This window comes from Mesorhizobium sp. M0848 (assembly GCF_040319805.1).
Taxonomy (GTDB): Bacteria; Pseudomonadota; Alphaproteobacteria; order Rhizobiales; family Rhizobiaceae; genus Mesorhizobium.
On sequence record NZ_JAMYOM010000013.1, the window covers coordinates 54,854 to 167,424 of the forward strand.

Annotated in this window: 105 protein-coding genes and 4 pseudogenes (2 of these 109 running past the window's edge); 68 read left to right on the plus strand and 41 right to left on the minus strand. The window is 60.2% G+C overall.

Translation table 11 applies throughout. The annotated features are described in order from the left end of the window. Nucleotides 1-308, plus strand: the 3' end of a protein-coding gene (locus NKH95_RS16560) for an amidase (RefSeq protein ID WP_352753286.1). It extends 1,258 nt beyond the left edge of the window; 308 of the gene's 1,566 nt are visible here — the last part of the coding sequence; its start codon lies off the left edge, out of view; the stop codon is at nt 306-308. Between the two features lie 124 nt (nt 309-432). Continuing rightward, complete coding sequence (locus NKH95_RS16565) at nt 433-1,224, plus strand: YdcF family protein (RefSeq protein ID WP_352553072.1); 792 nt, start codon at nt 433-435, stop codon at nt 1,222-1,224. Here the strand turns inward: NKH95_RS16565 and NKH95_RS16570 are convergent. After that, on the minus strand, nt 1,203-1,916 hold the full coding sequence (locus NKH95_RS16570; protein ID WP_027161543.1) for a DUF599 domain-containing protein: 714 nt from the start codon (nt 1,914-1,916) through the stop codon (nt 1,203-1,205). The two genes, NKH95_RS16565 and NKH95_RS16570, sit on opposite strands and share 22 nt — an antisense overlap. A gap of 179 nt (nt 1,917-2,095) precedes the next feature. Between NKH95_RS16570 and NKH95_RS16575 the strand changes: the two genes are divergently transcribed. The 4 genes from NKH95_RS16575 to NKH95_RS16590 all read left to right on the plus strand — a co-directional run bounded on the left by NKH95_RS16575 (nt 2,096) and on the right by NKH95_RS16590 (nt 5,527). After that, nucleotides 2,096-3,499: an L-serine ammonia-lyase gene (locus NKH95_RS16575; protein ID WP_127295570.1), complete on the plus strand. Its 1,404-nt coding sequence runs from the start codon at nt 2,096-2,098 to the stop codon at nt 3,497-3,499. A 76-nt stretch (nt 3,500-3,575) separates the two neighbouring features. Further along, on the plus strand, nt 3,576-4,013 hold the full coding sequence (locus NKH95_RS16580; RefSeq protein ID WP_013531780.1) for a DUF1489 family protein: 438 nt from the start codon (nt 3,576-3,578) through the stop codon (nt 4,011-4,013). Nucleotides 4,014-4,097: 84 nt separating this feature from the next. Beyond that, on the plus strand, nt 4,098-4,829 hold the full coding sequence (locus tag NKH95_RS16585) for a hypothetical protein (RefSeq protein ID WP_023812953.1): 732 nt from the start codon (nt 4,098-4,100) through the stop codon (nt 4,827-4,829). Continuing rightward, on the plus strand, nt 4,829-5,527 hold the full coding sequence (locus NKH95_RS16590) for a DnaJ domain-containing protein (protein WP_023812952.1): 699 nt from the start codon (nt 4,829-4,831) through the stop codon (nt 5,525-5,527). Before NKH95_RS16585 ends, NKH95_RS16590 begins: the two co-directional genes overlap by 1 nt. A gap of 46 nt (nt 5,528-5,573) precedes the next feature. On the opposite strand, the gene NKH95_RS16595 is transcribed toward NKH95_RS16590, so the two are convergent. Beyond that, nucleotides 5,574-6,983, minus strand: coding sequence for a D-alanyl-D-alanine carboxypeptidase (locus tag NKH95_RS16595; protein WP_023812951.1), 1,410 nt, complete (start codon nt 6,981-6,983; stop codon nt 5,574-5,576). A 285-nt stretch (nt 6,984-7,268) separates the two neighbouring features. Between NKH95_RS16595 and NKH95_RS16600 the strand changes: the two genes are divergently transcribed. The 3 genes from NKH95_RS16600 to clpA all read left to right on the plus strand — a co-directional run bounded on the left by NKH95_RS16600 (nt 7,269) and on the right by clpA (nt 10,700). After that, a complete protein-coding gene (locus NKH95_RS16600) occupies nt 7,269-7,598 on the plus strand; it encodes a phasin family protein (RefSeq protein WP_013531776.1) in 330 nt (109 codons plus the stop codon). A 297-nt stretch (nt 7,599-7,895) separates the two neighbouring features. Continuing rightward, nucleotides 7,896-8,225, plus strand: coding sequence for an ATP-dependent Clp protease adapter ClpS (gene clpS, locus NKH95_RS16605; protein WP_023812950.1), 330 nt, complete (start codon nt 7,896-7,898; stop codon nt 8,223-8,225). A 6-nt stretch (nt 8,226-8,231) separates the two neighbouring features. After that, on the plus strand, nt 8,232-10,700 hold the full coding sequence (clpA, locus tag NKH95_RS16610; protein WP_023812949.1) for an ATP-dependent Clp protease ATP-binding subunit ClpA: 2,469 nt from the start codon (nt 8,232-8,234) through the stop codon (nt 10,698-10,700). Between the two features lie 58 nt (nt 10,701-10,758). On the opposite strand, the gene NKH95_RS16615 is transcribed toward clpA, so the two are convergent. Next, nucleotides 10,759-12,113, minus strand: a protein-coding gene (locus tag NKH95_RS16615) for an IS3 family transposase (protein ID WP_502895240.1) whose coding sequence is annotated in 2 segments (ribosomal slippage) — nt 10,759-11,648 and nt 11,648-12,113 — 1,356 coding nt in all. Because the reading frame shifts where the segments join, the coding sequence is not laid out codon by codon here. 79 nt (nt 12,114-12,192) lie between these two features. On the opposite strand from NKH95_RS16615, the pseudogene NKH95_RS16620 reads away from it, so the two are divergent. Together NKH95_RS16620 and NKH95_RS16630 are read left to right on the plus strand one after the other, a co-directional pair. After that, a pseudogene (locus tag NKH95_RS16620) lies at nt 12,193-12,762 on the plus strand (chloramphenicol phosphotransferase CPT family protein); the annotation flags it as partial. Between the two features lie 72 nt (nt 12,763-12,834). Further along, nucleotides 12,835-13,830: a phosphatase PAP2 family protein gene (locus tag NKH95_RS16630; RefSeq protein ID WP_352892060.1), complete on the plus strand. Its 996-nt coding sequence runs from the start codon at nt 12,835-12,837 to the stop codon at nt 13,828-13,830. Between the two features lie 2 nt (nt 13,831-13,832). Here NKH95_RS16630 and NKH95_RS16635 read toward each other — a convergent pair whose 3' ends face one another. The 4 genes from NKH95_RS16635 to NKH95_RS16650 form a co-directional block, all read right to left on the minus strand. Beyond that, entirely contained in the window at nt 13,833-14,267 is a 435-nt protein-coding gene (locus NKH95_RS16635) for an HIT family protein (protein WP_023812944.1), read from the minus strand. Between the two features lie 90 nt (nt 14,268-14,357). Further along, entirely contained in the window at nt 14,358-15,572 is a 1,215-nt protein-coding gene (locus NKH95_RS16640) for a GNAT family N-acetyltransferase (RefSeq protein ID WP_352442393.1), read from the minus strand. A gap of 50 nt (nt 15,573-15,622) precedes the next feature. Beyond that, nucleotides 15,623-16,351, minus strand: a complete 729-nt coding sequence (locus NKH95_RS16645) for a glycerophosphodiester phosphodiesterase (RefSeq protein WP_023812942.1) — start codon at nt 16,349-16,351, stop codon at nt 15,623-15,625. 14 nt (nt 16,352-16,365) lie between these two features. Then, a complete protein-coding gene (locus NKH95_RS16650; protein ID WP_023812941.1) occupies nt 16,366-16,830 on the minus strand; it encodes a RidA family protein in 465 nt (154 codons plus the stop codon). 138 nt (nt 16,831-16,968) lie between these two features. On the opposite strand from NKH95_RS16650, the gene NKH95_RS16655 reads away from it, so the two are divergent. From NKH95_RS16655 to tsf, 5 genes are all read left to right on the plus strand, one after another. Further along, on the plus strand, nt 16,969-17,796 hold the full coding sequence (locus NKH95_RS16655; RefSeq protein ID WP_023812940.1) for a cell envelope integrity EipB family protein: 828 nt from the start codon (nt 16,969-16,971) through the stop codon (nt 17,794-17,796). Between the two features lie 113 nt (nt 17,797-17,909). Beyond that, complete coding sequence (locus NKH95_RS16660) at nt 17,910-19,208, plus strand: lysophospholipid acyltransferase family protein (RefSeq protein ID WP_352892064.1); 1,299 nt, start codon at nt 17,910-17,912, stop codon at nt 19,206-19,208. Nucleotides 19,209-19,251: 43 nt separating this feature from the next. Continuing rightward, nucleotides 19,252-19,530, plus strand: a complete 279-nt coding sequence (locus tag NKH95_RS16665; RefSeq protein ID WP_023812938.1) for a DUF4031 domain-containing protein — start codon at nt 19,252-19,254, stop codon at nt 19,528-19,530. A gap of 203 nt (nt 19,531-19,733) precedes the next feature. After that, nucleotides 19,734-20,522 (plus strand): 30S ribosomal protein S2, encoded by a 789-nt coding sequence (rpsB, locus tag NKH95_RS16670; RefSeq protein WP_352892066.1) that lies wholly within the window; start codon nt 19,734-19,736, stop codon nt 20,520-20,522. Nucleotides 20,523-20,631: 109 nt separating this feature from the next. Beyond that, nucleotides 20,632-21,552, plus strand: coding sequence for a translation elongation factor Ts (gene tsf, locus NKH95_RS16675; protein ID WP_023812936.1), 921 nt, complete (start codon nt 20,632-20,634; stop codon nt 21,550-21,552). A 21-nt stretch (nt 21,553-21,573) separates the two neighbouring features. On the opposite strand, the gene NKH95_RS16680 is transcribed toward tsf, so the two are convergent. Then, nucleotides 21,574-22,500 carry a LysR family transcriptional regulator gene (locus tag NKH95_RS16680; protein WP_127295546.1) on the minus strand — a complete coding sequence of 309 codons (927 nt, stop codon included), beginning with the start codon at nt 22,498-22,500 and terminating at the stop codon, nt 21,574-21,576. Nucleotides 22,501-22,616: 116 nt separating this feature from the next. Between NKH95_RS16680 and NKH95_RS16685 the strand changes: the two genes are divergently transcribed. The 13 genes from NKH95_RS16685 (at nt 22,617) to lpxB (ending at nt 35,726) form a co-directional block, all read left to right on the plus strand. After that, on the plus strand, nt 22,617-23,144 hold the full coding sequence (locus NKH95_RS16685; protein ID WP_128303617.1) for a nuclear transport factor 2 family protein: 528 nt from the start codon (nt 22,617-22,619) through the stop codon (nt 23,142-23,144). A gap of 38 nt (nt 23,145-23,182) precedes the next feature. Further along, nucleotides 23,183-24,289 carry an aldo/keto reductase gene (locus tag NKH95_RS16690; protein WP_352442394.1) on the plus strand — a complete coding sequence of 369 codons (1,107 nt, stop codon included), beginning with the start codon at nt 23,183-23,185 and terminating at the stop codon, nt 24,287-24,289. A gap of 147 nt (nt 24,290-24,436) precedes the next feature. After that, nucleotides 24,437-25,159, plus strand: a complete 723-nt coding sequence (gene pyrH / locus NKH95_RS16695) for a UMP kinase (protein ID WP_013531760.1) — start codon at nt 24,437-24,439, stop codon at nt 25,157-25,159. 99 nt (nt 25,160-25,258) lie between these two features. Beyond that, a complete protein-coding gene (frr, locus tag NKH95_RS16700) occupies nt 25,259-25,813 on the plus strand; it encodes a ribosome recycling factor (protein ID WP_023812931.1) in 555 nt (184 codons plus the stop codon). Nucleotides 25,814-25,847: 34 nt separating this feature from the next. Continuing rightward, nucleotides 25,848-26,582, plus strand: a complete 735-nt coding sequence (locus tag NKH95_RS16705) for an isoprenyl transferase (RefSeq protein ID WP_023812930.1) — start codon at nt 25,848-25,850, stop codon at nt 26,580-26,582. Continuing rightward, a complete protein-coding gene (locus tag NKH95_RS16710) occupies nt 26,579-27,394 on the plus strand; it encodes a phosphatidate cytidylyltransferase (RefSeq protein WP_352892069.1) in 816 nt (271 codons plus the stop codon). Before NKH95_RS16705 ends, NKH95_RS16710 begins: the two co-directional genes overlap by 4 nt. Before the next feature lie 104 nt (nt 27,395-27,498). Beyond that, entirely contained in the window at nt 27,499-28,641 is a 1,143-nt protein-coding gene (gene rseP, locus NKH95_RS16715; RefSeq protein ID WP_023812928.1) for an RIP metalloprotease RseP, read from the plus strand. Between the two features lie 217 nt (nt 28,642-28,858). Next, nucleotides 28,859-31,225, plus strand: a complete 2,367-nt coding sequence (bamA, locus tag NKH95_RS16720) for an outer membrane protein assembly factor BamA (RefSeq protein WP_352442395.1) — start codon at nt 28,859-28,861, stop codon at nt 31,223-31,225. Between the two features lie 75 nt (nt 31,226-31,300). Next, on the plus strand, nt 31,301-32,359 hold the full coding sequence (lpxD, locus tag NKH95_RS16725; RefSeq protein ID WP_352442396.1) for a UDP-3-O-(3-hydroxymyristoyl)glucosamine N-acyltransferase: 1,059 nt from the start codon (nt 31,301-31,303) through the stop codon (nt 32,357-32,359). Further along, nucleotides 32,352-32,819: a 3-hydroxyacyl-ACP dehydratase FabZ gene (gene fabZ / locus NKH95_RS16730; RefSeq protein WP_013531753.1), complete on the plus strand. Its 468-nt coding sequence runs from the start codon at nt 32,352-32,354 to the stop codon at nt 32,817-32,819. Before lpxD ends, fabZ begins: the two co-directional genes overlap by 8 nt. Nucleotides 32,820-32,832: 13 nt before the next feature. Beyond that, on the plus strand, nt 32,833-33,666 hold the full coding sequence (gene lpxA, locus NKH95_RS16735; RefSeq protein WP_352442397.1) for an acyl-ACP--UDP-N-acetylglucosamine O-acyltransferase: 834 nt from the start codon (nt 32,833-32,835) through the stop codon (nt 33,664-33,666). Next, on the plus strand, nt 33,638-34,555 hold the full coding sequence (locus tag NKH95_RS16740) for an LpxI family protein (RefSeq protein ID WP_352442398.1): 918 nt from the start codon (nt 33,638-33,640) through the stop codon (nt 34,553-34,555). The genes lpxA and NKH95_RS16740 overlap by 29 nt, the downstream gene beginning before the upstream one ends. Further along, a complete protein-coding gene (lpxB, locus tag NKH95_RS16745; protein WP_128303625.1) occupies nt 34,548-35,726 on the plus strand; it encodes a lipid-A-disaccharide synthase in 1,179 nt (392 codons plus the stop codon). Before NKH95_RS16740 ends, lpxB begins: the two co-directional genes overlap by 8 nt. A 68-nt stretch (nt 35,727-35,794) precedes the next feature. Here lpxB and gltA read toward each other — a convergent pair whose 3' ends face one another. Then, the gene (gene gltA / locus NKH95_RS16750) at nt 35,795-37,123 is read right to left on the minus strand and encodes a citrate synthase (RefSeq protein WP_027036654.1); all 1,329 of its coding nucleotides are present in this window, start codon (nt 37,121-37,123) and stop codon (nt 35,795-35,797) included. A gap of 185 nt (nt 37,124-37,308) precedes the next feature. Continuing rightward, the gene (gene gltX / locus NKH95_RS16755) at nt 37,309-38,733 is read right to left on the minus strand and encodes a glutamate--tRNA ligase (protein ID WP_023812921.1); all 1,425 of its coding nucleotides are present in this window, start codon (nt 38,731-38,733) and stop codon (nt 37,309-37,311) included. A 101-nt stretch (nt 38,734-38,834) separates the two neighbouring features. On the opposite strand from gltX, the gene NKH95_RS16760 reads away from it, so the two are divergent. Next, nucleotides 38,835-41,285, plus strand: coding sequence for a ComEC/Rec2 family competence protein (locus NKH95_RS16760; protein WP_352892073.1), 2,451 nt, complete (start codon nt 38,835-38,837; stop codon nt 41,283-41,285). Here NKH95_RS16760 and lexA read toward each other — a convergent pair. From lexA to NKH95_RS16780, 4 genes are all read right to left on the minus strand, one after another. After that, on the minus strand, nt 41,279-42,019 hold the full coding sequence (gene lexA, locus NKH95_RS16765) for a transcriptional repressor LexA (protein ID WP_013531746.1): 741 nt from the start codon (nt 42,017-42,019) through the stop codon (nt 41,279-41,281). The genes NKH95_RS16760 and lexA overlap by 7 nt on opposite strands. A gap of 411 nt (nt 42,020-42,430) precedes the next feature. Beyond that, entirely contained in the window at nt 42,431-43,678 is a 1,248-nt protein-coding gene (gene kynU, locus NKH95_RS16770) for a kynureninase (RefSeq protein ID WP_352442399.1), read from the minus strand. Between the two features lie 79 nt (nt 43,679-43,757). Next, entirely contained in the window at nt 43,758-44,594 is an 837-nt protein-coding gene (gene kynA, locus NKH95_RS16775) for a tryptophan 2,3-dioxygenase (RefSeq protein ID WP_027036649.1), read from the minus strand. Further along, complete coding sequence (locus tag NKH95_RS16780; RefSeq protein WP_352442400.1) at nt 44,591-46,216, minus strand: AMP-binding protein; 1,626 nt, start codon at nt 46,214-46,216, stop codon at nt 44,591-44,593. The genes kynA and NKH95_RS16780 overlap by 4 nt, the downstream gene beginning before the upstream one ends. A gap of 309 nt (nt 46,217-46,525) precedes the next feature. Here NKH95_RS16780 and NKH95_RS16785 point away from each other — a divergent pair, with 309 nt between their 5' ends. Then, nucleotides 46,526-47,356, plus strand: coding sequence for a hormone-sensitive lipase (locus tag NKH95_RS16785; RefSeq protein WP_352442401.1), 831 nt, complete (start codon nt 46,526-46,528; stop codon nt 47,354-47,356). A gap of 48 nt (nt 47,357-47,404) precedes the next feature. Here NKH95_RS16785 and NKH95_RS16790 read toward each other — a convergent pair whose 3' ends face one another. Genes NKH95_RS16790 through NKH95_RS16810 form a run of 5 tightly spaced genes read right to left on the minus strand, consistent with a single transcriptional unit; the run spans nt 47,405 to nt 52,817 of the window. Next, the gene (locus NKH95_RS16790; protein ID WP_352442402.1) at nt 47,405-48,610 is read right to left on the minus strand and encodes a molybdopterin molybdotransferase MoeA; all 1,206 of its coding nucleotides are present in this window, start codon (nt 48,608-48,610) and stop codon (nt 47,405-47,407) included. Further along, on the minus strand, nt 48,610-49,092 hold the full coding sequence (gene moaC, locus NKH95_RS16795; protein WP_352442403.1) for a cyclic pyranopterin monophosphate synthase MoaC: 483 nt from the start codon (nt 49,090-49,092) through the stop codon (nt 48,610-48,612). The genes NKH95_RS16790 and moaC overlap by 1 nt, the downstream gene beginning before the upstream one ends. 2 nt (nt 49,093-49,094) lie before the next feature. Beyond that, entirely contained in the window at nt 49,095-49,907 is an 813-nt protein-coding gene (gene trpC, locus NKH95_RS16800; protein ID WP_352442404.1) for an indole-3-glycerol phosphate synthase TrpC, read from the minus strand. Between the two features lie 10 nt (nt 49,908-49,917). Then, on the minus strand, nt 49,918-50,928 hold the full coding sequence (gene trpD / locus NKH95_RS16805) for an anthranilate phosphoribosyltransferase (protein WP_023812911.1): 1,011 nt from the start codon (nt 50,926-50,928) through the stop codon (nt 49,918-49,920). Continuing rightward, nucleotides 50,925-52,817, minus strand: a complete 1,893-nt coding sequence (locus NKH95_RS16810) for a SurA N-terminal domain-containing protein (RefSeq protein WP_352442405.1) — start codon at nt 52,815-52,817, stop codon at nt 50,925-50,927. The genes trpD and NKH95_RS16810 overlap by 4 nt, the downstream gene beginning before the upstream one ends. A 145-nt stretch (nt 52,818-52,962) precedes the next feature. On the opposite strand from NKH95_RS16810, the gene tpiA reads away from it, so the two are divergent. From tpiA to NKH95_RS16835, 5 genes and pseudogenes are all read left to right on the plus strand, one after another. Further along, nucleotides 52,963-53,730, plus strand: a complete 768-nt coding sequence (gene tpiA, locus NKH95_RS16815) for a triose-phosphate isomerase (protein ID WP_352612269.1) — start codon at nt 52,963-52,965, stop codon at nt 53,728-53,730. A gap of 170 nt (nt 53,731-53,900) precedes the next feature. Continuing rightward, complete coding sequence (secG, locus tag NKH95_RS16820) at nt 53,901-54,371, plus strand: preprotein translocase subunit SecG (RefSeq protein WP_128303636.1); 471 nt, start codon at nt 53,901-53,903, stop codon at nt 54,369-54,371. A 211-nt stretch (nt 54,372-54,582) separates the two neighbouring features. Further along, complete coding sequence (locus tag NKH95_RS16825; protein WP_352442406.1) at nt 54,583-55,710, plus strand: L,D-transpeptidase; 1,128 nt, start codon at nt 54,583-54,585, stop codon at nt 55,708-55,710. A gap of 137 nt (nt 55,711-55,847) precedes the next feature. Continuing rightward, on the plus strand, nt 55,848-57,485 hold the full coding sequence (gene pyrG, locus NKH95_RS16830) for a CTP synthase (protein WP_352554855.1): 1,638 nt from the start codon (nt 55,848-55,850) through the stop codon (nt 57,483-57,485). A gap of 18 nt (nt 57,486-57,503) precedes the next feature. Further along, a pseudogene (locus NKH95_RS16835) lies at nt 57,504-58,048 on the plus strand (DUF1697 domain-containing protein). A 47-nt stretch (nt 58,049-58,095) separates the two neighbouring features. Here NKH95_RS16835 and NKH95_RS16840 read toward each other — a convergent pair. Together NKH95_RS16840 and NKH95_RS16845 are read right to left on the minus strand one after the other, a co-directional pair. After that, nucleotides 58,096-59,553, minus strand: a complete 1,458-nt coding sequence (locus NKH95_RS16840) for an NCS1 family nucleobase:cation symporter-1 (protein ID WP_352612265.1) — start codon at nt 59,551-59,553, stop codon at nt 58,096-58,098. 244 nt (nt 59,554-59,797) lie between these two features. Then, nucleotides 59,798-60,700: a LysR substrate-binding domain-containing protein gene (locus tag NKH95_RS16845; RefSeq protein ID WP_023813924.1), complete on the minus strand. Its 903-nt coding sequence runs from the start codon at nt 60,698-60,700 to the stop codon at nt 59,798-59,800. Between the two features lie 246 nt (nt 60,701-60,946). Between NKH95_RS16845 and NKH95_RS16850 the strand changes: the two genes are divergently transcribed. The 8 genes from NKH95_RS16850 (at nt 60,947) to NKH95_RS16885 (ending at nt 69,521) form a co-directional block, all read left to right on the plus strand. Further along, entirely contained in the window at nt 60,947-62,461 is a 1,515-nt protein-coding gene (locus NKH95_RS16850) for a leucyl aminopeptidase (protein ID WP_352612263.1), read from the plus strand. A gap of 54 nt (nt 62,462-62,515) precedes the next feature. Beyond that, the gene (locus tag NKH95_RS16855) at nt 62,516-63,421 is read left to right on the plus strand and encodes a proline iminopeptidase-family hydrolase (protein WP_352612261.1); all 906 of its coding nucleotides are present in this window, start codon (nt 62,516-62,518) and stop codon (nt 63,419-63,421) included. Nucleotides 63,422-63,440: 19 nt separating this feature from the next. Continuing rightward, the gene (locus NKH95_RS16860; RefSeq protein WP_352612259.1) at nt 63,441-65,102 is read left to right on the plus strand and encodes an ABC transporter substrate-binding protein; all 1,662 of its coding nucleotides are present in this window, start codon (nt 63,441-63,443) and stop codon (nt 65,100-65,102) included. Nucleotides 65,103-65,141: 39 nt separating this feature from the next. Next, on the plus strand, nt 65,142-66,158 hold the full coding sequence (locus NKH95_RS16865) for an ABC transporter permease (RefSeq protein WP_352892081.1): 1,017 nt from the start codon (nt 65,142-65,144) through the stop codon (nt 66,156-66,158). Beyond that, nucleotides 66,158-67,129, plus strand: a complete 972-nt coding sequence (locus NKH95_RS16870; RefSeq protein WP_023813929.1) for an ABC transporter permease — start codon at nt 66,158-66,160, stop codon at nt 67,127-67,129. The genes NKH95_RS16865 and NKH95_RS16870 overlap by 1 nt, the downstream gene beginning before the upstream one ends. Beyond that, the gene (locus NKH95_RS16875) at nt 67,126-68,085 is read left to right on the plus strand and encodes an ABC transporter ATP-binding protein (protein WP_013531724.1); all 960 of its coding nucleotides are present in this window, start codon (nt 67,126-67,128) and stop codon (nt 68,083-68,085) included. The genes NKH95_RS16870 and NKH95_RS16875 overlap by 4 nt, the downstream gene beginning before the upstream one ends. Nucleotides 68,086-68,093: 8 nt before the next feature. Beyond that, a complete protein-coding gene (locus NKH95_RS16880) occupies nt 68,094-69,080 on the plus strand; it encodes an ABC transporter ATP-binding protein (protein WP_023813930.1) in 987 nt (328 codons plus the stop codon). Between the two features lie 138 nt (nt 69,081-69,218). After that, the gene (locus NKH95_RS16885) at nt 69,219-69,521 is read left to right on the plus strand and encodes a DUF982 domain-containing protein (RefSeq protein WP_023813931.1); all 303 of its coding nucleotides are present in this window, start codon (nt 69,219-69,221) and stop codon (nt 69,519-69,521) included. 107 nt (nt 69,522-69,628) lie between these two features. Here NKH95_RS16885 and NKH95_RS16890 read toward each other — a convergent pair whose 3' ends face one another. Genes NKH95_RS16890 through NKH95_RS16900 form a run of 3 tightly spaced genes read right to left on the minus strand, consistent with a single transcriptional unit; the run spans nt 69,629 to nt 72,287 of the window. After that, nucleotides 69,629-70,432 carry a DUF1194 domain-containing protein gene (locus NKH95_RS16890; RefSeq protein ID WP_023813932.1) on the minus strand — a complete coding sequence of 268 codons (804 nt, stop codon included), beginning with the start codon at nt 70,430-70,432 and terminating at the stop codon, nt 69,629-69,631. A gap of 42 nt (nt 70,433-70,474) precedes the next feature. Then, nucleotides 70,475-71,305: a hypothetical protein gene (locus tag NKH95_RS16895; RefSeq protein WP_245273307.1), complete on the minus strand. Its 831-nt coding sequence runs from the start codon at nt 71,303-71,305 to the stop codon at nt 70,475-70,477. Further along, nucleotides 71,289-72,287 (minus strand): DMT family transporter, encoded by a 999-nt coding sequence (locus tag NKH95_RS16900; RefSeq protein ID WP_023813935.1) that lies wholly within the window; start codon nt 72,285-72,287, stop codon nt 71,289-71,291. The genes NKH95_RS16895 and NKH95_RS16900 overlap by 17 nt, the downstream gene beginning before the upstream one ends. 151 nt (nt 72,288-72,438) lie before the next feature. Here NKH95_RS16900 and NKH95_RS16905 point away from each other — a divergent pair, with 151 nt between their 5' ends. Together NKH95_RS16905 and NKH95_RS16910 are read left to right on the plus strand one after the other, a co-directional pair. Continuing rightward, complete coding sequence (locus tag NKH95_RS16905) at nt 72,439-74,421, plus strand: BTAD domain-containing putative transcriptional regulator (protein WP_352612257.1); 1,983 nt, start codon at nt 72,439-72,441, stop codon at nt 74,419-74,421. Nucleotides 74,422-75,960: 1,539 nt separating this feature from the next. Then, nucleotides 75,961-76,614 carry an outer membrane protein gene (locus NKH95_RS16910; protein ID WP_352753326.1) on the plus strand — a complete coding sequence of 218 codons (654 nt, stop codon included), beginning with the start codon at nt 75,961-75,963 and terminating at the stop codon, nt 76,612-76,614. Between the two features lie 164 nt (nt 76,615-76,778). On the opposite strand, the pseudogene NKH95_RS16915 reads toward NKH95_RS16910, so the two are convergent. Then, nucleotides 76,779-77,040, minus strand: a pseudogene (locus NKH95_RS16915) (hypothetical protein). Between the two features lie 75 nt (nt 77,041-77,115). Beyond that, complete coding sequence (locus tag NKH95_RS16920; protein WP_352753328.1) at nt 77,116-77,340, minus strand: DUF768 domain-containing protein; 225 nt, start codon at nt 77,338-77,340, stop codon at nt 77,116-77,118. 73 nt (nt 77,341-77,413) lie between these two features. Here NKH95_RS16920 and NKH95_RS16925 point away from each other — a divergent pair, with 73 nt between their 5' ends. Continuing rightward, nucleotides 77,414-77,686 carry a hypothetical protein gene (locus NKH95_RS16925; RefSeq protein WP_352760909.1) on the plus strand — a complete coding sequence of 91 codons (273 nt, stop codon included), beginning with the start codon at nt 77,414-77,416 and terminating at the stop codon, nt 77,684-77,686. A gap of 404 nt (nt 77,687-78,090) precedes the next feature. On the opposite strand, the gene NKH95_RS16930 is transcribed toward NKH95_RS16925, so the two are convergent. After that, the gene (locus NKH95_RS16930; RefSeq protein WP_352753332.1) at nt 78,091-78,237 is read right to left on the minus strand and encodes a hypothetical protein; all 147 of its coding nucleotides are present in this window, start codon (nt 78,235-78,237) and stop codon (nt 78,091-78,093) included. 567 nt (nt 78,238-78,804) lie between these two features. Between NKH95_RS16930 and NKH95_RS16935 the strand changes: the two genes are divergently transcribed. From NKH95_RS16935 to NKH95_RS16955, 5 genes are all read left to right on the plus strand, one after another. Continuing rightward, complete coding sequence (locus NKH95_RS16935) at nt 78,805-79,539, plus strand: Crp/Fnr family transcriptional regulator (protein WP_352753334.1); 735 nt, start codon at nt 78,805-78,807, stop codon at nt 79,537-79,539. A 539-nt stretch (nt 79,540-80,078) separates the two neighbouring features. Next, nucleotides 80,079-80,288: a hypothetical protein gene (locus tag NKH95_RS16940; protein WP_352760911.1), complete on the plus strand. Its 210-nt coding sequence runs from the start codon at nt 80,079-80,081 to the stop codon at nt 80,286-80,288. A 122-nt stretch (nt 80,289-80,410) separates the two neighbouring features. Continuing rightward, nucleotides 80,411-80,599 (plus strand): hypothetical protein, encoded by a 189-nt coding sequence (locus tag NKH95_RS16945; RefSeq protein WP_352798001.1) that lies wholly within the window; start codon nt 80,411-80,413, stop codon nt 80,597-80,599. Between the two features lie 11 nt (nt 80,600-80,610). Further along, nucleotides 80,611-80,844, plus strand: a complete 234-nt coding sequence (locus NKH95_RS16950) for a hypothetical protein (protein ID WP_352760913.1) — start codon at nt 80,611-80,613, stop codon at nt 80,842-80,844. Between the two features lie 159 nt (nt 80,845-81,003). Beyond that, nucleotides 81,004-81,636, plus strand: coding sequence for an outer membrane protein (locus NKH95_RS16955; protein WP_352760914.1), 633 nt, complete (start codon nt 81,004-81,006; stop codon nt 81,634-81,636). Nucleotides 81,637-81,843: 207 nt separating this feature from the next. On the opposite strand, the gene NKH95_RS16960 is transcribed toward NKH95_RS16955, so the two are convergent. Further along, entirely contained in the window at nt 81,844-81,987 is a 144-nt protein-coding gene (locus NKH95_RS16960) for a KTSC domain-containing protein (RefSeq protein ID WP_352760991.1), read from the minus strand. A 56-nt stretch (nt 81,988-82,043) separates the two neighbouring features. Here NKH95_RS16960 and NKH95_RS16965 point away from each other — a divergent pair, with 56 nt between their 5' ends. The 3 genes from NKH95_RS16965 (at nt 82,044) to NKH95_RS16975 (ending at nt 85,186) form a co-directional block, all read left to right on the plus strand. Further along, entirely contained in the window at nt 82,044-82,361 is a 318-nt protein-coding gene (locus NKH95_RS16965) for a hypothetical protein (RefSeq protein WP_352892085.1), read from the plus strand. Between the two features lie 603 nt (nt 82,362-82,964). Further along, nucleotides 82,965-83,447: a Crp/Fnr family transcriptional regulator gene (locus tag NKH95_RS16970; RefSeq protein ID WP_352753863.1), complete on the plus strand. Its 483-nt coding sequence runs from the start codon at nt 82,965-82,967 to the stop codon at nt 83,445-83,447. 1,283 nt (nt 83,448-84,730) lie between these two features. Beyond that, complete coding sequence (locus NKH95_RS16975; RefSeq protein WP_352753862.1) at nt 84,731-85,186, plus strand: Ros/MucR family transcriptional regulator; 456 nt, start codon at nt 84,731-84,733, stop codon at nt 85,184-85,186. 37 nt (nt 85,187-85,223) lie between these two features. On the opposite strand, the pseudogene NKH95_RS16980 reads toward NKH95_RS16975, so the two are convergent. The 3 genes and pseudogenes from NKH95_RS16980 to NKH95_RS16990 form a co-directional block, all read right to left on the minus strand. Then, nucleotides 85,224-85,476: pseudogene (locus NKH95_RS16980) on the minus strand (hypothetical protein). After that, complete coding sequence (locus tag NKH95_RS16985; protein ID WP_352753861.1) at nt 85,427-85,792, minus strand: hypothetical protein; 366 nt, start codon at nt 85,790-85,792, stop codon at nt 85,427-85,429. Before NKH95_RS16985 ends, NKH95_RS16980 begins: the two are co-directional and overlap by 50 nt. A 15-nt stretch (nt 85,793-85,807) precedes the next feature. After that, nucleotides 85,808-86,017 carry a hypothetical protein gene (locus NKH95_RS16990; RefSeq protein WP_352753860.1) on the minus strand — a complete coding sequence of 70 codons (210 nt, stop codon included), beginning with the start codon at nt 86,015-86,017 and terminating at the stop codon, nt 85,808-85,810. A gap of 634 nt (nt 86,018-86,651) precedes the next feature. Between NKH95_RS16990 and NKH95_RS16995 the strand changes: the two genes are divergently transcribed. Genes NKH95_RS16995 through NKH95_RS17010 form a run of 4 tightly spaced genes read left to right on the plus strand, consistent with a single transcriptional unit; the run spans nt 86,652 to nt 90,428 of the window. After that, a complete protein-coding gene (locus NKH95_RS16995; protein ID WP_502895246.1) occupies nt 86,652-87,143 on the plus strand; it encodes a hypothetical protein in 492 nt (163 codons plus the stop codon). After that, a complete protein-coding gene (locus NKH95_RS17000) occupies nt 87,140-88,663 on the plus strand; it encodes an FAD-dependent oxidoreductase (protein ID WP_352798007.1) in 1,524 nt (507 codons plus the stop codon). The genes NKH95_RS16995 and NKH95_RS17000 overlap by 4 nt, the downstream gene beginning before the upstream one ends. After that, on the plus strand, nt 88,660-89,946 hold the full coding sequence (locus NKH95_RS17005) for an SDR family oxidoreductase (protein ID WP_352760924.1): 1,287 nt from the start codon (nt 88,660-88,662) through the stop codon (nt 89,944-89,946). The genes NKH95_RS17000 and NKH95_RS17005 overlap by 4 nt, the downstream gene beginning before the upstream one ends. After that, nucleotides 89,946-90,428, plus strand: coding sequence for a DUF2269 family protein (locus NKH95_RS17010; protein ID WP_352760927.1), 483 nt, complete (start codon nt 89,946-89,948; stop codon nt 90,426-90,428). The genes NKH95_RS17005 and NKH95_RS17010 overlap by 1 nt, the downstream gene beginning before the upstream one ends. A 399-nt stretch (nt 90,429-90,827) precedes the next feature. Here the strand turns inward: NKH95_RS17010 and NKH95_RS17015 are convergent, their stop codons facing one another. Continuing rightward, a complete protein-coding gene (locus NKH95_RS17015) occupies nt 90,828-91,049 on the minus strand; it encodes a hypothetical protein (RefSeq protein ID WP_352892089.1) in 222 nt (73 codons plus the stop codon). 488 nt (nt 91,050-91,537) lie between these two features. Between NKH95_RS17015 and NKH95_RS17020 the strand changes: the two genes are divergently transcribed. The 3 genes from NKH95_RS17020 (at nt 91,538) to NKH95_RS17030 (ending at nt 93,088) form a co-directional block, all read left to right on the plus strand. After that, nucleotides 91,538-91,825, plus strand: a complete 288-nt coding sequence (locus tag NKH95_RS17020) for a hypothetical protein (RefSeq protein ID WP_352753853.1) — start codon at nt 91,538-91,540, stop codon at nt 91,823-91,825. A 716-nt stretch (nt 91,826-92,541) separates the two neighbouring features. Beyond that, on the plus strand, nt 92,542-92,841 hold the full coding sequence (locus NKH95_RS17025) for a hypothetical protein (protein ID WP_352760932.1): 300 nt from the start codon (nt 92,542-92,544) through the stop codon (nt 92,839-92,841). A gap of 73 nt (nt 92,842-92,914) precedes the next feature. Beyond that, nucleotides 92,915-93,088 (plus strand): hypothetical protein, encoded by a 174-nt coding sequence (locus NKH95_RS17030; RefSeq protein WP_352760934.1) that lies wholly within the window; start codon nt 92,915-92,917, stop codon nt 93,086-93,088. 1,522 nt (nt 93,089-94,610) lie between these two features. Here NKH95_RS17030 and NKH95_RS17035 read toward each other — a convergent pair. Next, nucleotides 94,611-94,826 carry a hypothetical protein gene (locus NKH95_RS17035; protein WP_352760936.1) on the minus strand — a complete coding sequence of 72 codons (216 nt, stop codon included), beginning with the start codon at nt 94,824-94,826 and terminating at the stop codon, nt 94,611-94,613. Between the two features lie 407 nt (nt 94,827-95,233). Between NKH95_RS17035 and NKH95_RS17040 the strand changes: the two genes are divergently transcribed. Next, the gene (locus tag NKH95_RS17040; protein ID WP_352760938.1) at nt 95,234-95,500 is read left to right on the plus strand and encodes a terminase small subunit; all 267 of its coding nucleotides are present in this window, start codon (nt 95,234-95,236) and stop codon (nt 95,498-95,500) included. A gap of 569 nt (nt 95,501-96,069) precedes the next feature. Further along, nucleotides 96,070-96,225, plus strand: coding sequence for a KTSC domain-containing protein (locus NKH95_RS17045; RefSeq protein ID WP_352760993.1), 156 nt, complete (start codon nt 96,070-96,072; stop codon nt 96,223-96,225). Here the strand turns inward: NKH95_RS17045 and NKH95_RS17050 are convergent. Then, nucleotides 96,201-96,404, minus strand: a complete 204-nt coding sequence (locus NKH95_RS17050; RefSeq protein WP_352760939.1) for a hypothetical protein — start codon at nt 96,402-96,404, stop codon at nt 96,201-96,203. The two genes, NKH95_RS17045 and NKH95_RS17050, sit on opposite strands and share 25 nt — an antisense overlap. After that, nucleotides 96,401-96,589 (minus strand): DUF3606 domain-containing protein, encoded by a 189-nt coding sequence (locus tag NKH95_RS17055; protein ID WP_352760941.1) that lies wholly within the window; start codon nt 96,587-96,589, stop codon nt 96,401-96,403. Before NKH95_RS17055 ends, NKH95_RS17050 begins: the two co-directional genes overlap by 4 nt. An 18-nt stretch (nt 96,590-96,607) precedes the next feature. Here NKH95_RS17055 and NKH95_RS17060 point away from each other — a divergent pair, with 18 nt between their 5' ends. Together NKH95_RS17060 and NKH95_RS17065 are read left to right on the plus strand one after the other, a co-directional pair. After that, nucleotides 96,608-96,955 carry an ATP-dependent DNA ligase gene (locus NKH95_RS17060; RefSeq protein WP_352760944.1) on the plus strand — a complete coding sequence of 116 codons (348 nt, stop codon included), beginning with the start codon at nt 96,608-96,610 and terminating at the stop codon, nt 96,953-96,955. 147 nt (nt 96,956-97,102) lie between these two features. Continuing rightward, nucleotides 97,103-97,585, plus strand: a complete 483-nt coding sequence (locus NKH95_RS17065) for a DNA ligase-like domain-containing protein (protein WP_352760947.1) — start codon at nt 97,103-97,105, stop codon at nt 97,583-97,585. A gap of 310 nt (nt 97,586-97,895) precedes the next feature. Here NKH95_RS17065 and NKH95_RS17070 read toward each other — a convergent pair whose 3' ends face one another. Together NKH95_RS17070 and NKH95_RS17075 are read right to left on the minus strand one after the other, a co-directional pair. Further along, the gene (locus NKH95_RS17070; RefSeq protein ID WP_352760949.1) at nt 97,896-99,104 is read right to left on the minus strand and encodes a pilus assembly protein TadG-related protein; all 1,209 of its coding nucleotides are present in this window, start codon (nt 99,102-99,104) and stop codon (nt 97,896-97,898) included. Nucleotides 99,105-100,303: 1,199 nt separating this feature from the next. Beyond that, nucleotides 100,304-102,301, minus strand: a complete 1,998-nt coding sequence (locus NKH95_RS17075; RefSeq protein WP_352760952.1) for a hypothetical protein — start codon at nt 102,299-102,301, stop codon at nt 100,304-100,306. Nucleotides 102,302-102,828: 527 nt separating this feature from the next. Between NKH95_RS17075 and NKH95_RS17080 the strand changes: the two genes are divergently transcribed. Further along, nucleotides 102,829-104,988, plus strand: a complete 2,160-nt coding sequence (locus tag NKH95_RS17080) for a CapA family protein (RefSeq protein ID WP_352760953.1) — start codon at nt 102,829-102,831, stop codon at nt 104,986-104,988. A 192-nt stretch (nt 104,989-105,180) separates the two neighbouring features. On the opposite strand, the gene NKH95_RS17085 is transcribed toward NKH95_RS17080, so the two are convergent. The 4 genes from NKH95_RS17085 to NKH95_RS17100 all read right to left on the minus strand — a co-directional run bounded on the left by NKH95_RS17085 (nt 105,181) and on the right by NKH95_RS17100 (nt 112,198). Then, on the minus strand, nt 105,181-106,578 hold the full coding sequence (locus tag NKH95_RS17085) for a UDP-N-acetylmuramoyl-tripeptide--D-alanyl-D-alanine ligase (protein ID WP_352798023.1): 1,398 nt from the start codon (nt 106,576-106,578) through the stop codon (nt 105,181-105,183). 387 nt (nt 106,579-106,965) lie between these two features. After that, on the minus strand, nt 106,966-109,272 hold the full coding sequence (locus NKH95_RS17090; protein ID WP_352798025.1) for a CapA family protein: 2,307 nt from the start codon (nt 109,270-109,272) through the stop codon (nt 106,966-106,968). A gap of 296 nt (nt 109,273-109,568) precedes the next feature. Then, the gene (locus NKH95_RS17095) at nt 109,569-109,898 is read right to left on the minus strand and encodes a hypothetical protein (protein ID WP_352892094.1); all 330 of its coding nucleotides are present in this window, start codon (nt 109,896-109,898) and stop codon (nt 109,569-109,571) included. A 134-nt stretch (nt 109,899-110,032) separates the two neighbouring features. Next, nucleotides 110,033-112,198, minus strand: a complete 2,166-nt coding sequence (locus NKH95_RS17100) for an ATP-grasp domain-containing protein (RefSeq protein WP_352760964.1) — start codon at nt 112,196-112,198, stop codon at nt 110,033-110,035. Nucleotides 112,199-112,441: 243 nt separating this feature from the next. Here NKH95_RS17100 and NKH95_RS17105 point away from each other — a divergent pair, with 243 nt between their 5' ends. Then, nucleotides 112,442-112,571, plus strand: partial view of a hypothetical protein gene (locus tag NKH95_RS17105; protein WP_352760966.1) — the 5' end (the start) only. It continues 1,454 nt past the right edge of the window; only the first 130 of its 1,584 coding nucleotides appear in the window; its start codon is at nt 112,442-112,444; its stop codon lies off the right edge, out of view.

Consider the following 112,571-nt stretch of genomic DNA (forward strand, 5'->3'; position numbering starts at 1 on the left):
ATTTCGAGACTGTCTTCGCCGCCGGCGTCGATGTCATCCTGACCCCGGCAACGCCGTCCGCCGCCTTCGGCATCGCCGACGAGGACATGGCTGCCGATCCGGTCAAGATGTACCTGAACGACATCTTCACCGTCACTGTGAACATGGCGGGCCTGCCGGGCATCGCTGTGCCCGCCGGGCTCGACGCCAAGGGCCTGCCGCTCGGCCTGCAGCTGATCGGCCGGCCGTTCGATGAGGAAACCCTGTTCCAGACCGCTGCCGTCATCGAGCAGGCCGCAGGCACGTTCCAGCCGGAGAAGTGGTGGTAGGGACGTCGCTCGTCTAGCGCATGCCCTGAAAGTCGAATCGATTTTCGGAAGGATCCTGCGCAAAATCAAAGTGTTAGCGTCCTTTGAGCGCGCACGCCCGCGCGGCGCTGCAATGGGGTGAGCGATGTTCTTCTACCTGTCCAAGATCTTTTGGTTCTTCATCCAGCCGCTGAACCTGGCGATCTTTCTGCTGCTGGCGGGATTGCTCGCGGCCATGATCGGGCGCCGGCGGCTGGCGGCTACCGGCAGCGTGCTGGCATTTCTGGTCCTTGCGCTGTCAGCGTGGACGTCGCTCGGCGCCATGATGCTCAATCCGCTGGAAGAGCGCTTCGCGCGCCCGCCGCTGCCGGCAAAGGTCGACGGCATCGTCGTGCTCGGCGGCGGCTTCGAGGGCGCCATCAATCTGGCGCGCGGCGGCTATGAGTTGAACAGCAGCGGAGATCGGATGGTCGAGACCGCAGTTCTGGCCCGGCGCTTTCCTACCGCCAAGGTGGTCGTCTCCGGCGGCACCGGCGCGTTGTTTCTCGATGGCGAGGGCGATGCCGCAACCGCGCCGCGCCTGCTCACCGCGCTTGGCGTGGCCGCCGATCGTCTGATCCTGGAGAACAAGTCCCGCAACACCTATGAGAACGCGGTCTTCACCAAGGAGTTGCTAACGCCGAAGCCCGGCGAGACCTGGCTGCTGGTGACTTCGGCCTTCCATATGCCGCGCGCCAAGGCGCTGTTCGACAAGGCCGGCTTTGCGACTGTTCCCTGGCCGGTCGACTATCGCACCTCGGGCAAAGAAGGCATCGGCCTGTTCCGCGACAATCCAGCCGATTCGCTGCAGGCCGCCACCATGGCCATCCGCGAATGGATCGGGCTTTTTGCCTACTGGCTGTCAGGCCGGATCGATCAGCCTTTTCCAGGCGGCTGACCGATCACCGCCTGCCTGGCGGCCGAGAAGAACTGGCGCCGCACCAGAACGGCCAGCAGCAACAGCGTCGACAACACGAACACCATTGGGTCGACGAACCAGCCGAGATAACCGATCGAGAAGAACACGCCGCGCAGGCCGGAGTTGAAGTGCTTTCCGGCCAGCATGTTCATTTGCGCCGCACGCCACACCGCCGTTTCGGTGACCGGATTGCGTGAGGCTTCGCCATGCGGGATCGGCACGGCGCCGATCAGGATCGTGCAATAGTTGAACAGCCGGTACGCCCAGCCGAATTTGAAGAACGAAAACGCCAGGATCAGCACCAGCCCGAACACCTTTATCTGGAAGGCCGCGCGCGACGGCGCGCCACCCAGGGGCAGGTCGCTGAGCACTTCAAGAACCCGGTCGGATGCGCCGAGCAGGGCAAAACAGCCGCCGATGGCGATCAGCGAGCTGGAGGCGAAGAAGGCGGTGCCTTGCTGCAGCCCGCTCATGATGGCGGTATCGACGATGCGGATCTCGCGCTCGGCCATGGTCCGCATCCAGGCTTGCCGCTGTGCATTCATCGCCGTCGTCAGTGACATGCGGCTGACCAGCTTGCCGTCGGAGGCGAACGTGTGCAGCAGCCACGCGACGAGGAAGAAGGCCAGCGCCGCGAGATCGGCTGTCGAAAGATCGAGGGAATCGCCCATGCCTGAATTTAGCACATTCAGCGCGATCGCTTCGATGTCCGCCTACAGCGATAAGGCACCAATGTCGCTGCCGGAGCAAACAAGGTCGGCGGGTGCAGCGCCGCGATTTCCAAAAGAGCGGAAACATCGTGGGAATTCCTATATGTAGTCATCGACCTGACGCCAGGAGACAACGCCGCGTGTTCCTTTCGGTTTTCGACCTGTTCAAGATCGGCATAGGACCCTCGAGTTCGCACACGATGGGGCCGATGACAGCCGCTGCGCGGTTTCTCGACGAGGTCGCGGGAAATGACTGGCCGCGTCCGGCGGGCGTCAAGGTCGATCGGCTTGGCGCAAGTCTGCACGGGTCACTCGCCTACACCGGTATTGGCCACGGCAGTGATCGCGCCGTCATGCTCGGCCTTGCCGGCCTGACGCCGCAGACGGTCGATCCCGACCAGGCCGATGGCATTGCCAGCCGCATCGCCGCCGAAAAGCGCATTTCGCCGCCCGGCCATCCCGCCTATCGCTTCGATCCGGCCACCGATCTGGTGCTGGACCGCAAAACGCCGCTCACCGGTCACGCCAACGGCATGGCGTTCTACGCCTATGATTCCGGCGGCCGCCTGCTGCTCAAGCGCATCTATTATTCGATCGGCGGCGGCTTCGTGGTTTCCGAAGAAGAACTGCAGCGGATGAAAGCCAAAGGTTCGGTGACAACCGAAGGCAAGAAAGTGCCTTATCCGTTCAAGAATGCGGTCGAGATGCTGGCCATGGCCGGCAAAAGCGGCCTTTCCATCGCCGACATGAAACGCGTCAACGAGGAGACGCAGATGACGCGCGAGGAGCTCGACGCCGGCCTCGACGGAATCTGGAGCGCCATGAAGGGCTGCATCGACCGTGGCCTGTCGCAGGATGGCATCATGCCGGGTGGGCTGAAGGTGCGCCGCCGTGCCCGCATGCTGCACGATAAGCTGCAGGAGCAGTGGCAGCAGAACAAGCCCAATCCTTTGCTCGCCAATGACTGGCTGTCGATCTACGCCATGGCCGTGAACGAGGAAAATGCCGCCGGCGGCCGCGTCGTCACCGCGCCGACCAATGGCGCTGCCGGCACGCTGCCGGCGGTGCTGCGCTACTGGCTGCATTTCCATCCCGAGGCGGACCAGCCGAGCATTCGTGATTTCCTGCTGACGGCTGCCGCCGTTGGCGGCATCATCAAGACCAACGCGTCGATCTCGGGCGCCGAGGTCGGCTGTCAGGGCGAGGTCGGCTCGGCATCGGCGATGGCGGCGGCCGGCCTGTGCGCCGTCATGGGCGGCACGCCCGAGCAGGTCGAGAATGCCGCCGAGATCGCGCTCGAACATCATCTCGGCATGACCTGCGATCCGGTCGGCGGGCTGGTGCAGGTGCCGTGCATCGAACGCAATGCGTTGGGCGCGGTCAAGGCGGTGACGGCAGCGTCACTGGCCATCAAGGGCGACGGCATCCATTTCGTACCGCTCGATGCGGCGATCGAGACCATGCGCCAGACCGGCCTCGACATGAACGAGAAGTACAAGGAAACCAGCCTTGGCGGGCTTGCAGTCAACGTCGTGGAGTGCTGAAGGCTGGCCTAAACCGCCACTGTGGAGAAGTCGATCCGGTCGTTGACGCGTTCGCGTGCAGGACTAACCTTAAGCGATGTCTCTCAATCTCATAAAACTCTGTGTCGGCTGCGACAGCGTCGAGGATCTCGAAGAGTGGATCGCCTTCCGCCTCGACGAGCGGCGGCGCGCCGGTGAGCCGGTCGAGCAGTATCACACCACCCGTATGATGCCGACGCGCGGCGCCGAGGTTACCGATGGCGGTTCGCTCTATTGGGTGATCAAAGGCAATGTGCAGTGCCGCCAGTTGATCACCGAAATCCGGCCGTTCACCGACAGTGAAGGCATAGGCCGTTGCCATCTGATACTCGACCCCGAGGTTGTACGCACCGACTGGCAGCCACGCCGGGCTTTTCAGGGCTGGCGCTACCTGAAGCCGGCGGACGCGCCGCTCGATCTGGGTAAGGGCAAGGCCGGATTGATCGAGATGCCGCCGAAACTCAGGCGCGAGCTGGCCGATCTCGGTCTGCTCTGACCCCAGGTGGCATCACCGCCTGGCCCTTTGCACTGCCCGATGTGGGGCTTGCAAGCGATGTGGCAACGCCACATCTTGTTTTTCATGAGCGATAAGAAGCAGCCTGTGCCAGCGGGGACCAATCCTGCGCCGATCAAGCCTCAATCCAACGCCGGCGAGATCGACGCCTTCATTCGTCAGGCGAGGACACTTGCCGCGTCGGCGACCGATTCGGGCAGGCTGATCCTTGCTCTCGACGCAACAATGAGCCGCCAGCCGACCTGGGATCTGGCTTGTGAGCTGCAGGGCCAGATGTTCGACGCTGTCGGCAAGGCCGGAACCCTCAGCGTGCAACTGGTTTATTTTCGTGGTCTCGGCGAGTGCCGTTCGTCCGCTTTCGTGAGCGACACCAATGCCTTGAAGCAGCTGATGACGCGGATCGAATGCCGCAGCGGCCACACCCAGATCGGCAAGGTCCTGACGCATGCGTTGAAACAGACGGCGGCCGCCAAGGTCAATGCGCTGGTCTACATCGGCGACGCGATGGAAGAGAATATCGACGATCTGGCCGAAAAGGCCGGCAGCCTCGGCCTTCATGGCGTTCCCGTCTTCGTGTTTCAGGAAAGCCATGATTCCGGCGCAGAAAAGGCGTTCAAAGAGATTGCGCGGCTGTCCAAGGGGGCTTGGTTTAGATTTGATCGGCGGGCTGCCGCGACCCTGGCAGGACTGCTTTCGGCCGTCGCCGTGTTTGCGACCGGCGGGTTGAAGGCGCTCGAAGCCAGGGGCAGGCCGGAAGACCGGCTGATGATCGAGTATCTGCGGGGCGGCGGAAAATAATGGGCGCGATCATCGCTTTTGGAGCGTTGCTTCTGCTGCTCCTCGGCGCGGTGACGATCTTTCTGCGTGCCGAGCCGGCGAAACTGGCGAGCACGCTGCGAACGCTCGGGCCGGCTCTTCTGGCACTTGTCGGCGTCGCCGTGCTTGTGGTCGGCCGGGAAGGCATCGGCGGCATGATTCTCACCGGCGCAATTGCCTGGTATGGTTCCATGCGCATGAAACGCCAGCCGGCCGGGCTTGCACCGGGCAAACGCTCGACGGTGCGCACAGCGGCATTGGAAATGGAACTCGATCACGATACCGGCGGCCTCGAAGGACTGGTCCTGGCTGGCCGCCACGAAGGCAAGATGCTTGGCGCGATGGGGCTGGCGGAATTGCAACACCTCTACCGCGAACTCTCCGGCGATCCGGAGAGCCGACAGCTGCTAGAGACGTATCTTGACGGCAGATTTCCCGTCTGGCGCAAAAACGCTGAGACGAACGGTGGCGAAGGGCTGGGTGTTGCGCCAGGTCCGGGCGCCATGACTAAGGAGGAGGCCTACAAGGTCCTTGGTCTTGAAGCGGGGGCCGCCGCGGCGGATGTCCGCAAGGCGCACCGCCGCCTGATGCAGCGCCTGCACCCCGATGTCGGCGGCACGTCTTTCCTGGCGGCGCGGATTAACGAAGCCAAGGACGTCTTGCTCTCCAATCACAACTAGTCTCCTTCGACGCAGAATTTTTCCGGGAGATGGCTTGCACGCCGTCCTACTGCTGGACGGCGTAGCACTCGATGTTCTTCTTCTTCAAAGCGGTACAGGCCTTCCAGGCGGCGGTCTTCGAACCGAAGCCACCGAAGCGGGCGCGGTAGTAGGTGACGCCATCCTTGTCGAAGGCGACAGTGAAACCGGAAGCGTCCGCCAGCACCTTGGGCGCCTGCTTGGTGGTCTTGTCGAGAAAGGCCTGGGCCTCGGACTGCTTGGGCGACGAGGCGACCTGAATGGCCCAACCCGAAGGCACCGACGCGGTGTTGACCGGGTCGACAGCCGCCGGCGTCGGCTCGGCATAGGCCGCTACAACCTGGGCCGTCGCGACTTGGGGGGCTGAAACGATGACGGTCTTGACCTTTCTGGTCTTGACGACGGGGGCTGCTTCTCCGGCCTGCGCGGTATCGTCTTCCGCGACCGTGGCGTCCTCGGCAACGGTGACATCGTCCTGCGCTATGACAGGCTTGTCGTCCGGTGTCGGAGCGTCATGCTTGGGCAGGAGAACCTTGGCAAGGGCGGTGATCGGGTTGTTGCCACCGGCCTTGGCGACCAGATCGCCACCACCGCGAGTCGACGCCCTCGGCAGATAGGTGTTGATCAAGCTGGCCATCTGATTGTCGCGGCTGCCGCCCGAGGTGCCGCCCATGACCACGCCGACGATGCGGCGATTGCCATCGGAAACCGATGAGACGAGGTTGAAGCCGGAGGCGCGGGTGTAGCCAGTCTTGATGCCGTCGACGCCCTTGATGCGTCCAAGCAGACGGTTGTGGCCGTTGATGCGCTGGCGCCCATAGAGAAAGGAGCGCTGCGAGAAATAGCCGTAATACTGGGGAAAATGCTCGCGCAGCGCGATGCCGAGCGTCGCCATGTCGCGCGCGGTGGTGAACTGGCCGGGGTCGGGCAGGCCATTGGCGTTGCGGAACACGGTGCCGTTCATCCCCAGCGCACGCGCCTTGGCGGTCATCATGCGGGCAAAAGTGGTTTCATTGCCGCCGAGCATTTCGCCGAGCGCGGTGGCCGAGTCATTCGCCGACTTGGTGACGATCGACAGGATCGCGGTCTCGACCGTGACGGAACCGCCCGGCTTCACGCCAAGTTTCGTCGGCGCCTCGGCGGAGGCCTTGGCGGAAAACACCACTGGCGTGTTCCTGCTGATCTTGCCCTTCGCCATCGCTTCGAAGGTCAGATACAGCGTCATCATCTTGGTCAGCGAAGCCGGATAGCGCCTGCCGTTGGCGTCGGCGGAGTAGAGCACTTTGCCGGTCTTGGCATCCACGACGATGGCCGCCTGCCTGGCCGCCAGCGACGAGGCAACGTCGCCAAAAACGAATGTCATCGCCAGGGCGATGATCATCATCGTTTTGAGAGGGGAGGTAGATTTGGAAACGATGCCCAACAACGCCTTACGCACTGGTACTTCCCTTGGATTTCTTCGTTGCGTTGGAGGCGGCAAAGGGTCCTGCCTCGCTTCCGGCCAAGCTACCGGCGCAGCGTTACCAATCCGTTTATGGTAACCGCCGCGTTCACCATTTTCTTCGGGCTTGTGGCTCTCTTTATTCGATTTTTAGCCATTGGCTGCGCAGGCGGGTCCGCAAGCCCGCGAAATCTTGACTTTTGTGCGGTGCACAATATATTATCTTGCATTGCACAAGGGCGCCCCGAAGAAGGACGCTTCAACCGTCAAGGGAATCGTGAAATGACCCAGACCTATGAGGACTTCAGCAAATACGGCAAAGAGTTCGCCGACACCGGATTGAAGAGCTTTGCGTCGCTGTCCAAGGGCGCGCAGGCGATTGCCACCGAAGCTGGTGAATACACCAAGAAGAGTTTTGAAACCGGCAGCGCCACGGTGGAGAAGCTGTTTTCAGCCAAGTCGCTGGAAAAGGCGATCGAGATCCAGTCGGATTACGCCAAGCAGTCCTATGAGGCGTTCGTCGCCGAGGCCACCAAGATCGGCGATCTCTATGCCGAACTCGCCAAGGAAGCTTACAAGCCATTCGAATCGATCGTTGCCAAGGCAAAGTAATTTTGCCCGGGCGAACTGATTTCGCCTGACGTGACCCCAGATTCAGCCTTTGAACCCGAGAAAAAGCCCGGCCACGGAAACGCGGCCCGGCTTTTTCGTGTCAATTTCCGTTCCAGAGCCTCGCGCCCCTTCACGATTGCGAAAATCGTCCAAGTTTGGTGACCTAGCCATATTGTCAGCTAACCAGAAGGGCTTAAAATCGTACATCGAACACCTACATGTCGAACTCGCATGGGGAATCGAAAGAGGCAGGAATACGTGACGATCGGTTTGACTGCCACGAGACGAGTGGTGCGGATGCAAGACGGCGACGGTAACGGCAATGGGGCCGGCCGTGGGACGGCCGTCATCACGCGCACCAAAACCAAGACCAAGAAGCCCAGCCTTTATCGGGTCCTCATCCTCAACGACGACTACACTCCGATGGAGTTCGTGGTTCACGTGCTGGAGCGTTTTTTCCAGAAGGATCGCGAAGCCGCCACACGCATCATGCTTCATGTTCACAATCATGGAGTGGGCGAGTGCGGGGTCTATACATTCGAGGTGGCCGAGACCAAAGTGTCCCAGGTCATGGATTTCGCCCGACAGAATCAGCATCCGCTGCAATGCGTGATGGAGAAGAAGTGAGGTAACATGCCGGCTTTCTCCCAAGGCCTGGAAAAGGCGCTTCACCAGGCGCTGACGCTCGCCAATGAGCGGCACCATGAATATGCAACCCTAGAACATCTGCTGCTCGCGCTCATCGACGACACCGAGGCGGCCGCCGTCATGCGCGCCTGCAATGTCGATCTCGATGAGCTCAAGCACACGGTTCTCACCTATATCGACACCGAGCTCGACAACCTCGTCACCGGTTACGACGAGGACTCCAAGCCGACCGCCGGTTTCCAGCGCGTCATCCAGCGCGCGGTGATCCATGTGCAGTCGTCTGGCCGCGAGGAGGTTTCGGGCGCTAACGTCCTCGTCGCCATCTTCGCCGAGCGCGAGAGCCATGCCGCCTATTTCCTGCAGGAACAGCAGATGACCCGCTACGACGCGGTCAACTACATCTCGCACGGCATTGCCAAGCGTCCGGGCGCATCGGAGACACGCTCGCCGCGCGGTGCCGATGACGAGCAGGGCGGCCAGAACGGCGCCGAGCCACAAGAGGAAGGCGGCAAGAAGAAGCAGCAGCAGGATGCGCTGACGGCTTATTGCGTCAATCTCAACAACAAGGCCAAGGCCGGCAAGATCGACCCGCTGATCGGCCGCGAGTCCGAGATCAACCGCACCATTCAGGTGCTGTGCCGCCGCTCGAAGAACAACCCGCTCTATGTCGGTGATCCCGGCGTCGGCAAGACGGCGATCGCCGAGGGTCTGGCCAAGCGCATCGTCGAGGGCGACGTTCCCGAAGTGCTGCACAACGCCACCATCTTCGCGCTCGACATGGGCACGCTGCTCGCCGGCACGCGCTATCGCGGCGATTTCGAGGAACGGCTGAAGCAGGTCGTCAAGGAACTCGAGGACTATCCCGGTGCCGTGCTGTTCATCGACGAGATCCATACGGTCATCGGCGCAGGGGCTACTTCAGGCGGCGCCATGGATGCGTCCAACCTGTTGAAGCCGGCGCTGTCATCGGGTGCGATCCGCTGCATCGGCTCGACCACCTACAAGGAATTCCGCCAGTTCTTCGAGAAGGACCGTGCTTTGGTGCGGCGCTTCCAGAAGATCGACGTCAACGAACCGACCATCGCGGACGCCATCGAGATCATGAAGGGCCTCAAGCCCTATTATGAGGAGTTCCACAAGGTGAAGTTCACCAACGAGGCGATCAAGGCCTCGGTGGAGCTGTCGGCACGTTACATCAACGACCGCAAGCTGCCGGACAAGGCGATCGACGTGATCGACGAGACCGGCGCCTCGCAGATGCTGGTTCCGGAAGCCAAGCGCAAGAAGACGATCGGCATCAAGGAGATCGAGGCGACGATCGCCACCATGGCCCGCATCCCGCCGAAGACGGTTTCGGCCGATGACGAGAAGGTGCTGCAGGGTCTCGATATCGAGCTGAAGCGCGTCGTTTATGGCCAGGACACCGCGATCACCGCGTTGACCTCGGCGATCAAGCTGGCGCGTGCCGGCCTGCGCGAACCGGAGAAGCCGATCGGCTCCTACCTGTTCTCCGGCCCGACCGGCGTCGGCAAGACCGAAGTGGCCAAGCAGTTGGCCGCGTCGCTCGGCGTCGAGCTGATCCGCTTCGACATGTCGGAATATATGGAACGCCACACCGTCTCGCGGCTGATCGGCGCTCCTCCCGGCTATGTCGGCTTCGACCAGGGCGGTCTTCTGACGGACGGCGTCGACCAGCATCCGCATTGCGTGCTGTTGCTCGATGAGGTCGAGAAGGCGCATCCGGACCTGTTCAACATCCTGTTGCAGGTTATGGACCATGGCAAGCTGACCGACCACAATGGCAAGCAGATCGACTTCCGCAATGTGATCCTGATCATGACCACCAATGCGGGCGCGTCGGATGCGCAGCGCGCGGCGATCGGATTCGGCTCGACCAAGCGCGAAGGCGACGATGTCGAGGCGATCAACCGGCTGTTCACGCCGGAATTCCGCAACCGTCTCGATGCGATCATCCCGTTCGGCTCGTTGCCGGTGCCGGTCATTCATCAGGTGGTGCAGAAGTTCGTCATGCAGCTCGAGGCCCAGCTTTCCGAGCGTGGCGTCACCTTCGACCTGTCGGCCGATGCGATCGCCTGGCTCGCCGACAAGGGCTATGATGAGCGCATGGGAGCGCGGCCGCTCGGCCGTGTGATCCAGGAGCACATCAAAAAGCCGTTGGCCGACGAGGTGCTGTTCGGCAAGCTCAAGAAGGGCGGCACGGTGCGTGTCACCGTCGAGAAGAAGGAAACCGGCGAGACCGGCCTGAAGCTCGAATCACTCGCCGACGAGGCGCCGGTGAAGCCGAAGAAGGAAGAGCCGGAAGAAACAACGAAGCCCAGAAAGGCCGTGACGAAAAAGCCCGCGGCCAAGAAGCTGGTGGCGCAGAAGCCCGAAGCCAAGGGCAAGGACGGCGGCAAGCGCAGCCTCGTGCCGCAACTGCCCCGAAAGAACTGACCTTGACGAAAGTCGAAAAAAGCCCCGGAAATGAACTGACCCCATAAAGTTGGACGGTTCATTGAGTTGGTAGGTTTAAGGGCTGGTTCCTGTATTGCACAGGGGCCAGCCCTTTCAGTTTCAGTTTGATGCGGCGGTGGTTGTAATAGTCGATGTAGTCCGTGATGGCGTCGTCCAGGCTTTGAACGGTGTCGAAGGTTCCGGGATGGAAGAGCTCGGATTTGAGGATGGCAAAGAAGCTCTCCATTGGGGCGTTGTCGAGGCAATTGCCTTTGCGTGACATGCTCTGTTGGAGGCCTCTGGCTTCCAGCCTGCGTTGGAATGCCGACATCTGATACTGCCATCCCTGATCGGAATGCAGGATCGGCCTTTCGTTCTCACCAAGCCGGGCGAGGGCTTTGGTCAGCATATTGTCCACCATTTTGAAGCGTGGCCGCCGCGCCGTCTCGAACGCGACGATCTCGCCATTGTAGAGATCCATGACCGGGGACAGATAGAGCTTGTCGCCGGCCAGGCTGAACTCCGTCACGTCGGTCACCCATTTGCGGTTGGCGCGGTCGGCGCCGAACTTGCGCTGCAACAGATCGGGAGCGGTCCGCCCAGCCTCGCCCCTGTAGGAGCGATACTTCTTCGGCCTGACCAGCGACTTCAATCCCATCCCGGCCATCAGGCTCTGGACGGTCTTGTGGTTGACGCGCCGGCCCAACCGGTGCAGTTGCGCAGTCACCCGGCGATAGCCGTAGCGACCCTTGTGGCTGTCGAAGATGGCCTTGATCGCCGCCTTCAGCGCCGCATGGCGGTCCGAGCGCTTCGCTGCTTTCTGTCTGTAATAGAACGTGCTGCGCGCAAGCTTCGCCAGCTCGAGCAGCCCCTCAAGCGAATGCAACGGCCTTAACGCCTGGACGGCTTGCGCTTTTTGAGCGCATGTCCCTGCGTTAAGGCCTCTAGTTTTTTTAGGTAGTCGTTCTCCATCCGCAGATGCTTCAGCTCAGCCAGCAGTTCTTCGCGGCTTTTGGCCTCGTCACTGGCTGCAACAGGCACTGCGGGGGACGGCGGCTTTGACATGGGTCGTCCTCTGGGACGTGGGCCGAGCGCCTCTATCCCGCCCGCATGATAGCGCTTCTCCCAGCCCGTCAGGCAACTGGCATTGCGGATATTGAACAATGCAGCCGTCTGCCGATACGACAGACCTTCCTCCCACATTCGCTCAAGCACCGACAGCCTGAACGCCGCGTCGTAACGACCGTACTTACCAGATAGCCCGGCATCGCCATGCGCCTGGTACAACGCAACCCACTTGCGAACAGTGGCCGCATCAACGCCATGCATCGACGCCGCACTCGCGCAGCTCTCATCCCCGCCTAAATAGCTATCGACAACCGAGCGCTTGAAACTCTCGCTGTATTTGGACATGCAAAACCCCCGAAGGTTGTGTCCAACTTTCGGGGGGTCAGTTCAAAACGGGGCTTTTTTCATTGGAGCGGGAGGACGCATGGCCGGGCAGATCATTATCCTGAACGGCGCGCCGCGATCGGGAAAATCAAGCATCGCGAGGGCTATTCAGGAGAGCTTCGACGGCGTCTGGCTCAATCTCGGCGTCGACGTCTACGAGCAGGCCACGCCGGCACGCTATCGGCCTGGGATTGCGGCCTGGCGGCGAGCGTCCGGACCTTGAGGCCCTCGTGCCCGGATTATACGCCGCGCTCTACGAATCGATAGCCGCTCATAGCCGGTTGGAGCTGAATGTCGTTGCGGATGTCGGCCATCACGATGCCTATTCGAAACCGCTCCACATCCTGGCCGATTGCGCTCGCCGTCTCGCCGGTCTGCCGGTGCTGCTTGTCGGTGTTCGCTGTCCGATCGAAATCATCATGGAGAGGCGAGCGGTGAGCGCGACGGACAAGAGATATGTGACCGGCTCGCCCGACGATCCGTGCCATTGCCCGTGCGTCTGTGGCAGGAAGAGGTTCACCGGCCAGGCATATACGATCTGGAGGTCGACACCTCGCTTCTGAACCCTGTGCAATGCGCGGATGCGATCCGCCTGTGGCTTTCTTCGGGGCGGCGGAGTTGACGGCGTTTCAAAGGCTTTCGGACCCGTCCTTGTTATGGCATCGGTCGTCCTGGGTCAGAATTGCCATCCGACGGCTTTTTTCACTCCAAATTAACGCCATCCGGCCATTTTTCGACAATGGTCTTACTTCCCGCAGAACGGACGATCCTGACTGTCGCGTTGGCGCTGGTTGCCGTTTGCATGTTCCTTGCCTGGGACAAGAACGTTACCCTCGCGCTTGACAGTTATGGTTTTTCCGTCGGCTTGGCGGTTGTGATGATTGCCATTGGCCAATTCTACCGTCGTGTTCGCAAGGCTGAGCGGATCGCGCTCTCCACACACGTTCTGGCCCTGTTTGTTTTCTATTCAGTGCCGGCCGCGCTTTTCAACCTTCTGCTCTTGCCGCGGCCTTTCGCGCCGATCGACGCTACGCTCGTGCGGATGGATGCTTGGCTCGGCTATTCCTGGCCTGATGCCTGTGCATGGATTTCCCGCTATCCACGCCTCTCGGACATTCTCAGGCAGGTCTATACCCTGACGCTGGCCCAGATCCTGTTTGCCTTTCTCTTCCTGGGTATGGCCAACGATCGGCGGCGGCTGCACGCGGCAGCCTTGGCGACGGTATTCGGATCTCTGGCCACCATCTTTTGCTGGGCGCTGTTTCCGTCCAGCGGGGCGTCCGCCTATTGGACCTTGGCGCCTGAAATCGACCGGATCGTTCGGCCGGTGGTCAATTCAGCTTACGGTTCGGAATTGAATCGGCTGCTGGTTGAGGGCGTCACAGACATTTCGGAGTTGCAGGTGACGGGGCTTGTGGGATTCCCTTCATTTCACACGGTGATGGCGCTGATGTCTCTAATCGCAATCTGGCCGTACAGGCTTGCGCGTCTCGCGCTGATTCTCGTCAACACCGCTTTGCTGCCGGCTATTCTGATCCATGGCGGGCACAATCTCATGGATGTGCTCGGCGGAACCGTGATCACGGTGATATCCTGGTGGCTCGGGCTGCGGGTGTTCGAAGCACAAGATCGCCGTCTGCCTCGGCTTGGATACGCCGTGCCGGCGATCGAGACCTGACGTCAATTCGTCGTCAGCGCCGCCCGTATCTCACCGGCGTTTTCGGCCAACACCTCCGGCTTCTCCATCTCGCCCGTGTGCGGCTTCAGCGGGACGCCGTTGAAGCGCGGGATCACATGCACATGCAGGTGGTACACGGTCTGCCCCGAGGCCGGCTCGTTGAACTGCATGACGGTGACGCCGTCGGCACTGAAGGCCTTTTTTACCGCCTGTGCTATCCTCTGAACGACCGTGAAAAGCGGACCGAAAATCGACGGATCGGCGTCAAGCAGGTTGCGCGACGGCACCTTCGGCACCACGAGCGTATGGCCTGGCCCCTGCGGCATCACATCCATGAAGGCTATGAACGCATCGTCCTCGTAGACGCGGTGCGAGGGAATTTCGCCGCGCAGGATTTTCGCGAAAATGTTGTCGGTGTCATAGGCGGTTTCAGCCATGGCAATGCTCCGGATTGTGACTTTCGTGTAGCGAAGCCGTCGAAAGTCGGCAAGGCGATCGTCGACCCTGCCCCTCCGGGCAGCCGGTCGCTACTCTTCTAAATCCTTGCGGAACGGGGTGTGCCCCTCGAGATATTCGCTCATCCGCTCCACCTCGTGGCGTTCACGCTTGAGATAATCGGCGACGGCATTGCGCAGGCCTGGGTGTGCAATGTAGTGCGCGGAATGCATGGTCACCGGCCGGTAGCCGCGCGCCAGCTTGTGCTCGCCCTGCGCGCCCGCCTCCACCACCTTCAGCTTGCGCTCGATGGCGAAGTCGATCGCTTGGTGATAGCAGACCTCGAAATGCAGGAAGGGATGGTCCTCGATACAGCCCCAGTTGCGGCCATAGAGTGCGTCGGAGCCGATGAAATTGATGGCCCCGGCAATGTATCGCCCGTTGCGCCTCGCCATCACCAGCAGGATGTCGTCGGCCATGCGTTCGCCGATCAGCGAAAAGAATTGACGGTTGAGATAGGGCCGACCCCATTTGCGGCTGCCGGTGTCCATGTAGAAGGCGAAGAAATCGTCCCAGGCCTTCTCCGTGAGGTCCTTGCCGGTCAGCCGGTCGATCGAAATGCCTGGGGCAAGCGCTTCACGCCTTTCCTTCTTCATCGCCTTTCGCTTGCGCGAGGCAAGGGTGGCGAGGAAGTCGTCATAGGTCGAAAAGCCTTCGTTGAAGAAATGGAATTGCTGGTCGGTGCGGTGCAGGAAGCCTGCCGCTTCCAGCACCTCCACATCGCTCTCTTGCGCGAAGGTGACATGCGCGGAAGAGACGCCGAGTTTTTGCGTCACCGCCTTCAGGCCCGCCACGAGACCGGCCTTTACTTTGGCGCTGTCCTCGCCTTTGCTGACCAGCAGGCGAGGGCCGGTGACCGGGGAGAACGGCACGGCACTTTGCAGTTTGGGGTAGTAACGGCCGCCGGCGCGCTCGAAGGCATCCGACCAGCCATGATCGAACACATATTCGCCCTGGCTGTGCGATTTGAGATAACAGGGCACCGCGCCCAGCAATCTGCCTTGCCCGTCCTCCAGCCTGAGGTGATGGCCCTGCCAGCCGGTACGCCGCACGGCGCATCCAGAATCTTCGAGCGCACTTAGAAAAGCGAAGGAAACCAAAGGATTGTAACTGGTTTCTGAATCTCCGCGCGCAGTTCCGGCAAAGCCGTTCCATTCATCACAGGTGAAGGCGCCGATGCCCGCGGCGACGCGGATCGAATAGTCCGCATTGGCCGTTTGTCCGTCACCCTCGTCGCCCTGATCCATGAGGCTTATTTAAGCTCCGTCCGGCCTGGTACAAGTCACGTTTCAGACACTCAGGCGACTTTGACCAGATCGGGTTCGAACCCTTCGAACGTCATCTGGTCGGCATATCTGAAGGTCAGGTCGACCGCCGGCTGGTCATGCACCGTCCAGGTGATAACAGGCATTTTCAGCCTTTCACGCACGAAGCTGACAAATGGGTTCGGCAGGTCGCCGGCGGCGTAGGAGGTGAAGGCGATCTCATGCGCCAGCATGGCGAAATGCGCCTCGATCAACCCGACGTCCTTGCCGTAGGCGGTGAGCCCCCCTGGGATACCCGGCGCGTCCTTCGGAAAATCGCGGACCAGCCAGTGGTCGAACGACATGATCGCCGCTTTGCCCTTGTAGCGCTTGAGCATCTTGCCGACGCTTGCCACCAGGCCTTCGTCATAGCCGGGCGTGCCTTTCAACTCGACCACCAATGGCACGCGGCCGTTCACCAGGTCGAGCGCTTCCTGCAGCGTCGGCACATGGTCCGCCGTGCCACCGACCCTGAGCGCCGCGAGTTCAGCTGCGGTACGCTGCCAGACGAAACCATCCTGGCCGGTCAGGCGCTTGAGATCGCCGTCATGGATGATGACGGGAACACGGTCGGACGACAGGTGCACGTCGCATTCGATGGCATAGCCGCGCTCGGCGGCCGCGGCGAAGGCCGACAGCGTGTTTTCCCAGCGCGTCTTGTTCATGTCGTGGAAGCCGCGATGGGCGACGGGCCGGGCGGTCAGCCAGGATAGGTCGGTCATATCTATCCCCTGGCTCATTCGATTTCGAAGACGGCTTCGATTTCCACTGCGGCATTAAGCGGCAGGCAGGCGGTGCCGACGGCGGAGCGCGCATGCTTGCCACGTTCGCCAAGGGCCGCCACCAGGAAATCGGAGGCGCCGTTGGCAACCAGATGCTGCTCGACGAACTCAGGTGCCGAGGCGACGAAAACGGTGATCTTCACCAGACGGCTAATCTTCTCGAGGTCGCCGAGTGCTGCCTTGGCCTGCGCCAGGATGTTGATCGCGCAGTATTTTGCCGCGTCCTTGCCGCCTGCCGTATCCAGATCGCGACCTAACAGCCCGCTCGCCTGCAGCTTGCCGTCCTTGAGCGGCAATTGCCCGGCGGTGAACAGCAGATTGCCGGTCCGGCAATAGGGCACGTAGTTGGCGGCGGGCGCGGCGGCGACGGGAAGCGTCACACCCAGATCACTTAGCCGCTTTTCGATTGTTTCACTCATGGTATTTCCCTATTGCTTGGTGACGCCGCGCCGGCCGGGCCGAAATTGCTATTTTTGCCTCGCTTCCGCCACGACTTTTTTTAAGCTGGACCATCTTTCCCTGCGGCCTGCCATCAGTCGCGACGATCGGAGTACCTCATGCGCGCAACGCGCCTCGCATTCCATGCCGTCCTGTTGTCGGGAGCCCTCTCGATAGGCCCTGCCTTTGCCGCGCCGGCGCTGCAAGCCCACCGCGCCGTCTACGATCTTACCCTGAAAAAGGCTTCCGATCAGTCCGGCATCACGGGCATATCCGGCCGCATGGTCTATGAGTTCAATGGCTCGGCCTGCGAAGGCTATACGGTGAAATTCCGCTTCGTCACCCAGATCGTCACCGCCGACAACACCAGGTTGACCGACCAGCAGACGACCACTTTCGAGGACGCCGAAGGCAAGACTTTTTCGTTCGTGACAAAATCCTTCGTCGACCAGAATCTCGACAAGGAGGTCAAGGGCATCGCCACGAAAGAGACCAAGGGCCTGAAGGTCGACATCGACAAGCCTGAAAAGAACAGCGTCGAGCTGGCGACAACCCAATTTCCGACCCAGCACCTGGTCGAGCTGATCGGCAAGGCCGAAAAAGGCGAGAATTTTTACGAAACGAACCTGTTCGACGGTTCCGAAGACGCCAACAAGGTGATGACCACCACTGTCGTGGTCGGCAAGAAAACCGATGCCGACAAGGCCGACCCGGAAGCTTCGGCACTGGCAAAGCTCGCCACGGACAAATACTGGCCGGTCGACATCGCCTATTTCGACGACACCAACAAGACGGGCGAAGAGGTGCCGGAATACCGTATCAGCTTCAAGCTGCATGAGAACGGCATCACCCGCGATCTCGTCATGGACTATGGCGACTTCTCGATGACCGGCAAGCTGGTCAACCTGTCGCTGTTCGACCAGACGAAACCCTGCCCCGCCAAATAGTGCCGGTCTAGGCAGTTGATTTACCACGACACGGCGTGGTCGTTGCGATCGACTTGAACGTGCCGCAATCGTCTCTCAACCTCTCCCAGCGTCCAGGCGCGAGGGGGATCAGCTTGAGCAGGATCGATACATTCGTCGCGCCGCGGCCCAACCCGGCACTGATCAGGGCCATGACATCCGTCAACCGGATCGTCATGCTGCGCGGCATTCCCGGATTTCGGGATCTGTTGCCGTTCAATCGCCTGGCCGGTCTTCGCGGCGTCGCCAATGTCCGCCATATCGACTTTCCCGACGCCGATCTTGAGCGGCTGAAGGCCAGTTGCGGGGCAGGGAAGGCGACCTTCATCACGCCCAATCATCCCGAGTTCTTCACCGACTGGATGATCGACAAGGAGATTGTGTCGCAGGTCAGCCCGCTCACGGCCTCATGGGCAACCAACGGTGTCGTCAACGGCCTTGGCCGGCTGATGCAGAAGTTCTGGCTGGCCAACAATCTGATCGCCCAGATTCCGGGCAACAGCGGGGCAGCCAAGGAACACTCGATCGCCTGGGCCTTGAAAGGCCATGGCGTGCTGCTGCATCCCGAAGGCGGCGTCGGCTGGCATGCCAATGTCGTTGCGCCTTTGCTGCCGGGTGCCGTCGAGATGGGGCTCGAGGCCCTCAAGCGCGGCCGGGCCACGGATCCGGATTTCAAGGTCTGGATCGCGCCAGTCGTCTGGAAGCTGGCCTTCACCGGGAATGTCGAAGCGGCGCTGGCGAAGGAATGCGCCTATGTCGAGAAAAGCCTGAAAATAGAACGCCTTGCGACCGACACGCTGCCGCAGCGCATCCACCATGTCTATTCGACGCTGCTGGCCCGCGATGAAGCAGCATCGGGCATGCCATCCGACGAAGGCGCAACCTATACCGAGCGTCAGCAGGCATTGGTTGCTGAACTCGGCCGCCGACTCGGCGAAAGCATCTCGCCCGACACTGATGTCACCGACGTAACCGAACTTCTGCGGCGGGCGCGTCGTTGGCAGCGCGAAAACAGTGGCGATGCGGAAGGCCGAAAGCAGGTCCGCGCGCTCGCCGACACGATTCAGAGGCTGCAACGCGTCGGGCCCTGGGCCGCGGCCAACCCGCGCATCAGCCTGGAAGAGATCGCCGAACATCTGAAGCGGGTCCGCAACGACTATTGCCGGGGCGGACTGCGTGACACGATCAACCGGTTCATTCCGCAGCCGGCCGGACCGCGTTGCGCCCATATCCGGGCGCCGGAGGCGCTGGGCCTGCATGAGTATGCCGGCTCGATCGACGATGCGGTTGCCGAGTTGCATCGTCGCATGCAGGACACAATGACCAGCACCGTGGCTGAAGTCGAGGCCGGCGGCGGCTTCATTTTCTATCCGAATCCCTTCTATCATCGCTAGACGAGTGCCTGTCGGCGCAAGATGAAGGAATACGGCAAGCCTCATGGCAGTCTATGTCGACGCAGCGATCTGGAACTGGGCCGGCCATCGCTGGTGCCATCTGTTGGCCGACGACACCGACGAGTTGCATCGCTTTGCCGCCCGGCTCGGCGTCAAGCGTTCATCGTACCAGGGACCGCCCAAGACTTCGGCGCCGCATTATGACATAACGGGCTTCGAGCGTGATCGTGCGGTGCGGCTCGGCGCTATCGAATGCAGCCGCGAGGAGATCGTCGCGGTCTTCCGGCGGGTGCGGGTGCCGAACGGCAAGGTCAAGCGCTGACAGCAGGGCGCGGATCGTCGCACGCAACACCACGGATCCTGCGGCGCTTGCGTTTATCGCGCATCCCCTCTATATGCGCGCTCATTCCACACACGGACTTTGGTGTCTGCCCGGGAGAAATCCGGCTGAAACCTCCGGTGGCGTTCGAGGACAAAGTCCAAAAATGCCTGTGTCCGTGGAGGCTAACCGGAAAGGAACTTTGAATGGCACTGCCTGATTTCAGCATGCGCCAGCTTTTGGAAGCTGGCATTCACTTCGGCCACCAGACCCACCGCTGGAACCCGAAGATGGCGCCCTACATCTATGGCGCCCGCAACAACATCCACATCATCGACCTGTCGCAGACGGTGCCTTTGCTGCACCAGGCGCTGAAGCAGGTTTCCGACACCGTTGCCGAAGGTGGCCGCGTGCTGTTCGTCGGCACCAAGCGCCAGGCCTCCGACATCGTCGCCGATGCGGCACAGCGTTCGGCTCAGTATTATGTCAACTCGCGTTGGCTCGGCGGCATGCTGACCAACTGGAAGACGATCTCGAACTCGATCCAGCGCCTGCGCAAGCTCGACGAGATGCTGGCCGGCGAAGCGCAAGGGTTGACCAAGAAGGAACGCCTCAACCTCGACCGCGAGCGCGAGAAGCTCGACAAGGCGCTGGGCGGCATCAAGGACATGGGCTCGACGCCCGACCTGATGTTCGTGATCGACACCAACAAGGAAGCGATCGCCATCCTCGAGGCCAAGCGCCTCGGCATCCCGGTCGTCGCCATCATCGATTCGAACTGCGATCCGGACAAGATCGACTTCCCGATCCCCGGCAATGACGACGCGGCCCGTGCCATCCAGCTCTATTGCGACCTGATCGCCAAGGCTGCGATCGACGGCATCGCCCGCCAGCAGGGCGCGCTCGGCGTCGACATCGGCGCTTCGGTCGAAGCTCCGGTCGAACCCGCGCTCGACCCGGCTCCGGCCCCGGCGTCGGAAGCTCCCGAAGCTTGATAATCGAAGGCCGGTTGCGGCCTTCATCTTTCTCATATTCTGGCACGCTAAACAGACGCACCATCGAATACCGATGGTGCGTCGGTGCATTTAAAACAAAGAGGCGACAATGAGCATTTCGGCTGCACAGGTCAAAGAACTCCGCGACTTGACCGGCGCGGGCATGATGGATTGCAAGGCCGCGTTGACCGAGACCAACGGCAACATGGAAGAGGCCGTCGACTGGCTGCGCAAGAAGGGTATCTCCAAGGCCGACAAGAAGGCTGGCCGCACCGCGGCTGAAGGTCTGATCGGCGTCGACAATGGCGTGCGCGAAGCTGCCGTCGTGGAAGTCAATTCCGAGACCGACTTCGTGGCCCGCAACGCCGCGTTTCAGGAAATCGTCGCCAACGTTGCCAAGGTTGCGCTGGCCTATGGCACGACGGAGGCTGTGGCCGCCGCAAAGTATCCGGGGTCCGACAAGTCGGTTGCCGACACCATCAAGGACGCTGTCGGCACCATCGGCGAAAACATGGGCTTCCGCCGCTCGGCCAAGCTCACCGTTCCGCACGGCGCTGTCGCTACCTACGTTCACAACGCGGTTGCCGACGGCCTTGGCAAACTCGGCGTGCTGGTCGCGATCGAGACCACGGGCAATGAGCATGCCGCCAACGCCTTTGGCCGCCAGGTGGCGATGCATGTTGCCGCCACCAACCCTCTGGCGCTGACGGCAGAGCAGATCGATCCGGCCGCGGTCGAACGCGAGAAGGCGATCTTCTCCGACCAGGCGCGCCAGTCCGGCAAGCCGGAAGCGATCATCGAGAAGATGGTCGAGGGCCGTCTGCGCAAGTTCTACGAGGAAGTCGTGCTCCTGAAGCAGGCCTTCGTGCTCAATCCCGACATCACTGTCGAGAAGGCGCTGAAGGATGCCGAGAAGGAGATTGGTGCGCCGGCCAAGATCACCGCCTACCTGCGCTTTGCGCTGGGCGAGGGCATCGAGAAGGAAGAGACCGATTTCGCCGCGGAAGTCGCTGCAGCGGTCAAGAAATAGCCCTTTCCAGGGCTCACGAACTCAGGCAACTCGGCCGGGTGTCCGCAAGGAGGCCCGGCCGATTTCTTGTGCGGTGTCGATAAAGGCCCTGAGCTTCGGCGCCATCGCCGCCCGGCGAGGGAAATAGAGGAATAGCCCCGGTTCCTCGATCGCCGTCTGCGGCAGCACCTGGACGAGGCGGCCCGCGGCAAGATCGGCGCGCGCCAGCGGCTCGAACACATAGGCAAGCCCGACGCCTGCAAGCGCAAGATCGATTGCTGCGAGCGAATCCGTCACGACAACGCTGCCCCGCGTCTCCATGGCGATGTCCTTGCCATCCTCGATCAAATCCCAGCGATAGAGCGCACCGGAGCGGACGAGCCGGTAGCCGATACAATTGTGGTTCGCCAGGTCGGCAACGCCGCCGGGACGGCCGTGCCTTCCGATATAGGCGGGCGAGGCGACGATGACGACGGAGAATGGCGGCGTCAGCCGGACCGCAACCATGTCCTGAGCGATCATCTCGCCAAGCCGGACGCCGGCATCGAAGCCTTCGCCGACGATATCAACCAGACCCTGGTCAGCGAAGACCTCGACCGTAACCTCCGGATAGCGCTCGGCCATCGCCGCGACCACCGGCGTCACCGCCAATGGTATCGCTATGTTGGAGGCGTTGATCCTGAGCAGGCCAGACGGCCTGCCTTTGACGCTGCGGATGCGGTCCATCCGCTCGGCAATATCCTGGAGGGCCGGAGCCGCCGTTTCCACCAGCGCCTTGCCGGCCTCGGTGAGCGAAACGCTGCGCGTCGTGCGGGCGAACAAGGGCTGGCCGATCCGCTCTTCGACAATGCGCACCGCATGGCTGACCGCCGAAGGGCTCATGCCGAGTTCGGCGGCGGCAAGCGCGAAGCCGCCACGCCGGGCAACGGCGACCACGACCGGAAGATGGCTGAGCAGATCGCGATCCATTCATGAATGATATCGCATGGTCTTTGCGAACAATGCAACCTTATCGATGCCAAGGCGGTGGTCCACATTGTCGCCAACTCATCGGCGATCGGCTGATGGCACTGAGGAGACGAGACATGAACACGTTAAAGCACGTAACTTTCACGGCAGGCATGGCGTTGGCGCCGATGGATGCCGGTGGGGCGGAGCCATCAGACTGGCGGGCCCTTGCAGACGAACGCGCGGTCATTCGCATTGCCGATGCCATCGACCGGGCCGTTGACGCCCAGGACTGGAAACTTGCACGCGGCTATTTTGCGGATCGGATCACCGCCGACTTCAGCAGTCTCTCCGGACAGCCGGCGGCCAACATCGCTTCCGACGATCTGGTTGGCGCTTGGGCGGCCAACCTCAAGGGCAGCAAGACAAGCCTGCATCTGCGCACCAATCACCAGGTCGCTCTCAAGGCGGACACGGCGACTGTCCTGTCGAACGGCTATGCTTGGAACCGGATGGAAGGCAATGGCGACCCGCTTTGGGAGGTCTGGGGCACCTATGAGCATCACCTGACGCGTTTTGCGGATGGCTGGAAGGTCGATGGCTTCGCGTTCCACATGACACACGAGCGCGGCAATCCCTGGGTCAAGAACACTCCGGGCCAGTGACGCGCGGGGTATCTATCACCAAGCATTGGAAGACGATCATGACCATGACCTACTACACTCTTGGCAACAGCGGCCTTAGGGTCAGCCGACTGGCACTGGGCACGATGACTTTCGGCAAGGAATGGGGCTGGGGAGCCGACAGGGATACGGCGCGGGCGATTTTCGACGCCTATGTCGAGGCGGGCGGCAATGTGTTCGACACGGCGGATCTCTACACAGATGGCACGGCCGAAGCCTGGCTTGGTGAATTCATCGCCGAGCGCGGGCTGCGCGACACGGCGGTGATAGCCAGCAAGTTCACCATGAACATGCAGCCCGGCAATCCGAATGCTGGCGGCAACGGCCGCAAGAACATCATGCGGGCCGTCGATGCTTCGCTGAAACGGTTGGGGACCGACTATATCGATCTCTATCTCATGCATGTCTGGGACAGGCTGACCCCGGCTGAAGAGGTCATGCGCACGCTGGACGACCTGGTCCGGATGGGCAAGGTGCGCCATGTCGGCCTTTCCGATGTGCCCGCCTGGTATGCGGGCCGCGCACAGGCGATCGCCGAATTGCGAGGATATGAGCCGGTTTCGGCGCTACAGCTCGAATATTCGCTGGCCGAACGCGCGATCGAGAACGAGTTCGTGCCATTCGGCACGCGCCATGGCGCCGGCATCATGGTGTGGAGCCCGCTGGCCGGCGGTTTGCTGAGCGGCAAGTATCGACCGGCCCAGACCGGAAACGGCCGCCTCGACGGATTTCGCAACTCGACGCATCCGGGTTTCCAAAAGTTCACGCAACGCAACTGGGCTATCGTGGCCGAACTCGAGAAGGTCGCATCCGAGGTCGGCCGCAGCATGCCTCAGGTCGCGCTCAACTGGGTGGCCACGCAGCCGGGGATCGCAACCGTCATCCTCGGTGCGACGACGCTCAGCCAAATGCGTGACAATCTTGGCGCGCTGGATTTCGAGATTCCGAAAGCGCATCGCGACCGGCTGGAGAGAGCCAGCAGAACTCCAGCGCCGTTTCCCTATTCCTATTTCGGTTCGCAGATACAGGCGCGCGTTACCGGCGGCGCGACAACCGGCGACAAGCCCCCCAACTACGTGTCACCGGTGCTTATCGAAGGAGAGTCGGCCAGCGTGTCCACCAATTGATCAATGGGCAGGAAACCGGCAATTTGCCGTTTGGGCGCCGCGTTACATCGCGGCGCCCTTCGTGTATCGGAACGCCATTGTTTCGGATGGCGCGCCTGCGCCAGAGCAGCCACCCGGAACGCGCCACATGCAAATGAAGAGGCCCAGATGACGGTGAAGCCCCTCTACCGACGTGTCTTGCTGAAAGCGTCGGGCGAAGCACTGATGGGCGAGCAGCATTTCGGCATCGACGTTTCAGTAGTGGATCGCATCGCCGGCGACATCGCCGAGGCGCGTGCATTGGGCATCGAGGTCGGCGTCGTCATCGGCGGCGGCAACATCTTTCGCGGCGTGGCCGTTGCCTCCAAGGGCGGCGACCGTGTCACCGGCGACCACATGGGCATGCTTGCCACGGTGATCAACTCGCTGGCGCTGCGCACGTCGTTGAACAAGATCGGCGTCGACGCCGTGGTGCTTTCGGCGATCGCCATGCCCGAACTTTGCGAGAGCTTTTCGCAGCGCCAGGCGACCGCCTACATGAACCAGGGCAAGGTGGTGATCTTTGCCGGCGGCACCGGCAATCCATTCTTCACCACTGATTCGGCCGCAGCCCTTCGCGCCGCTGAAATCGGCGCCGACGCGCTGTTCAAGGGCACTCAGGTCGACGGCGTCTACTCGGCGGACCCGAAGAAGGACCCGAATGCGACGCGTTTCGAGCGCATCAGCCATGGCGAAGTCATAAATCGCGGCCTTTCCATCATGGATACCGCTGCGATTGCACTTGCGCGCGAAAACAACATTCCGATAATCGTCTATTCGATCCACGAAAAAGGTGGTTTCGGCGATATTCTGAGGGGCGGCGGCCGCTGCACGGTCGTCGCGGACGATTGATCGGCGGCCTGACCCGAAAAGGGAAGCCGGTTTTCGGAAGTTCGATTCGAAGACGGCCCCGAAGCAGTGAGCCCGCATTAGACGGTCGAGGAGATAAAGATGAGTGGTGAGTACGACGATCTCAAGCGGCGCATGGATGGGGCCATTGCCGCGTTCAAGCATGATCTGGCCTCGCTGCGGACCGGTCGCGCCTCCAGCAATCTGCTCGATGCGATCCAGGTGCAGGCCTACGGCACCACCATGCCGATCAATCAGGTCGCCAACGTCTCGGTGCCGGAGCCGCGCATGATCTCGGTATCGGTATGGGACAAGTCGATGGTTGGCGCGGTCGACCGCGCGATCCGCGAATCCAATTTGGGGTTCAACCCGATCGTAGACGGCACCAACCTCAGGATTCCACTTCCCGAACTTAACGAACAGCGCCGCAAGGAACTGGTCAAGATCTCGCACACCTACGCCGAGAACGCCCGTGTCGCCGCGCGCCATGTGCGCCGCGACGGCATGGACTTCCTGAAGAAGGCGGAGAAGGACGGCGACATCAGCGAAGACGATCAGCGCAAGCGCTCGGACCAGGTCCAGAAACTTACCGACGAGACGATCAGCAACATCGACCACCTGCTTTCCGATAAGGAAGCTGAAATCATGCAGGTTTAGGGTCATGGCCGCCGGCTGACCCGAAAGCAAGAACATGGCAACGCCCGCGCATGTCGCGATCATCATGGACGGAAACGGACGCTGGGCCAAGGCGCGCGGCATGCCCCGTCTTGCGGGCCACCGTGCCGGTGTCGAGGCGCTGCGCAAGACGGTGCGCGCGGCACCTGGGCTCGGCATTTCCTACCTGACCGTCTATGCTTTCTCGTCGGAGAATTGGTCGCGGCCGAAGTCCGAGGTCAGCGACCTGATGGGCCTCTTGAAAATGTTCATCCGCCGTGACCTTGCTGAACTGCACCAGAGCGGTGTGCGGGTTAGAATCATCGGCGACCGGGCAGGGCTGCAGTCTGATATCAGGGGACTGCTCGATGAGGCCGAAACGCTGACGGCCGCAAACGAATCGCTGACGCTGGTGATCGCCTTCAACTATGGCGGACGAGACGAAATCGTTCGCACGGCACAAAAGCTTGCGGCGGCCGTGGCGCGTGGCGAACTCGACGCCGAGGCGATATCAGCCGAAAGTTTTGCCGGCGCGCTTGATACGCAAGGCATTCCCGACCCGGAACTCGTCATCCGCACCAGCGGCGAGCTTCGGTTGTCAAACTTCCTTCTGTGGCAAGCCGCCTATAGCGAACTCGTCTTCCTGCCTTGCTATTGGCCCGACTTCAGCCGCGAGCACCTTGCGGAAGCTTTGCGTGAGTTTGCTGGCCGCGAACGCCGTTTCGGCGGACTTGGAGGCCAGGACGTCGCTTCGCGACCGGCCGCGGGATGAGCAATCTTCAACTCCGTATCGTTTCGGCGATCGTGCTCGCCATCATCACTCTCGGCTTGACCTGGATCGGCGGTTTGCCGTTCCGGCTGCTGTGTGCCGTGATCGTAGCGGCGATCTTCTATGAATGGACCCGCATGTCGCGGCCAAACGGGGCAACGGGTCTGGGTTTCCTGCCGGAAGCACTGCTGGTTGTCTTCATTGGCGCCTTGATTGGCGGCCTGGCCTCCTCCTGGCTGCTACCGCTTGTGGCGGCCATTGTTGCCGCAACGGCGATAGCCGCCTCGGTTCGCAAGACCGGACAATGGGATGCGAGCGGCCTTGCCTATGCCGCGGTTTCAGGCCTGTCGCTCGCCTTGCTGCGGGATGGCGATCGTTCAGGCCTCATTGCCATCCTGTTCCTGTTCGCGGTCGTCTGGGCCACCGATATCCTTGCCTATTTCGTGGGGCGCGCCGTTGGGGGGCCGAAACTGGCGCCGGCGATCTCGCCCGGCAAGACGCGCAGCGGCGCACTCGGCGGCGCTGTCGGCGGCGTCGTCGCCGGGCTGGTCCTCGCCGCAGCTGCCGGTGTCGGCAATCTGGTATTGCTCGGCTTGGTCGCGCTCGTGCTGTCGATTGTCTCGCAGGCAGGCGACCTGTTCGAATCCTGGATCAAGCGCCGCCATGGCCGCAAGGATTCGGGGGCGCTCATCCCGGGCCATGGCGGCGTCATGGATCGTGTCGACGGGCTTGTCGCAGCGGCATTCGCCCTATACGTCATCGGCTGGATTTCGGCGAACGCCGATCATCCGGCGCAGGGTCTGTTTCCCGTTTGAGCGATGTCATTTCAGGGTCCTATGCGCGGTGCGCCTTGGATTCGCCCGGATTGGTGTCACAGTCACGGCGCAGTCTGCGCCGTGGAAGAATTTGAGGGTTTGTCTTGAACGAGATTCTTCACGCGCTTTTCAGCACAGAAGGCTTTGTCCTGGGCACGCTGGTGCCATTCCTCTTCGTGCTGACAGTGGTCGTGTTCGTCCATGAAATGGGCCATTACCTTGTCGGGCGCTGGTGCGGCATCGGTGTCAGGGCCTTCTCGATCGGCTTCGGCCCGGAACTTTTCGGCTTCAACGACAGCCACGGCACGCGCTGGAAACTGTGTGCGATACCGCTTGGCGGCTATGTCAAATTCGTCGGCGACATGAACGCCACATCGAGCCAGCCCACGTCGGAAGAAATTGAAACGCTGACCGAGGAAGAGCGCAAGGTCGCCTTCCACACGCAGCCGATCTGGAAGCGCGCGGCAACGGTGGTGGCCGGACCGTTGTTCAATTTCCTGCTGACGATCGTCGTCTTTTCCGTGCTGTTCACCGCCTATGGCCGCTATGTCGCCGAGCCCATGGTGGCCGAGGTGACCGCCGACAGCCCGGCGGCGAAGGCCGGCATTCTTCCCGGCGACCGATTCGTCAGCGTCGACGGCAACAAGGTCGAAACCTTTGGCGACGTTCAACGCCTGGTCTCGGGCCGTGCCGACGACGCAATCACCTTCGTCATGCTGCGCGACGGCCAGGAGGTCACTGTGACCGCGGCGCCGCGGCTGATGGAACAGGAAGACGCGCTCGGCAACAAGGTCAAGGTCGCCGTGATCGGTGTCGTCAATAACAAGGAACTCGGCCAGCCGAGGCTCATCACCTACACGCCGGTCGGAGCGGTCGCGGCGGCGGTCGAGGAAACCGGTCACGTCATCCAGCGCACCGGCCAGTTCCTGCAGCGCTTTGTTGTCGGGCGCGAAGACAAATGTCAGCTGGGCGGTCCGGTGAAGATAGCCGACATGGCGGGCAGGGCTGCGAAACTGGGATTCGAATGGCTCGTGCAGCTGGTTGCACTGCTATCCGTTGGCATCGGAATTCTGAACCTTTTGCCGATTCCCCCCCTCGACGGCGGTCACCTCTTGTTCTACGGGGTGGAGGCTGTCATTCGCCGTCCGGTGTCGGAACGGATGATGGAAATGGCCTATCGGGCCGGGTTGCTTCTGGTGCTGTGCTTCATGGGGTTCGTTTTTTGGAACGATCTGTTTGGGTGCTGAAATCATGAAGAAATTTGGCTTCTGCATGGACGATGTTGAGACGCCGTTTACCATGCAAGGGGATATGAGTGACGCGAAAGCCACGCCGCAGGGTTAAGTAAATACAAATTAACCAGAAGCCTTGCGTGTAGGGAAAATCCGGTTAATACGGTAGGGGAAATTACCGCACGTCCGGTTTTCTCGCCGTGGGGACTACGAGAAAAGGTTATTAAGCCCGATGAAGGCAGCATCCAAGTTTCTAAGCGCCGCGTCCGCGGTGACCCTGTCCGCGGCCATGGTCGTGCCAGGCGCGCTCGCAGTGCAGTTCGTTGCCACATCGGCGGCTGAAGCCGCTGTCGTCAGCAGAGTCGAAGTGAGCGGCAATCAGCGTATCGACGCTGAGACCATCCGCAATTACATCACCATCAAGCCGGGCAAGGCTTTCTCCAGTTCCGATATCGACGGTGCGGTCAAGGCGCTCTTCGGCACAGGCCTGTTTTCGGACGTGCAGATCAACCAGGTCGGCTCGACGCTGGTGGTCAAGGTTGCCGAGTACCAGGTTGTCAACCAGGTGCTGTTCCAGAACAACAAGAAGCTCAAGGACAATGCGCTTGCGGCGGCCGTGCAGCTGAAGCCGCGCGGAACGTTCTCGCAGGCGACGCTCGATGCCGACGTGGAATCGGTCAAGGCTGCATACAGGCGCATTGGTCGCGACGATGTGACCGTGACCACGCAGGTCATGCAGCTTGGCGACAATCGCGTAAATGTTGTCTTCAACATCGCTGAAGGCGATCGCACGCAGATCGCGGCGATCAATTTCGTCGGCAATAGCGCCTATTCCAGCCGCCGCCTGTCGGATATCATCAACACCAAGCGTTCGTCCTGGGTTTCCTTCATCCTGCGCGACGACGTCTATGACGACGACAAGCTGCGCGCCGACCAGGAGCTGCTGCGTCGCTTTTACTACAATCATGGGTATGCCGACTTCCAGGTCGTGTCCGCTGTCGGTGAACTCGACAGTGCGACGAACAAGTACACGGTCACCATCACCGTCCAGGAAGGCGACCGCTACACGTTCGGTGACGTCAGCGTCGAGAGCTCGATCCCTGAAGTCGACGGCAAGTCGCTGGAATCGGTGATCGAGACCCACAAGGGTGACGTCTACAACGCCAAGAACGTAGAGGATTCCATCATCGCGCTGACCGAGAAGGTGGCCGGTTCCGGCTATGCCTTCGCGCAGGTCACGCCGCGCGGCGACCGCAATTTCGAGAACCACACCATTTCGGTTGTCTATACGATCGACCAGGGCACCAAGGCCTATATCGAACGCATCGAGATCCGCGGCAACGATCGCACGCGTGACTATGTCATTCGCCGTGAGTTCGACGTCAGCGAAGGCGATGCCTTCAACCAGGTGCTCATCCAGCGCGCGAAGAAGCGTTTGGAAAACTTGAATTACTTTGAGAAAGTCGACATCTCGACCGTGCCGGGCTCGCAGCCTGACCAGGTCGTTCTGGTGGTCGATGTGGTCGAGAAATCGACCGGCGAGTTCTCGGTAGGCGCTGGTTATTCGACCGGTGGCGACACGGCCGGTCCGTCGGTCGAAGGCTCGGTGACCGAGCGCAACTTCCTCGGTCGTGGCCAGTTCATCAAGCTGTCGGCGGGCGGCGGCAAGAATTCACGCGACTACAGCCTGTCCTTCACCGAGCCTTATTTCCTCGGACGGCGCATCGCTGCCGGTTTCGACATCTTCAAGCAGACCAGGGAATACGACAACTACGAAAGCGACACTGTGGGCGCGACGGTGCGCTTCGGTCTGCCGATCACCGACAGCATCTCGACCCAGTTGGCGTACAACATCTCGCAAGAAAAGTATAAGCTGGAAGACGATTGCGTGACCGGCGGCGTTTACGATCCGGCGAAGTGTGACGTTTCCACGGCTATCCTGGATGGCATCGAACAAAGCCCTTGGATCAAGTCGTCGGTCAGCCTCGGGCTGGTCTACAACACCATCGACGATATGAAGAGCCCGCACGAGGGTATCTACGCCACCACGACGGTAGAAGTCGCAGGCCTCGGCGGTGATGCCAAGTTCGTGAAGGTCACGGGGCGCGGCAGCATCTACCAGACGTTGTCGGAGCAGTACGACCTAGTCGGGCTCATTTCAGGTGGCGCTGGCCATGTTGAAGGATACGGCAGCGATGGTCTGCGGATCTTCGATCAATTCCAGAGCACCGATCGCATGATCCGTGGCTTTGCCTATGGCGGCATCGGTCCTGTCGATATTGCTACGGGCGACCATCTCGGCGGCACGACCTATTTCAATGCGTCCGCAGAAGCTCAGTTTCCGTTGCCGGTCGTACCGGAAAGCTTCGGCTTGCGTGGCGCTGTCTTCGCGGATGCGGCAACGCTCTATGGAAGCAAGGTCGACACCGCTGGCGTCACCCAGGACTCGGTCGGCATGAAGTTGCGTGCCTCGGTCGGCCTCGGCCTGATGTGGGCGTCGCCGTTCGGTCCGATCCGTATCGACTATGCGATCCCGGTCAAGAAGGAAGCGCGCGACGACGTGCAGGAATTCAACTTCGGCATATCGACCCGCTTCTGATCGGCGGCCAACGATGCTCCCGGGTCTTCAGGGTCCGGGAGAAATGTTCCGACCTAGCTGGATATAGCTTCTGGAATGACCGATCCGGTGTTCTTCGCGCCATCACGCCGGTATACGGCGGGCGAAGTCGCGAATCTGACCGGCTCGGTGCTCGTCGATTCCGGCCACTCAGATATTTCGATCGAAGCACTCGCGCCAGCCAGCGAGGGCGGCGAGAATGCGCTCGTCTTTGTCGACGGCAAGCGCAATTCCGCGCTGATGCCGTCGCTGCGGGCAGCCGCGGTCCTGTGCCCGGCGGAATTTGCCGGCAAGGCGCCGGCCGGCGTTGCCGTTCTGGTTCATCCGCGTCCGCAACAGGCCTTCGCGTTTGTCGGGCGTCTGCTGTTTCCGAGGGCGGCGACACCAGGGCCGATGACCAGTGAAACCGGCGTCTCGCCGCACGCTCATGTCGATGCGACCGCGCATGTCGAAGCCGGTGCCGTCATCGAAGCCGGCGCGGTCATCGGGCCAGGCGCTTCGATCGGCAGCGGTACCGTCATCGCCCCAAATGCGGTCATCGGACAATCCTGCCAGATCGGCCGCGACGGCTATGTCGGTCCAGGCGCGAGCGTCCAGTATGCCTTGATCGGCAATCGCGTCATCATTCATGGCGGTGCCAGGATAGGCCAAGATGGTTTTGGGTTCGTCGGCGGGGCCAAGGGGCCCGAGCGCGTGCCGCAGATCGGTCGTGTCGTTATCCAGGACGACGTCGAGATCGGCTCCAACACCACCGTCGATCGCGGCGCCATGTCCGATACGGTCATCGGCCAGGGCACCAAGATCGACAATCTCGTGCAGATCGCCCATAACGTCCGCATCGGCCGCAATTGCATAATAGCCGGGCTTTCGGGTATTTCGGGTTCTGTGATCGTGGGTGACAATGTCACCATGGGCGGCGGCGTCGGGCTTGCGGATCACCTGACCATAGGGACAGGGGCCAAGCTTGCCGCCAGAAGTGGATTTATGAGCAATGTCCCTGCAGGCGAGATCTGGGGCGGCTATCCGGCACAGCCGATGGCGGAAGCCATGCGGGAGATAGCCATGCTGCGCAAGCTCGCCAGGACCCGCAAACAGGGCGAGGGAGGCAATGGCTGACATGATCGCGTCGACGACGCTGGAAGCGGTCGACATCATGGGGCTGATGAAGCTCCTGCCGCACCGCTATCCGTTCCTGATGATCGATCGTATCGTCGACATCGATGGCGACGAATCCGCCATCGGCATCAAGAACGTGACCATAAACGAGCCGCATTTTCAGGGCCATTTCCCTGAGCAGCCGGTCATGCCGGGTGTGCTCATCGTCGAGGCGATGGCGCAGACGGCCGGCGCCATCTGTATCCGCAGCCTGGGCACCGAAAAGCCGTCGCTGGTCTATTTCCTGACCATCGACAACGCCAAATTCCGCAAACCGGTCGTTCCCGGCGACCAGTTGAAGATCTATGTCAAGAAAATCAAGAAACGCGGCAACCTGCTCAAATTCGCTTGTGAAGCCATGGTCGACGGCGCCAAGGCGGCCGAGGCCGAGATTTCAGCCATGATGGTCACCAGCGACTGACGATCGAGTGCTTATGAAAATCAGAACATCCATTCATGCTTCCTCCATTGTCGAGGAAGGCGCCCAAATCGGCCAAGGCGCGCGCATCGGGCCGTTCTGCCATGTCGGGGCCGATGTGGTGATCGGCGACGACGTCGAACTGGTCAGTCATGTCTCGGTGATGGGCGCGACGTCGATCGGCGCCTCGACCAAGGTCTACCCGATGGCGACATTGGGCGCGCCGCCGCAAAACACCAAGCACAAGGGCGGCCGAACCACCTTGGTCATCGGCAGGAACTGCACGATCCGCGAAGGCGTGACCATGCATCTCGGTACCGATTCCAGCCGCGGCGAGACCACGGTCGGCGACAATGGCAATTTCCTTGCCTACGCCCATATCGCCCATGATTGCGTCGTCGGCAACAATGCGACGTTCGCCAATGGCGCAACGCTGGGCGGCCACTGCGAGGTCGGTAACAATGTCTATATCGGCGGCCTGACCGCAGTGCATCAGTTCGTCCGCATCGGCGACAACGCCTTTCTGGGCGGTTGCTCCGCGATCGTCGGCGATGTCATCCCCTTTGCCATCGCGGTCGGTAACCGCGCCAGCCTGCGCGGTCTCAACATCATCGGCCTCAAGCGCTCCGGTCTGCCGAGGTCCGAAATCCTTGTGCTGCGCAAGGCTTACAGGATGATCTTCGATCGTTCCCGCACCGTTGGCGAGAACATCGAATTCGCCAAGGCGGAGTTCGTGTCGTCGCCGACCGCCATGAAGATCATCGATTTCATTACCAGTCGCGGCAAGCGGCACTATGCTGTGCCGTCGCTCAAGGGCGGCGATGGCGACGATGTCGATGACGAAGACTGAGACAGCGGCAGCGCGTCTTGATCTTCCGCCGGGCTCCAGGGTCGGCATCATTGCCGGCGGCGGCAGTCTGCCGGTCGAAGTCGCGGCCGGTTCGGCTGAACAAGGTTATCCGCCCTTCGTCATCCTGATGGAAGGCGAAGTCGACCGCATCGCGGAACTCTCCCGATACGATCACGAAAACCTCGCTCTGGAAGGTATAGGCTCGCTCGTCCCATTGCTGCGGCGGCACCGGATCACCCATCTGGTGCTTGCAGGCGAGATCAAGCGCCGGCCGCGATTGCTTGCGCTGCGCCCCAGTCTCAGCCTGCTCGCGGTGATTCCTTTGGTCGTCATGGCGCTCGCGCGTGGCGATGATGGTCTTCTAAAGATCTTGGCACGGGGCCTCGAAGCGCGTGGAATAAAGGTCGTTGGCGCCCACGAAGTAGTGCCGAATCTTGTCGCCGCCGAAGGCGTGCTGACCAAGGCCGAACCGCGAAAATTGGACTGGCGTGATATTGAGGCGGGCCTTGCGGCAGCAAAGGCCATCGGGGCGCTGGATGTCGGCCAGGCGGCGATCGCGGTTGGCGGCCGGGCAATCGCGCTGGAAGGCATCGAAGGAACAGCCGGCCTGCTTGATCGTGCGAAGCTGCTGCGCGGCCACGGCCGTATTGCGGGCAAGACCCGCGGCGTCCTCGTCAAGTGCGCCAAGCCTGGTCAGGAACTGCGCGCCGATCTTCCATCCATCGGTCCGCAGACGGTCGAGGCAGCGCACGCGGCCGGGCTCGCCGGCATTGCCGTCGAGGCGGGACGCTCGCTGATCCTCGAAGGTCCTGGAACCATCGCACGCGCCAATGCACTCGGCCTGTTCGTCCTTGGCCTGCCTGTCGCCACGGAGCCGCGCAATGGCTGACAGGGCATTGAAGATCGCGATCGTTGCCGGAGAGGAGTCCGGCGACCTGCTCGGCGCCGACATAGTACGCTCGCTCAGGCAGGCGGCCGGGCGCGAGGTGCAACTCGTCGGCCTCGGCGGCCGTCATTTGCAGGCGCTGGGACTGGTCTCGCCATTCGATGCCGGTGAGATCGCCCTCATGGGGTTCAGTGCCGTCCTGCGCGACCTGCCGCGCCTGATACGGCGGATCAGCCAACTGGCCAAGACCGTTGCCGACGAAAAGCCGGACTGCCTTGTCACCATCGACAGTCCGGACTTTTCGTTGCGCGTCGCCAAAAAGGTGCGTGCGGCCAACCCGTCGATTCCAATCATCCACTATGTCTGCCCGAGCGTATGGGCGTGGCGGCCGGGCAGGGCGGTGGCGATGAAGCCCTATGTCGACCACATCCTCTGCATCCTGCCTTTCGAGGTCAAGGAGCTCGATCGGCTCGGCGGGCCACCGGGCACTTATGTCGGGCATCGCCTGACCCACGATGCGGGCTTGCTGGCCGCAGCCAAGGCGCAGGAGCTGCCGCGCGACCTTTCTCCTGATCGCGTCAAGACCCTGCTCGTCCTGCCCGGTTCGCGGCGTGGCGAGGTACGGCGGCTGCTCGACCCGTTCGGCGAGACGGTGTCGATTCTGCGTGCGCGTGGCCACCGCCTACGGCTGCTGCTGCCGACCGTTCCGCATGTCGCCGACCTCGTCAAATCCTCCGTCAACCGCTGGGATGAAAAGCCTGAGATCATCGTCGATCCCCAACGCAAATGGCAGGCTTTCGGCAAAGCCGATGCGGCGCTGATCGCGTCCGGGACGGTATCGCTGGAACTGGCGCTGGCCGGCGTGCCGATGATTTCCTGCTACAGGCTCGACCCGGTCGCGCGCGTCTTGGCGCCGTACCTCGTTTCCGTCTGGTCGGCGCTGCTGCCCAATCTGATATCGGATCGAGCGCTTATTCCGGAATTCTACGACGGCTACATCAAGCCGAACAATCTGGCCCGGCAATTGGAAGCCCTGTTCGCCGACAGCGGCATGCGCGCCTGGCAGAAGAATGGATTTGCAGAGATCACGCGGCGCATGGCGACGGATAGACCGTCCGGCGAGATCGCCGCGCAGGTGGTGATGCGGTATATCAAGAGAGGGAATAGTCAGTAGGGAGTAGGGAAGTTGACCGTGCCTACTGCCTACTGCCCAATCCCCAATCCCCAATCCCTACTCCCAATTCACCGCTTGGCGATCGGCACGTAGTCACGCTCGGGTGCGCCGGTATAGAGCTGACGCGGGCGGCCGATCTTCTGGCGCGGATCCTCGATCATCTCTTTCCACTGGGCGATCCAGCCGACGGTGCGGGCGACCGCGAACAGCACGGTGAACATGGTGGTGGGAAAGCCCAGCGCCTTCAGCGTGATGCCGGAATAGAAGTCGACATTCGGGTAGAGCTTCTTCTCGATGAAATAGGAATCGGTCAGCGCGATCTTTTCCAGCTCCATGGCGATGTCGAGCAGCGGATCGTCCTTGATGCCGAGCTCGCCCAGAACCTCATGTGCCGTCTTCTGCATGATCTTGGCGCGCGGATCGTAGTTCTTGTAGACGCGGTGGCCAAAGCCCATCAAGCGGAACGGGTCGTCCTTGTCCTTGGCGCGGGCGATGAATTCGGGGATATGATCGACATGGCCGATCTCGCCAAGCATGTTGAGCGCCGCTTCATTGGCGCCGCCATGCGCCGGTCCCCACAGGCAGGCTATACCGGCGGCGATGCACGCAAACGGGTTGGCGCCCGACGAGCCGGCGAGACGAACGGTCGAGGTCGAGGCGTTCTGCTCGTGGTCGGCGTGCAAAATGAAGATGCGCTCCATGGCGCGCGCCAGCACCGGGTTGATCTTGTATTCCTCGCACGGCACGGCAAAGCACATGTGCAGGAAGTTGGCGGCGAAGTTGAGCTCGTTCTTCGGGTAAATGAACGGCTGGCCGATGTGGTATTTGTAGGCCATCGCCGCGATCGTCGGCATCTTGGCGATCAGCCGCATGGAGGCAACCATGCGCTGGTAGGGGTCGGAGATGTCGGTGGAGTCGTGGTAGAAGGCCGACAGCGCGCCGACCACGCCGCACATCACCGCCATCGGATGCGCGTCGCGGCGGAAGCCGGTGAAAAAGCGCGACATCTGCTCATGCACCATGGTGTGGCGCGTCACGCGATAGTCGAAGTCGTCCTTCTGCGCCTTGGTCGGCAATTCACCGTAGAGCAGGAGATAGCAGACCTCGAGGAAATCGCCATGTTCGGCCAACTGGTCGATCGGATAGCCGCGGTGCAGGAGGATGCCGGCGTCGCCGTCGATGAAGGTGATTTCGGACTCGCAGCTTGCCGTCGAGGTGAAGCCGGGATCGTAAGTGAAGGCGCCGGTGGTTGAGTAGAGCGAGGCGATATCGATGACATCAGGCCCGACCGAACCACTTCGCACCTTGAATTCATGGGTCTTGCCGGCGAATGCAAGCGTTGCCGTGGCCTCCTGGGTCTTGCCGCCCAAATCCATTTTTTTCGCAGCTTCGGTCATTGCAAACTCCTTCTTGTTTCCTCATGCCGGCAAAGGCAAAATTCTGCAGAGCGACACGTCGAAAATCACCGCAATGCGCGTATTCGCCACCGCATCTCAGGAGGTGCGTGCCAGATTGGGCCAAGGCCTAATGTTGCACTGCGAAACCCGCCTTTCAATGCCAATCTTCTTGGGCCAGTTTGCTCCTAATCGATTTGATCTGAGATGCGCGCCAGGCTTTCCTCGCGGCCGAGCACGGCGAGCACATCGAACACGCCCGGCGAGGTGCTTTTGCCGGTCAACGCAGCGCGCAAAGGCTGGGCCACCGCGCCGAGCTTGTGACTGCCGGCCGCTGCCACCTCGCGGATCGCCGCCTCCGCCGAGGCGGCTGTCCAGTCACCCGCAAGCCCGTTCAAAGCTTCGTGAGCACTGCGCAGGATCTTGCGGGCATCGTCGGTAAGCAGAAGGGCCGCCTTGTCGTCGATCGGCAGGGGGCGCGTGGCGAACAGGAAGGCCGCGCCATCGACGAGCTCGACCAGTGTCTTGGCGCGCTCCTTCAGGCCCGGAAGCGCTGCCAGCAACTGCGCCTTGGTGCTGTCGTTCAGGCGCGCGGCGATCGCCGGGCCACCTTCGAGATAGGGCAGGGTGGCGATGAAGATGTCGAACAGTTCGGCATCGCTCATGCGGCGCATATGCGCGCCGTTGATCGCCTCCAGCTTGGCGAAGTCGAAGCGCGCCGCGCCCTTGTTGACATCGCCGATGTCGAACCACGAGATCATATCCTTGATCGACATGATCTCGTCGTCGCCATGGCTCCAGCCAAGGCGCGCCAGGTAGTTGAGCAGCGCCTCCGGCAGGTAGCCCATGGCGCGATAGGCCTCGACGCCAAGCGCGCCGTGCCGCTTCGACAGCTTGGCGCCATCGGCGCCGTGGATCAGGGGGATATGCGACATGGACGGCACGTCCCAGCCCATGGCGTTGTAGATCACGGTCTGGCGAGCGGCATTGGTCAGATGATCGTCGCCGCGAATGATATGGGTGACGCCCATATCATGATCATCGACGACGACGGCATGCATGTAAGTGGGATTGCCGTCAGAACGCAGGATGATGAAGTCATCGAGATCCTTGTTGGGAAAGCGCACCTCGCCCTGGACACGGTCATGGACGATGGTCTCGCCTTCGGTCGGCGCCTTGATGCGGATGGCGCCCTTGACGCCTGCGGGCGCCTCAGAGGGGTCGCGGTCGCGCCAGCGGCCGTCATAGCGGGGCGGCAGCCCCTTGGCTCTGGCAGCCTCGCGCATGGCCTCCAGTTCGGCTGGCGTGGCATAGCAATAATAGGCCATGCCCATGCGCACGAGCTCCTCGGCCACCTCGCGGTGGCGCGGCGCACGCTCGAACTGTGACACCGGCTCGCCGTCCCAGCTCAGGCCAAGCCAGGAAAGCCCGTCGAGGATGGCAGCCGTCGCGGCTTCATTGGAGCGTTCACGGTCGGTGTCTTCGATGCGCAGCAGCATCGTGCCGCCAGTGTGCTTTGCATACAGCCAGTTGAACAGCGCCGTGCGCGCGCCGCCTATGTGCAGATAGCCGGTGGGCGAGGGGGCAAAACGGGTGACGACCTTGTCGGACATGGAACTCTCGGAAACCATCTGAAGCGGGTGCGGTTGCGCGGACTTTCGCGCGCCCGGCGTTCATGTAGCATAGGGTGTCGAGGGCGCAAGGGGCAGACCCGATGGCTGGACGAGGCTGGGGCTCGGATCAGGGCGAGGACGCTGCCATCGGCGTCAGCGAACGGTCCCTCTTTGCGCCTCTGCCATTGCCGTCGCCCCTCCTGCCGGATCCCGGCCAAGCGCCGTTACAAGCGGATGTCGCCGCCTCTGTTCCTGTTGCCGAAACCGGCAGGATCGTTCGCGTGCGCCGGCAAATCAGCCTGACATCACTGCCTCGCCTGCGCCACAGCGTGAACACGGCGGCGAGCCTGGAACTCGACCGGGGCGTGGCCTTCCTGCTGGTGCCGGTCTGCCTGGCGATCGGAGCGATCGGCTATTTTTCGCTGACGGCTGAACCCGACTTTGCGAGACCTGTCGCGGTTGTCATTCTGACGGGGATCTGTGCGCTGGTCTCGCGCTCATGGCCAAAGACCCATCTGTGTTTCATGGCGGCACTTTTGTGCGCCCTAGGACTGCTTGCTGCCAAGGTCGAGACGTGGCGTGCGGGCACACAAATGTTGGGCTCGGAAATTTCGACGCAAGTCACCGGCCGCGTCGTCTCGCTCGACCGGATGGAAACCGGCCGTATCCGGCTGACCATCGACGTGACATCGACCGCAAGACCGAAACTGCGCTATGCGCCGGAACGGGTGCGGCTTTCGGCACGCAAGATCCCGGCTGACGTGACCGCCGGCTCCCTCATCACCGGATATGCCAAGCTCTTGCCGCCGACCGGGCCGGTGCGGCCGGACAGCTATGACTTCTCCTTCGACAGCTACTTTGCCGGCATCGGTGGCAGCGGGTTCTTTCTCGGCAATCCAAAGCTTGTCGTCAACGATGACGGCGACATGCCGCTGCCGGCCCGAATTTCCTCTAGCGTGGAAAATGCCCGTGAAGGCATCGCCGACCATATCAGGGCGAGCGTCGGCGGCGCCGAAGGCGAGATCGCCGCGGCGCTGATCGTCGGCGTGCGCGCCGGCATTCCCGATGAGATCAATGAGGCGATGCGACGTACCGGCATCTACCACATCATCTCCATTTCGGGACTGCATATGGCGCTGGTCGCGGGCACCATCATGGGATTGCTGCGCGGCGCCTTCGCCTTGTTTCCCGACTTTTCCGCGCGTCGCCCGGTCAAGAAGTATGCCGCTGCCGCCGCGCTGTTCTCGATCGCGGCCTATCTCATCATCTCTGGAGTCGTCGTTGCCGCCGAGCGCAGCTTCATCATGCTGGCGGTGATGCTGATTGCCGTGCTGTTCGATCGAGCAGCACTCACCATGCGCAATCTGGCGATCTCGGCGATCGCCGTCATCGTGGTGTCGCCGCATGAGGTGGTCGGCCCGAGTTTTCAGATGTCGTTCGCCGCGACCGCGGCTCTGGTCGGCGCCTATGCCGGCTGGGCGGATCACCGCGCGGGAAAAGCAAGACCGCCGCCGCCAAAGCGATCCGTGCCCGGTTTCCTGACGCGAAAATTCCTGCTGGCGGCAACCGGCCTTGCCATGACCTCGATCATCGCGGGAAGCGCGACGACGCTGTTTGCCATCTGGCATTTTCAGCGTGTCTCGCCGCTCAGCCTGTTTGCCAATCTCGCGGTAATGCCGATCGTCACCGTCGTCATGTTCCTGGCCGTCGCCAGCGCGCTGTTGATGCCTTTCGGATTGGATTGGCCGGCTCTCTACCTGATGGGTAAGGGCCTGACGATGATGATCGCCATATCAGGCTGGATCTCCGAGCGTTCGCCTGTCGATGGGGTCGGGCTGATTTCGCAGCAGTCGGTCCTGTTGGTGGCAATTGCCCTGGTCATCGCGACAATGGCGACAACTTGGCTGCGGCTCGCTGCTCTGCCATTCGCGCTGGCAGGCTTGCTGACCGTCTCGGATACGCGCACGCCGGATGTGCTAATCTCGGAAGACGCCCGGCTGGTGGCGTTGCCGATCGGTGGCGGCGAGCTTGCCGTCAGCCGGGAACGGCCGAACGAATTCACCGTCGACAACTGGAAACGCGCCCTGACATCAGAAACCATCGTCGTGCCAGAGGTGTTCGACAACAGCGATGGGCAATTCGATGTCGCGGATGCCGTTGATCTGCCGCTGGGATCGCCGTTCTATTGCTCCTCAGGCGTTTGCGTGGCCAGGCACATGTCCGGTGCGATCATTGCCTATGTCGAGGACCGCAAGGACGCCTGGAAAGCCTGCGGCTTCGCCGAGCTGATCGTCATCAATGACGCCACCGCGTATGACGCCTGTCACAATCCGCTGGTTCTCGTCATCACCAAGCGGCAACTGGCTCGCAAAGGCAGTGCCGCGGTCTTCTTCGATCGCCAATCGGCGACCACGCCGGCGACGATCAGCTTCGCGGTGGACAGCCCATATCGGCCCTGGCACACGCAACGCAAATACTCTCGTGAGGCAAGGGGGCTGGCACCCTTCAAGAAACCGGAGAAGCCAGCGGCCAACCCACAGCCGCCTCAGTAGCGGCGGATCAGGCCGACGAGCTTGCCTTGCACCTTGACCCTGTCCGGGCCGAAAATACGGGTTTCATAGGCCGGATTGGCGGCTTCGAGAGCAATCGAAGCGCCCTTGCGGCGGAACCGCTTCAGCGTCGCTTCCTCTTCATCGACCAGCGCCACGATGATCTCGCCGGGGCTCGCCGTGTCGGCATTGCGGATGATGACGGTGTCGCCGTCGAAGATACCGGCCTCGATCATCGAGTCTCCCTTGACCTCCAGCGCATAGTGGGCGCCGCCCATGATCATGTCCGGCGGCACCGAGATCGAATGCGTCTGATGCTGGATGGCATCGATCGGCACACCGGCGGCGATACGGCCCATGACCGGGATCGACACGGCGGAGACCGCATCGTCATCATTGCCGGGCGAGGGCATCCGCGAAGGCGCCGGCTTGATCTGCCGGCCAAGGGCGCCACCCTGACCGAGACTGCCCTGGATGACGCTTGGCGAAAACTTCTTTGCCGCGTTGAGACCGGGCGCGATCGAGTCCGGCAATCGCAGCACTTCCAGCGCGCGTGCCCGGTTGGGCAACCGGCGAATAAAGCCGCGCTCCTCAAGTGCGGTGATCAGCCGATGAATCCCGGATTTGGAGGCAAGGTCAAGCGCCTCCTTCATCTCGTCGAAGGATGGCGGAATGCCGCTCTCCTTCAGGCGTTCATGGATGAACATCAGCAGTTCATGTTGCTTGCGCGTCAGCATGGCGGCCCCCAGGTTACCTGAAACCAGAATCGAAAAACAAACCCAGAACAAACCCTATCTGTTCCAGTTGTGTTCTGCAACCGTTTAAAGTTTAATGAATTTGTTAAGGCTGCTGAAATTATTTGGCGCTTGCCAGCGGGTCGCGATCAACAGGCGCTAGGCACGGCGATGCGCCTGTTCCCATTGAAATTATTATGGTTAATGACCTGTGGCTCATCCTCGACCCAAGGCTTGGCATTATCAGTCTATCGACCTCCACAAAGGACGATATCAATCTTCGGGACGTTCGTTTGCCGTGAACGAAACGGAGCCAAAACGCCAACGTCTGTTGGCATTTGTGGCTGGAAATTCAGCCCTCCGTCATCTGCCAGGCAGTGAGGGCGGCGGCGGTGGATCGCGGGGATCGTTGCGTCAGGTAACGGCTTCCTTGACCGCGAAACGGCGGTCCTTCCATGCGCCCGTGCGCAGAATATCCTCCAGCACCTCAACCGCCAGCCACACATCCTTGTAGCCGACATAGAGCGGCGTGAAGCCGAAACGGATGGTCGATGGCGCACGAAAATCACCGATGACGCCGCGCTCGATCAGCGCCCGCATGATTTGATAGCCGTGATCGTGAAGGAACGACACCTGGCTGCCGCGCCTGGTCGCGTCGCGGGTGGTCTCCAGCGTGAGACCGTAGGCGCCGCACCTGGCTTCGACGAGCTGGATGAACAGTTCTGTCAACGCGACACTCTTCTTTCGCAATGCCGCCATGTCGACGTCATTCCAGATGGCAAGCGCGCCTTTGAGCGCCCGCATCGACAGGATCGGCTGAGTGCCGCACAAAAAGCGGCGGATGCCGGTGCCGGCAACATAACCCCGTTCGAAGGCAAAGGGCCGCGCATGGCCCCACCAGCCGCTGAGCGGCTGGCTGATATCGCCGTGGTGGCGCTGCGCGGCATAGATGAAGGCCGGTGCGCCCGGACCGCCGTTGAGGTACTTGTAGGTGCAGCCGATGGCGAAATCGGCATTTGCGTGATCGAGCTCGACGGGCAGGGCGCCGGCGGTGTGGCAAAGATCCCAGACGATCAGCGCTCCGGCCGCATGAGCTTTGCGCGTCAGCGCCGCCATGTCGCGCAGTTCACCCGATTTGTAATTGACGTGATTGACCAGCACCACCGCGACGTTTTCGTCGATCAGCTCTTCGATGGTCGGCGCGTCGACACCCGCGAGGCGCAGCAGGACGCCATCCCGGGTCGAGGCCACGCCTTCGGCGATGTACAGGTCGGTGGGAAAACTGTCACCTTCGGCGACGATGGCCGACCGGCCGGGCCGCATCTCCATCGCCGCGTGCAGCACCTTGTAGATGTTGGTCGATGTCGTGTCGCAGACAACGGTCTGGCCGGCCGCGGCTCCTATCAGGCGTCCGAGCTGGTCGCCGAGTTCGATTGGCATCTCGAACCATCCGGCCGTGTTCCAAGCTCGGATGAGATCCTGGGCCCATTCTTGGGTCGCCGCCTGCTGCAGCTCGCTGAAAACGGCATGAGACGCTGCCCCCAGTGAATTGCCGTCGAGATAGATCATCCCCTCCGGCAGAATGAAACGGTCGCGCATGGCCCGCAGCGGATCCGTGGCATCCATCGCTTCGACTGCGGCGAGATCAGGAATTCCACTCATGGTCGGTCAGTCCCCGGTTGTTCGCGAAGGGTTTTCCGCCACAGCGCGTCCCCTCGGTGTGCCTGTTTTCATTTCGACGTCAGAGCCGGGTGCGGACCGTCCACAGCTCCGGGAACAGCACGACCTCGAGCATTTTCTTCAGATACGAAGCACCCGACGTGCCGCCGGTGCCGCGTTTCAGGCCGATGATGCGCTCCACCGTGGTGACGTGGTTGAAGCGCCAGCGGCGGAAGTAGTCCTCGAAGTCGACCAGCTTCTCGGCCAGTTCGTAGAACATCCAGTAGCGCTGCGGATCGCGGTAGATGGTCTGCCAGGCGACCAGCACCTCTTCATTCTCGGTTCGCGTCTCACGCCAGTCCGTGCGCCTGGCATCGGCACCGATGTCGAATCCGTTGCGCGCCAAAAGCAGCAGTGCCTCGTCATAGAGCGACGGCTCGGCCAGGATCGCTTCCAGCTTCCCGCTCAGGTCGGGCCGGTGCTTGTGCGGCCCGAGCATTGCCAGGTTTCGGTTGCCGGCCATGAACTCGATGGCGCGATACTGCCAGGACTGGAAGCCCGAGGACTGGCCGAGCGCGTCGCGGAACTCGGTGTATTCGCTGGGCGTCATCGTCCGCAGCACATCCCAGGCATTGTTCAGCTGCTCGAAGATGCGCGCAACGCGCGACAGCATCTTGAAGCTCGGCTCGAGCCGGTCGGCGCGGATCGAGCGGATCGCGGCGCCGATCTCGTGCAGAGCGAGCTTCATCCAGAGCTCGGAGGTCTGATGCTGGATGATGAACAGCATCTCGTCATGCGCCGATGACAGCGGCGTCTGGGCCTCCAGCACTTTCTCCAGGTGCAGATAGTCGCTGTAGGACATGCGCTCCTTGAACGACATCTGGGCGCCTTCGGACGCCGGATCGTATGGCTCGCTCAATTGATTTTCTCCGTGCGCAGCCGGAAGCGCTGGATCTTGCCGGTCTGGGTCTTGGGCAGAGCGGCGATGAATTTTACCGATCGCGGATATTTATAGGGCGCGATCGTTGCCTTGACATGGTCCTGCAGGCGCTTGGTGGTGAGGGCGTCGGGCGCGACGCCCTGCACCAGCACGACATGCGCCTCGACGATCTGGCCGCGTTCGGCGTCCTCTGCACCGATCACCGCGCATTCGGCGACATCCGGATGCGATAACAGTGCTGCCTCGACCTCGGGTCCGGCGATGTTGTAGCCGGCGCTGACGATCATGTCGTCGGAGCGCGCGGCGAAATGGAAGAAGCCGTCTTCGTCCTGCGTGAAGGTGTCGCCGGTGATGTTCCAGCCGTCGCGCACATATTCCTTCTGCCTGTCATCGGCCAAGTAGCGGCAGCCGGTCGGGCCACGCACCGCCAGCCTGCCGGTCGTGCCGCGCGGCACCTCGCGCATCTCGTCGTCGAGGATGCGCGCCTCGTAGCCGCCCACCGGCTTGCCGGTCGACGCAGGCTTCATGTCGCCAAAACGGTTGGAGATGAATATGTGCAGCATTTCGGTGGCGCCGATGCCGTCGAGGATCGGCTTGCCGGTCTTTTTCGTCCACTCTTCGAAAACCGGAGCGGGCAAGGTTTCGCCGGCCGAAACTGCAACGCGCAGCGACGACAGGTCGGCACCTTCATCCATGGCCTTCAGCATGGCGCGGTAGGCAGTCGGCGCGGTGAAGGAGATCGTCGCTTTGTAGGTCTCGATGATGTGGATCATGTTGGGTGGCGTCGCCTGCTCCAGCAGCGTCGCCGCCGCACCGAAGCGCAGGGGAAAGATAGCGAGCCCGCCAAGGCCGAAGGTGAAGGCCAGCGGCGGCGAGCCGACGAAGATGTCGTCCGCCGTCACCTCCAGGATTTCGCGTGCATAGGCGTCGGCAATGATCAGGAGGTCGCGGTGGAAATGCATCGTCGCCTTCGGAACGCCTGTCGTGCCCGAGGTGAAGCCGAGCAGGGCGACATCGTCGCGGCCGGTGTTGACCGCACTGAACGTCACCGGCTTGTCGAGCGCGGCGCGATCGAGTTCAGCATCATGGTTGGCGGTGCCGTCGAAACCGATGACCTGCCTGAGGAATGCGCTGTCCTTGGCGCACACGGTCATCTCGTCCATCAGCCTGGTGTCGCAGAGCGCAACGGTGATCTCGGCCTTGTCGACGATCTTGGCGAGTTCGCCGGCGCGCAGCATCGGCATGGTGTTGACGACCACGGCACCGACCTTGGTGGCGGCCAGCCAGCAGGCGACCATGGCGGGGTTGTTGGCCGAGCGGATCAGCACCCGGTTGCCCGGCTTGACTCCGTAATTCTCGACCAGCGCGTGGGCCAGCCTGTTCGTCCAGTCGGACAGTTCCTTGTAGGTGCGGCGGCGGCCATTGCCGATCAGGGCGGTGTGGTCGCCGAGACCTTTTTCGACCAGCCTGTCGGTCAGTTCGACACCGGCGTTGAGGCGTTCGGGATAGTCGAAGCCGTCGAGCAGGATTTCAGGCCATTGCTCCGGCGGCGGCAGGTGATCGCGCGTGAACGTGTCGATATGCGCTGAAGGCCCAAGCATGTCGCCGCTATCCCGTCTGCTGCCTGACCAGTGCGCGATGCGCCTTGGCCGGATGTAGTGGATCCTAAGGTCCTGCTCTGAGGAAGCTTCGTACTACCCATCGCACCTGCTGAGATGCGCCCAGAAAGGGTGAACATCTGCAGGTTCGGGCAGCACAGCAGACCTCCCATTGTCGGCTGTTCGTTGGGGCAGGATCGCACCAGTCGAAATTTGTTTCAAGCCTAAAATGTTTTTGCTCAGGGCATTGACGCATGGCATGGCGGTGGCCATTGCTAGCAAGTAGCGATGCCGTCTTGGGGAAGGGCGCAGATGTTCGAACGTCACATCGTCGATTGGGATGATGCCTATGCCAACGGCGCCAACATCGCGGGCAGTGATCGCTGGCCGTCTGCATGGGCGGAGCCAGCGCAAGCATTCCGCGATGCGCTGTCGGCGCAGGGCCGGGCGCGGCTCGACATCGCCTATGGCGACGGACCGCGCAATCGGCTCGATCTTTTCCTTCCCAGGGCCGCGCCCAAAGGGCTGGTGGTGATTATCCATGGCGGTTACTGGCTGGAGACCGACAAGAGCTTGTGGTCGCACCTCGCCAATGGCGCGGTCGGCAGTGGCTTCGCCGTGGCGATGCCCTCCTACACGCTGTGCCCGAACATACGCATCGCCGGCATCGTCAGCGAGATTGGGGCGGCAATCGGCGAGGCAGCGGCAATGGTCGACGGACCGCTGATGCTGACCGGACATTCGGCCGGCGGCCATCTCGCCACCCGGATGGTGACGACAAGCACGCCGCTGGCCGCCGATGTGGCGCGGCGCATACGCCATGTCGTCTCGATTTCAGGCCTGCATGACCTGCGTCCGCTCATGCGCACCGGCATGAACGCGGCGCTGGCCATCGACGAGCACGAGGCGCTGACTGAAAGCCCGGCGCTGCTGCGGCCCATGGATGGTGCCCGCATCACCTGTTGGGCCGGTGGCGGCGAGCGCGCCGAATTCCTGCGCCAGAATGCGCTGCTTACCAACATCTGGACCGGCCTCGGCGCCACCACCAGCGCCGTGGTCGAGCCCGACCGGCATCATTACAGCATTGTCGACGGCCTTGCCGACCCGGCGCATCCGCTGACGCAGAGCTTGATCTCGAACTAGAGCCGGGATCACTTTCTCGTCTGTTATGAGTGGCTTGTCTGGGATTCCTCAGCGCAGCATCAAAACGCTGCAAGCCTCGCCAGCAGCTGCTGCAGGGGCAAACGGCGCCCGCACGATCAGCCCGTTGGCGTCGGCCAGCATTCTCAGCATCGAGGAATCCTGGATACCGAACGGCGTCGCCACCGGTACGCCGTCATCTTCCCTGACCACGGCTCGGACATAGTCCTGGCGCAAATCATTGGCCGGCATTGCGGCGCCCAATCGCGCTTGGCGAACGTCCTGGCGATGATTGCGGCCGCCGAGCCGCGCCAGCAGCGGCTTCAGGAACAACTGCGAGCAGACCAGGCTTGCCACCGGATTGCCGGGCAGGCCGATGCACCTGATGTCGCCGAGGCGGCCGAACATCAGGGGCTTGCCGGGGCGCATGGCGATCTTCCAGAAGCCGAGCGTCATGCCTTCGCCGGTCAGCACGTCGTGGATCAGGTCGTGATCGCCGACCGAGGCGCCACCAAGCGTCACGATGACATCCGCACCGGCCGCGACCGCTTGTCTGATCAGGGCAGCGATAGCCTCCTTGCGATCGGCGGCAATGCCGAGATCGAGCGCGCGGGCGCCGACCGAGTGTGCGGTGGCAGCGACGCCATAGGCATTCGATGAGATGATCTGATCCGGGCCGAGATCACTGCCCGGCGGCAGCAATTCGTCGCCGGTGGCGATGATGGCGACCAGCGGCCGTTTCACCACGCTGACCCGAGGATGGTTGGCCGATGCTGCCAGCGACAGTGCCGCCGGGTCGAGTAAGCGGCCTTTTTCCAGCAGCATGTCGCCTGTTGAAAAATCGAGCCCGATGCGGCGGATATTGCGCCATTGCGCCGTCGGCTCGGTCACTTCGATTTCGCCGCCGCCGAGGTCGCGGACATTCTCCTGGATGACGATGGTGTCGGCGCCTTCGGGCAGCGGCGCGCCGGTGAAGATGCGCACGGCCTGCGTCTGGCCGACCGTGCCGTCGAAGCCACGTCCAGCCGGCGCCATGCCGATCACCGACAGCCTGGATGGGACCGACGTGACGTCGGCGGCGCGCGCCGCATAGCCGTCCATGGCGGAAGCATTGAAAGGCGGCTGGGTGCGAAGAGCAACGACCGGTTCCGCCAGAACACGATCCACCGCCTCGAACAGAGGAACGCTTTCGCCGGCTAGAGGTGCCGCACCATCGAGCAGGCGTTCAAGCGCCTCCGCGATAGGAACCAGCGCCATCAGGAACTCACCTTGTAGTCACCCGACTTGCCGCCGGTCTTTTCGACCAGGCGGATACCGGAGATCACCATGGCGCGGTCGACTGCTTTCGCCATGTCGTAGATGGTCAGGCAGGCTACCGAAGCGGCGGTCAGCGCTTCCATCTCGACGCCTGTCTTGCCGGTGACGCGGGCGAGTGCGGTGACCTTCAGGCCCGGCAAAGCATGGTCCGGCTCGATGTCGACGGAGACCTTGGTCAAAAGCAGCGGATGACAGAGCGGGATCAGTTCATGCGTCTTCTTCGCCGCCATGATACCGGCGATGCGCGCGGTGCCGAGCACATCGCCCTTCTTGGCGTTGCCGGCGAGGATCATCTTCAGCGTCTCGGGCTGCATCGCGACAAAGCCTTCGGCGATCGCCGTGCGCGTTGTTTCGTCCTTGTCGCCGACGTCGACCATGTTGGCCTCGCCCTGCGCGCCGAGATGGGTAAGGCCTGATACCATCGTCAGATGGCCTCGGCCAAAGCCTTGCCTGTCAGAAGCAGGCGCGTCGCCGCGGTGACGTCCTGTTGCCGCATCAGGCTCTCGCCGACCAAGAAGGTGCCGATGTCGCTCTTTTGCAGCCTGAGGCAGTCGTCATGCGAGAAAATACCGCTCTCGCTGACCAGCAAGCGGTCGGCCGGAACCATCGTCGCCAGCCGCACTGAAGTGTCGAGGCTGGTCTCGAATGTGCGCAGATTGCGGTTGTTGATGCCGATCAGCCGCGACGACAATTTTAGCGCGCGTTGCGTCTCGGCCTCGTCATGCACTTCGACCAGTGCATCCATGCCGAGTTCGAACGCCGTCGCCTCGAGCTCGCTGGCCAGGGCGTCGTCGACGCTGGCCATGATGATCAGGATGGCATCCGCGCCCCAGGCGCGGGCTTCGTAGACCTGATACGGATCGAACAGGAAATCCTTGCGCAGCGCCGGCAGCGCGACGGCGGCTCGCGCCCGGGTGAGAAATTCAGGCGCACCTTGGAAGGACGGTGCATCGGTCAGCACCGAAAGACAGGCAGCACCACCCTTGGCATAGGCCTGCGCCAGAGCCGGTGGATCGAAATCGGCACGGATCAGACCCTTGGAGGGGCTCGCTTTCTTGATCTCGGCGATCAGCGCGAAGGCGCCGGATTTGCGCTTCGCTTCCAGTGCGGCAAGAAAACCGCGCGGTGCGTCGGCATCTTTTGCCCGGACCTTGATTTCGGCCAACGGCACGCGTGCCTTTGCCGCCGCGATCTCGTCGCGCTTGTAGGCCTCGATCTTGCGAAGAATGTCAGACACGCTCTATCCGTTATCCGTTCGAAATCTCGACCAGCCTGTCGAGCACTTGCAGGGCACGGCCGCTATCGATGGCTTGCGCCGCCGCCGCGATGCCGTCGCCAAGCGTCGTCGCCTTGCCGGCCACAACCAGTCCGGCACCGGCGTTCATCAGCACGGTGTCGCGATAGGCGCCGGCGCCGCCGCCCAGCATATCGCGCAAGGCCTTGGCGTTGTAGTCCGCATCGCCGCCGCGCAACTCATCCTTGCTATGGCGCGCCAGCCCAACCGCTTCAGGGGTCAGCGTGAAGCTGCGGATTTCGCCGCCGATCAGTTCGGCGACCTGCGTCTCGCCGGTGGTGGTGATCTCGTCATAGCCGTCGCCATGGGCGACCCAGACATGCTCGGCACCCAGCGCCTTCAGTGTCTCGGCAACCGGCAGGATCCATTCCGGCAGGAACACACCGACCAGCTGCCGCTTGACGCCGGCCGGATTGGAGAGCGGCCCGAGCAGGTTGAATATGGTGCGGGTGCCGAGTTCGACGCGGGTCGGGCCGACATGCTTCATCGCAGGATGATGCGCGGGCGCGAACATGAAGCCAACGCCTGCCTCGTGGATGCAACGGCTAATGAAATCGGGCGAGATGTCGATCTTGACCCCGAGCGCCACCAGCACATCGGCTGCCCCTGTCAGCGACGACAGGCCGCGATTGCCGTGTTTGGCAACCGGCACGCCGCTGCCGGCAACGACGAAGGCCGATGCCGTCGAAATGTTGACGCTGTGAGAATTGTCGCCGCCGGTACCGACGATGTCGACGGCATCGGTGGGCGCGTCGACGTGCAGCATCTTGGCCCGCATGGTTGCGACGGCGCCGGAAATCTCGCTCACCGTCTCGCCGCGCACGCGCAGCGCCATCAGGAAACCGCCGATCTGGCCGGGGGTCGCGTCACCCGACATGATGATGTCGAAGGCCTCGCGCGCTTCCTCAAAGGAAAGCGCGCTACCGGTCGCGATCTTGGCGATATGGGTTTTCAGCGCGCTCATCTTGTCGAGGCTTGGGCGACGGCGGCCTGGTCGATGCGAACGTCGTACTGTGTCTGCAACTGTGCCACCAATTGGTCGAGCAGATCATCCGACATGCCGGAGGTGAAGGATTTCTGTGCGTCATCCGGCACCGAGCTGGCATCGGCTCCGGCGGGCTCGAACACTTCGGCGACCTTGTACAGGATCTGCCCGTCGCCGGTGGGCGAGGGGATCAGGCCGGTACCGCCTTCGCCAACGCCGAACATTGCTGCGGCGCCTTCCTTGCCGAAATCGACATCGTCGGCCTCGCGCTTGACACCGCGCTTGGTCTGCTTTTCCAGCTTCAGTTCGCTGGCGATGACATCGAGCGTTGCGCCGGCCTTGAGCCGCTTTTCCAGCTCGTCAGCCTTGGCGGCGAGCCGCTTGCTTGTTTCCGCCGCGGTCCAGTCGGTGACGGCTTTCTGACGAACCTCATCCAGCGTGCGGTCGCGAGCCGGCGTGATGGACGCCACCTCATAGAAGACGAAGCCGTTGTCGGCTGTGGTCAAGGCATCGTTTTCCGTGTTGGGTTCGGCGTCGAAGACCGCTTTGATCAGCTCCGGCGATTGCGGCAGGTCCTTGACGATGCTTGCATCTGGCCGCAGCCCACTGCGATCGATGGCGTCGATGGTGACGATCTTCAGCTTCAGCTTGGCCGCGGCCTCTGCCAGCGAACTGCCGGCGGCGCGGGTGTCATCGTAACTGTCGCGCACGTCCAGAAGAATGCGGCTTGCCTCGCCCAACGCCAGGTCCTTGCGGATCTGGTCGGACACTTCGGTCAGCGGCTTCACCACCTCGGACTTGATCTCGGTGACGCGCAGCAGCACCGGGCCGAAGGCACCTTGCACGACCTGGCTGACCTCATTGGCATTGAGCGAAAAGGCCGCGCCGGCGACCGCCTTGTCGGCAATCTTGTCCTTGGCAAGCGTGCCGAGCAGCGTGTCGGCCGGGGTCTTGCCTTCCGCCGTGACCAGCTTGTCGAAGGTGGCGCCGGCCTTGAGCGAATCGAGTGCGGCCTTGGCCGCATCCGGCGTCTTGAATACAAGCTGCTCGACGGTGCGCAGTTCCGGCGTGGTGTAACGCGCCTTGTTCTTGTTGTAGTCGTCGCTGACCTGGCTGTCGGTGACGGCGGTCGTGTCCATGATGTCGACGGGTTCAAGGCGGACATAGGAGAATTTGCGGTATTCGGGTGCCGCATATGTCTTCTTGTTGGCTTCGAAATAGGCCAAGAGCACGCTATCGGACGGTGCCGCGATCGGTTCGACCAGTGCCTTGGGCAGCGTCAAATAGTCGATGGTGCGGTCCTCGCCGCGATAGAGCGCAACCGCCTTGAAGAAAGTGTCCGGAGCCTTGAGGCCATCCGAGACAGCCTCGACGATCTGCTGGCGCACCGCCACCTGGGCACGGTTCTTCAGATAGTCCTCGGGCCGCATGCCAATCTGCTGCAGCATGTATTCGAATGTTCTGCGGTCGAACTGGCCGCCCGGGCCCTTGAATGCCGGGTCTTCGCGCGTCAACTCGGCCAACCGGTCCTTGGAAAGTCCGAGGCCCAGCTTGCGGGCCTGTTCGTCGAGAACGGCGCCCGAGACGAGTTGCGCCAGCACCTGGTTGTCGACACCGAGTGCCTTTGCCTGTTCGTGGCTGAGACGCTGGCCGAACTGCTGCGACATGACAGCGAGCTGGCGATCATAGGCGAGACGGTATTCGTTGATCGACACTTTGGTGCCGCCGGCGGTAATGACCGAATCATGGCCGGCCAAACCACCCATCAGCCGTCCGGAAACGCCCCAGACCAAAAAGCTGAGCACCAGCAGCACCAACAGCCCCTTCGCGACCCAGGTGCCTGCCGCGCTTCTCAATATACCAAGCATTTTTACTTCCGATTTATGCGCATTTTCGCATGCGCCGAGTCTGAAACAAGCGCAATAGCGCCCTTCCGGCCCACTGTCGATTGCTTTGTGGCCTGATTTTGGTAGTGAGGGCCAGAGCCCCGATATCATCCGGAGAAGCAAACCCATGACGCCAGGAATTCGCCCGCTCGTCGCCGGCAACTGGAAAATGAACGGCACCAGTGCCTCGCTCAACGAGCTCCGGATGATCGGCAACGGCTTCATGAGCGGACTTGACGCGGAGACCGAAGCGTTGGTTTGCGTTCCCGCGACCCTGCTTGCCCACGCCGCGGAGATCCTGTCACGCACGCCGGTGCATGCCGGCGGTGAGGATTGCCATACCAAGGAGAGCGGCGCCTACACCGGCTGCATCTCGGCGGAAATGCTCAGGGATGCCGGTGCGAGCCATGTCATCGTCGGCCATTCCGAATGCCGCGAGCAACGCGGCGAGGATGACGCCACTGTCCAGGCCAAGGCATCCGCCGCATGGCGTGCCGGGCTTGTTGCCATCATTTGCGTCGGCGAAACGCATGAACAGCGTGAAGCGGGCGCGACGCTGGATGTGCTGTCGCGGCAGGTCGATGGTTCGGTCCCGCCAAGCGCCACCCCGTCCAACACCATCATTGCCTATGAGCCGGTATGGGCGATCGGCACCGGCCTGACGCCGACAGCCGGCGATGTGGCGGCAGCACATGCACATATCCGCGAAAAGCTGTCGGAAAAGCTCGGCGGCGTTGCGGCCAAGGTGCGCATTCTCTATGGCGGCTCGGTCAAGCCTTCCAACGCGGTCGAATTGCTCGGCGTCAGGAATGTCGACGGGGCGCTGGTCGGCGGCGCCAGCCTGAAAGCGGCGGATTTCCTAGCTATTGCCGAGGCCTATCGCAATATTGCTTGAAGACATTCGCCACGCCGGACAGGGCTTCCGGTGCCTGAAATCGTTGCAAAGGACGGGTTGCTTCCCATATTCCGGCCACGGGCTTGGAAATGCCGTCAAAGCATTGTATTGAGCCGCCTCCAATTCACCGGTCGTGTCCGCGGCCGGGCAAGGCCTTGCCAGGATAAACTATGGAAACCGTACTGATCGTCATCCATCTCATGGTTGTGCTCGCCCTTGTCGGCGTGGTGCTGCTGCAGCGCTCCGAAGGCGGCGGCCTCGGCATCGGTGGCGGCTCCGGCTTCATGACCGCGCGTGGCGCTGCCAATGCGCTGACGCGTGCGACGGCGATCCTGGCGGCCGCCTTCTTCGCCACGTCCTTGACCCTGTCGATCGTCGCCCGCTACGGCGAGAAGCCGATCGATATCCTCGACCGCGTGCCGGCGACATCGGACGGTGCAGGCAAAGGCGTGCTCAACCAATTGCCCGGCACGACCACCCCGGCGCCCGCAGGCACCACCACGCCGACGCCGCCGTCAGGCAACGATGCCGCGGCTCCGGCGACCGCGCCGGCCACGGCGCCTGCCGCCGGGTCGACGCCGCCGGCAACCAATGGCGCCGCTCCCGCCGCGCCGGCGGCCCCGCAGGTTCCAAACCAGTAGTCTTCGGCGGCTGAAGCCGCGATCTGTGCTCGTTTGAACACAGTCGCGGCAAATGCAGCGAGATCACAAAGATTCGACTGGGTGAGGTACGACCTCACGCTTGAGGCCCCCGCGCTTATTCGACTATAGATTGCGCGCGGCACTTCCGGCGCCCTTGGGGGGCGCTGGGCGACGCCGTGGGCAACAAGCATAGAACGATCGGATCTTCGCCATGCAGCTTCGCAGCTTCATTTTCCTGGGACTTTGTGCCGCAATCGGCATCAGTTCCCCCGCTTTCGCTGGCGTTCCAGCCAATATGGCCGCACAGCCTTCGGTTGAAACAACCTCCGCCATCAACGTCGCCGTCAAAAGTGACGCGTCGCAATTGAAGCTTCTCAAGAAGAAGAAAAACCCGACGCCCGACGACCTCGCCCAGATCAAGAAGATCGAGGCCAAGATCGTTGCCGACAAGGAGGCCGCCAAAGCCAAGGCGCTCGAAGCCAGGAAACTGGCGATGCGCGAGGCGGCCAAGGCCAAGGCCGACGCTGAACGGCAGGCGTTCCTTGCCAAGAAGGGCAAGAGCGCGCCGGCAACCGAGGTGGCCGATGCCAAGCCGGCCAAGAAGCAGGTTGCCAAGATCATCGAGCCTATCGAACCGATCGCGCCGATCCAATCGGCAGAGCCGCTTCCGGCAGAGGCGATGAACGTCGCCTTGACCGGCAACAATGGCGAGCTGCGCAGCGAGGTCATCGGCCAGAAGCAGCCGAGCAACGGTGGTCTGTTCGCCGGTCTCTTCGGCGGGACCTCGTCCGGGTCTTCGATAAGCTATCTCCCTGAGACACGGGCTCTCGACCAGGTGCTCGCCAAGAGGGAAGCCAAGAAGCAGTTCAAGGTGAAGCCGGAATTCGTGCCGCAGGACGTGGAATTCAGCGGTTACGATGCGGGCACCATCGTCATCGACACCAGCGCGCGGCGCCTCTACCTCGTCGAATCGTCCTCCACCGCCCGCCGCTACGCCATTGCGGTCGGCCGCGAGGGTCTGCAGTACAAGGGTACGGTTGCGGTCGGCGACAAGCAGGAATGGCCGCGCTGGATCCCGACGCTGGACATGCAGAAGCGTGAGCCGAAGCATTACGGCCAGTACAAGGACGGCATGCCCGGCGGTGGCCAGAACCCGCTCGGCGCGCGCGCCATCTATCTCTATGACGGCAAGAAGGACACGCATCTGCGCATCCACGGCACCATCGCGCCGCAGTCGATCGGAACCAGCGCCTCGAATGGCTGCTTCCGCATGATCAACGAGCACGTCATGGACCTCTACAGCCGCGTCAGGGTTGGCACCAAGGTCGTTATCATCTGACGTTTTCGTCATCCTGCCGAAAGGGCCGGCTCAGCCGGCCCTTTTGTTTTGCCCTGTTCACGATCCGAGCGCCTTCTTGGGAAAAAACCTTCGCGGTGGTTTTTTCTCTGGCGGAATCAATCCGGCCGCGTTAAGCGATGACTCCCATGGCGCGATATGTATTCATCACAGGCGGCGTGGTTTCCTCACTTGGAAAAGGCATAGCCGCAGCGGCCCTTGGGGCTCTCCTGCAGGCGCGAGGCTATCGCGCACGCATCAAAAAACTCGACCCCTACCTCAATGTCGATCCGGGCACGATGTCGCCGTACCAGCATGGCGAGGTTTTCGTCACTGATGATGGCGCGGAAACCGATCTCGATCTTGGCCATTACGAGCGCTTCACCGGCCGCTCCGCCAATCAGCAGGACAACATCACCACCGGCCGCATCTACAAGAACATCATCGAGCGCGAGCGGCGCGGCGATTATCTCGGCGCAACCGTGCAGGTCATTCCGCACGTCACCGACGAGATCAAGAATTTCGTCCTCAACGGCAATGACGACTATGATTTCGTGCTTTGCGAGATCGGCGGCACGGTCGGCGACATCGAGGCGATGCCGTTCCTGGAAGCGATACGCCAGCTCGGCAACGACCTGCCGCGCAACAACGCCGTCTACGTGCATCTGACGCTGATGCCCTACATCCCGACGGCCGGCGAGCTGAAGACCAAGCCGACCCAGCATTCGGTCAAGGAACTGCGCGGCATCGGCATCGCGCCCGACATCCTGCTGGTCCGCGCCGATCGCGCCATTCCCAAGGAAGAGCGCAGAAAACTGTCGCTGTTTTGCAATGTGCGCGAAAGTGCCGTGATCCAGGCGCTCGACGTGCCGCATATCTACGATGTGCCGATGGCATACCATAGGGAAGGGCTCGATTCGGAAGTGCTGGCCGCCTTCGGCATCGATCCGGCGCCGAAGCCGCGCATGGAGCCGTGGCAGGCGGTGTCCAACCGCATCCACAATCCGGAAGGCGAGGTCACCATCGCCGTGGTCGGCAAATATACCGGCCTCAAGGATGCCTACAAATCGCTGATCGAGGCGCTGTCGCATGGCGGCCTGGCCAACCACGTCAAGGTCAAGCTCGACTGGATCGAATCGGAGATCTTCGAAAAGGAGGATCCGACGCCATGGCTGGAAAAGGTGCATGGCATCCTGGTTCCCGGCGGCTTTGGCGAGCGCGGTGCCGAAGGCAAGATACTGGCGGCGAAGTTCGCGCGCGAGCGCAAGGTGCCGTATTTCGGCATCTGCTTCGGCATGCAGATGGCCTGCATCGAGGCGGCGCGGTCGCTGGCCGGCGTCGAACATGCGTCTTCGACCGAGTTTGGTCCGACCGAGGAACCGGTCGTCGGCCTGATGACCGAATGGCTGAAAGGCAACATGCTGGAGAAGCGCCGGGAAACCGGCGATCTCGGCGGCACGATGCGGCTCGGCGCCTATCAGGCCGAACTCGCCAAGGGCTCCAAGATCGCCGAGATTTACGGCGACACACAGATTTTCGAGCGCCATCGCCACCGCTACGAGGTCAATATCGACTACAAGGAGCGACTCGAGGATTGCGGCCTGGTATTCGCCGGCATGTCGCCCGACGGCGTGCTGCCGGAGACGGTCGAGTATCCAGACCACCCCTGGTTCATCGGCGTGCAATATCATCCGGAACTGAAAAGCCGGCCGCTCGACCCGCATCCGCTGTTCGCCAGTTTCATCGAGGCGGCGGTGGAGCAGAGCCGGTTGGTGTAGCGATCAGGTCGGGCGGCAATGCAGACCTATGTCGCGCTGCTTTACAGCATCATCCTGGGCGAGGGCCGCCGGGTCGTATGGCCGACCTCAAGGCCATGGCCGAAGAGCTCGGGCTGAACAACCCGCGCACGCTGGTGGCGACGGGCAATCTGGTCTTCGAGGCACCGGCAACTGATATCGCCGACCTGGAACAGCGGCTGGAAGCAGCCTTCGAAAAAACCTTCGGCCGCCATGTCGATATCCTCGTGCGCGGTGCCGAGGACTGGCTGAAGCTTGCCGCCGGCAATCCGTTTCCAGATGAATCGAATGCGACCGCGGATCAGGTGGCGGTGCGCGTGATGCGCCGGCCGGTGCCGGACGAAGCCGTCACGGCGCTCGGCTCCTATGTCGGCAAAGACGAAAAGATGCACGCCGTCGCTGGCAATATCTGGATTGTCTTCTCGCGCGCCGCACCCAGTTCACGGCTTCTGACCGCAGCGAGCCACAAGCGTCTGGGCGTCGGTACCTCACGCAACTGGAACACGGTGCGAAAACTGGCCGAGATGGTGGGCAGTAGGCAGTAGGGAAGCAGTTCTCTACTCCCTCACACCTACTGCCTACTGCCTCATTTTCAAGCCTTTGCCGTCTTCGCTCCGGCGCCTAAAGCGGCGGTGCGTAGCACGTAGTAGATGATGCCGGCGATCGCCACGCCGAAGAACCAGCCATAGACGCCCCACCAGGACGGCAGCCAGTTGGTGAAGTTGGGCAGGATCGACGAGAAGATGGCGCCGATGCCGGCGGCGATGAATGCATTGACGTGCCAGCCGCCCTGGAAACGGAACTCGCCGTCTTCGCGGTAAAGCGCCTCAACGTCGATCTCACCCTTCCGGATCAGGTAGTAGTCGACCATCATCACCCCGAAGATCGGCCCCATCGTCGCGCCGATGATGTTGACGAAGGAAGCGGCACTGCCTTCCCATGGCGCGAAGGGATAGAGCAGCAGGGCAATGACGGCCGCGATATAGCCGCCCTTCTTGAAGTCGATCTGCCTGGGGAAGACGTTGGAGAAGTCGAAGGCCGGCGAGACGAAATTGGCGACCACGTTGATGCCCAGGGTCGCAACCGCAAAGGTCAGGGCTGCGAGCGCCGCCAGGAACCAGCTGTCGAATTTCGCCGAGATCTGGTCGGGATGCAGCAGCACTTCGCCATAGACGTCAAAGGCGGCAATGGTGGTGACGCCGGCGACCAGCGAGAACAGGATGAGGTTGATCGGCAGACCCCAGATGTTGCCCTTGCGCAGCGATGCCTTGTCCGGCGCGTAACGGGCGAAATCGCAGAAGTTGAGATAGAGCGCCGAGAAATAGGTGACCCAGATTGCTGCCACCGCAAACAGCGAAGTCCACGAGCCGGGCGTGCCGGGCACGCCCGCGTCCTTCGTCTTGTCCAGCAACACGTCCATCGGGATGTCGCTGGTGAAGGCAAATCTCCCGGATTTGACGCAGAGATAGATCGCCAGGATCAGCATCATCACCCACACCGCGGGGCCGGCCCAGTCCTGGAAGCGGCGCACCGTTTCCATGCCGTTCTGGATGATCAGCAGTTGCAGCCCCCAGATGACCACGAAGCAGATCACCTCCAGGCCGGTATGGCCGAGGAAATGCGTGCTGGCATTGAAATCGGCGAACCACTGCGTGCGGATCAGCAGCGCCACGATCGCGCCCGAGGCGGCGGCCGTCTGCGCGCCGTACCAGAAGCAGGCGACGATGGCGCGCACCAGTGCCGGTATGTTGGCGCCCCAGATGCCGAAAGAGGCGCGGGCAAGCACGGGGTAGGGCACGCCCGTCTTCACGCCGGCATAGCCGACCATGTTCATCAGCGCGTAGATGATCAGCGATCCGATGCCTATGGCGATGATGAAATTGACAAAGCCGCCGCAGAACAGGAACAGACTGGCGGCAAGATAGTAGCCCCAAAGGCTGTGGACGTCCGACGTCCAGACGTTGAAGATCGAGAATGGTCCCCAGTTTCGAACTTTGGCCGGAGCCAGATCCTCGTTGTACAGATCAGGTGAAGCACCCTGTATTGTCATTGCAATGGTCCCCTTTTGCAGCACGCGCCCTCACGCGTTGGCCGCGTGCAGGTTAAGCCTGCCGCAGGGGAACCGACAAGCAACCTATTTGCCGGCTTTGGCCTTAAAGATATTCAATGAGAACTGCGATTATCGATGCACGGCGATGGTGGGTCATCGCTGAGCCCGGCACGGATGATTCGAAGTTCGACGCTGGGATTCCAATCTGAAGCGGTGGCTCCCGACATCTTCGGTAGGGGGCCATCTAGGTGATGGCCATAAGCTGCTTGTGATCCGCGACTTCGGCGAGCAGCCAATCCTGAAACAGGCCGGTGCCTGGTTTGTTGCCGATGCTGCGACGCTGATGCAGGTAAATGCCGGCCGGATAGGTGTGGCGGGCACGGAACGGGGCGACCAGTTTGCCTTGCTGCAGAAAATCTTGCGCCATCATCGTGTCCGCGAGCGCTATTCCCGCGCCATTGATCGCTTCGCGCATGATCAAGGTGCAATCATCCAGTGTTGTGCTGGATTTTGGCGTCGTTTCCAGAACGCCTTCCTGCTCCAGCCAACGCTTCCATCTCATGGTTTCGCATTCATGGATCAGATGATGATTGACCAGATCGGCCGGCGATCGCAGCGGCACAGGCCCCTCCAGAAGCGAAGGCGCACAGACCGGCGTCAAAAGCAGCGGGATCAGCAGCGTCAAAGCCGGGCCGGCCTTGTAGACGAACTCGTCGACAATGGCCAAATCGAAGTTGGCGCGCTTGCCTGAAGTGGAGATCTCCAGATCCACCGACGGATGCAACCGGCGAAAGTTCGGCAACCGGTCCGCCAGCCAAAGGTTCAGAACAGTGGGCACGCACAAGACCCGGACACGTTGGATCTTGCCGTGGCGCGACCCCTCGGAGAGGCTGACGTCATCGGTGGCGCGCCAGATGGCTTCGAACGCCTCCGAGAGGCTGCGTGCATAGTAGGAGCCCCTGATAGTTGGCGTTATCTGGCGAAAACCGCGTTCGAACAGGTCCTGGCCAAGATTTCGTTCAAGCGCGCGGATGTGGCGGCTGACAGCCGAGGGTGTCAGATGCAGTTCTTCCGCCGCGTCCTTGACGCTGCCGAGGCGAGCGGCGGCCTCGAAAGCGCGCATGCCATTGAGTGAGGGAAGGGCCATTGGCCGATCATGAATTGTCAGTTGAGTTTTTGTCAATCGACATGGGCAGAATTCGCGTTTGATCGCCTGCCCCGTTAGGGGATACCCAGAAGGCAAGAGCAATTAAGTCGTCTCAAGAAAGCGACTGTTTGGGGACCGGCATTATACCACGAACGGCGGAGACCGGCTTGACCAGTCTCCACCGGGGCGAGCGAAGCGTTGCTCGCTACCGGCTGGTATTGCCGCAATTGGAGAGAGCGCCAGCCTATGCCTCAATCGCCAGCGCCGGTTTTCGAGACCGCGGATGAGATTTCCGCCGAAGCCTCTGTCGTCGTGATTTTGCAAACTGCCCACACGGGCTTTGGCCCGCGGGCAGTCGCCCTGGATGCCGAGATGAGCGGGATCCTCTCTCGCGCCTGCTCCGACCCGGCCGCCTTGGCCGAATCCGGCACCTGCATCGATCTTATTGCTCCTCAGGCCGTATCGATTAAGCGCGTGGTCGTCCTGGCCTTGGGCAAAGCTGAAACCGTAACCGCCCTGTCGTTGGCACGCGCTGGCGGTCTGCTTGCCGCGCATCTGGAGGGCAAGGGAGAATGCGCGGCCACGCTGGTCCTGGACCCCATCGCCGGCGTTGACCTGCCCGGAGCCGAAATCCTGGCGCGTGTCGCGCTCGGCATGCGGCTGCGCCGCTATCGTTTCGACATGCGCAACCGGCGGCAAGGGGCGGGAGCGGATCGAACCTTGCGGGTGAAACTGGTCGGGGCCCGCGGCCCAAATCTGACCGCGGCGCTGGCGCGGATGAATGCCATCGCCGACGGTGTCGAATATGCGCGGACCTTGGTCAACCTGCCGCCGAACCATCTCCATCCCGACAATTTCCATGATCATCTGGAGCCGCTGCGTGAAGCCGGCATCGACATCGAAATGCTCGATGCCGCGCAACTGAAGGAGCTCGGCATGAACGCGCTTCTTGCTGTTGGATCGGGCTCGGCGCGCCCGCCCCGGGTCGCTGTCCTGCGTTACCGGGGCAAGGGTGCGCCCGCTCAACCACTCGCTTTCGTCGGCAAGGGCGTCTGCTTCGATTCGGGAGGCCTCTGCATCAAGGGCGGAGCGCAAATGTTCGACATGAAAGCCGACATGGGCGGAGCGGCCGCTGTGGTCGGCCTGCTGATCGCGCTCGCCCGGCAAGGCAGCCCGGTACATGTTGTCGGTGTTCTCGGCATCGCCGAGAACATGCCATCCGGCACCGCGCTCAAACCGCGCGACATCATCACGACGGCGTCCGGACAGACCGTGGAAGTGTTCGACACGGATGCGGAAGGACGCCTGCTTCTGGCCGACTGCCTCCACTATGCAGCCACGCGCTTCAACCCTTCGGTGATCGTCGATCTGGCGACGCTGACCTATTCGGTGACGCGTGGCCTGGGGTCGATATTCGCCGGCCTGTTCAGCACCGACGATGCCATCGCGTCACAGATGATCGCGGCCGGAGAAGCGGTCGGCGAACGGTTCTGGCGGCTGCCGCTCGACCGGGCCTATGATGAGGGTCTGCAATCGCCGTTCGCGGACCTGCGGCATCATGCCAAGGACATGGAAGACGGCGACGCTCCCTATGCGGCGGCCTTCCTGCGTCACTTCACTGAAGACCGCCCCTGGGTGCATCTCGACATCGCCAGCAAGGAACTGACCGACACCGATCGGCCTCTGGGCAGGCAAGGCGCCACGGCATTTGGCGTGCAGATGCTGGAAGAGTGGGTGCAGGTCAGCCGAAACATGAGTTAGGCGCCCGCAGTCACGGACAAATACAAGATGCCTTCAACCGCACTGGGAACTGGGATGTCATCTGAGATCATCGGCATGGAAGGACGGGCCGCTTTCGGGGCCCACGAGACCTGGTATCGGGTCAGTGGCGAACTCGGTGGCGAAAAGGCGCCGGTGGTGATCCTGCATGGCGGCCCGGGCGTCGCCCACAATTATGTCGATGCCTACAAGCTTCTTGCGCGCAGGGATCGCGCCATCATTCATTATGACCAGTTGGGCTGCGGCAATTCCACCTTACTGCCTGAGAAGGGCGCCGATTTCTGGACACCTGGGCTGTTCATCGACGAGCTTGAAAACCTGGTCGACCATCTCGGCATTCGGGCGGGCTTCCACGTGCTCGGCCAGAGCTGGGGCGGCATGCTGGGCGCCGAATATGCCGTGACGCGGCCGAAGGGTCTGAAATCGCTGACCATTGCCAACTCACCGGCGTCCATGAAACTGTGGGTCGAAGAGGCCAACCGGTTGCGTGCGGATCTGCCCGCCGATGTGCAGGAGACTCTGACCCGGCACGAGCAGGCCGGCACGACGGACGATGCGGCGTACCAGGCGGCGACGATGGTGTTCTACGAGCGGCATGTCTGCCGGGTCGTGCCTTTCCCGCCCGAAGTCACGGAAAGTTTCGCCCAGGTCGTGCGCAATCCGACCGTCTATAATCTGATGAATGGGCCGAACGAGTTCCATGTCATCGGAACGCTGAAGAACTGGAGCATCGTCGAGCGCCTGCCGGCCATCGATGTTCCCACACTGATCATCTCCGGACGTCACGACGAGGCCACGCCCGCGACCGTGCAGCCCTACAAGGACGGCATCAAGGGGTCTCGCTGGGAGATATTCGAGCATTCCAGCCACATGCCGCATGTCGAAGAGCAAGATGCGTGCATGCGGGTGGTGGGAGACTTCCTGGACCACAACGATAACTGAAAAAAAGGGGAATGAAGACATGAAGAAACTGCTTCTGGCGGCAACAGCCGCGGCATTGCTGGCCGGTACATGGCTGGCCCCGGCACAGGCCGAATATCTCAAGGAGCACCGAGGCGGCACCATCCGCCTGCTGGCCCGCTCCGCGGCCGGAACGCTCGATCCGCACATCAATTACACGGACCAGGGCTGGCAGATGTACCAGCCGATCTATGACGGCCTGGTGGCCTTCCGCAAGGCCGAGGGCATGGACGGCTTCACCATCGTTCCCGATCTGGCCGAGGCCCTGCCGCAGGTCAGCAATGACGGTAAGACCTTCACCTTCAAGCTGCGCAAGGGCATCAAGTTCTCCAGCGGCCAGGATCTTGGCGTGAAGGACGTCGTCGCTTCCTTCCAGCGCATCTTCAAGGTTTCCGGACCCACCTCCGGCACGTTCTATGCTGGCATCGTCGGCGCGGACAAATGCCTGGCCGACACCAAGAGCTGCACGCTGGAAGGCGGCGTTGTCGGCGACGAAGCGGCCGGCACCATCACCATCAACATCACCAAGCCGGATGCCGAGCTGCTCTACAAGCTTGCCTTGCCGCATGCCGTGGTCCTGCCGGCGGACACGCCCGCCGAAGACATGGGTTCCAAGCCCATTCCCAGCACCGGCGCGTACATGATCTCCGCCTTCGACCCCAATAAGGGCATGACGGTTTCCCGCAACCCCAATTTCAAGCAGTGGAGCGAAGAAGCCCAGCCGGACGGCTATCCGGATGTCGTCCAATATGATTTCGGCCTGTCCGAAGAGGCAGCCGTCACCGCGATCCAGAACGGCGAAGCGGACTGGATGTTCGACGCTCTGCCGAGCGACCGCCTCGGCGAACTCGGCAGCAAATCCATGGACCAGTTGCACATCTCGCCGCTTTCGGCGTGGTGGTACGCGCCGCTGAACAACCGTCTCGCGCCCTTCGACAATGAAAAAGCGCGCCAGGCCGTTGCCTATGCGATCGACCGCAACACGCTGGTCAAGCTGTTCGGTGGCAAGGTGTTGGCCTCGCCGGTCTGCCAGGTCCTGCCGCCGGACTTCCCCGGCCATGAAGACTATTGCCCCTTCACCAAGAATCCGGGCGCCAAATGGTCGGCCGGAGACCTCGACAAGGCAAAGCAGCTCGTCGAGGACTCCGGCACCAAGGGCCAGAAGGTGACGATCATCGTCGAGGACACCGCCATTTCGCGGTCCATCGGCGTCTATCTGCAGAGCGTGCTGACCAGCATCGGCTATGTCGCCGACGTCAAGCCGATCTCGTCGAACATCCAGTTTACCTACATCCAGAACACCAACAACAAGGTGCAGATGTCCGTCACCCAGTGGTACAAGGACTATCCTGCGGCCTCGGATTTCCTGAACATCCTGTTCAGCTGCGCCTCCTTCCGTGAAGGCTCGGACGCCTCGATCAACATCGCCGGCTTCTGCGACAAGGAAATCGACGCCAAGATGCAAAAAGCATTGGACCTCGGCGTCACCGACCAGAAAGCCGCCGACAAAATGTGGGCTGAAATCGACAGGCAAGTCACCGACAAGGCACCCGCCGTTGGCCTCTTCACGCCGAAGCGGCTTGACTTTGTCAGCAAACGTCTCGGCAATTTCAAGTTCAACCGGCAGTTCAACTGGATGATCACCCAATCCTGGGTACAGTAATGGCCTGGGTGCAGTAACGAACCGCGGAGGGGCACGTCCGTGTCGAACGTAGCTGTCGCCGCGCCGCGCAAGACGCGAGGGCCCTGGGCCGTCGCGTTTGCGAAGCTGGCAAGGGACAGGGCTGCCATGGCGTCGCTGGCCGTGTTCCTCCTCATCGTGCTTGCCTGCCTCAGTGCGCCTCTTTATGCAAAATGGGCATGCGTGGACCCCTTCGCCTCGACGCTCGACGCCGTCATCCAGATCGACGGTGCCGACGTTCCAGTGATGGAACAATCGACGGAAGGGCTCGGGCTTGGCTACACACCGCTCGGCCCGACCTGGCGGCTGGGCAATTATTTCCTCGGCGCCGACAGCCAGGGGCGCGATGTCATGGCCAGGATGCTCTATGGCGGGCTGAGCTCGTTGCTGATCTCCGGAGCAGCCACCATCTTCACCCTGATCCTGGGCACGGCGGCGGGATTGATCGCCGGCTATTTCGGCGGCGTCACCGACACGGTGCTATCGCGGTTCCTCGACATACTGTGGGCGTTCCCGATCTATCTGCTGGCGATTTCGCTCTCCATCGTCACCATCGCGCATGGCATCACGATCGGACCGATCCAGATCGAGTCCGGCAGTCTGTGGCTGCCTGTCATCATCATCGGCATCGTCTACGTGCCCTATGTGGCCCGCCCAATCCGCGGGCAGGTTCTGGCACTGCGTAAAAGCGAGTTCGTGCTGGCCGCGATCAATCTGGGCGTGCCGGGATGGCGCATCCTGTGGCGCGACATCCTGCCCAACGTTACCACCACGCTCATCGTCTTCGTGCCGCTGATGATGGCGCTGAACATGCTTACGGAATCGGCGCTTTCCTTCCTTTCGATCGGCGTGCAGCCGCCGGCCGCGAGCTGGGGCACCATCATCCAGGACGGACAGGCGCTGCTTTACACCAGGCCATTGGTGGCGCTGGTGCCGGGGCTGGCGATCGCGGTTTCCGTCATGGCGCTCAATGTCTTCGGCGACGGCCTGCGCGACGCGCTCGATCCGCGCTCCAAGGTTCGGCTGGGGCGCGACTGATGATCTACGCCATCCTGCGCCGTTTCGGCCAGATGCTGTTCGTGATGTTCGGCATCTCGGTCATCGTCTTCCTGATTTTCTTCGCAACGCCGGGCGCCGACCCGGCGGCGCGCATCGCCGGCCGCAATGCATCGCCCGAAGTGCTGGAGGCGGTACGCCACAGCTTCGGCTTCGACCGGCCGCTCTACGTGCAATATGTGACGATGATGGAGAAGATCTTCGTCACCGGCGACCTGACCTCCTTCGTCAATCGTGGCTGGAAGGTGGTGCCGGCGGTCATGGATTCGATCCCGGTCACACTCTCGCTGGTGTTCGGAGCGGCGATCCTGTGGGTGGTCGTCTCCATCATCATCGGCATCGCCGCCGCCGCCACGCGCGGCAGCTGGCTGGACAAGCTGCTGATGGCGCTGGGGCTGCTCGGTATTTCGATGCCGGTGTACTGGCTGGGCGAAGTGATGAACCTGATCACCCAGAGCCGCTACCACGACAGCTGGGCGTTCTCCTGGGTGCCACCGCTCGGCTACAAGAATTTCTCCGACGATCCGAAGGGCTGGTTTCTGACCCTGGTCATTCCCTGGATCACACTGTCCATTCTCTATATCGGCATTTACGGGCGCGTGCTGCGCGCGGCAATCATCGAATCGCTGCAGGAAGACTATATCCGCACGGCCCGGGCCAAGGGGCTGTCGGAAACCCGCATCCTGCTGCGCCATGCCTTGCGCACGTCGCTCATCGCCTTCGTCACTCTGTTCGGCCTGGATTTCGGCGCGCTGGTGGGAGGCTCGGCCTTGCTGACAGAGGTGGTGTTCGGGCTGCACGGCATCGGCAAGCTCACTTATGACGCTCTGCAGAATCTCGATCTGCCGATGATCATGGCGACGGTGATGTATGCGTCCATGTTCGTGGTTATCGCCAATGCGGTCGTAGATTTCGTCTACATCCTTCTCGATCCGCGCCTGAGGACATCATGATACTGTCGGTGCGCGACCTCAGAGTTTCCTTCCGCACAAATGATGGCCTGGTGCGGGCCATCGATGGCGTTTCCTTCGACCTCGAGGAGAGCGAGATCCTCGGTGTCGTCGGTGAGTCCGGTTCCGGCAAGACCGTGTCGCTGCTGGCCGTCATGGGTCTCATCACCGATCCCAACGCCACCATCGAAGGGTCGATCCGCTACAAGGGCCGCGAACTCGTGGGACTGCCCGCACGCGAACTCAGGCGGCTGCGCGGCAACGAGATCGCGATGATCTTCCAGGATCCGATGACCGCATTGACGCCTGTCTACACGATCGGCTGGCAGATCGCCGAACAGATCCGCGCGCATCGCAACATCAGCAAGTCCAAGGCGATGGAGCGCGTCGAGGAACTGCTGGCCGAGGTGAATTTTCCGAACCCGCACGAGGCGATGTCGCGCTACCCGCACCAACTGTCCGGAGGCATGCGTCAACGGGCGGTGATCGCAATGGCTTTGTCCTGCAATCCGGCGCTGCTGGTGGCTGACGAACCGACCACGGCGCTCGACGTCACCGTACAGGCCGGTATTCTCGATCTGGTGCGCAAGCTGCGCGCGACGCACAAGTCGGCGGTCGTCTTCATCACGCATGACATGGGCGTGGTCTCCGAACTCGCCGACCGGGTCATGGTCATGTATGCCGGCCGCGTGGTGGAGCGCGGCAGTCGCGCGGAGCTGTTTTCCGATCCGCGACACCCCTATACGCGCGCGCTGCTGGGTTCGATCCCGCCGCTGACCGGCGAAAAACCACGGCGCCTGCCGGCCATTCCCGGTTCGCCGCCATCATTGCTGCGACTGCCGCAGGGCTGTGCGTTCGGTCCGCGGTGTCCAGTTCACTACGAACCCTGCGAGGCCGGCAAGCCCGATCTCGGGAGCGGCACCCATGCCGCGGCATGCTTCAGGGTGGCACAGGCATGAGCGGACCGATGATCGACAAGAACCGCCCAATCCTCGAGACGCGTTCGCTGGGCAGGCGCTTTTCCATCGGCAGCCGCTTTTCTGCCGAGGGCAAGCGAACCGTCCATGCGGTCGACAATGTTTCCCTGACCGTGTGGCGCGGCGAGACGGTTGGGCTGGTCGGCGAATCCGGATGCGGCAAGTCCACGCTGGCGCGCTGTCTGGTGAGGCTCTACGACATATCGGACGGCGAGCTTCTGTTCGAAGGCAACGACATCACCTCGAAGTCGCTGTCTGAACTCAGGCCGCTGCGGCGGCGCCTGCAAATGGTTTTCCAGGATCCGTCGGCATCGCTCAATCCGCGCCGGCGCGTCGGCGACCTGGTGGCCGAGCCGCTGCGCATCCATGGCAGGCTCTCGTCGAGCGAGATCACCAAACGCGTGGCGGAACTGTTCGACCTTGTCGGCTTGCTGCCGGATCACGTCATGCGGTTTCCGCACGAATTTTCCGGCGGACAACGCCAGCGCGTCGGCATCGCGCGGGCTATTGCATTGAATCCGGACCTTGTGGTCCTGGACGAACCCGTCTCTGCGCTCGACGTGTCGGTGCAGGCGCAAATCGTCAACCTGCTCGCCGATCTGCAGGAGAAGCTCAACCTCACTTACATCTTCATCGCCCACGACCTGTCTGTGGTACGTCAGGTTTCAACCCGCATCGCGGTCATGTATCTCGGCTCGATCGTCGAAGAAGGGCCGGCGGAAGAAGTGTTTGCAGCACCAGCCCATCCCTATAGCCAGGCGCTGATCTCGGCGGTTCCCGTCGTGGAGACGACGCCCGGTGGGACGCGCAAGCGCATCATCCTCACCGGCGACGTACCGAGCCCGCTGAACCCTCCAACCGGCTGCCGTTTCCATCCCCGATGCCCGATCGCGGCGGAGCGCTGCCGTTCGGAGCGGCCGCAGTTACGGGAATACCGGCCCGGTCGCAAAGTCGCCTGCCACTTCCCCACGATGTAGGCGACACTCACCACCGCACGGGTGATCGCCTTCGCCTGACAGATTTCTAAAAAATTCCATTTTTGCCTGGAACCAACCGGCTATTGGCGCGTTTGGTGGGGTTCGATCGAGCGCATTGCGGTCGACCGGGAGGAAACGATGGATCAATTGCATTTCTTTTCGCCCGTGCGGATTTCGCGCGGGCAGGGACACCCTTTGGAAGAAATCGATAGTGTTGCCGAAGCCATGATGTTCTTGCGGAAATGGCCGACGGGACGGCGCGGTCCGGTTTATCAGTGCGCGCTGAATTGTTGCTCGGCCGCCTTGTCGGGCCAGATGTCGGCCGAGGAAGCTAGGAAAGCGTTCACCGGCTTTGCCCGCATCACGCGTCTTCTCGATGACGACATGGCGTTGCCGGTGCCCGGCGAAAGCAAGGCAAGCATACACGCGTTGCGGCGATAGGCTGTTGTCCTGACGGTCCCCACAAGGTCCCGCGCTGCAGCGGGCCGGGCTCTCGTTGTGCAATGCGCTCGGATGGCGCGTCGAAAGTTCGTCCTGTATGGCACACTTCACAGCGGACGGTCGTCGATCATGCTTACTTCAGTCACGAGCTTGCGGCGAAGCGCCATCGTGTAGTCGTCTGGCCCCTTCGGCGTCATGACGAAGGCCTGGGAACCGCCAATGACCGATTCTGCAAAATAGGATGCCAGAGGTTCGTCGGGACTCTCATCCTCCGTCGGGATGGCGATGGCATTGATCGTATATCCCTTGGCTATGGCGTTCGACCTGCTCGGTTGGACGGGAAGCCCGTCGTTGTTCTCGCCGTTGGAGGAGATATCGATGACTTTCTTGGCTGCCTTTCCCGGAAACTGGTCGAGCAGGAGACTGCCGATGTCGATAGCCGAGGAAACGGATGTTCCGCCTCGCCCTCTGCGGATGAAGCCGGTATCGCCTTTCCTGCTGATCACCGCAGCCGCCGCTTTGGCATCTTCCAGTCCGCAGATGCTTGTCCACGGCAGCACGATGCGCGCGTGTCCGGGGCTCGACCATTCAAAGTAGGCAATGCCGATGCAGCCAACGTAATTCCGGCTGATGGCGGCGATGATCTCTGGCGAGGTGAGTGCCGCGGCATGTCCCTCGCGTTGCATATCGGCGATCTTTGGATCGATTGACGACGAGAAATCGACCGCGAACACGATAGCGACGTCAACGTTCGCGGCATGGGCAGAGATCGCCCAAAACATCGAAGCTGCGACTATTCCTGTCACTCTCGAGATTGAACTGACCGGCGTCAGAATGCCCCAACCTTTCGTCCGTACCCGTTCACGAAAGGATAGGGGGCCGGCGTCCTGATGATATACACTGCCAAACATGTCATTCTCCATCTCGACATCCGGTCGTTTCAAAAAGCGAGCTCAACATGTGGAAATTTGGCGGGGCGCCTTGGCACCCACCCCGAACAGCAGCAGATCGGCCTTGGTCCACAAAAGATAACAGCCGAGCAAGGTCAGTGGCATGGCGAGTGCCGCGAAGGACCCGCCCGACCAGACCTCCGGCAGAGCTCGGCCGAGGGCGACGGTCGTCGCCAGCATTGCCGGCAACCGGCTGGCGAGCACCGCACTGCGGAACGGATCGGGCCAAGCGGCCGGCCACATCGGAATTGGCGTGCCGGGCCTGTGGAAGGTGCTGCCGAATTTGCCCAGGGCATGGAGCAGGCCAGAGGTCGCCGCAAGCAATGGATCGCCGAGCAGCAACAGGGCAATACCGAGTCCGATCGCACCCAGACCCGACAGGAAGTCGCCCAGACGGTTGAGGGTGGGATCGGGAGCATCCGGCCTTGCCCAGGCCCGGTGATAGGCCTCGCCGCCCCAGAAGAAGACCAGGGTGGTCAAGGTCAGCGCAACAGTGCCATGGCTGCCGGCGAAATATTCGATCACCGCCATGGTGACGCTGCTTCCCTCATGCAAGCCGACCGGCGCGGTAGCAATCTGGATCGCGAGACCGACAATGAGGCCGAGCGCGTTACCGCTGTTGTAATAGCCGCCCGGTCCCTTCATGCGGGCGCGAAGCGCCGAAACCAAATGTGCGATAGGAAGAAGGATCGTCCGCGCGTCCATCACTGCGCCCCCACGACAAGTCCTGCCGCCATCGGCAAGGCCACCGCCGCCTGGCTGATCGACGCCACTGGCCCCGTGTCGGGCGGCAGCCGGGGCCGGAATAGGTTTCGCATCACCGGCAAGGGTCATCACATTCCTCCACTGGACCTGAATTGTTGGGGTGACGATCGCCTGCCCAATTTGCGGCGGCAGCTGCAAAGGCAGGGGCCCCGTCGGAGGGTTGAACCGAAGCGGTTCGCAAGGACGTGCGTGCCTGCGGCGCTCGGTTCGACAGTGCCACGGACAGGATCGCACCCAGAATGATGGCGGCACCCAATGCGCTCGCGGACGAGCTCCGCTCGCCGAGAAAGATCGCCGCGCCCAGCGCCCCGAAAACGCTTTCTGCGCTGACGATCACGGCGGCGTGGCTGGCCGGCGTAAAGCGGAGGGCAACCGTCTGTATGCCGAAGGCAATCGCAGTGGAGAACACGCCGAGGATCGCCAGTTCCGGGCCGGCTGCGAATGCGGCGGCCAACGACAGATTGCCTTGCATTGCGCCGAGCGGCAGGGCGAAGGCTGCGGCGCCGAAGAACTGTGTCGCGGCTGCGGTGAACGGCCGCGCATGCACCTGCATGTGCCGGCCCAGCTCGACTGCCCAGAGCGCATAGCAGGCAGCCGAGAGGACAGCGGTGAGATCGCCACTGCTGAACCCGGCAATCCCATCCGACAACAGCAGTGCGCCAACAACGGTCAGCCCGGCGGCGACCGTGAGACTCGCTGTCGGACGCTCGCCTGCGAGAAACCAGGCGGCTAGCGGTGTCATTACCGTTGCCGTGCTGACCAGGAAGCTGGCATTGGTGACGGAGGCACTGATATAGCAAAGCTGCTGGAGCGTGATGGAGATGGCAAACAGCGCGCCCACCTTGGCCAAGCTGGAAAAATAGTCCGGCCCGAGCGAAAGCCGCCTCTCCATCAAGACAAAGGGCAGCACAAGCAGCCCGCCGATCAGGCAGCGCAGACCCACCGCACTCAGCGCGTCGAGATGCACAAGCACCATCTTTTGCGAGACATTGCCGAAGCCCCACAAAGCGGCTGCGAATAGCAGCAGCAAATTGGCTCTTGTCCTGGACACGCGTCCCCCTCGAACCAAGCCTTTCGTTGACTTGGTCACTTTAATTTAGCAAAGCCTAAACAGCCTGCCGTTACGGCAGCGCTTGAGCGCGAAGGCCGACTGTTGCGAAGCGTTAGTTTTGAGTTAGGATTTCGTCAGGCTGGGATAGCAAATGCAAAGTGAGGACAGGGGCGCTGCAAATAGAATCTCACTCTTCGGCGGTTTCCGGATTGAAAATGAAACGGCCGGTCCGCTTCGGCTGACCGGGAAACGAGGGCCGGCAATCATCGCCTATCTGGCCCGGTGTCCGGGCATGGCGGCGACGCGGGAGAGGCTGGCTGACCTCCTATGGGGCGACAGTGACGGCGAACATTCGCGCAACAGCCTTCGGCAAGCCCTCAGTGTCCTGCGCCAGGATCTGGCGCGAGAAGGGGTGGATCTCATCCATTCCAGCGGTGAGCTGATCGCCCTGAGGCCAGAGGCCTTTCAAATCGACGTGGAGAAGTTCGAAACGGGTCTCTCGGCCCGTTCCGCTCAGGACCTCGCGAAGGCCTTGGCGAACTACACCGGGCCCTTCCTCGACGGGCTTTATCTGGGAAGCAATGCGTTCGATGACTGGATCACATCGGAACGCGACAGGCTGCTTAGCCGTGCGCTTGAGTCCTTCGAAAAGCTGGCCCGTCTCGTCGACCCCGATGCAGGGCTGATCCTAGCCGATCGTATTTTGGCCATGGAACCGACACGGGAAGAATCCTATCGGCTCAAGATGGAATTGCTCCTTGCATGTGGCCAACGCGACAGGGCAATCAGGACATACGAAGCTTGCAGAAGCATGCTGAAGAAGGAGTTCGGCGTCGAAGCAGGCCCTGAAACGCGGGCGCTTTGGCAATCTCTGTTGCTTGCCGCCGACGACGCCTCAAATGTGCAGTCGACAAGTGGTGTTCCGGCCAGCCAGCGCCTTGGGCGCCCGTCCATCAGCGTTGCCGACTTCGTCAATCTGACCGGAAAGCAAGGCGACGACTTTTTCGCCAAGGGACTTGTCCAGGACATCACGACGGCCCTCTCCGAAGTGGCCGACTATGTCGTGCTCGCCGCGCTTCCGCCCGAGAAGAGCGGCCCGGGCGAAGAAGCCAAGACGCCAGGGATACTCCGGGCGCGATATATGCTCAGCGGCAGCGTCCAGAGATCCGGCAATGGGTTGAGGGTGAATATCCAGCTCGTCGACGCCGCCGGCGGCCACCACGTCTGGGCCCAGAAATTCGACGGCCACTCCGAAAACGCGCTCGAATTCCAGGACAGGATCGCACAGTCTGTTGTTCTTGCCGTGATCCTCGAACTTCAACTGACCAACTGGAAGGTTCGAGACAAAAGCCCGCCGGGTACCCCTGAAGTGCGCAGGCTGGTCAACGAAGCCCTCATGAAATATTTTGAGATGACTCGGGACTCGCTTTTGGTGGGGGTAGAGCTTGCCGAGAAGGCTTTCTCGATAGGTCCCGACAACGCCCGTGCAAAGCGGACGCTCTCGATCGTAATATCCATGGGCGTGGCGTTTGGCGCGCTGCCTCGGGAGCGTGGGGTGATCGAGCGTGCGGTCGAACTCGCGGAAGCCGCGGTGCGGGCGGTACCGGACGATGAAATTGCCCGATGTATCTTGTCGTTCGCTCTCGAAAGTTGCGGTCGTATCGACGAGGCGATCGCCGAATGCCGCCACGCGATCAGCCTCAACCCAAGCTACCCGACTGGCCACGGCGATATTTCGATGCTCTTTGCGTTGCGCGGGCAGGTCGACGAAGCGGTGCGCGAGGCCAACGAAGCAATCCGGCTCGGAACGCACGATGTGATCGACTTCTGGCGCCACCACGGCCTGGTTGTGGCGCTCTTCGCTGGCGGAGACAACCAGCGGGCGCTCGAAGCCGCCCGCAAAGTGGTCAGGACAAAGCCGGGCTTCGTTCGCGGTGCCCTTTATTGGGCCGCGACCGCGTCGGCCACCGGGAACAACGAAGAAGCGTCCCGAGCCATCCACCATTGCCTGTCACAACTTCCGCATCTCAATCTGAGCAATGTCTGCCCTGGCTTTGTGCCGCGCTATGTGAAGGATCATCACCATTCCCGGTTCCTTGAGATGCTGTCGAGGGCTGGCCTTCCCAGTTCCTAGCCACATCTTTGGCGCAGACACCATCATACGAAACTGGAGGGTTCCATCCTCCGCCCAGGCATCGAAAGCAGATGACGCGTTGGCAATTCCGGCCAGGTCGACCTATAAGCTACCCCTGCGATTGAGCTAGTCGCGCCGCACGCCGTCGCGCCAGCCAGTCATCCGCCGAATTTGCGGCTTGGCCTATCATGGCACGTGATAGAGTTCATACGATACGATTTAACCTATTGAAGTTACTAAATATGCAAGAGTATCAAAGGTTTAGGATAGCCATAGCCCCGATGATGGATGGGACGAACAAGTGATCAAAATCAAATAGTTACGGGTGATCGTGTGCAAAAATTGCACACGAAAGTTCCCCTTCTCTTCCATTTTCGTTCCTGCGATGGAGAGGCCGATTGGCCTCATGAGGCGCTTTTTTTGGGCGGCTCCTGCCCATCGGACGACGCTCGTCGCCAGCGCACCCGTGAGTAGCCGTGGGCGGCTCTGCTGCTATGTTGCCTGAGTCGAGTCAGCCTAACTGCCAGCGCAGATCTTCCGCTTCGCTATCGCGAAGAAGATTTTGACCGGTTCGCGCGGTCTTCCAGCGCTGTCAGTTTGGGTTCGAACGTCGCAGGGATGTGGCCGCTATCGCCTACATTCACGACCGTGCCGCTTGGTGCAGGCGGCGCCAAAGTCGTACCGCGATACCGTTGAACGACGCCGGCTATCCGCTGCCCGTCGCTTTCAATGTGGGTGTTGTTGCTGTTTGGGTTGAAGGGATCGACGGTCTGCAGAAGCCCGTTGGCGGGTTCGCATCGCCGGCCGCAAGCGTCACCGAATCATAGTTGTTCAAATAGTCAGCCGCGCAGCCCGAAATTAGAACCGCCACACAGTAGAAAAACACGAACGCCAATGCATGTAGGTATCCCCCGACACCAACCCGACCATGCACAGTTTATGATTTGTTGTCGAATCCACTGATTGGCGCGAGATTTCACCCTGACATCACCTTCGATCTATGTCGCTCATCGGCTGGCGCAGCCTTCATCTTTCAACATGAAGGCTACCGCAGGAGCTCAGGAAGGGAACCTTTTCCAACATCGAAGTTTGGAAGCGCTTGGATCTCGTTCAGATTGTATTGCGTGAGTGGCTGGAAACGAACGGCCTATCTGCCAGTCTGGATGATTGACGAGGAAGGCGAGACGGACGGCAGCGCTTAGGCTTCGTCGATCCACGCCATACCTGTGGAAAGTAACCGGCTATTTACTATCCGCGGGCAATCTGAATGAAGTTCGCCCGCATGGCGCCTAATGTGCTGGTGCGTCAGTGAAGACGCCCCCCGCCAAATGGCAGCGGCCGACGCTTTCAAGTAATCCGCCCCCCAGTATGCGTCGGTCGCTTGCCCCTGGACGCAGGGGCAACATCATACAATGGCTGGAATGAATGGCGCCGGGTCTCCGCAGGCGCAGCAACTTTGCTACAGGTGTGACTTCCTAGCTACATACAAAGTTGCAGGCTCATCGGTATAAAGCGCTTGGTGATTTTGATGGGGATTTCATGAAAGCTTTTTTGCTTGCTTCATTTGTTGCGCTTTCGGCGGCTCCGGCTATCGCCGCCGATATGATGACCGCTCCTGTCGATACCCCTGAATGGACCTGGCAAGGGCCATACGCCGGCGTGTTCGGCGCCGGAACGTTGGAACACTACAAGATCTATGAGCCGGGTGCCCAGGCTGGCGCAACGCACAACGTCGGCTCGGCAACGGTCGGCGGCTTTGCCGGCTATAACTTCCAATCCGGCAAGATTGTCTACGGCGTCGAAGGCGAGCTTGGCTACCGCTTTAAGAAGAACACCTTCGACGACATTCCAGGCCCAGGTGTTCTCGACGCCTCCACAGGTTTGTTCGGATCCGTAAAGGGTCGCGTTGGCATGGACATGGGAGCCTACATGCCGTTTGTCACGGCTGGTGTAACCGCCGCAAAGCTGAAGACGTTCTATCCAGGTGGAAACGCCGAGCGGGATGCAACTTTGGTCGGTGGTATTGTTGGAGCAGGCATCGACGTCGCTCTCACACACAACGTGTTCTTGCGAGGCGAATACGACTTCTCCTTCTTCGGCAAGAAGTCGCTTGAATATTGCGGCGGCGGATGCACGCTGGAACACACGCTTCAGACGCACGATTTCCGCGTCGGCATCGCGATGAAATTCTAACTGTTCAGCGCGTCTCCGACGTTGACGCGCTCCGCAGGAATAGCAAGACCAAGGTCCAGCTTGCGAACGGCCTTCCGCGGGCGCAATGTCGCCAAGAACCCGACGGCCAGGGGTCTGGATCGCAAAAAGTTCGCGGCTCAGGCCCTTCGTCGGTGGGAACCATGCTATGCGGGCTCCTCTGCCGGGTGCTCCGGCCTTTGTCGTGCTGGGCCGGTCAAATTCCACCGGATGCATTCGACTTCCCTCCCAGTAACTTCCCGCACGGCCTTTAACAGCACCTCATGCAAGATGCGTGTCTGCCTGTAGTGGTCGCAGTGTGGCGATATGAACGGCTTGACGATGCCTTAGGTGCAGCGCTTCCGCTGCCCCCAAAAAGCGCTCGATTTCAGCCTGTGATAACTGCTTTGAGGGTTTTGACCTTGCCATGGTAGCGAACTCCGTTTGAGGGGGATCGCCGCAACGGGAGGATTATATTCCTCACTCGGACCTGGATGGCAAGGGTTATTCGGCCAAGCTGCCTTCCCGGTGGTGCATCGCCTTGAAGATCACCTCAAAGTCGCTGTCGACCTCCTCGTTGATCTCGTCGGCACCGATTCCCTCACGATCCGCAGGAGATTTCATCATTTCGTCAGTGAGGTCGCTAACCGCCACTGGATCATCAGTCATCGTGTTGGGCAGGTGCTCTGCCATCCACCGATCGAGAAAGTTGATGCTGCGTGTGCTCATCAAACGATAAGTTCAAAGTGCACATCAGGTTCCGCTACTTGACCCGTGAGACGGCCGCACCAGACTCCAGTGCATGGCTAGGGATCTCAACATCGGCGATGAGGTGGCGATCGACGCCACCATTATTCGACGTGTCACTGACGACAGGATCAGCGTGTCAACACCGACCTACGGATTTCCCCATTCCGTTCGGGATATCACCACGAAGGTGGTCAAAGGCCAGACCATGGAACTGATCGGCAGCGTCACACGGGTCGAGAAGGACGCCGTAACCGTCAGCCTGGGTGGCCCGGTGGTGACGGTCGCGCTTGATGTTGTGCGGCTGGTGACGCCCACAGTGCGTTAGTCAGCCAAGGACCATCCCAGCGAATACCACAGTGAGGAGCAGTGATGCCGGCACGGCTAGCAGACAGCACAGCTCAATGGTCTTGTTATCTTGCCGCTTGTCCATTTCACCGCCTCGCATTGTTCGCTGTGATTTTGACGAAACGGGGTAGCCGATGGAAGCGGATCCGCGCGCGATGCGTTAGAGATGCTGTGGGTGGTGTATATTAGCAACACCTTGAGCGACCCTGCTCTTCCTCCCTGAAACCTGCAGTGAAGCGTGCCGCAAGTCTTCTTCGCCGCGCAGGTGCTTCACACGGCCGATCAGCCCCGGCTTGGCCCACCGCGTCGCCGCCGCTTCATGCCCTTAGGCGCCGTGCCTGGGCGCTCCTGGACGCGTTGCCACAGCCGCTCGCCGGCAGCGGCTCACTGAACTGGATGCATGCGGCCGTCGGGCTCGATCATACTGGCAAGGGCCTCGCGCCGCTCCTCCAGCGCCATGTCTCGCAAATCGGGGCCGTGCTCGGCACCGGATTCCGTGATCGCACCATATTGGCGCAGTCTGGTATTCATAAAGGTGGCCCTATATGGAGCCCATCAACTTCCTCTATTAACTCGGCAGGGCTAAAGTCTTGTGCCGAACCTACTAAGGTCTGACGTTACCGCTTTGGTTCCGGTATTGGACACCAAGAGAAAAAAGCCCGCCAGCCGCGAGGCCAGCGGGCAGTTCTCATGGGGAAAGCACTGAATGGGAACGGTGCAACTGCCGAAGTTCGACAGCGCGGTTTTGTTCCACCATCCGTGAACCGGCCTGGCGAGCCGGCGGGCATCCCGCCATGTCGAGATGGGCTTAGTCCGACGTAGCAGGACCCGAATCCACGACTTGCGCCACATCAAGCCGGCTCGTTGGCGGATCATAATTGTCGGATTCGTACGAAGCAGAGTTCTGTACGATTCCAACCCTTTAACTTTGTACACCCGTGTTTTGTAATTCGGCGGCAGAGGGGACGCCGTGCATCAGTTCGCATTTCGCTGTCAATCGCGCGCCAGAGGGCGTACGTTTTCCAAATCGTCTGCACGTGTTTACGGGCGCGGACGGCAGGGAGATTGGAATGCTCTTGCCCCAAGCGGGACTGAGCTATGACCAATCCACAGAACGATTCCTATAAAAACGAATTGCTGCGTCGGCTTAACCCTGGTGACCTGGGGCTTTTGCAGCCACATCTTGAGCGATGTGCCCTCAATTTGAAAATGAACCTGGAGAAAGCCGATTCCGACATCGAGACGGTTTACTTTCCGGAGGACGGCATCGCTTCTGTGGTCGCGACCGTTTCAGGCAAGGAAGCTGAGGTTGGGCTCGTCGGATTTGAGGGAATGACTGGTGCGGCGCTCGTGATGGGCGCGGACTATGCGGCGCATGATTGTTACGTCCAGTCGCCGGGCAACGCCTTGCGGATTGGAGCGGAGCCATTCAAGGCGGCTCTTGCGAACAGCCCAACGTTGCGCCTCTTCCTGTTACGCTATGTCCACTACTTCCACATCCAAACTGGCTATACGGCCCTGATCAACGCAAAATCAAACCTTGAAGAGCGTTTGGCGCGATGGCTTCTGATGTGTGACGATCGGGTCCACGGCGAACGCCTCGCGATCACCCACGAATTTCTCGCCGTCATGCTTGGAGCAAGACGGCCAGGGGTTACAGTTGGGCTTCAAATGCTGGAAGGACGCGGGCTCATCTATTCTCGGCGAGGCGAAGTGCGTATTAGGGACCGCAGCGGCCTTGCGGCTTGCGCAAATGGCACCTACGGCAAACCAGAGACCGAATACGTTCGGCTCGTAAAGACCATCCATGCCGAATGTAAACCACTGCTGTAGACCGCCATGCCAAAGCTATCCGACCTTGAACCTCTGATCCCCAGCGGTGGACAACGAGGGCGGATTGTCCGCTAACCACTTCGCAAGAGAGTTGAGGCCCGCTCATACAAACATCCAGGATGCCAGTAGCAGGGCGCATAAGGATGAGGTCAGGGCAGCGGCAGCAAGAAGCACCCCGGCGCTATTCTGCCATTGTGCCGGTGGCTCGTGCACCAACCTGTTTGACGGCGGCTGATTGTCATTCATCACGCTGGCGCAAATCTGAGAACAAGGACCCGCTAGCCAGGGTAGCGGTTTGCGGGTCCTTTCAGCACAGGAAGGGACGTAGCTGTGCCGATTTCACGACTGAAACAACAATCATTTCGTACGGGTTGTTCCGGCTAAATCTGGCTGTAGGACCATTGCGTTTTGGGGACGGACTTTGGTCCGTCGCTATTGAGACTGAAGTCCCACAAGGGAACGTTGGGCGCGGGGCTGTGTTTCCGTGGTCGGCACAGAACGTGCACGTCAATCGCCCACTCTCAACCGGACCAAATAAGATGATGAACCTTGAAGTCGAGACGTCGCAAGCGCTCGTGGCGCGCCTGGCTGATCTCCAGGCGAGAGTGCGGGCAGCACGCATAACCAAGGCCGAAATAAAGACCTTCCAAAAGGTTGCAGCCATTATGGAAGACGGTCGCGGCCAGATTGCTGGCGACGACCTGATCGCTGCATCATTCCTCGTTGAGTTAGGTGCCTTGAATGGGTAGGTACCTTGGGGTCGGCCTTGTCCTTGTGCAAGCGACGACTGTACGTTTTGTACACAGCCTTGCGGCCCCAATCCCATCGGCTTTAATCATTTCGTTTACCATTGCTTTCTAGGGAGGCTGCGATGGAAAGCGCCAACACGAACAGGGCGCCCGCTCGCGTTGAGGTCGGAGAGGCCTGCGGAGAGTGGTTCGTCCGCATAGTAGCCGACGACGAAGAACTTACCCGCTCATTCGACTTGGAATCGTTCGCCCTGTCCTATGCGGAAGGCCAGCGGATACGGCTGGGACTTTCCGAGATCAAGCGACTGTAGGAAATGACAAGATGCCTCTGTCTGAAAGCCTGCAATCGATCGAGATGGAATTCCGATGCTCGGAATGTGGATTGGGCTTTGTAAAGCCTGGGCGCTGGTTTAAGTCTGCCGCTCAACATCGTTGCTTCGGCTGCCAGCACCTCACTTACCTCACCTATCCGAAGAAATTGGCATTGTTCGACAGATACGCCAAGCTCACCGATGCAGCTTTGACAGGGAGCGAACGCGTTCTAGACCGGCAATGATGTCGTCGACCTCGCGCTCTACACCTACCCGCGCCATATCTTGGATCAGGTCGCGCCCACTATCTGTACATCTCGCTTTCGGTGCCGACCTCATGTATCAGTTGCGCGGGACCGCGAAGAACGCGAACGGGGTTAAATTGCGAAACTGTCTAGCCAAACTTGCTGCCTGTCGGCACGACCGTATGCATACTGCTGTTTGCGCAGTCTGCGGCACGTTCGGCGGACGTACTGCCATCACACAATTGGTCTGGGGCCTATGCCGGATTTGACGCGGGATACATCGCCGGCAAAAGTCACTTTGTTTTCACCGAGGAGGAAGGATCGGGAGCTTCCCCAGGAAACTTTGCCGACTCAGAGGCCAGGGCTTTCATAGGTGGCGTCTACGCGGGCTACAATTTTCAGTCGCTGAGCAACGTTGTCTTCGGTGTAGAAGGTGACATCGCATATAGCAATTCTGACGACTTCGCCGACATGCAGCAGGGTGGGGCGCCGTTAGAGGGTGGTGAAGACATTGGCGAGCGTCTGCAATGGACGGGCTCGGCCCGGCTTCGCGCGGGTTATGCTGTTGGGCGGTTTCTTCCATACATTGCTGGCGGCCTAGCACTCGCCAGAGCAGAGATTTCCTATCAAGACAGAAACGGCAGATCGTCGTTGGGTACCCAAACCCTTGAAGGCTGGACGATTGGAGCCGGCATCGACTATTTGTTTTCTAACCATCTGATTGGACGAGCGGAATATCGCCACAGTGACTTCGGCACAGACAACTTCAAAATGGGAGTCCCTACGACTTGAGCCTAGCAACTGACGAAGTTCGTTTCGGTCTGGCTTACAAATTCTAGATTTTAGGCCGCGTTTCGATTCACCCACCCCGCAGCACGCGCCAGACGTCATGCCATTATGCGGTGACGAGCGACGCCAGCGCGGCCGCTGCCATGCCCGTGGCGCCGAGCGCACCAACCCCCATGAGTTTCCACCCGACAAGCCGTTGGAGTTGGAGATTTACGTCACCAGCCGGAACGCGTTGCGGTTGCGAATGTGGTCGTTGAAATAGCGCCCCTTGGCAAAGGCAGCTTTGAACGCGGTGAAGGTCTCAACCGGTACGTCCAAAAACCCGTAGTGCTTCCCGCTGGCTACAAACCACACTGAGAGGACCGTGGTGTTCGGATCATATTCGAATTTGCGTATCGAGGTCGACGGCAATGGTGCACCAGGATTTGCCGGCCGAAGTCAGCGGACGGATATGGCCCGCCACTGAGAAAGCAAGTGACGCTCGCCAAGGTGGCGCCGGATCTCGGCAAGCAGTCGACCGTTGCACTTCGCAAGCCCTGAACGCCGTGTGCGTCTATCGTTGCACCACCATGGAGGAACTCCGCACTAAGGCCGAGTTCTTGAAAGAGTTCGCCACTGGCAAATACGGCGACGTCCAGCCCGAGGACGTTGATGCGCTGCTCTGGTCGTTCCTGCCGGAAGAAGCATTGGAAGACGCGGTCAAGGCTTCGGAAGGCGGTGCAGCCTGAAGCTGTAGCATTTGGCCCGCTGCCTCACGGTGGCGGGCGTTTCTATTCCTTGTGTTGAACGATGTAGCTATTGCTGATGGCTTTGCTCCCAACGCCCCGCGTGACAACAACGGTGGTGTACCCGGCGGGCAATGAACCGGTGACAGTCTCGTCGACAGGATGGCATCGTCCGACGATTTCCCCGTTTGGCGCACCTGCGAGCCTGTCTTTCAGAGATGCCCGACACGCGTCCAACGACGCATATGTGGTCGGCGCGGCATCAATGGGCTTGCAGACAGCCTGGCCTGGGCTGCAAGAGAGTAAAAGCAATACTGCTGCGGTTGCCGGGTCCATTGTCGAAGCTCCACTGAGACCAAGCCTCAACGCGGATCGACGACCTTTGTTGCACAGGCAGCCCGGCGACGGCCCGCTGCCTCACGGTGGCGGGCTTTGCCAACGCTGCTGACGCGGAATGTCCTTATATTAGCGATAAAAGATATATTAACGGCCGTGATGCAGCCTTCCCACAAAGCATGGGGATGGGGGAAACACCTCCTCGTCGACGTTCCAACGCGCGCCCCTTGGAGCCGGCGGACCGTAGACCAATGCGGAGCACACGCATGAGTGTCGGAGCATAGCGACGTTCGAACGGTGAGCGCTTGCAGTGTTGGCTTCATAGATCACTCGGCTATCCGGCTGCTCTGCGAACGCTACCCTAGGCTGGCGGCAAATCTTTGGCGAACGACACTGGTTGATGCATCGATCTTTCGCGAATGGGTGGTCAATGTAGGGAAGCGCCAAGCACTTGGCCGAGTGGCCCATCTTCTCTGTGAGATCATGCTGCCTATGGATGACGCCGGCCTCGCGTTCGATCAAAGCTGCGCTTTTGCTGTGACGCAAGCTGACCTTGGGGAGGCCACAGGGCTGTCAGCTGTCCACATCAACCGGACACTCAAGGCTCTTCGAGAAAAGCAGCTTACTTCGCTCGTGAATGGCCAATTGACCATCCATGATTGGGAAGGGCTGGCCATTCTTGCTGAGTTCCGTCACGATTACCTGCACTCAGCAAGGACCAAGCGAAGGGTGGAGTCCTTGTCGATGCACTGATTGCTGCAGGGGGGAATCTTCAGATTGCCGCGGTGAAGAGTTTTTCGGCGGCCCTTGGGGTCGATCTGCTTGCTTGGCTACTCGGCGCGCAGTGCACAAAAATTTCAATACGAATGACGTACCCGCCGCTTGCATGCATTCCGACGAGTCCGGTTGAAGGAAAACATCGGTAACTGTCCTCAGTGCAAACTGCCTGGAGTCCGGATCGCAAGATTCTGCCCAGCCGTAACATCCCATTTATGAATCTGGACCCTCGAACTCGGTGAGAGAGCACGTCGAGCTGCGCAGGTATTCAGTCAAACTTGCCGGCCACTGGCATTGGATGCTTCCAAAATCGAACTGGGCGCCACTGGCATGAAGCAAGGCTGCGACCAAATTCTCGTCGGCTGACTTTTTGCCGGTGTATAGGCGCAAAAGCTCGTGCGCCTGGACTTTCCAATCGCACTCCGGGCTGTCCCTTATGGGTGACGTAAGGGTCCGAGAGAGTATGTCGAAATCCAACAGCGAAATACCCGGTCGGCTTCCTTTCATGACCAAATCCGTCCTGTTGATCTGTGGTGGCCGGCCAGCCAAAACAGCCGTCGAGGTCGCACTCTTCACGGCAAGAACCATTTCGGTTCCTAGCCCGCTGAGACGGCTCCACAAAAACTCAAAGGTAAGTTTTGTTGTCGATCACCCGGCAAATCGCAGGTGAGGGGGGTCTTCGGCGCACCAATCAAACTTGATTAGGCGGCATCTCTCATTTCTGCGTCGTTGACGGGAAGCTCCTGGGAAGACAGGTCACGCTGTCGAGCCCAATTCCGCTCAGCATCGAGCAGTTCATTCTCTCCAGTCAAGCCGTTCATAAACAGTCTGAGTACGTGTGTAGCTATGCGCTCTCCGTCCTGCGAAGCGACACGTACACCGCGCTCTTTACAGACCGTCCTACAAACATGGGCAAGCACCATAATATCGCTCGGCTCCAAAAACCGACCTGGATATAACATACCGTCCTCCGTGGAAAAGCTACCGTGAGCTTTTGATTACGCGAGGTCACCGGCAGCCACAATTAACTATGATAGTCGTGTACTCGACTCTGCAGAAAGTTCGAGCGGCGCCTCCAAACGCATCCGGGATAGCACTACAGCCGAATACGGGGCTATTTAGCAAGGCGAGGTGCCCTCCAAGCTTAGAATTTAGACAAGGTTCTTCGCGTGAGAGACCCACCATGATCCGCGGGCCGTTGCACTTTGTGCACCTCCTTAATAGAGACAGAGGCACATCAGATGGGAAAGCCTTCAACCATGCAGAATGACGCTGAAGCTCAGCAGGTCCAGTTGTTGCAGCTCACTGCCGACATAGTGGCGGCGTATGTTCAGAAGAACGCGATCCCGGCGGCCGTTCTCCCCGAATTGATCGCCAGTGTGAATTCTGCCTTGTCGCAATTGAGTCAGCCGGTGGTAGCGCCGCCGCCCGCGCTTGTTCCGGCAGTTAATCCAAAGAAGTCGGTTTTTCCCGATTACATCGTCAGCCTAGAGGACGGACGCAAGTTCAAGTCTATGAAGCGCCACCTTGGTTTGCTGGGAATAACACCCGACGAATACAGAGCCAAATGGGGCCTCGCACGAGACTATCCGATGGTGGCGCCGAGCTACGCGGCTCAACGGTCGGAGCTCGCCAAGTCTTCCGGTCTTGGCCGCAAGGCAGTTGCGAAAACGCGAGCAAAGAAAGCGCCAACAAGGCAGAAGGCCAAGGCCTAGCGGCGGTCCGTATACACTCTTCTTGCGGCAACGGTGGTCATTCCATATCTGGCACGTCGCCCGCCCACAAAGAGGGTTGTGGGCTCCCCATATTCGCCAAGCGAAGGATTGGCATCGCGCGACCACGCAGTGACGCCAGCGTGTTTACCCGCCAGCCCCCTCGCGGTCCTTATGGCGCGGTCCTCGGTCTGCTGCTCGGCTGGCCCAAAGACGAGCTGAAGGTCGCCGCTCTCATCGCGGTCAAATGCTGTGACGACGATGAGTCTCGGGGCCTTCTGTTGCGGCAGCAAGCTGTCTGAGGCTCTCCCTTCGCTGGGCCACCGGCTGGCGTGACGTGACCGGCTCGCTGGGAACAAACTCAGACGTGCCTATGATCGGTATCATCGATGCCTCCCGCTCTGGCCGTGCCTGTTTAGCTCTCAGCTCAACGATTTCGTCATCTCGTCTGGCAATTCGGCTTTCCAGATTGGCGATGCGCTCTGCTAAGAAATAGCGCCCAACTGCAAATCCACCGCCTCCGAACAGCACGGCGAATGTGGCGAAGGCTGTCGGCTGGGCGATGACCAGTTCGGCGTTATTGCCAATGAAAGCGATAAGGTCGTGCATCGAGAGCCGCCTAAGTCATGCCAGCACAGGCGGCGTGGGATCGTAGCTGATCGCCACGAAGCCAGGGTACCTGTTGGCGAGAGCGAGGATTTGGGTCTCAAGCTCGCAGGTGTAGGCCATGAGCGCCTTCACGGCCTCAAGCGGGCTTTCGTAGCGAGCGATGAGCTCCTCCGCTTTCGAGTGCAATTCGGCTTCGGCGTCGGCGTCCAGATGCATTGCGGCCATTTCGGTCTCCTAGATCTAGCGACTTGCCCGGCGCGGTGCGGAGAGGGCGGGTCAAGCTGTTCTTGCAGATGGCAATTGAGGACAATCATTTCTTTGAACGCCTTCACAGGGTCGCCCTTATGCTGAGCAACGAACTTGTCAGGGATTGCCTGCAAAGCAGCTTCCTGGCGGCTGTGAGCGTCACAACGTGGTCCATGAGATCGCTCCAAAAGATTGTGCGCACAGTGAACAAAAACGGAACATAATTGTCAAGGTCGAATTGGCTGGGCGTGGATGGAGTGCCTATCTGGGCTACAGTTGGGGCGAGGAATATTGGCCCTAGCAATGCTTCGGCATCGTAGCCCCCGTCGGCGAGCAGCATTGAGCCTAACCCCTTTGCCAAGTCCGCTGCGGAGGCGATGTCGCTCGCCTGGCCTGAGCGGCCTGCCTTGGGCGCCGACAAGAGCGTGGATTTGGTTGTCAGTCCGGCTCGGAAACGTGTTGACGATCATTTCGTTGACCATCAGCCTTGAGGCCCTGCTCGTCGCCTCGATGACGTGCAGCAACCTTGCGATGCGATCGAGATACACCTCAAGGAACAATCAACCCGCAACCCCGTTGGGCAGGATCGCGTCAGGAGAATGCTGTGCGACATATGATGTTGGGAGCTCTGGCCGGCCTTGCGGCGACGATGGCGATGACCAGCGCCATGAGGCGGTTCCATGGGGTGCTGAACGACACGAGTCGCTACCCATTGCCGCCCCGTGAAATTGTTGAGCGCCTGAACATCGGGGGCGATGAAAGGCAGGCGCGAACGAATACTCTGTTGGCCCACTTCGGCTTCGGCGCGATGAGCGGTGCAGCGTTCGCGCTTTTGCCACGCCGTCGCGGCAGCGGCACACTCTATGGCCTCGGTGTGTGGGCGGCCAGTTATCTGGGTTGGATTCCTGCAGCGCGAATTCTTGCCCCCGCATGGCGCCATCCTGCAGAGAGGAATCTGCTGATGATCGCCGTGCACATGGTGTGGGGTATCGTGCTCGCGAAATCGCTCAGCGAACTGGAAGCCGCGGAATCGGAGGCGTTCGGCAGGCCTGTGGACGCCAAACAGTCAGTCTTGGAAAGGCGAGAGAGAGGGCCTGACCGATGAAGTCGATCCCGTTTTGGCTAGATCGAGAGCCGGAGGTTTCATTTCGTGCCTTGCAGGGCGATCACAACTTCGAAGTCGCGATCGTCGGCGCGGGTATCGTGGGACTGCAGACTGCCTGTCTGCTGCGGGGCTCGGGTCTGAGGGTAGCGCTCCTCGAGGCACGTCAGATCGGCCAGCAGGCCACCGGCCGCTCCACCGCCAAGGTCACATCCCAGCATGGGCTCAAATTCGCTTCCCTCATTCGCAATTTCGGCCGCGAAGGCGCGAAGCTTTACGCGGACGCGAATGAAAAGGCCAAGGAGGAGATCGCTGCACAGTGCTTGCTTATGGTGGATAAGGCCAAGCTGGAAGCCAAACCTGCCTTCATCTATGCTGAAGACGAACAACAGGCGGACACGTTACGCCGTGAGGCCGACGCCGCCGCATCGCTTGGATTGCCCGCCGAATTCCTGTCCGACCCGGAGCTGCCCGTTACGGCGACCGCGGCGCTCCGCTTTTCCGGCCAGTACCAGTTCGATCCGTATCTTTATCTTTGCAGGCTGGCCCGTCTGGTGAGCGAGAGCACCATCTCCGTTTTCGAAAACAGCCGCGTTCTTGAGATTGCAGGCGAGGGGCCTTATCAGTTGACTCTGGCTGGCGGCATTGTGACCGCCGGTAAGGTCGTCGTCGCCACGCAGATGCCCATCATCGGAGACGGACTCTTCTTTGCCAAGGCTTTTCCATTCGCGCATCCGGTCGCGGCAGCGCCACTGCCGGAACAAGCAAGAGTGGACGGCATGTTCATCAGTGCCGGCCGGCCGTCTCATTCCTTTCGCACGACGAACCGTGACGGCAAGCGCTTTCTGGTGGCCGCCGGCGGCGAATTCAAGACCGGAGACCGCGAGGGTGCGGATCGCGCCGTCGCCGACATGCTGGCCTTCCTCAAGGCAACGTTCTCTATCAACCAACCGTCGCACCTTTGGATAAACGAAGATTTCCGATCAATGGACGGAATGGCCTTTGTCGGCTTGGCGAGTTCTTCCAAACCAGACCTTCTTGTTGCTACCGGTTTCGACGCATGGGGCATCACACAAGGTGCCGTTGCAGGAGAGATCCTCGCGTCGCAGCTTCTCGGCAAATGCCATCCTGCGGCGGAGATCTTCGACGCGACTCGTATCAAGCCGCTCGCCGGCGGCCCGACGTTCATATCCGAGAACGTCAAGACGGCTACTCATTTGGTGGCCGAACGGCTCCTGGGTTCAAGAACTATGGAAATCAGCAAGATCCGCCCAGGAGAAGGGGGGGTGATCGAGCACGACGGAGAGCAACTGGCTATCAGGAAGGCGCACGACGGTACGGTAACCGTCCGCTCCGCGATTTGCACCCATCTCGGCTGCGTTGTTGGATGGAATCCGGTCGACCGGACGTGGGACTGCTCATGCCATGGATCCCGCTTCGATAAAGCTGGTGAGGTTCTTTCCGGCCCCGCGACGAGACCGCTCGAGCCGCGAGCATCGCCGAATGCCGGGCACGCGAAATGAGAGTTCTCGTCACCGGCGCGTCGGGTCTGATCGGGGCCGCGCTTTGCGCGCGGCTGGCGGCCGGGGGACATGACGTCGTTCGTGTGCTCCATCGCCCCAGTGTTGCCCCGTTCACCGGGCCTCCTCCCATCTTGCTCGACATGGCAAATGCGCTGCGGGCGCAGGACTGGATCCCTCATCTTGCCGGTGCCGATGCCGTTGTGAATTGCGCCGGCGTTCTGCAGGACAGCGTTAGTGAGAATACCCAGCATGTCCATACAGGCGGCGCCTCGGCACTCTTTGCCGCGTGTGAACAGGCAAATGTGAAAAAGGTCATCCACTTCTCGGCTATCGGCGTCGATCGCCAGCAGCCGTCCGCTTTCTCCGCCAGCAAGCTTGCTGGCGATGAGGCATTGATGGCGCGCGATCTCAACTGGGTGATCCTGCGCCCCTCGGTTGTGCTGGGGAGGCCGGCGTTCGGCGCAAGCGCGCTTTTTCGTGGTCTCGCTGCTTTGCCACTGTTGCCTGTGATGCCCGACACGGGTCGTCTTCAGGTCGTACAGCTCGACGACGTGATCTCCACCGTTCTCTTCTTTCTTAGGCCCGACAGCCCATCGCGCCTCGCTCTGGAGCTGGCTGGGCCTGAAGCCCTTTCCATGAACAAGGTCGTTGCCTGCTACCGCCACTGGTTCGGATGGAACAGCGCCCGGGAATTCATCCTGCCCAATTGGGCCGCAGCAATCCTATACCGGGTTGGGGATGCAGCGGCTCAGCTCGGCTGGCGTCCGCCGATGCGCAGCAATGCCGCAAAGGAGATCGAGCGGGGCGCGGTCGGTGATCCCCAGCCGTGGATAGCGGAGACCGGCATTCAACCGTCAAGTCTTGCAACCGCACTCAGCCTTAACCCTGCCACGGTGCAGGAACGATGGTTCGCTGGTCTCTACGTTGTTAAGCCTGCCATCTTCGTTGTGCTACCCTTCTTCTGGATCATGACCGGCGTTATTTCCCTCACCACCGGCTGGCGCAGCGGAGTTGAGTTGCTCATCGACACCGCGGTCGGCGCGCTGGCCGGGCCGGCTGTCGTCGCCGGCGCGCTGGCCGACATGATCGTCGGTGCGCTGATCGCCTGGCGCCCGACCGGCCGGCTTGGTCTCTTCGGCGCAATCGCGCTGTCGCTTTTCTATGCGATCGCTGGGAGCATTCTGCGACCGGAGCTCTGGAACGAGCCGCTCGGCCCGCTGATGAAAATCCTGCCGATCCTGGTTCTGCATTTTGTCGCTCTGGCGGTGCTGGAGGAACGCTGATGATCTATTTCGTGCTCAAATACCTGCATGTCATCGGTGCGGCTGTGCTGTTGGGAACTGGCGCCGGCATCGCCTTCTTCATGCTTCTGGCACACCGAACCGGAAATGCCGCGACCATCGCGGCTGTCGCCCGCGTCGTCGTCCTCGCCGACTTTCTGTTCACGGCTACGGCCGTTATTGCGCAACCTGTGACCGGAATCGCTCTCGCCCAGTACGCGGGCTATTCGCTTGCTGAAGGATGGATCGTTCTTTCGATCATGCTCTACATTGCGACCGGCCTGTTCTGGCTGCCTGTGGTGTGGATGCAGATCAAGATGCGCAATCTCGCCATATTGGCCGCGGCGTCCAACCAACCCCCGCCTGAGCGTTACAATCAGTTGTTCAGGCTCTGGTTCGCCTTCGGCTTTCCAGCCTTTGCGGCTGTGCTCGCCATCTTCTGGCTGATGATTGCGCGCCCGCCGATCGAGTGGCTGGCCTTTTAGCCGTCGTGGCTCGCTAAACGCCGCCCTGCGGCGTCTGTTCCCGTGACTAGGAAAAACCAAACCGAGCCATCACGATCGAGGCATTACCTTGCGCCTCCGCGGCGCCAGTGCCCTTCGCCCCGGCTGGCGAGGACAGCAACCACCAAGAATGCGAGGGCCGCTGGTTCCTTCTGGGCGAAGGAGATACCCAAGGCGGCGATTCCAATGCCGAACCGGCGTTTCGCGACGCGTTCCAGTCCAGGCGCTGTCTGATTATGGCCGACGGCTTCTGAATGGAATATCTCGCCCGGCCGATGGCAAGGAAGACCATTGGCAACATCTACCTGCCGGCCATGCGCCGTTCCATCTGCCAGCCTGTGGCCCCCAAATCAAATCTCGACATCACCAGTTGCACTATTGTCATCGACCCAGCGGAGAGCCGATGAGAACCTGCCCGATCGGCGAGCGGTCATTCTCGATCAGGCTAACGATGATGCTTGGGTGGCCCGGCGACGCCGAAGGAAGGACATCCTCAGCCATAATATGAAGGGTCAATTGCAGTTCAATCGTGTCGACCGGGAGGTCAACGCGACGGTTGTCAACAAGCTTTCCATCGACCCAGGCCTTGGTCGGGCCGACCAATCCGACGAACCGCTAAGGTTTGCGGAAGGCATGACGCCGGCGCCTGACGAGCAGGCGCGGATCCAAACCAATTCTGTGAACATGCCGATTGCGGCAAGGGTGCGCCGCGCTTCGCTAATTCAGACGGTACATTGGTGTACTTGTCGGCGATCGATCAGATGTCGAAAATCCAACCCGATCTCATCGATCGGGCGTGTTATTCCAGTGCTCCGTCGCGGTTTGTGAGACGCTATGTATGGGCTTCGAGGACTAGAATTGTAGGTGATGCCGAAGCGAACCTCGTTGTATCAAGCGTCGGCAATAATATGTACCGATGTCTAATGAAGCTGTGCTCGCTCCACACGTTATTGCAAGCCGTTCAAATTTGAACTTCCGCACTAATGCTTTGTCGAGGGCATCCCATGTAGTCACTTAAGCCTTCTGCGCGGTGAGGTTCCACCGTTCTTGAATGGCCGTCGGCGACGATAACGACGAATTAGGAGAACGCAATGACTCGCAGTCACGTTGAACGTCTTGATGAGTTTAGGGAAATTCTGGTCGCGACTCGACGCGAAGGAATTCGTAATGTGCACCATACTCGCGACGCGATGCGGGCAAGTGGCTTTCAAATTGGGGATAGCGACGGCTCCAGCTACGGAGCCGAGCTGAAGGCGCTCCAAGAGCAAATTGAGGCAGTCGACCGCGCCGTCGAAGACGAGAAGCGGCTGACCTTGGCCGTCGAGAGCGCGGCTCAATCCCGGCGAATGACCAAACCCAGAATCGTGAAGAGAACATAAAATTAGATACGGTCCTTGGCGCTCCTCATGTCAATCGACCTGCGGCAGCCGATCTGAATAGCGCCAGCCGGCCGCGCGCACCGCTCGGCGCGTGTCGCACACGGACGAACGCGGTTGATCGTCTTCCGCGCTCGTCGGTGAAGGCGGACACGGCATCGTCGACATGGAGGTGTTGCCGATGTCGTCCCCAGTCGTCCGTCCGCTGGCGATCTCCCTCAGTTCAGCACGATCGGAAGTCGACCGCGACGAAGTCGACCGCCATTGGCGGCCGTGCGTCGGTCGGCCCGACCACGGTCACCAGAGTGCCACCGGCTCGATTAGGCCCTGGGATTGCGTAGGCGCCGGCCTCTCGTGGAGTTGCGCGAAGAGACCACCTTGCAAATGTGCTTTCTTCAATGGGAGAGCCTCATATCGCTGTTCCCAGCTGAGTTGGCGTGCTCGCATCACAGTAAGCCAGTCACGCGCATCCCGGCGCTAAGCAAAGGCTGGCAAGAATCTTTCCGGGCGATGCTCGCACAAACGCAGACCGTGATGTTCCCGAGGTGGTTTATGGCTAACTCTGAAGAGGCAATCGATCTCGAGTACAATACCGAAGCATGACTACGAGCCCGTCGCCATTGCGCGCGATGGGCTGCGGGTATGCGATTGCGCATTTTCTTGGAACCGTCGTTTCGCAGCGAAGTTCGGTGCCGAAGGGAACCGATATGGAGTTGATCATGAAACAGGTTCTTTTCGCTTCAGCCATTATGGCACTGTCAACTGGCCTCGCGTTTGCGCAATCGACCGACACGACGACAGGCGGATCGTCGACCTCGGCAACCAAGACCATGCCGAGCACTACGACCGATCAGGGGACGGATTCGACCACCACGAGTGGAACGAGCTCGAACTCCGCCAAGGACTGCGCTCCGGGTAAACAAACTGGCAGCGCCAAACAGGCAGCGCCAGGTCAACAGGATACCGGTGCTAACTCGGCTGCTCCTGGCCAGATGAAAAAGATCACGGAAGGCTGCTGACTTGCCGGGACGGCAGGCTTTTTCCTTCCGTGATCGAAAGCGCATTCCGGGAGTTGGTTCAAAGGAGGAGCCAATGAAAAAGGATGGCGATGGACGTGTGGACAAAGACACTCAGCAACTGCTTGCCCGACGTTTGTCTGAAGAAGTCGGCATTTCAGAGCCGGACGCGCGCGATCTGATCAAGCTTATCGGAACAGACTGGAATTCGCTGCTTCGTGAAGCCCGATTTTTGAAGGAGCGCCATTAGAGTCCGCCGCCTATTGGGGCGCGGCGGCTGACGACCTCTATCCGACATTGGTCGGCACGGTCACTCAACTCAATGCTTCGGCTGCTTGATCGTGTCGGCTGCTGCCCGATAATCCCTACACAATGCGCCTGTGAAATTGCCGTGCTGCTTGCCGGTAATTGGCGTGCGAATCTCTGGCAAAAGCCATCGTCGAGACGGTCGAGCGGCTGACGAAGTAGGCCCGCCGCTGAGGGACACTGAAACAGCGACGGGCCTTTTGCTTCGAGACCTGGCCCGGAAGCCAAGCTGCAAACCAAACTTCGATTTCACGAACAGGTTCCAGCCTTACAAAAAAATTAGCGCCTGCGGAGACTCGCAGGTAGGCCCGCCAACTGAGGATCTGAAGACCGTCCTTCTAGTTGCGATGTTGCAGCCGGGTCTACCCCGCAGCGGGCAATCAATGAGTAACGGAGGCTTTGAACCGGGTTGCCGCCCACGAGACTGACCTGCCGTAGGCTCTCGTATCCACTGCTTCATTCTCACTGCAACTGCCGCAACAAATGCTGCTGTCGCCGCATCGCACGCCCTCACGGCCCGTTAGATGCCAAGATGACGGCAGCGCTCTTCAACGTCAATCGTACTTCTCGGCAAGGTCTGCGGCGTTATACGGGTTGTCGAAGATCCCACCGTTATTAGGCTCTTCCTTGCTGCTCCAAGAGGCGCGGTGTCATCGACTGTGCCGTTGTGAAAGCGAAGGACACACCTAAGCTGCGAGGTCCTCGGCCGCAAGACTGTTTAGTTCAAAGCCGCGCTCGATCGGAACTTGTTCAAATACGCGTTGGCAAAGGCGAGGTCGCTCGGATAAAGGAGGCCACGATCAACTCAGAGACCCGCTCCACACCCTTTCGCTGGTCGATAAGTCGTCGAGGCCCTATCGAGGCGATGCTCGAGATCGATTGCCTCATCGGTTTGGCTGAGGATAAAGCGGCGAGTTCGATCATAGCGATCGATGCTCGGCAATTGGATCGCAAAACCTAACGGGTTCTTGGCTTGTTCCCATTGTGGTATTCCCCTACGTGTTGCTCACGGCACATTCATGCTCGGAGATGCGCCGGGAGCCCCGCCCAGTCAGGCGGGTTCTTTGTTAAAATCGCCCGGCAGCCCCGGAAAACGTTTTCCAGCTGGTGCGGAGTGTTGCCACCCCCACTACTGCTGCTCGGGCATTTCAGTATTTTCCTGAGGGTCTTTGTTCACGCCTGGGCTGGGTGACGTGTCCGCTGGCGCATTACCGCCCTGGTTTTGCTCAGGAGCACGCTTGAACGGTGCCGTCTGCCAAGAGCCGTTCGATAAAGGCGTAAGTACAAAGAATGCCATCAGGCCGAGAAAAATAAGGGGATAACCGCCACGCCCCACGCCATGAGTCTTCGCGTGCCGCGTTGTTCTTGCCTGCGAGATAGGTTGTCCGCCATTGCTCCGGCCTTTCGTGAAGTGGCGCTGGTGAGCAACGCGCCTTCCCGAACTCGGTTCCGCCCGTCGTCCGACATCAGGCTTCACCTTGGAGGTGGCTTCCCGTCGCACTGACGGTCGACGGTTTCTTCTGCTCCGGGGGTGGCGTCTCCGCTCGAATCACCGGTTCCAGGTCGTTGGGAAAGTTGGGTGCGTTAACTGGGAGTTTCGGCAGCGAAACTTTTTCGTCCGGTGATAGCGAAGGAAGTATCTCTGCCACCTCGGCCAGGATGTCGTTTACGATCCCGTTCATCTGCGTGCCTGCTGCGAAAATACTCCTCCCGAACTTCGCTATTGCATCAAAGTTCCGGCCCCGGTGCAGCATCTGCGAATTGAGTAATTTTGAAGCTTAGCAATCTAAAAGCGTTGCCGGCGCGTTGGGGGAACAGGCTTCGGGTTGAGCCTTTGCCATTGACCGGCTGCGAAATTCCTCGCGAATTCCTCGGTCTCGAAAAGCTGCTGCGTGATCGCGCCATCCTAGACGATCTGAACCGCCCACTGCCCGTGTAATTGCTCAATCGAAACACTGTTCTTTGGTTGGTGGTCCACCGCCGCACTCCTCCACAGGTGCAACAGTAAAAAACAACCTTAGCGGGCCGCCGCTAGCAATGTTCGAAACATACCAAATTTCCGCACCCGCTCAGACCGGGGAGACCATCCATGCCCGCAAACGAGTTGACCCCGAAGCAAGCGCGCTTCGTTGACGAATTGATGATCGACCTGAACGCCACGCAGGCGGCCCGGGCCGGTTACAGTGAATTGACCGCAGATGTGCAGGATCCGCGTCTGTTAGGGAATGTTGGTTGCCGCCGCCCTCGCAGCCAGGCAAGCAGCGTCATCGCACTGCTGCGCCGACTCGGGAGCATCGATGCCATTGAAGCGAATGCGCTGACCATGAATCTCGATCGTGTCGCCGTCAAAGATTGAAGCGACACCGGTGATCACCTCCGGCTTGGCGCGATCCAGTTAGAAACATGGAGGTCAGGGGCGCCTTCGCTGTGCTGCACTGCGAACTGAGCTACCAAGGCGGCTGCCGCAGCCACCGTCACGAAGACAAGCCGCTTAGGAACGCTTGCAGCAAGCGCGCACGTGCCCGCTGCGCACCACGCCGCGTGCGCTACCGATCAGACATGTTGTCGTATCGATACTTGTCCACGCCCTTCGCCCACGGACAAGATGGATCGAGTCGGCTCGCGGTTCGCGGCAGCGGCGCCCCGGCGGGCCTCATCCAGGGAACAAAAAGCCCCAGCGCTGGGTCGCGGCACCGGGGCTTATGGCATGTACGAGCTACCTAGCATGTCCGCATATGAGACTGCGCTAATCGTAAATGAATGGTGAACCGAACACTCCGCCGGAGGGGAAAGGCGGCCCTTAATAGGCTGCTTTCCGTGGCGCTTGCCGCGGCAAGAGCGCGGAAATGCAACCAAGGCCTCCGCCATTCGTTGGGCGCCATGCCGTCGACCTCGATACGCAAGTTCGACTATGACCCGAACAACATGGTTCTCTCAGTCTGGTTTGTAGCCAGCGGGAAGCACTACGAGTTCTTGGACGTACCGGTTGAGACCTTCACCGCGTTCAAAGCTGCCTTTGCCAAGGGCCGATATTTCAACGACCACGTCCGCAATCGCTACCCATTCCGGCTCGTGACATAGAGCTCCAGTTCCAACGGCTCGTGTTGGGGCTGATCGTGCCAAGCGACCTGGCGGAAGTCACGCATGTCGAGCCGCTGGCCGCATACCGGGCAAATCATAAAATTCTCCCGTTCGTCGGCAGGCTCGCCGCCGTGCTGCTCGCCAAGGATCGGCGGGCCAAGGTCCGACAGCTTGGTCATCTACTGCCCAGCGCTTTTGCTTCTCGTTCCAGCGTCTCCCGGTCGTTGCCGTGTTTTTTTATAAGTTCACGCACCTCGGGGATCGTAAGCTGAAACTTGCTGGCGAGATAACCGACCTCATATTCTTCGTCGCCTGATACCCGGTCGCGGTCGCGGAAATCACGCTTGCTCTTGTCGTCTCCCATTGGTGTTCCTCCTGGAGGTTGTCGATCCGCAACGCGCACCTGGCCGCATTGTTCATCCTTCTTGGAACTATTTTAGCTAAAGCTGATTTAATCATGGGTGTGGGTCTATTCATGCGCTTGAAGTTCATCAAGCCGATGGAGCCGGAGCTTGTCGATCACCCGCCGGAGGGTGGCGACTGGATTCACGAAATAAAGTTCGACGGCTACCGCACGCAGCTCATCAAGGACGAAGACGGCATCCGCTTGCTGACCAGGAGAGGGTATAACTGGACTGCACGTTACAAGGTACTTGCCGACCAAGCTGCGGCGATCGAGGCCGACGATTTCATCATCGAAGGCGAGGCCATTGTGGTTGATGAGGCTTGACTCTCCGATTTCCATGCGCTGCAGTCGGCAGTCAGCAGCCGCGAGACCTATCAGAACTATTATCTCGTCGCCTTCGATTTGCTGCACCTAAACGGACACGACCTGCGCAGCATCCCGCTCTAGGACCGGCGCGAGATCCTGCAGGGAATGATCGAGGCCGGCGGCCGCATCCAATTCAGCGAGGCGATGCCCGGCACGGGTGACGTCGTTTACTACGTCGCGGACCAGACTGGACAGGAAGGCATCGTCTCGAAGCGCCGGGACAGTCTCTATCGCAGCGGCCCGACGATGAACTGGCGCAAAATCAAGTGCTACGATGAAAAGGAGATGGAGATCATCGGGGTCCAGCGTGATCCGGGGCAGGCGGCAAGAGTTCTCATGGCCGACAAGGGCCGCTATGTCGGCACCGCCAACGTCAATTTCAGATTCGACAAACGCAAGCGCCTCTGGGACCGCGTGCAGGGAAAGGTCGGCGGCCCAGCGCCGAAGGGCTTGAAGAAAGACAAGGCCGAATGGATCAAGCCAGGCTTGGTCGGCCGGGTCAGAATCGTGTGCCTGACGTTGTGCCGAGATCGGCATCTAGGAGAAACGGCATGGTGGCGCCACGCGCGGGTGTGGAAGGGCTTTTGAGGGTCGGTTCCGTATCATGCGGGGTGAAGATAGTTGGTGCCACAAAGTGGTCAACCTCCGCCGAGAGGAGCAGCTAGCGTAGGCTGGAGCAGCCCGAGGAAAAAGGATGTCGCGCGATCGAAGCTGATTTCGGGACTTTGACCCGCCGTAAGCCTTGCGGCTTCGTGCAGGTTGGGAAACTGACTGGAGGACAAATTCAACGATCGTTGCCAGTTCAACGGGCCATCCTGCGACGAAGCCTGCTCTTCCATGAATGTTTAGGGCGCCCCAAGGTTGATGCGTGGTTCGCCTATAGAGCATTCGCGCCGCATTATGGCAGGAGCACAATCGACGAATTTCCGAGACCTTCCGGCGGTTTACTCGTAAATCCGTCCGAGAGAAGGTCTGAGTTGCCACTGTAAGATACTTGCCACGCAACTACAAACCCAAATATGGCGTCCAATTTCCGATCAACTGTTCCAGTTAATGTGAGATTGTGATTCGGCAAGTAAATTGTGCCTTTGATCGAATAGTTTTTGTTTACTGCTAACGATACTATCGGCAGCTCGCCGGGCGCTGCCGTTCGCGATCCAAAGATAGCAATACCAGAATAAATGCCGCTTGTCGGGGGGGTAATCTCCAACCTGCCGTTTCCTCCTGCCTGAATGATGCTGGTTCTCGAACTGACGTAGATAATTATCTCATGTCCAACCAGGCGGCAATTGTTACTAAATCCTACAACAGCGTTGTTAAAATAGTGCGTTCCCGGCGCAAGCGATATTTTGCCGCTAAAGATTATGCTGCCGCAGAATACGCGACCCGCAGGTATCTCAACATCTGAGAGCATCTGATTTTCATAGTCGCAATGGCTTGGCAGGACTGGCTCTGGGGTACTCACGAGTGGATCATCAAGGGGGGGCTGGTTAGTCTTAGGATTCGCAGTATATCCGCCCCCCTCGTAATTGCCGACCACAGAAATCTTAGTAGCGGCAATTTTTCCACTGCCGATGTGCCTCAGCGCTCTCGGATCAGACGAATTGACCTGGATTCCGCAGTTTGGCATAGACAAATTCCCCAACCCGGCTACCGTCATTGCGCCGTATGAGTAAGGATCGAGAGCATATATGCAATAATCTGGGGCTGCCTTGCGAGCGTTTGCCTTGACTTTAATTTCGATCGTACGAAGGCCAACAAGGCTCATAAACTGAGTCGGTATTTCGGCCGCGATTTCAACAGCTACCTCTCGGGATACAGGCGTGGACGATGCAATACTGACGTCGACCGTAAGATGAGCCGCAAAGGAGCCATTGCTCAGCACGAAAGATTTGGCCGTTTGAACAGTTTTCTCCTCTCCTTCCTCGCTTCCCATAGCTGCTAGAGCTGCTGAATCAGCTACCTCCTGCAGTCGCGACCTCCAGTTGGATGCGGCGGTAAAGTCTACGGCCATGCCCAATGCCAAGCTCAGCGGAACTGCCACTAAGGCTGTCGCCACCGCAAAAGTTCCCCGTGTATCGAGTAGCCGGTGCTTCATCCGTCGCATTCAAGGTGCCCCTCTCACGAAAGGCAACTTAGCTCAAAGCGTTTACGTATTCCTAAATTAGGAAATGCTTGTACTCTTCCACTTGTTCTCCTTGAGATCGCCTCCGGTTACGTTGGGAGTTGACGCGATAGAATCTCTATTGAAATTGAAATGTCAGGATCACAAAACTCGCTATTTCAGCCCGAATACGTTCCCAGCTTGGCTAGACTGGAGCAGGTCGCTTGCGGAATGTCCGACGCCCGGCAGAATGACGAGGCGCCAGTTGAAGAGCCACCCATTAGCGGCCGCAACGGCTCGCGCCATGTCGAATGTGTATTGGCCTCGTTCGAGCCGTGTTGCTCCTTGGCGCATGGCGGCTGCGCTCTCGTTTAGCTCGGCATCCCCTGTGTCATCCTCTCCAAGATAAATCGTCAACGGCAAAGCCAGGTAAGCCTTTAATTCCGCCGTGGCCTGATCCGGGGTGTAGACACAGCCCGTGGAGAGACATCCCAGGCCATATGCAGTCGGCTCTCCTAGCGACGGCAAGACGTAAGTGGATGGGTTTGCAACTACGAATCTTTTCGCATCGGGCAAGGCGAATGCCGCGACCCGAGACATGAATTGCCCCCCCGCGGAATGCCCAAAAAGATAATATTTCGCATTTGGAAGCCCCTCACGCGATCTTGCCCAGTTTACTAATCCCTTCACATACCAGACGGTCCAACTATCCCGAGGCTGAATTACACCGCTATTGACAATGCCCCCCCGCTGGTAGCTCCAACTCGGGAACCTTTCTAGATCAAAGAGAGGCGCTAAGACGATCAGGCAATTTCGATCCGCGATGGGTCGTGCGTAGTCTCTGTAGGACGAAGCCGTTCGACTCAGCCCGTGGAAGACGAACAGAATTGAGGGATTGCTGCAATTTTTTGGATGGTATGTGTATACGGTCAGCTTCGTGCCATTGACGTTCGCAGTCGTTGTCCCGTTGCCTACCTTCCAGGCCAGCGCCCAGTCGGAATAAACCAGACAGCAGCCGACTACCGCCGCGGCCAACAGATGGATTGCATAACGCACGTGCCACTCCCGATGACGATCTTCGCTTCATCTGAACCCTGATGATGCAAAATGGATGCGAGCTGCTTTTAGGTAAAGAGTTGTTCCACTTCCTACGAACTCGTACAGCGTTCTAGTTGGCACCCAGGAGGGGTGTCCGCGCACCTCTAGCGACTTTTGAAAAGCCGGCTCTTAATGCGGCGAGCGCGACTGATGATTGTGTGCTCATAAAGCCCGCGAGGAATCCTAAGGTTTGAAGGCAAAGGCCAATCCAAGCCAAGTAGATCAATCATAGTTTGCGCGTTCGTTGCCATCTTCGACATACCCGTTCCGCCTTCGCCGAAACGCACTACGCTATTTTGAGCAATCTGTACGATCTGACCGTTGTTGGAGGCGTTGACGGCACGGGTGCAGGGCCAGGCGCAAACCACGTCTTCAAATTGCAATCCCATGTCAGGCGTGATCGTTCTTAGGAGACTCGCTAACGCGCTGAGGCCGTAACTTCGGCTATAGACAGGCAGTCCAATTACACCACCGCAAGTCACCTTCATCAATACATGAGTGGTGGTTCTGCCGATTTCGACGAAATGGGTTTGTTTCATTCCCGTGAACGGAATGTTGTCAGCTTTAACAGGATCGGTAATCCGGAAAAGAACCTGTGCGGAGAAGCCTGCGGCAATGGTCTGGTATGGAATGGGCAAGCCAATCTTCATCCGGTCCAAGGTTCTGTTGGCCAGACCTGGGTTATCGCCATAGTGAAATGTCGCCGTCGGCCCTAGTGAAAGAGCCAAATGGTCGACGGGCAGACACTTTTGCTCGCCGGTCACAAGCGATTCAACGACGACGGCAACGGCTTTGGTCGTATCACCTACGTTCTCCAGGTAGATGTGGCGTATGGCGCGCCTGTGCAGGTATTCCGCATCGTGACGCACGAGGATGCCGCGGCAAATGGCATCGAAGCCATGCCGGATGCAGGCATTCTCCGGGAACAGATCCGCCGCAACAATTTTCTTGAGAATGCTTGCGCCATACAGACGCGTGAGGTCTTCAGCCGAAAGTGCTTGTGGGCGGAGCCCAACTTCTGTTTCAAGTGCGGCATTGTCTTTCAGCGAATGCCTGAAATGAGATTGTGTGAAGTAAAGGAAGATAGCCCTTCGAACCTCATTTGGAAGTCGAAACGAACAGCCGAGGCACTGTTCGAGATAGCTCAGTATGTCGCTTGATGCCTTGGAGGCGAGACGGCTCTTCACGTGGTCGTTTTGGAGACCAAGCATCGCCTTTATCGTTTGCAAGCGTCCGTGGAACTCATTGCTGAGATAGATCGGAATATCGCGAGCGGCGACCGCGCGGGGCCATAGATCAACTTTTTTATAGTCAACTGAGAGGGCTACTGCCGGATCGGCCTCGCCCAGGAGAGCCCGCTTCACAGCCGAGAAAAGAATCCCGAGACCTGTGTTGTCCTGTTCGGCGTTAAGTGCATTAGCGTGGTTGATGTGCTCGTAACTCGCGGAACCGCTCTCGTTGGACTGCTCTGCCCCGTCGAGGGCGAATTTCACCTCATACCGCTTTGCTCCATCCGCGGTAGCCATCGACGTGATTATGGCGGCGATCTTCGCTGCAGGTCCTCCGGCAAACATGACTACGGGCCTCTGCCGGCCAAGCGTGCGATTGTGCCGGTGCTCTACGATGGCCTGCTGATGATTGACGGGTGCATCCTGGATAGATTTGAGGGTGACCTTGTTGTCGCCCCGCGTTCGCACATTGCTCGTCCGGTAGTACTCCCCATATGGACACTCTGATTCAAGATCGGGGCACTGGGAAATTAACCTGCGGTAGAAATCAATGATTTCACTACGTCGATTGATCCAAACGCCCTTTCCCGACTGGTACGGGCCGTCGAGCAGGTAGTCGACAAATGCCGCACCAGAGGCTGTTTCCCGCGTCATGGCGTTGCGCAGGTCATCGATCGTATTGATCAGGCGGGCTGGCACGAAATTACGGAACCCAGCTTGCCTCGTGTAGCTGAACTCCGCCCCCCTGTGTCTGGCTAGTTTATCTGCGTCCTCTAAAATAAAGTCACCGGTGCGATCGTTGACAAGCGACTGAATGCGAGATGCCTCGGCCCCTTTACTCGTCCGACCGCGTTGAACTCTGACCAAGGACATGATACGCGCCCCACCCATGTTTCACACCTAGGCTCCCCAGCCCGAGGGTTATTTCAAATTTCAATAAAGTACTACAGTCTTGTGTCTGCGTGCGGTTCTGTTGATTATTAGCTAATCATAATATAACAGTCGAGTGCTCGCAAGCGGGAAAGCGAGAGCCGGGCTCTAGGCCTCATACGTGCCTCCGGGAAGTGATCGTACCGCCCGAGGTGTTTTGCGCGGCAAGCCCAGGCTTCATCAATCTCTACCCATTGTGCCGCTATCGACACGTTATGGATTGACGTACTTGAGTTGCCAACACCGCGAAACAACAACAAGGCGCGAGCGGTTTCACCTACCTGGGAATTCGATCTTCGTCCTTAACCAAGTGGCTGAGGCCGTTGATATAAGATGTCGGACTTCTCAGGTCCTTGACTCGGTTAGAGTGGCCGAGTTGGATTTAACCGGTGGATCAAATGGTAAAGATACCTCTTCTGGGTCCAATCAATGTTTACGACGGAATGCCCCAGTTTCGGACGGCGCAGTCCATGAAGGCCGCGTTCAAATCACTTGGGTACACATCAACGCAAGTTGGCGATTTGTTACGAGTGAAAAAAAGCGGCCGGTGTTGTTATCTGTTCGAGAGTGAAACGAGTTTTATGTCTCGCTTGGGGAGCCGCATCTTAAAAGACAAGGTACTCACTTCACAGATCCTAAGAGAACAAGGCCTAGAGGTCGCCCAGCAGCACTTCTTTGTTTTCGATCAGTTAGAGACTGCGCGCCCCTTGGTGGCACGGATGGGTAGCGTTGTAGTCAAGCCTGCGGACGGAAGAAAGGGCAGGGGGGTCACCGTGGATGTGACGCCCGAGACATTGGACAAAGCCTGGGGTTTGGCTAGTTTAGAGTCTTCAAAGGGCATTCTCATCGAAGCATTTTTTAGCAATGCAGTCGAAGCGCGTTATCTGGTCATAGATGGACATTGCGTTGCGGTCATCGAGAAGGTTATTGCCCACGTTCTCGGCGATGGACAGCGAACCATTGCCGCCCTCATCGATGAAAAAAATGCCCGGCGGGCTCGCAATCCCCATCTGTCGTACTATCCAATCCAGGTCGACACCGCACGCGAAAACTTCTTGTCCGGGCAGGGAATGACGGTTGATGATGTTCCATCAAACGGCCGGATCGTTCCTCTTGCTGCCAAATCCGGTTGGCTGCTTGGAGGGGAAACGAGAAACATCACCGACAGCGTACACCCGGAGATGCGACGTATCGCCGAAAGAGCGACGCAGATCGCGCCCGGCTTGGATGTGATCGGCCTCGATGTCATGGCTTATGATCACACCACAGCGCCGCACACAGGTAGTTACATTATCATCGAAGCCAACAATCGACCGGGGCTCGGGCTCTATATGTACCCAGCACACGGCACGCCAATTGATGCATGCCGACTTATTGCTGAAACTTGCGACAGGCAGCTATTTCCGGGGCTACACCAGCCAAATGATGTGCGAGCCATCGGTAGGCCAGAACCTATTCGGATGCCAGCCCGAGCCAAAGCGCCTGCTCCGGTGATTTCGGCTGGTCCGGACTTGCCTTTTCACAGGCTAGACGTCTCCCAAGCCGCAATGCCGACAATTGTCTTTGGTGGAGACACAAGTCTTGGTGACGAGAACCTGGGCGATCGATGGGCCGAGGTACGCAACCGCATAACTGCAGCGCCCGACAGCTTCTTTGACGCCCTGCAGCCGCTGATCTCCGATCGTGCAGCGTTGATCCTTAACCTCGAGACGGTCCTCGCAGTTTCGCCACCGGACATCTTCGGAGGAATGAAGAAATATCTGTCTTGGGAAGAACCTCAGCGCACGCTAAGCGTCCTTCGGCGCCTAGGGGTAGACGCCGTGACGCTTGGTAACAATCGTGCGATGGACTTTGGACAAGGGCCGGCGATAGCGATGAGAGAGGCATTATCCTCCAGCGGGATTCTTTCGATCGGCATGGGTTCTGATCTTGCCGGAGCAACAACGCCACTTTTGATCGATCTGGGTGTTGTACAAATACTAGTGTTTTCGGCTTTTGAGTACCGCGCAGACTACGATCAGAATTTCAAATTTTATGCTGGACCAACCACGCCGGGGGTGGCTGGGTTTGGGAAGGGTTTCTTGCATCTCTTGCCCGAGCTAGTGCGACGCTACCGGGTCGCATTTCCTGATGCAATGATTGTGTTTCAGCCGCATTGGGGCGGTGCCAAGAATTATCGCTGGGCGACGCGGGAGATGTTCGCAGTAGCGAAAGAAGCGATGCATGCCGGGGTGGATTTGGTCATCGGGCATGGAGCCCATTCTCTCCAGCAGGTGGAGTTTTGCAATGAGGGAACGTTGGTTTGCTCGTTGGGTAACTTCGTTTACAATGCTCCGGGCCGATATGCGGAGGAGAGTGGGTTCCCATACAGTCTCATTGCGCAGTTGCATCTAGGTCCGGGGCAAGCGGAATTGCGACTGTATCCGGTGGCTTGCGACAATCGTGTCACAAATTTCCGCACGCGCCCTGTAAATGCAGGTCAAGCAGCATTAGTCTTAGCCGAACTAAGGAAACGCGCGACAGTGCCGGGCTCTTTCGATAAGCAAATTAGACTTAGGAAAGATGATTTGGGTTGGTGGTATCTACGAAATCAAGCTCCCATCTCACCACGCTTCGGTTTGCGGTCGTAGCCGCGATTTGGTCATCTCCCGACTTTCGATCCTTGCAAAAGATTTTAAATTCGTGGCTCAACGTGAGCAGATGAGTTGGGCAGCGACACCAAGTGTCCTCCGGCGGTCTGCTTTGCGTATATCCCATGCGTTACGCAATCATCAGGCAAAGGCTGAAATGCTACTACTCATCATCTTGCTCTAAGTCGAATATCATTGATGGGATCTGAATTGCCGGCCCAAGGAAACTATAATTTCATTCAAACCCACAGCATTTGAACCCTTCACAAGAAGGATATCGTTTGCCCGCAAAATAGTGGCAAGTCCGGCCAAGACGTTGTCCGCGGTCGCGAAGTGTGGGCCCAAGAGGTATTCCGGTAGCGTACGGCGGAGATATCTCATCTGCTCTCCGACCGTCATCACCATATCGAGGTCAGCCGCGAGGATTGGCTCCGCTAAACTGGCGTGAAATTTGGCCGACATCGGCCCGAGTTCCAGCATGTCCCCAAGGAGAGCAAGCTTTCGGCCGCCCGCGGGACGGCGCTGCTCAGCAAATGCCGCCAACACGGCGGCTACAGACGTAGGATTTGCATTGTAGGCTTCATTGACGATTTGGACCTCACCCGATGCGAGGGCAATACGTATGACTTCCCCCCGTCCGTGGACAGCTTCCGTCACAGCCAGGGCATTGGTCGCAACATGCAAATCAAGACCAAGAGAATCGGCCGCAGCCAGGGCACAAAGGCTGTTCAACGCCATATGACGTCCAGGATTGCGGATTTTGTAGCGGCGATATTTGCCTTTCAGGACCGCGCTGACCATGTTGTCTCCAGGCGAATAGGTCTCGAGCCGGTAATCGGCTTCGGAATGTTCGCCAAACGACACGACTCTTGCCCCAAACGACAGGGCGCGTTCGCGAAGGTAGTTGAAATACTCTGAATCTCGAGGGACAATCGCTGTTCCGCCCTCAGCAACATCATACACGCGAGCTTTCAACTCGGCGATGGCCCTGCGCGATCCATACTCTTCGAGGTGGGCGTCACCGATAGAGGTAATAAGAGCGACGTGCGGCTTGAGCGCAAACAGGTCTTGGAGGCGTCGAAAAAATCCAATGGATACCTCGGTTGTATGAATACCACTGCGTGGAAGGTTAGCGATGAGACCGAGCACGCCGGAGACGGTATTGAAGTTCCCTCCGGGAAACTGTGGGTGACCGGTGGCGGTGAGAATGGCGTTGATCATAGCCGTCGTGCTGGTTTTCCCGACGCTGCCGCTCGTTGCGATGAGGCGGCCGCTGTAGGCTGCTCGCGCATGCTCGGCTAGGCGCCGCATGGCGATGCGGACCGAGGCGACCCGTAGCAACGGAAATTCTTCGTTGTCGGATTGGAACTCTTCGTCCACGAAGAGTGCGAGCCCCCGTTGTGCGTCTCGCTCGATCTTTAACTTGTCCACGCCGTATCGGTACGTGCTAACATGTGGGATCACAAGCGCACCCGGGCAGACCAAGGCGTCCCAAAACGCTATACGTTCCGTCGTCCAGGCTTCCGGCAGGTCGCCCTCCCACGTGCCTCCGGTAATCTGCGCCAGCTCAGCCTTCGCCCAAGGATTCATTTCCGCTCCTGTTCGCCGAATGATCGCAGTGGCACTCATCTCGACTTCGAATAGTCGTCTCACGCTCGTCTTCGCATCACGGACTGGCGGGAATCTCCTTTCCTAAAACGGCTCGCTCAGCCAAGTCTCCTCCATGTCCATTTATCTGTCAGTCGCTTTCAAGACCGATATAGTGGGCTGACGATCCGAAGGGCTTCAAGCCCCGCTGTAAATTCACCGTCTCCCAATCTGACAGGCGTCTGAATATTCCTGCTACCCGCAAGTTCGATCCTAGCCACTGGGGCCTTTGCGTAGGCAAGGTTCTGCTAGCGTAAAGCAGGCGGCACTCAGCGCTTTCAAGGACATTACGTGATCTTGCCAGTTGATGCGGTCTGACACATGAACATCTCAGAGGGACGGTATTGATATTCTCAAGCAACGATCTTGAATTTCGTCAATCGCACCGATCAGGCTAGGCGACATGTTAATCAGCCGGTCGATTGTAGCTCGCCCGGCATTCCCTCCCATTATCTTAGGTTGATAATCCAGACGTGGATCTCTGTTTTGGACGTATATTGGAAAGATGTCCAAGTTTATTGTTTCCTGTCTGAAACGAAAGCAAGGCAATATAGATTCACCTTTGCTGTTACCTGATCCAAAAGAAAAGTTTCCAATACTGTATAATATAGGCCGGCGCTTATATATTTCTATCGGCTGAAGGATATGCGGGTGGTGTCCAATTACCGCGTCGGCGCCCAAGTCAATGAACAATTGTGCTTTGACACGGTCTTCCTCGGTGGGTTCGCGCTGGTAAGGCACACCCCAATGTACCATCACGGCGATCCGGTCGACCAGCGGACGCAGTCGCGCAAGATCCCGCTCCACCAGGTCGGGCAGATCCTGTGCCGACCCTGGGAGATCGCTACGAGCCGCCGTTCGACGGTTCCAGTAATAACCCAGCAGCCCGATGCGAATATCTGTGCCATCGTATATCGCCGGGTTGTGCGCAACGTCCTGGTTTTTTCCGCCACCGTACGGCTTGATACAGTGTCTCTCCAAGGTATCTAAAGTCTCGATAACGCCATCGCGGCCACAATCCTGAATATGGTTGTTCGCGATGGTCATTGCAGCAAAACCGGCGCGGCGCAGGACAGAAACCGTTCGGGGATCGACTTTGTATGAATAGTTTCGAGTGGTATTTGCCTTCTCAGTGACGCTGGAGAATGGCCCTTCCAGGTTCCCGGTTATCAGGGCCGTGCGCTTAAAGACCGGCCTGACCCATGCGAAGGCATAGTCTGTGCCGAACCTGCGGATTCTATGCCGCATCCGCATCCCAGTCATCACATCTCCGACCGCTGCTAGGTGGTACGGGGCGGTGCCGGATGACAATAGGAATGACTCGAGTTTGTCCGGGTCGATTAGATCAACATCATCCGGAATTATCACCTCCGCGAACTTATCGCGAATTTTGGCAACATGCCCCCGCACTGCCTCCGACTCCCTGAGGCTATAGGCGAGAGGCGGAACCAAGGGGGCCAGCAACATACTAGTCACGTATGAACTAAAGCCTATCCCGCGCCTCTCGAGGACATTTCGGATCAGCTCTTCGTGATAGCCGCCGAACCTTACTTGGTCCGTATGAAGCAAGCACGAGGCAAAACTTCGTGCCGATGATCTGATCGCTCTGGTTGGAATCCGGGAAGGTGCGTACGGGCTGTCAGAAAGCCGCCCGAGGTGCAAAAGGGCCCCAAGGATCAACTCCATGCAGACAGATTTGTCCTGAGGAAGTGCCTTATGCAGATCCCATAATGCCGCTGCGACGGCCTGCGCGACGAGAGCCTCTTGCGGCGCTGTTTCGGTATCGTCTATTTGGGCGTCGTTGGCGAGGCTGTGCGCTGGCACGAACTCGGCATCGTGAAGAACATGCCAGCTCGAGATATATGGGGTAGAGAGCATTGCGCCCGCCAAGTACATGCTCGCCGCGACCTCAAGGGCGGTCGGTCTGCTGAATGCAACCCGCGGAGCATGCAAGCTGTCGGCCTGCACGTCGGCGGTGTGGCGCACAACATGAAGTCCGAACGACTGGTATATGATGCCGGCATCGTGGGATGGATCGCACAAATAAGCGCCGCCCGAAATCCGCGGCAGCCACCCTTCCGTGGTAACCTCGCGGCCCGGGCCAAAGAGCAGTTCACCGCAGAGGGGGATTGAAAAATCATCGAGATTTTCCATTATCGCAGGGTACCGGTACTTAGTATCCCTGATCGGTACCACCGTGCGGATGGCCTCAGGGCTTCCCTTCTTTTTTAACTGTTGTGCATTGACGATAGCTCTGACCTTGGGCAAGGGCCGCGCGCCAAGTGAACGAAGCACCTCGTTCACGCGGTGGCTCACCAAGGATACATGGTAATAGACGTTGACCTGGCCGAAATGCGTGGCTGCGTCACGGCCTTCCTGCTCACCATAACAACTTCCACCGCCAAACGGTTTGAACGTAAAGTTACCGTCCGGCCCGGCCAAGGCAGCGCCATTTAAACCTGACGGGCAGGGCGCCTTCACGCCTTGATGGCTGATTACGTCGACGTACCGCCCGCGCAGTCGTTGCCTGTCGGCATCTTGGTAAAGATAAGGCAATTCGACTTCGGCTAGTTGCACGCGGCCACCAGTGAAGTCCGAGTCGCAGGACTCCCAAAGGTAGACGAAGCCAGTCGCCATATTAAATCCCTCGAATAAGTAGCTGTTCTTCTTGTGTCGAGCACCGATACGGCAAACTTATATTGCGCAAAATGGTGCAGCTCCACTCCACCCCGTTGTCGACGCGGGGCGGCGAGTGTGAGATGAGCGCGCACCGGATGGCTAATGAGCACCCGCGTCAACTCAAGTACTGGCGTGTGAAACATCGCAGGGTTATTCCCAGCCGAACTCGCGCCCCGGTTGCCTAGCACGGCCGTCCGCCCAAGTTAACGTACTCCGAAGCCAGTCGCCTGCTGGTGTTAAGCTGCAAACGTTACCTACCTGTCCTTCGCAGCTGGTCCTTTCACAACAGGCGCGCTATGACCGTTTAGTGACATGCCCGCCTGACCGGGTTCACCCAGTTCTTGCCGAGCAATGTTCAAAGCCTCCTCCAAAGCTCCATCGTCAATAAGTTTGAGTTCTTTCGCCACCAAGTTCGATTTTGTGCGGGGCCATTTGTCGACGGACGTCGCGCGCACGAAACCCAACGCCGACGGCATTCGGACCATCAGCCAACCCAGGTTCACCATCTTTGCGGAGAATTCTCTGACGAACTTCGCGCCACCGGTGCGCCGTCCGGTCAGGCGCCTGAAAGTTTTGTAGGACATCCTTACGCGAGTACGGGGTTCCCCCGTCTTGTTCCTCTGGCGTTGCAGAGTTAGGGCAACTAGTGCGGCTGCATCACCTTCCGAAACGTTTGGTGTGGTAGTCACTGAAACAGTATTCATAAGCGTTACTCCCTTTACTCAAGCAGAGACACTTCTCTCTGCGGTTGAACTGCGTTCGCTTGGGACTGATTAGAAAGTGGGGACGCTGCCTCATCGAACCAGCCATCCCGTTTTGCCAGATATGAAACCGCCATTGCATGCATTGCGCCCCTGAGCTGCGGGGACCGCGACGCAAAGGTGGCAGGTTCCGCCACAAGCTCGCCAGAGACCGACACAAGCGCCATTTTAGGGCCGGAACCGTCGGTGCTCCATCGCAGCGAGACAGCCAATCCGCCGCCTTGCAGATGGCTTCTCAAGTCAGACCCAAGCTCAGTGTCGGTGCTTGTCAGAATTAATTTTTCAGACGGCATGCGCGACAATGCGTGCCTTGAAACAATGTCTTCCTTGTCAACGATGAAATATCCGCGGTTGGCGTGATTCAGCACCGTCTTGGCCAGAACTTCAAGGCTTCCGCGATTCTCTTCGTTGGTCACCGTCAAGGAAATGGCGTGGCAAGTGCCCAAACCAAGCCCATTTTCCAAGATTCTTGCCGGAGAGGCCGCGTAAATAAGGGCTTCCAAAGAAGGATCCCTGGCCAACATCTGCGGATTTATTCGCTGGGCAAATTCTTGCGGAACGGAGTTGATATATGCTCCTCTTTTAGACAGAAGGCCGGTACTTCGTCCCTCTGCATGTAATCTATGCTCGATTGCTTTTGCCGCCATGCCGGTATGCCGGTCGCCAATAACGAGTACGGTAGCGACTTCGGATGATTTTGCATCGCTGTACATATTTGCCAGGATTATTTCACTCACATCTCTTGCCGTGCCGGCCCGCGGCCAAAGATGAAACTCGATCCCTGGTCGTGCGTTCACCTCGATGACAGAGCAGCCGACCTCTTTGTGAGATTGCGCAATGTCGGGCATGATTAGATCTATTCCGGCAATACTGAGGCCTATGACCTTGGCAATGCGCTCGCATAACTTCTGATTATCCGCATGGACGGAGTTGGTGATGTCGACTGGGACACCGCCGCGTGCGAGATGACCGTTCGGTCGCAGAACCACCCTTTGCCCAGCAATGGGCACGGACGCCAATGAAAGACGATGGTGGGCCAGGTGCCGAAGAAGTTCGTCGTCAACTTCCAGACGCGATAGACGCCTCCCGTCCCTGTCGGGTTCTCGATTTAACTCATCAACCAACTGGCGCAGAGTCTTTTCGCCGTCACCGGTTACCTCGGGCGGGCAACACAGGACCGCCGCCACGACGCAAAAATCGACAATTGTCACTCTATATTCGGGCCCAGCGACAAACTGTTCGACCAACACCCCGCAGCGCTCCGATTGGGCTATGTCGAACGCTGCCTCGACGGCGCGTCGTCCCCGTAGTTTGACAGTAACTCCGCGCCCTTGATTTGCTTGAGCGGGTTTAACTACAACCGTCCTACCCAAATGTTTAGCGGCGGCGACTGCCTCTGCCTTGCTGCGGACAGTAAGTTGGCGAGGTACCGGTATGCCTGCCTGCGCCAAAAGCCTGTTGCCCAGCCTTTTGTCCAAGGCCACCTTTGCCGAGGCAAACGACGTCGATCCCGATATCGTGGAGAAAAGCTGCTTCTGATGCCTACCTTGGCCGAGGCGGAGGTGATTGCGGGCGACAAACTCGAAGGGGATTCGATTTCTCTTGGCTGCGGCGACCAGAACAGCGGTCGAATTTGAAAGACGCCTTTTCTTTGCTCTTTCCAGATTCAGTTCGCGGGCAACGGAATACTTCGCTGACGCATCCCCGTCTCGTGCGGCCTCTCCGACCGCCTCAATGACAGCCGCCGCAGCCGCGCGCGACATCTGCGGGTCGTCAGACTCCCAAACGATCACGGGATTGCCCTCGTCCGGACCGCTCACCCGCGATGACTCCATCGAAAACGAATAGAAATTCATTGCGCGGCGAAGCTCAAGATCCGCAGCCAGGATTGCATCTGCCAAATACGAGGGCACCACAACATCCTGATCACATTGCGGGAACAGTTCATAAAGCCCGGAGCGGGCCGTAGGAGAAAAACTGGAAACGCGAGCGGTCGCCATCTGACCTAAATTCAGGGTTAATTTAACAACCGTATTTGCATTATACATGTTGAGCCCGGACAATGTCTTGAAACCGGCTACCTCAAATGGACCCAACTCTTCGGTTTGGCATGCTTTAACCATCCGCATTATCCCAGAATTCACATTTCCGGTCCGGCCTTGGAGGTCTAGACCCTCATCGTGCTTGCGTGCAACCCGCCGTTATATTATGGTTAGCTAATGATTAACGCAACGAAAAAAAACAGCAGAGGCTTGGAATGAGCCTAAACAAAATTAAATAAAAGTTTAACAAAAAAAGTAATGTCTGTGAAACTTCAGTAGCGTTGGGGTGTTATCATGTCTGTTTGTAGAATTCAGCGCGGGCGCATGAAGAAAGCCAAGCGTGCATTCGCCACTCGTCGCGTCGCGGCCTCTCATATGCGCACGCTCATAAATGGGTCTTTACAGCCTGTCGCAGGAGACCTTGTCCTGGCTCGAGTGGACGAACTCGGCAACC

What these genes read in the sequence shown, in the direction of transcription:
- NKH95_RS16565 (WP_352553072.1), top strand. Translation starts at nt 433, where the DNA reads ATGTTCTTCTACCTGTCCAAGATCTTTTGGTTCTTCATCCAGCCGCTG.
- NKH95_RS16570 (WP_027161543.1), bottom strand. Translation starts at nt 1,916, where the DNA reads ATGGGCGATTCCCTCGATCTTTCGACAGCCGATCTCGCGGCGCTGGCC.
- NKH95_RS16580 (WP_013531780.1), top strand. Translation starts at nt 3,576, where the DNA reads ATGTCTCTCAATCTCATAAAACTCTGTGTCGGCTGCGACAGCGTCGAG.
- NKH95_RS16585 (WP_023812953.1), top strand. Translation starts at nt 4,098, where the DNA reads ATGAGCGATAAGAAGCAGCCTGTGCCAGCGGGGACCAATCCTGCGCCG.
- NKH95_RS16590 (WP_023812952.1), top strand. Translation starts at nt 4,829, where the DNA reads ATGGGCGCGATCATCGCTTTTGGAGCGTTGCTTCTGCTGCTCCTCGGC.
- NKH95_RS16600 (WP_013531776.1), top strand. Translation starts at nt 7,269, where the DNA reads ATGACCCAGACCTATGAGGACTTCAGCAAATACGGCAAAGAGTTCGCC.
- clpS (WP_023812950.1), top strand. Translation starts at nt 7,896, where the DNA reads ATGCAAGACGGCGACGGTAACGGCAATGGGGCCGGCCGTGGGACGGCC.
- clpA (WP_023812949.1), top strand. Translation starts at nt 8,232, where the DNA reads ATGCCGGCTTTCTCCCAAGGCCTGGAAAAGGCGCTTCACCAGGCGCTG.
- NKH95_RS16635 (WP_023812944.1), bottom strand. Translation starts at nt 14,267, where the DNA reads ATGGCTGAAACCGCCTATGACACCGACAACATTTTCGCGAAAATCCTG.
- NKH95_RS16640 (WP_352442393.1), bottom strand. Translation starts at nt 15,572, where the DNA reads ATGGATCAGGGCGACGAGGGTGACGGACAAACGGCCAATGCGGACTAT.
- NKH95_RS16645 (WP_023812942.1), bottom strand. Translation starts at nt 16,351, where the DNA reads ATGACCGACCTATCCTGGCTGACCGCCCGGCCCGTCGCCCATCGCGGC.
- NKH95_RS16650 (WP_023812941.1), bottom strand. Translation starts at nt 16,830, where the DNA reads ATGAGTGAAACAATCGAAAAGCGGCTAAGTGATCTGGGTGTGACGCTT.
- NKH95_RS16655 (WP_023812940.1), top strand. Translation starts at nt 16,969, where the DNA reads ATGCGCGCAACGCGCCTCGCATTCCATGCCGTCCTGTTGTCGGGAGCC.
- NKH95_RS16665 (WP_023812938.1), top strand. Translation starts at nt 19,252, where the DNA reads ATGGCAGTCTATGTCGACGCAGCGATCTGGAACTGGGCCGGCCATCGC.
- rpsB (WP_352892066.1), top strand. Translation starts at nt 19,734, where the DNA reads ATGGCACTGCCTGATTTCAGCATGCGCCAGCTTTTGGAAGCTGGCATT.
- tsf (WP_023812936.1), top strand. Translation starts at nt 20,632, where the DNA reads ATGAGCATTTCGGCTGCACAGGTCAAAGAACTCCGCGACTTGACCGGC.
- NKH95_RS16680 (WP_127295546.1), bottom strand. Translation starts at nt 22,500, where the DNA reads ATGGATCGCGATCTGCTCAGCCATCTTCCGGTCGTGGTCGCCGTTGCC.
- NKH95_RS16685 (WP_128303617.1), top strand. Translation starts at nt 22,617, where the DNA reads ATGAACACGTTAAAGCACGTAACTTTCACGGCAGGCATGGCGTTGGCG.
- NKH95_RS16690 (WP_352442394.1), top strand. Translation starts at nt 23,183, where the DNA reads ATGACCATGACCTACTACACTCTTGGCAACAGCGGCCTTAGGGTCAGC.
- pyrH (WP_013531760.1), top strand. Translation starts at nt 24,437, where the DNA reads ATGACGGTGAAGCCCCTCTACCGACGTGTCTTGCTGAAAGCGTCGGGC.
- frr (WP_023812931.1), top strand. Translation starts at nt 25,259, where the DNA reads ATGAGTGGTGAGTACGACGATCTCAAGCGGCGCATGGATGGGGCCATT.
- NKH95_RS16705 (WP_023812930.1), top strand. Translation starts at nt 25,848, where the DNA reads ATGGCAACGCCCGCGCATGTCGCGATCATCATGGACGGAAACGGACGC.
- NKH95_RS16710 (WP_352892069.1), top strand. Translation starts at nt 26,579, where the DNA reads ATGAGCAATCTTCAACTCCGTATCGTTTCGGCGATCGTGCTCGCCATC.
- bamA (WP_352442395.1), top strand. Translation starts at nt 28,859, where the DNA reads ATGAAGGCAGCATCCAAGTTTCTAAGCGCCGCGTCCGCGGTGACCCTG.
- lpxD (WP_352442396.1), top strand. Translation starts at nt 31,301, where the DNA reads ATGACCGATCCGGTGTTCTTCGCGCCATCACGCCGGTATACGGCGGGC.
- fabZ (WP_013531753.1), top strand. Translation starts at nt 32,352, where the DNA reads ATGGCTGACATGATCGCGTCGACGACGCTGGAAGCGGTCGACATCATG.
- lpxA (WP_352442397.1), top strand. Translation starts at nt 32,833, where the DNA reads ATGAAAATCAGAACATCCATTCATGCTTCCTCCATTGTCGAGGAAGGC.
- NKH95_RS16740 (WP_352442398.1), top strand. Translation starts at nt 33,638, where the DNA reads ATGGCGACGATGTCGATGACGAAGACTGAGACAGCGGCAGCGCGTCTT.
- lpxB (WP_128303625.1), top strand. Translation starts at nt 34,548, where the DNA reads ATGGCTGACAGGGCATTGAAGATCGCGATCGTTGCCGGAGAGGAGTCC.
- gltA (WP_027036654.1), bottom strand. Translation starts at nt 37,123, where the DNA reads ATGACCGAAGCTGCGAAAAAAATGGATTTGGGCGGCAAGACCCAGGAG.
- gltX (WP_023812921.1), bottom strand. Translation starts at nt 38,733, where the DNA reads ATGTCCGACAAGGTCGTCACCCGTTTTGCCCCCTCGCCCACCGGCTAT.
- NKH95_RS16760 (WP_352892073.1), top strand. Translation starts at nt 38,835, where the DNA reads ATGGCTGGACGAGGCTGGGGCTCGGATCAGGGCGAGGACGCTGCCATC.
- lexA (WP_013531746.1), bottom strand. Translation starts at nt 42,019, where the DNA reads ATGCTGACGCGCAAGCAACATGAACTGCTGATGTTCATCCATGAACGC.
- kynU (WP_352442399.1), bottom strand. Translation starts at nt 43,678, where the DNA reads ATGAGTGGAATTCCTGATCTCGCCGCAGTCGAAGCGATGGATGCCACG.
- NKH95_RS16780 (WP_352442400.1), bottom strand. Translation starts at nt 46,216, where the DNA reads ATGCTTGGGCCTTCAGCGCATATCGACACGTTCACGCGCGATCACCTG.
- NKH95_RS16785 (WP_352442401.1), top strand. Translation starts at nt 46,526, where the DNA reads ATGTTCGAACGTCACATCGTCGATTGGGATGATGCCTATGCCAACGGC.
- NKH95_RS16790 (WP_352442402.1), bottom strand. Translation starts at nt 48,610, where the DNA reads ATGGCGCTGGTTCCTATCGCGGAGGCGCTTGAACGCCTGCTCGATGGT.
- moaC (WP_352442403.1), bottom strand. Translation starts at nt 49,092, where the DNA reads ATGGTATCAGGCCTTACCCATCTCGGCGCGCAGGGCGAGGCCAACATG.
- trpD (WP_023812911.1), bottom strand. Translation starts at nt 50,928, where the DNA reads ATGAGCGCGCTGAAAACCCATATCGCCAAGATCGCGACCGGTAGCGCG.
- NKH95_RS16810 (WP_352442405.1), bottom strand. Translation starts at nt 52,817, where the DNA reads ATGCTTGGTATATTGAGAAGCGCGGCAGGCACCTGGGTCGCGAAGGGG.
- tpiA (WP_352612269.1), top strand. Translation starts at nt 52,963, where the DNA reads ATGACGCCAGGAATTCGCCCGCTCGTCGCCGGCAACTGGAAAATGAAC.
- secG (WP_128303636.1), top strand. Translation starts at nt 53,901, where the DNA reads ATGGAAACCGTACTGATCGTCATCCATCTCATGGTTGTGCTCGCCCTT.
- NKH95_RS16825 (WP_352442406.1), top strand. Translation starts at nt 54,583, where the DNA reads ATGCAGCTTCGCAGCTTCATTTTCCTGGGACTTTGTGCCGCAATCGGC.
- pyrG (WP_352554855.1), top strand. Translation starts at nt 55,848, where the DNA reads ATGACTCCCATGGCGCGATATGTATTCATCACAGGCGGCGTGGTTTCC.
- NKH95_RS16840 (WP_352612265.1), bottom strand. Translation starts at nt 59,553, where the DNA reads ATGACAATACAGGGTGCTTCACCTGATCTGTACAACGAGGATCTGGCT.
- NKH95_RS16845 (WP_023813924.1), bottom strand. Translation starts at nt 60,700, where the DNA reads ATGGCCCTTCCCTCACTCAATGGCATGCGCGCTTTCGAGGCCGCCGCT.
- NKH95_RS16850 (WP_352612263.1), top strand. Translation starts at nt 60,947, where the DNA reads ATGCCTCAATCGCCAGCGCCGGTTTTCGAGACCGCGGATGAGATTTCC.
- NKH95_RS16855 (WP_352612261.1), top strand. Translation starts at nt 62,516, where the DNA reads ATGTCATCTGAGATCATCGGCATGGAAGGACGGGCCGCTTTCGGGGCC.
- NKH95_RS16860 (WP_352612259.1), top strand. Translation starts at nt 63,441, where the DNA reads ATGAAGAAACTGCTTCTGGCGGCAACAGCCGCGGCATTGCTGGCCGGT.
- NKH95_RS16870 (WP_023813929.1), top strand. Translation starts at nt 66,158, where the DNA reads ATGATCTACGCCATCCTGCGCCGTTTCGGCCAGATGCTGTTCGTGATG.
- NKH95_RS16875 (WP_013531724.1), top strand. Translation starts at nt 67,126, where the DNA reads ATGATACTGTCGGTGCGCGACCTCAGAGTTTCCTTCCGCACAAATGAT.
- NKH95_RS16880 (WP_023813930.1), top strand. Translation starts at nt 68,094, where the DNA reads ATGATCGACAAGAACCGCCCAATCCTCGAGACGCGTTCGCTGGGCAGG.
- NKH95_RS16885 (WP_023813931.1), top strand. Translation starts at nt 69,219, where the DNA reads ATGGATCAATTGCATTTCTTTTCGCCCGTGCGGATTTCGCGCGGGCAG.
- NKH95_RS16890 (WP_023813932.1), bottom strand. Translation starts at nt 70,432, where the DNA reads ATGTTTGGCAGTGTATATCATCAGGACGCCGGCCCCCTATCCTTTCGT.
- NKH95_RS16895 (WP_245273307.1), bottom strand. Translation starts at nt 71,305, where the DNA reads ATGACCCTTGCCGGTGATGCGAAACCTATTCCGGCCCCGGCTGCCGCC.
- NKH95_RS16905 (WP_352612257.1), top strand. Translation starts at nt 72,439, where the DNA reads ATGCAAAGTGAGGACAGGGGCGCTGCAAATAGAATCTCACTCTTCGGC.
- NKH95_RS16910 (WP_352753326.1), top strand. Translation starts at nt 75,961, where the DNA reads ATGAAAGCTTTTTTGCTTGCTTCATTTGTTGCGCTTTCGGCGGCTCCG.
- NKH95_RS16920 (WP_352753328.1), bottom strand. Translation starts at nt 77,340, where the DNA reads ATGAGCACACGCAGCATCAACTTTCTCGATCGGTGGATGGCAGAGCAC.
- NKH95_RS16925 (WP_352760909.1), top strand. Translation starts at nt 77,414, where the DNA reads ATGGCTAGGGATCTCAACATCGGCGATGAGGTGGCGATCGACGCCACC.
- NKH95_RS16930 (WP_352753332.1), bottom strand. Translation starts at nt 78,237, where the DNA reads ATGAATACCAGACTGCGCCAATATGGTGCGATCACGGAATCCGGTGCC.
- NKH95_RS16935 (WP_352753334.1), top strand. Translation starts at nt 78,805, where the DNA reads ATGACCAATCCACAGAACGATTCCTATAAAAACGAATTGCTGCGTCGG.
- NKH95_RS16940 (WP_352760911.1), top strand. Translation starts at nt 80,079, where the DNA reads ATGATGAACCTTGAAGTCGAGACGTCGCAAGCGCTCGTGGCGCGCCTG.
- NKH95_RS16945 (WP_352798001.1), top strand. Translation starts at nt 80,411, where the DNA reads ATGGAAAGCGCCAACACGAACAGGGCGCCCGCTCGCGTTGAGGTCGGA.
- NKH95_RS16950 (WP_352760913.1), top strand. Translation starts at nt 80,611, where the DNA reads ATGCCTCTGTCTGAAAGCCTGCAATCGATCGAGATGGAATTCCGATGC.
- NKH95_RS16965 (WP_352892085.1), top strand. Translation starts at nt 82,044, where the DNA reads ATGGTGCACCAGGATTTGCCGGCCGAAGTCAGCGGACGGATATGGCCC.
- NKH95_RS16975 (WP_352753862.1), top strand. Translation starts at nt 84,731, where the DNA reads ATGCAGAATGACGCTGAAGCTCAGCAGGTCCAGTTGTTGCAGCTCACT.
- NKH95_RS16985 (WP_352753861.1), bottom strand. Translation starts at nt 85,792, where the DNA reads ATGCACGACCTTATCGCTTTCATTGGCAATAACGCCGAACTGGTCATC.
- NKH95_RS16990 (WP_352753860.1), bottom strand. Translation starts at nt 86,017, where the DNA reads ATGGCCGCAATGCATCTGGACGCCGACGCCGAAGCCGAATTGCACTCG.
- NKH95_RS16995 (WP_502895246.1), top strand. Translation starts at nt 86,652, where the DNA reads ATGATGTTGGGAGCTCTGGCCGGCCTTGCGGCGACGATGGCGATGACC.
- NKH95_RS17000 (WP_352798007.1), top strand. Translation starts at nt 87,140, where the DNA reads ATGAAGTCGATCCCGTTTTGGCTAGATCGAGAGCCGGAGGTTTCATTT.
- NKH95_RS17005 (WP_352760924.1), top strand. Translation starts at nt 88,660, where the DNA reads ATGAGAGTTCTCGTCACCGGCGCGTCGGGTCTGATCGGGGCCGCGCTT.
- NKH95_RS17010 (WP_352760927.1), top strand. Translation starts at nt 89,946, where the DNA reads ATGATCTATTTCGTGCTCAAATACCTGCATGTCATCGGTGCGGCTGTG.
- NKH95_RS17020 (WP_352753853.1), top strand. Translation starts at nt 91,538, where the DNA reads ATGACTCGCAGTCACGTTGAACGTCTTGATGAGTTTAGGGAAATTCTG.
- NKH95_RS17025 (WP_352760932.1), top strand. Translation starts at nt 92,542, where the DNA reads ATGAAACAGGTTCTTTTCGCTTCAGCCATTATGGCACTGTCAACTGGC.
- NKH95_RS17030 (WP_352760934.1), top strand. Translation starts at nt 92,915, where the DNA reads ATGAAAAAGGATGGCGATGGACGTGTGGACAAAGACACTCAGCAACTG.
- NKH95_RS17035 (WP_352760936.1), bottom strand. Translation starts at nt 94,826, where the DNA reads ATGAACGGGATCGTAAACGACATCCTGGCCGAGGTGGCAGAGATACTT.
- NKH95_RS17040 (WP_352760938.1), top strand. Translation starts at nt 95,234, where the DNA reads ATGCCCGCAAACGAGTTGACCCCGAAGCAAGCGCGCTTCGTTGACGAA.
- NKH95_RS17045 (WP_352760993.1), top strand. Translation starts at nt 96,070, where the DNA reads ATGGTTCTCTCAGTCTGGTTTGTAGCCAGCGGGAAGCACTACGAGTTC.
- NKH95_RS17050 (WP_352760939.1), bottom strand. Translation starts at nt 96,404, where the DNA reads ATGACCAAGCTGTCGGACCTTGGCCCGCCGATCCTTGGCGAGCAGCAC.
- NKH95_RS17055 (WP_352760941.1), bottom strand. Translation starts at nt 96,589, where the DNA reads ATGGGAGACGACAAGAGCAAGCGTGATTTCCGCGACCGCGACCGGGTA.
- NKH95_RS17065 (WP_352760947.1), top strand. Translation starts at nt 97,103, where the DNA reads ATGATCGAGGCCGGCGGCCGCATCCAATTCAGCGAGGCGATGCCCGGC.
- NKH95_RS17070 (WP_352760949.1), bottom strand. Translation starts at nt 99,104, where the DNA reads ATGCGACGGATGAAGCACCGGCTACTCGATACACGGGGAACTTTTGCG.
- NKH95_RS17075 (WP_352760952.1), bottom strand. Translation starts at nt 102,301, where the DNA reads ATGTCCTTGGTCAGAGTTCAACGCGGTCGGACGAGTAAAGGGGCCGAG.
- NKH95_RS17080 (WP_352760953.1), top strand. Translation starts at nt 102,829, where the DNA reads ATGAAGGCCGCGTTCAAATCACTTGGGTACACATCAACGCAAGTTGGC.
- NKH95_RS17085 (WP_352798023.1), bottom strand. Translation starts at nt 106,578, where the DNA reads ATGAATCCTTGGGCGAAGGCTGAGCTGGCGCAGATTACCGGAGGCACG.
- NKH95_RS17090 (WP_352798025.1), bottom strand. Translation starts at nt 109,272, where the DNA reads ATGGCGACTGGCTTCGTCTACCTTTGGGAGTCCTGCGACTCGGACTTC.
- NKH95_RS17095 (WP_352892094.1), bottom strand. Translation starts at nt 109,898, where the DNA reads ATGTCCTACAAAACTTTCAGGCGCCTGACCGGACGGCGCACCGGTGGC.
- NKH95_RS17100 (WP_352760964.1), bottom strand. Translation starts at nt 112,198, where the DNA reads ATGGTTAAAGCATGCCAAACCGAAGAGTTGGGTCCATTTGAGGTAGCC.